This is a genomic window from Micromonospora sp. NPDC049047, assembly GCF_040649135.1.
Lineage (GTDB): Bacteria > Actinomycetota > Actinomycetes > Mycobacteriales > Micromonosporaceae > Micromonospora.
On the sequence record NZ_JBEZEY010000003.1, the window covers coordinates 1 to 115343 of the forward strand.

At 68.2% G+C, this 115343-nt stretch carries 109 protein-coding genes, 1 tRNA gene and 3 pseudogenes (1 of these 113 running past the window's edge); 53 read left to right on the plus strand and 60 right to left on the minus strand.

What is annotated here, in order from left to right:
* Window positions 1–270 precede the first annotated feature (270 nt).
* Entirely contained in the window at window positions 271–972 is a 702-nt protein-coding gene (locus tag AB0B86_RS05540) for a hypothetical protein (protein WP_357416103.1), read from the plus strand.
* Window positions 969–2075 carry an ImmA/IrrE family metallo-endopeptidase gene (locus AB0B86_RS05545; RefSeq protein WP_357416110.1) on the plus strand — a complete coding sequence of 369 codons (1107 nt, stop codon included), beginning with the start codon at window positions 969–971 and terminating at the stop codon, window positions 2073–2075. The genes AB0B86_RS05540 and AB0B86_RS05545 overlap by 4 nt, the downstream gene beginning before the upstream one ends.
* A gap of 186 nt (window positions 2076–2261) precedes the next feature.
* Here AB0B86_RS05545 and AB0B86_RS05550 read toward each other — a convergent pair whose 3' ends face one another.
* The 5 genes from AB0B86_RS05550 to AB0B86_RS05570 all read right to left on the minus strand — a co-directional run bounded on the left by AB0B86_RS05550 (window position 2262) and on the right by AB0B86_RS05570 (window position 5763).
* Complete coding sequence (locus AB0B86_RS05550; protein ID WP_357416113.1) at window positions 2262–2573, minus strand: hypothetical protein; 312 nt, start codon at window positions 2571–2573, stop codon at window positions 2262–2264.
* Window positions 2574–2635: 62 nt separating this feature from the next.
* Window positions 2636–3511, minus strand: a complete 876-nt coding sequence (locus tag AB0B86_RS05555; RefSeq protein WP_357416116.1) for an IS5 family transposase — start codon at window positions 3509–3511, stop codon at window positions 2636–2638.
* Between the two features lie 7 nt (window positions 3512–3518).
* Window positions 3519–3854: an ankyrin repeat domain-containing protein gene (locus tag AB0B86_RS05560; protein ID WP_357416119.1), complete on the minus strand. Its 336-nt coding sequence runs from the start codon at window positions 3852–3854 to the stop codon at window positions 3519–3521.
* A gap of 174 nt (window positions 3855–4028) precedes the next feature.
* Window positions 4029–4589 carry a hypothetical protein gene (locus tag AB0B86_RS05565; protein WP_357416121.1) on the minus strand — a complete coding sequence of 187 codons (561 nt, stop codon included), beginning with the start codon at window positions 4587–4589 and terminating at the stop codon, window positions 4029–4031.
* A 106-nt stretch (window positions 4590–4695) separates the two neighbouring features.
* Window positions 4696–5763 (minus strand): hypothetical protein, encoded by a 1068-nt coding sequence (locus AB0B86_RS05570; RefSeq protein WP_357416123.1) that lies wholly within the window; start codon window positions 5761–5763, stop codon window positions 4696–4698.
* 456 nt (window positions 5764–6219) lie between these two features.
* Between AB0B86_RS05570 and AB0B86_RS05575 the strand changes: the two genes are divergently transcribed.
* Window positions 6220–7194 carry an IS481 family transposase gene (locus AB0B86_RS05575; protein WP_357416126.1) on the plus strand — a complete coding sequence of 325 codons (975 nt, stop codon included), beginning with the start codon at window positions 6220–6222 and terminating at the stop codon, window positions 7192–7194.
* A 330-nt stretch (window positions 7195–7524) separates the two neighbouring features.
* On the opposite strand, the gene AB0B86_RS05580 is transcribed toward AB0B86_RS05575, so the two are convergent.
* The 3 genes from AB0B86_RS05580 to AB0B86_RS05590 form a co-directional block, all read right to left on the minus strand.
* Window positions 7525–8463, minus strand: coding sequence for a replication-relaxation family protein (locus tag AB0B86_RS05580; RefSeq protein WP_357416128.1), 939 nt, complete (start codon window positions 8461–8463; stop codon window positions 7525–7527).
* Between the two features lie 628 nt (window positions 8464–9091).
* A complete protein-coding gene (locus AB0B86_RS05585) occupies window positions 9092–10060 on the minus strand; it encodes a replication-relaxation family protein (protein WP_357416131.1) in 969 nt (322 codons plus the stop codon).
* Window positions 10061–10475: 415 nt separating this feature from the next.
* Window positions 10476–11342: a hypothetical protein gene (locus AB0B86_RS05590; protein ID WP_357416135.1), complete on the minus strand. Its 867-nt coding sequence runs from the start codon at window positions 11340–11342 to the stop codon at window positions 10476–10478.
* A 2025-nt stretch (window positions 11343–13367) separates the two neighbouring features.
* Here AB0B86_RS05590 and AB0B86_RS05595 point away from each other — a divergent pair.
* From AB0B86_RS05595 to AB0B86_RS05610, 4 genes are all read left to right on the plus strand, one after another.
* Complete coding sequence (locus AB0B86_RS05595) at window positions 13368–13676, plus strand: helix-turn-helix domain-containing protein (protein WP_357416140.1); 309 nt, start codon at window positions 13368–13370, stop codon at window positions 13674–13676.
* Between the two features lie 88 nt (window positions 13677–13764).
* Window positions 13765–15243 carry a site-specific integrase gene (locus AB0B86_RS05600; RefSeq protein ID WP_357416143.1) on the plus strand — a complete coding sequence of 493 codons (1479 nt, stop codon included), beginning with the start codon at window positions 13765–13767 and terminating at the stop codon, window positions 15241–15243.
* A gap of 176 nt (window positions 15244–15419) precedes the next feature.
* Window positions 15420–15785 carry a helix-turn-helix transcriptional regulator gene (locus AB0B86_RS05605; protein WP_357416145.1) on the plus strand — a complete coding sequence of 122 codons (366 nt, stop codon included), beginning with the start codon at window positions 15420–15422 and terminating at the stop codon, window positions 15783–15785.
* Window positions 15782–16768, plus strand: coding sequence for a hypothetical protein (locus tag AB0B86_RS05610; protein WP_357416149.1), 987 nt, complete (start codon window positions 15782–15784; stop codon window positions 16766–16768). Before AB0B86_RS05605 ends, AB0B86_RS05610 begins: the two co-directional genes overlap by 4 nt.
* Before the next feature lie 263 nt (window positions 16769–17031).
* Here the strand turns inward: AB0B86_RS05610 and AB0B86_RS05615 are convergent.
* The 11 genes from AB0B86_RS05615 to AB0B86_RS05665 form a co-directional block, all read right to left on the minus strand.
* A tRNA-Lys gene (locus AB0B86_RS05615) sits at window positions 17032–17106 on the minus strand.
* 73 nt (window positions 17107–17179) lie between these two features.
* Window positions 17180–17488: a GNAT family N-acetyltransferase gene (locus AB0B86_RS05620; protein WP_357416151.1), complete on the minus strand. Its 309-nt coding sequence runs from the start codon at window positions 17486–17488 to the stop codon at window positions 17180–17182.
* Between the two features lie 80 nt (window positions 17489–17568).
* The gene (locus tag AB0B86_RS05625; RefSeq protein WP_357416113.1) at window positions 17569–17880 is read right to left on the minus strand and encodes a hypothetical protein; all 312 of its coding nucleotides are present in this window, start codon (window positions 17878–17880) and stop codon (window positions 17569–17571) included.
* Between the two features lie 62 nt (window positions 17881–17942).
* Window positions 17943–18818, minus strand: coding sequence for an IS5 family transposase (locus AB0B86_RS05630; RefSeq protein WP_357416116.1), 876 nt, complete (start codon window positions 18816–18818; stop codon window positions 17943–17945).
* Window positions 18819–18825: 7 nt separating this feature from the next.
* On the minus strand, window positions 18826–19143 hold the full coding sequence (locus AB0B86_RS05635) for a hypothetical protein (protein ID WP_357416154.1): 318 nt from the start codon (window positions 19141–19143) through the stop codon (window positions 18826–18828).
* A gap of 182 nt (window positions 19144–19325) precedes the next feature.
* Window positions 19326–20150, minus strand: coding sequence for a hypothetical protein (locus AB0B86_RS05640; RefSeq protein ID WP_357416157.1), 825 nt, complete (start codon window positions 20148–20150; stop codon window positions 19326–19328).
* A 31-nt stretch (window positions 20151–20181) separates the two neighbouring features.
* Window positions 20182–20859: a GPP34 family phosphoprotein gene (locus AB0B86_RS05645; protein WP_357416162.1), complete on the minus strand. Its 678-nt coding sequence runs from the start codon at window positions 20857–20859 to the stop codon at window positions 20182–20184.
* Window positions 20860–20870: 11 nt separating this feature from the next.
* Window positions 20871–21884 (minus strand): acetamidase/formamidase family protein, encoded by a 1014-nt coding sequence (locus AB0B86_RS05650; RefSeq protein ID WP_357416164.1) that lies wholly within the window; start codon window positions 21882–21884, stop codon window positions 20871–20873.
* Window positions 21881–23287, minus strand: a complete 1407-nt coding sequence (locus AB0B86_RS05655; protein ID WP_357416167.1) for an APC family permease — start codon at window positions 23285–23287, stop codon at window positions 21881–21883. The genes AB0B86_RS05650 and AB0B86_RS05655 overlap by 4 nt, the downstream gene beginning before the upstream one ends.
* 335 nt (window positions 23288–23622) lie before the next feature.
* Entirely contained in the window at window positions 23623–24579 is a 957-nt protein-coding gene (locus AB0B86_RS05660; RefSeq protein WP_357416173.1) for an SUMF1/EgtB/PvdO family nonheme iron enzyme, read from the minus strand.
* 116 nt (window positions 24580–24695) lie between these two features.
* Entirely contained in the window at window positions 24696–25487 is a 792-nt protein-coding gene (locus AB0B86_RS05665) for an aminotransferase class IV family protein (RefSeq protein WP_357416177.1), read from the minus strand.
* A gap of 333 nt (window positions 25488–25820) precedes the next feature.
* Here AB0B86_RS05665 and AB0B86_RS05670 point away from each other — a divergent pair, with 333 nt between their 5' ends.
* From AB0B86_RS05670 to AB0B86_RS05705, 8 genes and pseudogenes are all read left to right on the plus strand, one after another.
* Window positions 25821–26765, plus strand: coding sequence for a phytanoyl-CoA dioxygenase family protein (locus AB0B86_RS05670; protein ID WP_357416179.1), 945 nt, complete (start codon window positions 25821–25823; stop codon window positions 26763–26765).
* A 73-nt stretch (window positions 26766–26838) separates the two neighbouring features.
* Complete coding sequence (serS, locus tag AB0B86_RS05675; RefSeq protein ID WP_357416182.1) at window positions 26839–28155, plus strand: serine--tRNA ligase; 1317 nt, start codon at window positions 26839–26841, stop codon at window positions 28153–28155.
* Window positions 28156–28173: 18 nt separating this feature from the next.
* Window positions 28174–28281: pseudogene (locus AB0B86_RS05680) on the plus strand (hypothetical protein); the annotation flags it as partial.
* A 366-nt stretch (window positions 28282–28647) separates the two neighbouring features.
* Complete coding sequence (locus AB0B86_RS05685) at window positions 28648–29004, plus strand: hypothetical protein (RefSeq protein ID WP_357416726.1); 357 nt, start codon at window positions 28648–28650, stop codon at window positions 29002–29004.
* Complete coding sequence (locus tag AB0B86_RS05690) at window positions 28994–29914, plus strand: NAD-dependent epimerase/dehydratase family protein (RefSeq protein WP_357416185.1); 921 nt, start codon at window positions 28994–28996, stop codon at window positions 29912–29914. Before AB0B86_RS05685 ends, AB0B86_RS05690 begins: the two co-directional genes overlap by 11 nt.
* 14 nt (window positions 29915–29928) lie before the next feature.
* Window positions 29929–31521 carry a radical SAM protein gene (locus tag AB0B86_RS05695; protein ID WP_357416189.1) on the plus strand — a complete coding sequence of 531 codons (1593 nt, stop codon included), beginning with the start codon at window positions 29929–29931 and terminating at the stop codon, window positions 31519–31521.
* Window positions 31518–32795 carry an aminotransferase class III-fold pyridoxal phosphate-dependent enzyme gene (locus tag AB0B86_RS05700; RefSeq protein WP_357416192.1) on the plus strand — a complete coding sequence of 426 codons (1278 nt, stop codon included), beginning with the start codon at window positions 31518–31520 and terminating at the stop codon, window positions 32793–32795. Before AB0B86_RS05695 ends, AB0B86_RS05700 begins: the two co-directional genes overlap by 4 nt.
* Window positions 32788–33468: a TylF/MycF/NovP-related O-methyltransferase gene (locus AB0B86_RS05705; protein ID WP_357416196.1), complete on the plus strand. Its 681-nt coding sequence runs from the start codon at window positions 32788–32790 to the stop codon at window positions 33466–33468. The genes AB0B86_RS05700 and AB0B86_RS05705 overlap by 8 nt, the downstream gene beginning before the upstream one ends.
* Here the strand turns inward: AB0B86_RS05705 and AB0B86_RS05710 are convergent.
* The gene (locus AB0B86_RS05710; protein WP_357416199.1) at window positions 33416–34231 is read right to left on the minus strand and encodes a TIM barrel protein; all 816 of its coding nucleotides are present in this window, start codon (window positions 34229–34231) and stop codon (window positions 33416–33418) included. The two genes, AB0B86_RS05705 and AB0B86_RS05710, sit on opposite strands and share 53 nt — an antisense overlap.
* 71 nt (window positions 34232–34302) lie before the next feature.
* Window positions 34303–35148, minus strand: a complete 846-nt coding sequence (locus tag AB0B86_RS05715; protein WP_357416201.1) for a hypothetical protein — start codon at window positions 35146–35148, stop codon at window positions 34303–34305.
* Between the two features lie 90 nt (window positions 35149–35238).
* Here AB0B86_RS05715 and AB0B86_RS05720 point away from each other — a divergent pair.
* The 11 genes and pseudogenes from AB0B86_RS05720 (at window position 35239) to AB0B86_RS05770 (ending at window position 45791) form a co-directional block, all read left to right on the plus strand.
* Window positions 35239–35708 (plus strand): annotated as a pseudogene (locus tag AB0B86_RS05720) (DUF296 domain-containing protein).
* Between the two features lie 204 nt (window positions 35709–35912).
* Window positions 35913–36746 carry a class I SAM-dependent methyltransferase gene (locus tag AB0B86_RS05725; RefSeq protein WP_357416203.1) on the plus strand — a complete coding sequence of 278 codons (834 nt, stop codon included), beginning with the start codon at window positions 35913–35915 and terminating at the stop codon, window positions 36744–36746.
* Between the two features lie 212 nt (window positions 36747–36958).
* Window positions 36959–37486 (plus strand): DUF6244 family protein, encoded by a 528-nt coding sequence (locus AB0B86_RS05730; protein WP_357416206.1) that lies wholly within the window; start codon window positions 36959–36961, stop codon window positions 37484–37486.
* A 194-nt stretch (window positions 37487–37680) separates the two neighbouring features.
* Window positions 37681–38079: a hypothetical protein gene (locus tag AB0B86_RS05735; RefSeq protein ID WP_357416210.1), complete on the plus strand. Its 399-nt coding sequence runs from the start codon at window positions 37681–37683 to the stop codon at window positions 38077–38079.
* Between the two features lie 15 nt (window positions 38080–38094).
* Complete coding sequence (locus AB0B86_RS05740; RefSeq protein WP_357416213.1) at window positions 38095–38544, plus strand: SitI3 family protein; 450 nt, start codon at window positions 38095–38097, stop codon at window positions 38542–38544.
* Window positions 38545–38688: 144 nt separating this feature from the next.
* Window positions 38689–39915 carry an NUDIX domain-containing protein gene (locus AB0B86_RS05745; protein ID WP_357416216.1) on the plus strand — a complete coding sequence of 409 codons (1227 nt, stop codon included), beginning with the start codon at window positions 38689–38691 and terminating at the stop codon, window positions 39913–39915.
* The gene (locus AB0B86_RS05750) at window positions 39912–40688 is read left to right on the plus strand and encodes a nucleotidyltransferase domain-containing protein (protein ID WP_357416219.1); all 777 of its coding nucleotides are present in this window, start codon (window positions 39912–39914) and stop codon (window positions 40686–40688) included. Before AB0B86_RS05745 ends, AB0B86_RS05750 begins: the two co-directional genes overlap by 4 nt.
* Before the next feature lie 70 nt (window positions 40689–40758).
* A complete protein-coding gene (locus AB0B86_RS05755) occupies window positions 40759–41502 on the plus strand; it encodes a serine/threonine protein kinase (RefSeq protein WP_357416221.1) in 744 nt (247 codons plus the stop codon).
* Between the two features lie 241 nt (window positions 41503–41743).
* Window positions 41744–43288: a hypothetical protein gene (locus AB0B86_RS05760; RefSeq protein WP_357416224.1), complete on the plus strand. Its 1545-nt coding sequence runs from the start codon at window positions 41744–41746 to the stop codon at window positions 43286–43288.
* A 289-nt stretch (window positions 43289–43577) separates the two neighbouring features.
* Window positions 43578–44702, plus strand: coding sequence for a hypothetical protein (locus AB0B86_RS05765; RefSeq protein WP_357416226.1), 1125 nt, complete (start codon window positions 43578–43580; stop codon window positions 44700–44702).
* Between the two features lie 150 nt (window positions 44703–44852).
* Window positions 44853–45791, plus strand: coding sequence for a hypothetical protein (locus AB0B86_RS05770; RefSeq protein ID WP_357416228.1), 939 nt, complete (start codon window positions 44853–44855; stop codon window positions 45789–45791).
* Window positions 45792–46636: 845 nt separating this feature from the next.
* Here AB0B86_RS05770 and AB0B86_RS05775 read toward each other — a convergent pair.
* From AB0B86_RS05775 to AB0B86_RS05785, 3 genes are all read right to left on the minus strand, one after another.
* The gene (locus tag AB0B86_RS05775) at window positions 46637–48394 is read right to left on the minus strand and encodes a hypothetical protein (protein WP_357416231.1); all 1758 of its coding nucleotides are present in this window, start codon (window positions 48392–48394) and stop codon (window positions 46637–46639) included.
* Between the two features lie 527 nt (window positions 48395–48921).
* Window positions 48922–49473 carry a hypothetical protein gene (locus AB0B86_RS05780; protein ID WP_357416234.1) on the minus strand — a complete coding sequence of 184 codons (552 nt, stop codon included), beginning with the start codon at window positions 49471–49473 and terminating at the stop codon, window positions 48922–48924.
* 569 nt (window positions 49474–50042) lie between these two features.
* Window positions 50043–50195, minus strand: coding sequence for a hypothetical protein (locus AB0B86_RS05785; protein ID WP_357416236.1), 153 nt, complete (start codon window positions 50193–50195; stop codon window positions 50043–50045).
* A gap of 273 nt (window positions 50196–50468) precedes the next feature.
* On the opposite strand from AB0B86_RS05785, the gene AB0B86_RS05790 reads away from it, so the two are divergent.
* Entirely contained in the window at window positions 50469–52517 is a 2049-nt protein-coding gene (locus tag AB0B86_RS05790; RefSeq protein WP_357416238.1) for a hypothetical protein, read from the plus strand.
* Between the two features lie 601 nt (window positions 52518–53118).
* Here the strand turns inward: AB0B86_RS05790 and AB0B86_RS05795 are convergent.
* The 6 genes from AB0B86_RS05795 to AB0B86_RS05820 form a co-directional block, all read right to left on the minus strand.
* Window positions 53119–54147, minus strand: coding sequence for a hypothetical protein (locus AB0B86_RS05795; RefSeq protein ID WP_357416241.1), 1029 nt, complete (start codon window positions 54145–54147; stop codon window positions 53119–53121).
* Entirely contained in the window at window positions 54137–54445 is a 309-nt protein-coding gene (locus AB0B86_RS05800) for a hypothetical protein (RefSeq protein WP_357416245.1), read from the minus strand. Before AB0B86_RS05800 ends, AB0B86_RS05795 begins: the two co-directional genes overlap by 11 nt.
* An 86-nt stretch (window positions 54446–54531) precedes the next feature.
* Window positions 54532–56031 carry a hypothetical protein gene (locus AB0B86_RS05805; protein WP_357416247.1) on the minus strand — a complete coding sequence of 500 codons (1500 nt, stop codon included), beginning with the start codon at window positions 56029–56031 and terminating at the stop codon, window positions 54532–54534.
* Complete coding sequence (locus AB0B86_RS05810) at window positions 56028–56417, minus strand: hypothetical protein (protein WP_357416250.1); 390 nt, start codon at window positions 56415–56417, stop codon at window positions 56028–56030. Before AB0B86_RS05810 ends, AB0B86_RS05805 begins: the two co-directional genes overlap by 4 nt.
* Window positions 56418–57264: 847 nt before the next feature.
* The gene (locus AB0B86_RS05815) at window positions 57265–57579 is read right to left on the minus strand and encodes a hypothetical protein (protein ID WP_357404781.1); all 315 of its coding nucleotides are present in this window, start codon (window positions 57577–57579) and stop codon (window positions 57265–57267) included.
* Between the two features lie 435 nt (window positions 57580–58014).
* Entirely contained in the window at window positions 58015–58398 is a 384-nt protein-coding gene (locus AB0B86_RS05820; protein ID WP_357404783.1) for a hypothetical protein, read from the minus strand.
* Window positions 58399–58731: 333 nt separating this feature from the next.
* Here AB0B86_RS05820 and AB0B86_RS05825 point away from each other — a divergent pair, with 333 nt between their 5' ends.
* The 4 genes from AB0B86_RS05825 to AB0B86_RS05840 all read left to right on the plus strand — a co-directional run bounded on the left by AB0B86_RS05825 (window position 58732) and on the right by AB0B86_RS05840 (window position 61034).
* The gene (locus tag AB0B86_RS05825) at window positions 58732–59250 is read left to right on the plus strand and encodes a hypothetical protein (protein ID WP_357404934.1); all 519 of its coding nucleotides are present in this window, start codon (window positions 58732–58734) and stop codon (window positions 59248–59250) included.
* A 498-nt stretch (window positions 59251–59748) separates the two neighbouring features.
* Window positions 59749–60003: a hypothetical protein gene (locus AB0B86_RS05830; protein WP_357404785.1), complete on the plus strand. Its 255-nt coding sequence runs from the start codon at window positions 59749–59751 to the stop codon at window positions 60001–60003.
* Complete coding sequence (locus AB0B86_RS05835) at window positions 59985–60401, plus strand: type II toxin-antitoxin system VapC family toxin (RefSeq protein WP_357404787.1); 417 nt, start codon at window positions 59985–59987, stop codon at window positions 60399–60401. The genes AB0B86_RS05830 and AB0B86_RS05835 overlap by 19 nt, the downstream gene beginning before the upstream one ends.
* A 261-nt stretch (window positions 60402–60662) precedes the next feature.
* Window positions 60663–61034, plus strand: a complete 372-nt coding sequence (locus AB0B86_RS05840; protein ID WP_357416253.1) for a hypothetical protein — start codon at window positions 60663–60665, stop codon at window positions 61032–61034.
* A gap of 19 nt (window positions 61035–61053) precedes the next feature.
* On the opposite strand, the pseudogene AB0B86_RS05845 reads toward AB0B86_RS05840, so the two are convergent.
* From AB0B86_RS05845 to AB0B86_RS05860, 4 genes and pseudogenes are all read right to left on the minus strand, one after another.
* Window positions 61054–61227: pseudogene (locus AB0B86_RS05845) on the minus strand (site-specific integrase); the annotation flags it as partial.
* Entirely contained in the window at window positions 61226–61483 is a 258-nt protein-coding gene (locus tag AB0B86_RS05850) for a hypothetical protein (protein ID WP_357404791.1), read from the minus strand. The pseudogene AB0B86_RS05845 and the gene AB0B86_RS05850, both read right to left, overlap by 2 nt.
* A gap of 22 nt (window positions 61484–61505) precedes the next feature.
* Window positions 61506–61829 carry a hypothetical protein gene (locus AB0B86_RS05855; RefSeq protein WP_357404793.1) on the minus strand — a complete coding sequence of 108 codons (324 nt, stop codon included), beginning with the start codon at window positions 61827–61829 and terminating at the stop codon, window positions 61506–61508.
* Window positions 61830–61983: 154 nt separating this feature from the next.
* Window positions 61984–62526 (minus strand): AAA family ATPase, encoded by a 543-nt coding sequence (locus tag AB0B86_RS05860; protein ID WP_357404795.1) that lies wholly within the window; start codon window positions 62524–62526, stop codon window positions 61984–61986.
* 66 nt (window positions 62527–62592) lie between these two features.
* On the opposite strand from AB0B86_RS05860, the gene AB0B86_RS05865 reads away from it, so the two are divergent.
* Window positions 62593–63807, plus strand: coding sequence for a hypothetical protein (locus AB0B86_RS05865; protein ID WP_357416258.1), 1215 nt, complete (start codon window positions 62593–62595; stop codon window positions 63805–63807).
* A gap of 118 nt (window positions 63808–63925) precedes the next feature.
* Here AB0B86_RS05865 and AB0B86_RS05870 read toward each other — a convergent pair whose 3' ends face one another.
* From AB0B86_RS05870 to AB0B86_RS05910, 9 genes are all read right to left on the minus strand, one after another.
* Window positions 63926–64321 carry a hypothetical protein gene (locus AB0B86_RS05870; RefSeq protein WP_357404799.1) on the minus strand — a complete coding sequence of 132 codons (396 nt, stop codon included), beginning with the start codon at window positions 64319–64321 and terminating at the stop codon, window positions 63926–63928.
* A gap of 211 nt (window positions 64322–64532) precedes the next feature.
* The gene (locus AB0B86_RS05875; RefSeq protein WP_357416261.1) at window positions 64533–65129 is read right to left on the minus strand and encodes an NUDIX domain-containing protein; all 597 of its coding nucleotides are present in this window, start codon (window positions 65127–65129) and stop codon (window positions 64533–64535) included.
* Window positions 65130–65243: 114 nt separating this feature from the next.
* Complete coding sequence (locus AB0B86_RS05880) at window positions 65244–65627, minus strand: hypothetical protein (protein ID WP_357416263.1); 384 nt, start codon at window positions 65625–65627, stop codon at window positions 65244–65246.
* A 112-nt stretch (window positions 65628–65739) separates the two neighbouring features.
* Entirely contained in the window at window positions 65740–66990 is a 1251-nt protein-coding gene (locus AB0B86_RS05885) for an acyltransferase (protein WP_357416266.1), read from the minus strand.
* 207 nt (window positions 66991–67197) lie between these two features.
* Window positions 67198–67770 (minus strand): hypothetical protein, encoded by a 573-nt coding sequence (locus tag AB0B86_RS05890; protein WP_357404807.1) that lies wholly within the window; start codon window positions 67768–67770, stop codon window positions 67198–67200.
* Window positions 67767–69089: a hypothetical protein gene (locus AB0B86_RS05895; protein WP_357416268.1), complete on the minus strand. Its 1323-nt coding sequence runs from the start codon at window positions 69087–69089 to the stop codon at window positions 67767–67769. Before AB0B86_RS05895 ends, AB0B86_RS05890 begins: the two co-directional genes overlap by 4 nt.
* Window positions 69086–69886, minus strand: a complete 801-nt coding sequence (locus AB0B86_RS05900) for an ATP-binding cassette domain-containing protein (RefSeq protein WP_357404812.1) — start codon at window positions 69884–69886, stop codon at window positions 69086–69088. Before AB0B86_RS05900 ends, AB0B86_RS05895 begins: the two co-directional genes overlap by 4 nt.
* An 11-nt stretch (window positions 69887–69897) precedes the next feature.
* On the minus strand, window positions 69898–70704 hold the full coding sequence (locus tag AB0B86_RS05905) for a zf-HC2 domain-containing protein (protein ID WP_357416271.1): 807 nt from the start codon (window positions 70702–70704) through the stop codon (window positions 69898–69900).
* Window positions 70701–71252: a sigma-70 family RNA polymerase sigma factor gene (locus tag AB0B86_RS05910; RefSeq protein WP_357416275.1), complete on the minus strand. Its 552-nt coding sequence runs from the start codon at window positions 71250–71252 to the stop codon at window positions 70701–70703. Before AB0B86_RS05910 ends, AB0B86_RS05905 begins: the two co-directional genes overlap by 4 nt.
* Window positions 71253–71470: 218 nt before the next feature.
* On the opposite strand from AB0B86_RS05910, the gene AB0B86_RS05915 reads away from it, so the two are divergent.
* The 3 genes from AB0B86_RS05915 (at window position 71471) to AB0B86_RS05925 (ending at window position 76144) form a co-directional block, all read left to right on the plus strand.
* Window positions 71471–72241 (plus strand): IclR family transcriptional regulator, encoded by a 771-nt coding sequence (locus AB0B86_RS05915; protein WP_357404818.1) that lies wholly within the window; start codon window positions 71471–71473, stop codon window positions 72239–72241.
* Between the two features lie 433 nt (window positions 72242–72674).
* The gene (locus AB0B86_RS05920; protein WP_357404820.1) at window positions 72675–74111 is read left to right on the plus strand and encodes an extracellular solute-binding protein; all 1437 of its coding nucleotides are present in this window, start codon (window positions 72675–72677) and stop codon (window positions 74109–74111) included.
* Complete coding sequence (locus tag AB0B86_RS05925; protein ID WP_357404822.1) at window positions 74108–76144, plus strand: ABC transporter permease subunit; 2037 nt, start codon at window positions 74108–74110, stop codon at window positions 76142–76144. Before AB0B86_RS05920 ends, AB0B86_RS05925 begins: the two co-directional genes overlap by 4 nt.
* Before the next feature lie 43 nt (window positions 76145–76187).
* On the opposite strand, the gene AB0B86_RS05930 is transcribed toward AB0B86_RS05925, so the two are convergent.
* The 5 genes from AB0B86_RS05930 to AB0B86_RS05950 form a co-directional block, all read right to left on the minus strand.
* Window positions 76188–77081, minus strand: a complete 894-nt coding sequence (locus AB0B86_RS05930; protein ID WP_357404824.1) for a CDP-diacylglycerol diphosphatase — start codon at window positions 77079–77081, stop codon at window positions 76188–76190.
* A gap of 190 nt (window positions 77082–77271) precedes the next feature.
* Entirely contained in the window at window positions 77272–77682 is a 411-nt protein-coding gene (locus AB0B86_RS05935; RefSeq protein ID WP_357404826.1) for a VOC family protein, read from the minus strand.
* A gap of 13 nt (window positions 77683–77695) precedes the next feature.
* Window positions 77696–78469: an ArsR family transcriptional regulator gene (locus AB0B86_RS05940; RefSeq protein ID WP_357404828.1), complete on the minus strand. Its 774-nt coding sequence runs from the start codon at window positions 78467–78469 to the stop codon at window positions 77696–77698.
* A gap of 14 nt (window positions 78470–78483) precedes the next feature.
* Window positions 78484–79404 carry a helix-turn-helix domain-containing GNAT family N-acetyltransferase gene (locus tag AB0B86_RS05945; protein ID WP_357404830.1) on the minus strand — a complete coding sequence of 307 codons (921 nt, stop codon included), beginning with the start codon at window positions 79402–79404 and terminating at the stop codon, window positions 78484–78486.
* Window positions 79405–79414: 10 nt separating this feature from the next.
* Window positions 79415–80578, minus strand: coding sequence for a low temperature requirement protein A (locus tag AB0B86_RS05950; protein WP_357404832.1), 1164 nt, complete (start codon window positions 80576–80578; stop codon window positions 79415–79417).
* Window positions 80579–80772: 194 nt separating this feature from the next.
* On the opposite strand from AB0B86_RS05950, the gene AB0B86_RS05955 reads away from it, so the two are divergent.
* Complete coding sequence (locus AB0B86_RS05955; RefSeq protein ID WP_357404834.1) at window positions 80773–81237, plus strand: hypothetical protein; 465 nt, start codon at window positions 80773–80775, stop codon at window positions 81235–81237.
* Between the two features lie 161 nt (window positions 81238–81398).
* On the plus strand, window positions 81399–82028 hold the full coding sequence (locus AB0B86_RS05960; protein ID WP_357416279.1) for a phosphatase PAP2 family protein: 630 nt from the start codon (window positions 81399–81401) through the stop codon (window positions 82026–82028).
* 8 nt (window positions 82029–82036) lie between these two features.
* Here AB0B86_RS05960 and AB0B86_RS05965 read toward each other — a convergent pair whose 3' ends face one another.
* The gene (locus AB0B86_RS05965) at window positions 82037–82708 is read right to left on the minus strand and encodes an A24 family peptidase (RefSeq protein ID WP_357404936.1); all 672 of its coding nucleotides are present in this window, start codon (window positions 82706–82708) and stop codon (window positions 82037–82039) included.
* Between the two features lie 802 nt (window positions 82709–83510).
* Here AB0B86_RS05965 and AB0B86_RS05970 point away from each other — a divergent pair.
* The 12 genes from AB0B86_RS05970 to AB0B86_RS06025 all read left to right on the plus strand — a co-directional run bounded on the left by AB0B86_RS05970 (window position 83511) and on the right by AB0B86_RS06025 (window position 92623).
* On the plus strand, window positions 83511–84077 hold the full coding sequence (locus AB0B86_RS05970; RefSeq protein WP_357404838.1) for a hypothetical protein: 567 nt from the start codon (window positions 83511–83513) through the stop codon (window positions 84075–84077).
* An 89-nt stretch (window positions 84078–84166) separates the two neighbouring features.
* The gene (locus tag AB0B86_RS05975) at window positions 84167–85039 is read left to right on the plus strand and encodes a hypothetical protein (RefSeq protein WP_357416706.1); all 873 of its coding nucleotides are present in this window, start codon (window positions 84167–84169) and stop codon (window positions 85037–85039) included.
* Entirely contained in the window at window positions 85036–85698 is a 663-nt protein-coding gene (locus tag AB0B86_RS05980; protein WP_357416281.1) for an SAF domain-containing protein, read from the plus strand. The genes AB0B86_RS05975 and AB0B86_RS05980 overlap by 4 nt, the downstream gene beginning before the upstream one ends.
* A gap of 2 nt (window positions 85699–85700) precedes the next feature.
* Window positions 85701–86501 (plus strand): ParA family protein, encoded by an 801-nt coding sequence (locus tag AB0B86_RS05985; RefSeq protein ID WP_357416283.1) that lies wholly within the window; start codon window positions 85701–85703, stop codon window positions 86499–86501.
* A complete protein-coding gene (locus tag AB0B86_RS05990; protein WP_357404844.1) occupies window positions 86491–88029 on the plus strand; it encodes an ATPase, T2SS/T4P/T4SS family in 1539 nt (512 codons plus the stop codon). Before AB0B86_RS05985 ends, AB0B86_RS05990 begins: the two co-directional genes overlap by 11 nt.
* A 4-nt stretch (window positions 88030–88033) precedes the next feature.
* Window positions 88034–88936 (plus strand): type II secretion system F family protein, encoded by a 903-nt coding sequence (locus AB0B86_RS05995; RefSeq protein WP_357404846.1) that lies wholly within the window; start codon window positions 88034–88036, stop codon window positions 88934–88936.
* Window positions 88936–89805: a type II secretion system F family protein gene (locus AB0B86_RS06000; RefSeq protein ID WP_357404940.1), complete on the plus strand. Its 870-nt coding sequence runs from the start codon at window positions 88936–88938 to the stop codon at window positions 89803–89805. The genes AB0B86_RS05995 and AB0B86_RS06000 overlap by 1 nt, the downstream gene beginning before the upstream one ends.
* Before the next feature lie 25 nt (window positions 89806–89830).
* A complete protein-coding gene (locus AB0B86_RS06005; RefSeq protein ID WP_357404848.1) occupies window positions 89831–90034 on the plus strand; it encodes a hypothetical protein in 204 nt (67 codons plus the stop codon).
* Window positions 90035–90039: 5 nt separating this feature from the next.
* Window positions 90040–90486: a TadE family protein gene (locus AB0B86_RS06010; protein ID WP_357404850.1), complete on the plus strand. Its 447-nt coding sequence runs from the start codon at window positions 90040–90042 to the stop codon at window positions 90484–90486.
* Complete coding sequence (locus AB0B86_RS06015) at window positions 90483–90950, plus strand: TadE/TadG family type IV pilus assembly protein (protein ID WP_357404852.1); 468 nt, start codon at window positions 90483–90485, stop codon at window positions 90948–90950. The genes AB0B86_RS06010 and AB0B86_RS06015 overlap by 4 nt, the downstream gene beginning before the upstream one ends.
* Entirely contained in the window at window positions 90947–91396 is a 450-nt protein-coding gene (locus tag AB0B86_RS06020; protein ID WP_357404854.1) for a hypothetical protein, read from the plus strand. The genes AB0B86_RS06015 and AB0B86_RS06020 overlap by 4 nt, the downstream gene beginning before the upstream one ends.
* A gap of 15 nt (window positions 91397–91411) precedes the next feature.
* Window positions 91412–92623: a LysM domain-containing protein gene (locus AB0B86_RS06025; RefSeq protein WP_357404856.1), complete on the plus strand. Its 1212-nt coding sequence runs from the start codon at window positions 91412–91414 to the stop codon at window positions 92621–92623.
* A 79-nt stretch (window positions 92624–92702) separates the two neighbouring features.
* Here AB0B86_RS06025 and AB0B86_RS06030 read toward each other — a convergent pair whose 3' ends face one another.
* On the minus strand, window positions 92703–93557 hold the full coding sequence (locus tag AB0B86_RS06030; RefSeq protein ID WP_357404858.1) for a DUF2231 domain-containing protein: 855 nt from the start codon (window positions 93555–93557) through the stop codon (window positions 92703–92705).
* Between the two features lie 177 nt (window positions 93558–93734).
* Between AB0B86_RS06030 and AB0B86_RS06035 the strand changes: the two genes are divergently transcribed.
* Window positions 93735–94550: a crotonase/enoyl-CoA hydratase family protein gene (locus tag AB0B86_RS06035; protein WP_357404860.1), complete on the plus strand. Its 816-nt coding sequence runs from the start codon at window positions 93735–93737 to the stop codon at window positions 94548–94550.
* Here AB0B86_RS06035 and AB0B86_RS06040 read toward each other — a convergent pair.
* The 8 genes from AB0B86_RS06040 to AB0B86_RS06075 all read right to left on the minus strand — a co-directional run bounded on the left by AB0B86_RS06040 (window position 94537) and on the right by AB0B86_RS06075 (window position 109808).
* Window positions 94537–98280: a discoidin domain-containing protein gene (locus AB0B86_RS06040; protein ID WP_357416289.1), complete on the minus strand. Its 3744-nt coding sequence runs from the start codon at window positions 98278–98280 to the stop codon at window positions 94537–94539. The two genes, AB0B86_RS06035 and AB0B86_RS06040, sit on opposite strands and share 14 nt — an antisense overlap.
* 185 nt (window positions 98281–98465) lie before the next feature.
* On the minus strand, window positions 98466–101345 hold the full coding sequence (locus AB0B86_RS06045; RefSeq protein ID WP_357416292.1) for a discoidin domain-containing protein: 2880 nt from the start codon (window positions 101343–101345) through the stop codon (window positions 98466–98468).
* Window positions 101346–101481: 136 nt separating this feature from the next.
* On the minus strand, window positions 101482–103080 hold the full coding sequence (locus tag AB0B86_RS06050) for a glycoside hydrolase family 13 protein (RefSeq protein WP_357404866.1): 1599 nt from the start codon (window positions 103078–103080) through the stop codon (window positions 101482–101484).
* 140 nt (window positions 103081–103220) lie between these two features.
* Entirely contained in the window at window positions 103221–104108 is an 888-nt protein-coding gene (locus AB0B86_RS06055) for a carbohydrate ABC transporter permease (RefSeq protein WP_357404868.1), read from the minus strand.
* 11 nt (window positions 104109–104119) lie between these two features.
* Complete coding sequence (locus AB0B86_RS06060) at window positions 104120–105076, minus strand: sugar ABC transporter permease (RefSeq protein ID WP_357416297.1); 957 nt, start codon at window positions 105074–105076, stop codon at window positions 104120–104122.
* 87 nt (window positions 105077–105163) lie between these two features.
* The gene (locus AB0B86_RS06065) at window positions 105164–106543 is read right to left on the minus strand and encodes an extracellular solute-binding protein (protein WP_357404872.1); all 1380 of its coding nucleotides are present in this window, start codon (window positions 106541–106543) and stop codon (window positions 105164–105166) included.
* Between the two features lie 429 nt (window positions 106544–106972).
* Window positions 106973–107977 carry a LacI family DNA-binding transcriptional regulator gene (locus AB0B86_RS06070; RefSeq protein ID WP_357404874.1) on the minus strand — a complete coding sequence of 335 codons (1005 nt, stop codon included), beginning with the start codon at window positions 107975–107977 and terminating at the stop codon, window positions 106973–106975.
* Window positions 107978–108332: 355 nt separating this feature from the next.
* Window positions 108333–109808, minus strand: coding sequence for an FAD-dependent oxidoreductase (locus AB0B86_RS06075; protein ID WP_357404876.1), 1476 nt, complete (start codon window positions 109806–109808; stop codon window positions 108333–108335).
* A gap of 91 nt (window positions 109809–109899) precedes the next feature.
* Here AB0B86_RS06075 and AB0B86_RS06080 point away from each other — a divergent pair, with 91 nt between their 5' ends.
* Window positions 109900–110976 (plus strand): serine hydrolase domain-containing protein, encoded by a 1077-nt coding sequence (locus AB0B86_RS06080; protein ID WP_357404878.1) that lies wholly within the window; start codon window positions 109900–109902, stop codon window positions 110974–110976.
* Between the two features lie 20 nt (window positions 110977–110996).
* Here the strand turns inward: AB0B86_RS06080 and AB0B86_RS06085 are convergent, their stop codons facing one another.
* On the minus strand, window positions 110997–112322 hold the full coding sequence (locus AB0B86_RS06085) for a deoxyribodipyrimidine photo-lyase (RefSeq protein ID WP_357404880.1): 1326 nt from the start codon (window positions 112320–112322) through the stop codon (window positions 110997–110999).
* The gene (locus AB0B86_RS06090) at window positions 112319–113242 is read right to left on the minus strand and encodes a phytoene/squalene synthase family protein (RefSeq protein WP_357404882.1); all 924 of its coding nucleotides are present in this window, start codon (window positions 113240–113242) and stop codon (window positions 112319–112321) included. Before AB0B86_RS06090 ends, AB0B86_RS06085 begins: the two co-directional genes overlap by 4 nt.
* Before the next feature lie 64 nt (window positions 113243–113306).
* Here AB0B86_RS06090 and AB0B86_RS06095 point away from each other — a divergent pair, with 64 nt between their 5' ends.
* Entirely contained in the window at window positions 113307–114446 is a 1140-nt protein-coding gene (locus tag AB0B86_RS06095; RefSeq protein WP_357404884.1) for a polyprenyl synthetase family protein, read from the plus strand.
* Between the two features lie 28 nt (window positions 114447–114474).
* On the plus strand, window positions 114475–115343 hold the 5' portion of the coding sequence (gene crtI, locus AB0B86_RS06100) for a phytoene desaturase family protein (protein ID WP_357404885.1). Its footprint extends 613 nt past the window's final position; only the first 869 of its 1482 coding nucleotides appear in the window; it begins with the start codon at window positions 114475–114477; its stop codon lies off the right edge, out of view.

Here is a 115343-nt window from a genome sequence, read left to right on the forward strand (position 1 = left end):
TCTGGTCGTTCAGTGTCGCGGTCATCACGGCACCCTCCTCACCAGGCACAACGCCTGGCAGGTCAGGCCGGAAACACCGTTAGATCCATACTCCCCTCTTGGCCTGGAGCACGCGCCCGCCGATGGATGGATGGACCTTACCGGTGACGGGTGGGTGACTCCGCCCTCCGACCTGCGGAGCACATTCGAACCTAATGGGGTTCGGGTTCCGGGCGTGTTGGCCGCTTGATTTCCGCAACATCAACTGCCGCATCGGCTAGATTTCCTGCCATGGGTCTGCTGGGCGACGCGGTGGCGGTGCTGGATGGGCGGGGCGTGCTGGAGCCGCTGGGCGGGTTGATTCGGCAGGTGTACCGGAGGGCCGCGGACCGGCACGAGCCGGAGCTCGGCGATGACGCGATGAGTTTCGGCACCATCGTGTGGCGCAACCTGACCAACCTGGGCAAGGCGACGTTCGACGGTGTCGACGGGGTGCGGGTGCGGCTGGAGGACAACTCCCTGGAGGTTCTCTGCGCCGGGTACGTGGTGCGGCTCTACTCCTTGCAGGGTGGGATCGAGACAATCCGGTGGGAGGGCAGCGAGGCCCGGCTGGGCGGGGCGGTGGAGAACAGCCGCGACGGTCAGTTGGCTTTCGACGACGACGAGCAGTTCCCGGAGGTCTTCGCCGGTGTGGTGCCGCCCAAGCGGCACCTGCGCGTCGCGCACACCGGGGACATCACGACCGGCGATGCGACGGCGTACCTCGGGCTTCCCAGGGACAACCGTGAGGGCGGGTCTCCGTGGTTCGAGGTGATGCTGTGGTTCGGCGAGGCGGTGACGGTGGGGGCGCCGCTGCCCGTCGTAGGCGAGCCGACCGGCGTGCCGGGGCAGCGGCACGATGAGCTGCCGATCCCAGAGCTGCCGCTCGAGAGGCTGCAGCCCGGCCGCGCCGCCGGCCGTACTCTCGGTGCTGCCGCCGGCCGATCGGCGTGACCGGGGGAATCCGTCCGCCGGTCCCGGCCACTGCGGCCGTCGCGGCGTTCGAGCCGCACGCACTCGGGTTGGCGCGCCGGTGGCGGCGGATGCGCAAGAACGAGTTGGCTCGGCAAATCGGGGTCACGGCGGCGGCGGTCAGCCAGTACGAGCTGGGGCAGGTCCGTCCATCGGCGGCGGTGCTGGCCCGGCTGGCGATGGCGCTGACGATGCCGGTGGAGTTTTTCGCCGCTGGCTTCCCCGCTCCGGCATCGCCGGGGCGCGCGCACTTTCGTAGCCTGCGGGCCACCACCCAGGCGGAGCGGGATCAGGCAGAGGCGTTCGGCGAGGTCGCTTGGCGGGTGGTCGAGGTTTTCAGCCGGAAGCTGCGGCTGCCCGAGCTGCGGCTGCCGCAGCTTGACCTGCCGGACCCGGCGCGGGCCGAAGATGTCCGCGCGGCCGCCGCGGCAGCGCGCCGGGAGTTCGGGGTCGACGACGGGCCGGTGCCGCACATGGTACGGCTGCTGGAGGCGCACGGGGTGATCGTGCTGTCCCTGCCGGATGCCTCGGAGCGGGTCGACGCCTTCTCGCACTGGTACGGCCAGCGGCCGTTCGTCTTCCTGAACCCGGCCAAGAACGACAGGGCTCGCTCCCGGATGGATGCCGCCCACGAACTCGGTCATCTGTTGCTGCACCACGACGCCGAGCCGGGCAGCCAGATCCTTGAACGGGAGGCCACCGCCTTCGCCTCCGAGTTCCTCGCCCCTAGCCCGACGTTGGCTGCGGAACTGCCGGCCCGCCTGGACTTCGACCGGCTGCACGAGTTGAAGCGCCGCTGGGGCATCAGCCTCAAAGCGCTCGTGTATCGGGGCCACGACCTGGGTGTGTACCGGGACCACACCTACCGGCGGGGCATGAGCCTGCTCGCCCAGTGGGGTCATCCCGAACCGGGTGACCTCGGCCGTCGGGAACAGCCCTCTCTGCTCGGCCGGGCTGTCGAACTCCTCGGCCCGCAGCGGGTGACGACGGAGAGCCTGGCAGCGCAGGCTGGCCTTCCGGTGGCCCTCGTCCGTACTGTGATCGACGCCGCCAGCGAACACCTCCCCGAACTGCGACTGGTTTGAGGAGGCGCCTGAGGCAGCGGGAGTACCACTAATTGCCATTCTTGTCTCCTGCCGGGTCTGCGTGCCGCCGTAAGAAGCCCGAAGTCACCATCGTCTCGTACTTGGGACGCGCCCCCTTGATTCACAGCAGGGCGGCTGTCTCGGCATGGCCGCCTAGGGCGTGTTTCAGAAGTGTGGGATTGAGGTTCAGCCCGGTCGGTTGGGGTTGTGGCGGCCGGCCAGCCAGATGGTGAGGTCCCTTGCGATGTGGGCTTTGTCGGTCTCGATGGTGAGATCGTGGATTCGCTGGTGGGCGTCGCGGCGTTCGACTTCGTAGGTGTCGTCGTCGAGCAGTGAGACCGATGCGTACCAGGCCGGGTCGTCGTCGGCGGGGTTGATCGTGACGAAGGTGTTGTCGTTGTGGTTCAGGTCGTCGATCAGCATGAACAGGGCGTCTTCGGAGGGGTCGTCGACATGGTCGCCGTTCTCGGCGTCGGCGTAGTAGTAGTCGGCGGCCATCCGGTTTCTCCCTGCTCTGCTGGTCAGCCGGCCCAGCTTCGCATGAGGTGATGCCCGGCTGGTCAGAGCCACTCGTTGATCGCGGCGACGAGTACGGCAGCTTCAAAGCGGACGGCGAGTTTGTCGTAGCGGGTGGCCACCGCCCGGTGGCGTTTGAGCCGGTTGATGCCGCACTCCACGGCGTGACGGGCCTTGTAGTCCTCGACGTCAAACACCGGTGGCCTGCCGCCGGCCGCGCCGCGCTTCTTGCGGTTGCGGGCCTGGTCGGCGGGCTCGGCAATGGTGGCCTTGATGCCGCAGCGGCGCAGGTAGTCCCGGTTGGCCCGCGACGAATACGCCTTGTCCCCGCGCACCCGATCCGGCCGCTGCCGTGGTCGGCCTGGTCCCAGCCGGGGCACCCGGATGCCCCGCAGCACCGGCACGAACTGCGGCGAATCCCCGCGCTGCCCAGCGGTGACCAAAATCGACAGCGGCTTCTGGCCCTGCTCACACGCCAGATGGATCTTCGTGGTCAGGCCACCCCGGGAACGGCCGAGTCCGTGATCTGCTGGCTCGGGCACCACCCCACCGGCCGGCTCCCGCTGCGCGTCGCCGTCGTGTCGGGCGCCGGCGGCATGCTGATGAGCCCGGCAGATCGTCGAGTCGACGTTGACCTCCCAGCAGATCAAGCCTGCAGCGTCCGCCCTGGCCTGCAACGCGGTGAGGACCTGCGCCCATACACCCGAGCGCTGCCACCGCCGGAACAGCCCATACACCGTCTGCCACGGCCCGTACTCCGGTGGCAGATCACGCCAGGGGCACCCCGTCCGCACTCGCCACCTGATTCCATTGATCAGCAGCCGACGCGACCACACCGCTGGGCGACCACGCCCCACCGCCCCGGGCAGCAGCGGCTCCAACACCGCCCACTGCTCATCGGTCAGATCACCACGACCCACGGCAAGATCATCGATGCGATCTAGCTCGTGGATCAACTTCTGAAACAGGCCCTAGCCGTGCCCACTCGATCGGTGACAGGCCGCTTCCGTGGTCTTCGCGGAGGTTCGGGTCCGCGCCGTACGCGAGGAGTGCGCGTACGACGTCGGTATGCCCCCAGGCCGCGGCGCCCGTCAAGGGTGTGCCCTCTTCGCCTTGTCCGCTCTCGGTGTTGGGGTCGGCGCCCGTCTGTAGGAGGAGCCGCAAGGCGTCGGGGTTGTTCTGCACGGATGCGCGGTACAGGGGTGTCGTGCCGCCGCAGTCTGCCGCGTTCGGGTCTGCTCCCACGCGCAGCACGGTGAGCACGGCGGCAGGGTCGTCACGAAGCAGCCCGCCGTCAGACGGGCGCTGAGTTTCTTGCGCTCGCGGACGTTCATCGCCGGGAGCGTAGGCGCCCCGAGAACTCCCGTGCGGTGTGGTCGCGTTGTTCCATCACGTCCTGCTCGCTCCGCTTCTGGCTAGCGGCCCGAGCCGCGAGGATTACGGTGAGCTTGCGTGTGCATCGTCGCGGCCTGGGGCGAGGTTCAGGTGTATCAGTAGCCTGGTTGTCCGCCAGCGGCGAGCCGTGCTGCCAGCCTCGGCGGGTGCGTCGTCGTAGCCGGGTCGGGCCAGGAGAACCGACTGGAAGAAGTGCCCCTGTTCCTCGTCCGGGTCGTCGTCGGCGGCGAACGGTCGCCATAGGGCCAGGTACAGCTCCCGCGCGGTGAAGCCGTCGTCGTCCTCGTTCGGCCTGAGGTCGACGTGGCGACGTAGGCGTTTCACGACTTCGAGCGCGGGCAAGCCGAAGAGGTCGACGTCGCGGTACCGCACAACGTCACGCTGGGCCGGACGCCACACCTCGATCGCGTTGACACGGTCCCTTGTCGGACCGACGCCGAAACCCAGGCTGAGCCCGAGCCCGCTCGGCAGGTGCAGGGCAAGCGCACCGTAGGCGGTCGAACTCAGCGGACCGAGCGTCTGCAGGGCGGCACGAGCCTCGCCGGTCGCCATACCGAGCCGCAATGGGCCTACCCCGTGCGGCGGGTCCAGTAGGAACTCCATTCGCCGATGATCGCAGCCTAGTCGGTGACGCAAGAGCCTGGACGGCCGCGCAGTGTCGTTGTCGCGATCTCTTCTGCCGAGCCGAGCGGTGGCCCCTGCCGTTCGGCTATGGCGTCTGGGTTACTGGCGAAGCTGTGGCGGGTGATGCCGAGTCGAGGCGTACAACGAAGTCCGCGAGTTGAGCGCACAGTTGGGCGACAACATCGTCTTCGCCAGCATCCGCGGCGATGATCAACGGCGTGAGGAAGCCTTCCTCTTCGAACACTCCGGCTCGGCCAACCTCATTCAGCCCACCCAACGCGTGCTGGATCTGGCGCCGGTTCAGGCCGGCCCAGCGAGGGCTGGCCTGCGCCCAAAGAGGCGAGATGCCGAACCTGGCCCAGGTGCGAGGCAGTATGCCGAACCAAACCTGCCTGCCGGTCTGGCTGGTCAGGTACCACCCGGCATAGTCCATCGCGTAGGACTTGTTGAGTGACGCGGCGGTGGCCTGAGGAAGTTCGAGTCGGACGCGGTCCAGTAGGTGCTGCAGCTGGTGTACCAGCTGGCCGGTGCGCTGGTTGAGTTCGCCGTGCCGCGGTGGCAGATACGCGTTGCTGTCCATGACTTCGGTCAGAGCCAGCAGTTGGTCGGCGTCCTCCGCCAGATCTGCCTCGTTCTTGGCGCGCAGGGCGTCCCGGACTCGGGTGACCAGGTCACGCCAGCTGACGAGTGACAGCGCCGTGAGCGCGCCGACCTGGACTTGCCGCAGCCTGACCGTCTCCGGCTGGTAGGGCAGCGCCACCTGGGCAAGTAGTTCGCGCCACAGTGAGGGGAGGCGAACGCTTGGGGCTACCACCATCACCATGCCACCGGCGTTATGGGTGAGCCGGGCAAGGTAGCCTCCGGGCTGCTGCTCGGTGAGTCCGGCGCCGAATTTTGCTTCCAGGATTAGCCGTTCTCGGTCCGCCGCGTCGATACCAACGATGTCGGGACGTCCGACTCCGTCAGCGCCGACCTGACCGGCGTACTGCAGATTCGCCGGCAGCTCAGTGCCCAAGTCGCGCACGAGGTCGTTCATCGCGGCCCGGGCTGTTGGCGAGGCCTGCAGCAGATAGGTCAGGGCTTCCGTGGCGAGGTTCTCCTCGCTGACGGTGAACCGGCGGGCGAGATGGGCAAGAATCCGGCTGTGTGCCATGGGCCACAGCCTCGCGTATAAGCCGGCGGCATTCCACAAACGGCCGCCGATGTCCTGCTTGCCTAGGCCGCCGAGGCCGCTCCCAAGAACGGCTCGTGCGGCTGACGTGGCAGCGCGCCTGCCACTGTCGGCGTGGGCGAGTGGGCGAACCAGCCGCGAAAGTTTCTGGCCGGTGTGCGGTTACGGCGGCTTGTCCTTGCACCTTCCGGGGTGGAGGCGGGGTGGCGGATGGGCGGGCTCGGCTCGTGGCCCGGCGGGCGGCGCGGACGGCGGCACACATGCCGCGCTGGCCAGAGCACTGCAGGTTGCGTCGTGGCCGGCTGTGATCACCAGGTCCACGTTCGGGGCTCTAGGTGTAGTGACCATGAGCGTTGTTGACGGCGTGGCGGCTTGAGACGAGGCGAGACCTCCGGCGAGGTGTGAGGTGCTGACGCCCACACCGAAACCGGAGGTCTCATGGCCCACCGTAATGCCCGGCTGACTGTCCACGGCCGGCGGCTGCTCATCACGCGTGTCATCGACCAGGACCGGCCGGTCGCTCATGTGGTCAAGGAACTGGGCTGCTCCCGGGCGACCGGCTACAAGTGGCTGCAGCGATGGCGCGCTGAGGGCGACGCCGGTTTGCAGGACCGGTCCAGCCGCGCCCACCACCAACCCCGCAAGACCTCCGCAGAGCTGGAGGCGCGGGTCTGCCAGCTGCGCCAGGAACGCAAACTCGGGCCGCGTCGAATCGGCCCGCTGCTGGGCATGCCCGCCTCGACCGTGCACGCGATCCTGACCCGGCACGGTCTACACCGCCTGGCCTGGCTCGACCGGCCCACTGGCCAGGTTATCCGCCGCTACGAACGCGACCGACCCGGCGAGCTGATCCACGTCGACGTCAAGAAACTCGGCCGCGTCCGCGACGGCGGCGGCTGGCGAGTCCTCGGGCGAGACAGCCTGGAACACCGACGTGCCCGCTACGCCAGCCGGGTCGGCTTCGACTACGTGCACTGCGCCATCGACGACCACACCCGCCTCGCCTACGCCGAGATCCACCCCGACGAGAAGACCGACACCTGCGCCGGCTTCCTGCGCCGCGCCGCCGAGCACTTCACCGCCCACGGCATCCCCCGCATCGAACGCGTCATGACCGACAACGCCCTGGCCTACCGCCGTGGCCGCAGCTGGCACCAGGCACTGGCAGAGCTAGGCGCCCAACCACGATTCACCCGCCGCTACCGGCCACAAACCAACGGCAAAGCCGAACGCTTCAACCGCACCCTCTGCGACGAATGGGCCTACGCCCGCCCCTTCACCAGCAACACCGAACGCGCCGAAGCCTTACCAGCCTGGCTACACACCTACAACCATCACCGCAACCACACCTCACTCGGCGGCAAACCCCCGATCAGCCGCACCGTCAACAACCCGGCTGGTCACTACATCTAGGGCCGGCCGAGCAGCCTGGTGGCGAGATGCGGCAACCGGCCGGCTGTCAACGCCGGCTGAACTTTCAGGCGGAGCGACATCGACCGGCCGCTAGGGCGGGTGGGCGTGGTGACGCGGGCGGCGCCGTGCTGCCGGCGGGCAGAAAGTTGTTTGCTGATCATCTGAGGGTGGGCGGTCTTCGACCATCGCTCTGGTACGACGGAGAGCCAACGGCTTGCGCCGGTCATCTTCATGGCGGTGTCTGGCGAACGGGTTGTCGTCCTGGCGGTCATGCACGTTGCCGCTTACCAGATCCGGCCCGGTCCACGCCCGCCGCGTGTTCCGCTTCCCTCAGTAGGCGGCCCGCTCGTCCGGGGTGGGCTGGCCGCGTGTCGGGTATTGATCGTCGTGGCGGGTGTCGCTGTAGGGCAGGTCGATGAGGCGGTGACGGCCGGCCCGGCCGGCTAGTTGCCAGATCTGGTGGGCGGGGCTGGCGGCGAGGGCGGTGCGTAGTTCGGCGGTGGTGGTGGCGATGCCCGCTTTCCAGCTGGTGTCGGCGATCCGGTGGTGCAGGTTCGCCTCGCGGCGGGCTGAGGGGAGGTGGAACAGCACCGGCCATGCCCAGGTGCTCAGCATGTACAGCCGCTCGTATTTGATGATTTTGTCGATGAGGACCTGCAGGTTCTCACCGCTGGTGTCGTACTCGAGGAAGAACGGCACGGACCGTCCGCCCTCGGTCCATACTCCGGCGCCGTCCGGGCGGGGGAAGCCGGTCGCTCCGGCGAGGATGATGTGCGGGTCGCCGCCTTCGCGGTAGAGGGTGCCGGGTTCGTGGTAGGCCGACGCGGGCTGCCAGCGGACGAGGTCGCTGTCGGGGTGGGTGCGGGCGTGGGCGGCGAGGTCGATGAAGACCTGGTTGCCGCCGAGCAGGTGCGGCAGGTCCGGCCTGCGGGTGAGGGAGTGTTTGCGGCGGCGGGCCTGGTCGCGGCGGCCTCGTGGGAGTCCGCGTTGGGCGTGGACGTGGTCGTAGCCGAGTTGGTCCAGGACGTAGTGGTAGGGGTGGGAGCCTCCGTCTGCTTTGTTGGGTCGGAACCGGTCGACCGCTCGCAGGGCGGTGAGGCGGCGGAGGCGGCGTTGGGTGAAGTCCAGGGATGGGAACAGGGCGGCGGCGATCTGGTCGGTGGTGAGCACGCCGTTGTCGTAGAGCCAGCCCAGGAGCCGGTCGTCGCGGGCGGTGATGCTGGCCTGCAGGCGCAGCAGCGGATCCGCGGCGGGTAGGTGTTTACCCATGGGCACCAGCCCTGGGGGAGAGACCCGAGACTGGAGGGTCTGTCTGGAGCGGTCCCGGACTCCTGACAGCGGGGCTGACCTGGGCTGTGAGCGGCCGTACGGGGTCAGGTTGGGGGTCAGGATCAAGACGGACGGTAGAACGGAGATCGGCACTGACCGCTGAAGCGCCGGGCACAACGGGTTCGGCGTGACGGTGCGGTGGGGGTGGGTGTGAGTCGGGCCGGTGACGCTGGTGAGGTTCGCGGTGCGGGGTGATCATCGTTGTTGCTCCAAGGTCACAGGTGCGAGTGGGTGTGAGGTTGGTGCGCTCCGCGGCCGCAGCGGGTGGGAGCAACCGGAGGTCGGGGCAGTCGCTTCACGGCAGCCTGGTTGGACAGGCCAACCTGCCTGGTCTCGCGCGTTTGGCGAACTTCCGGTGACACGGGCAGCCAGTCGCCTTGTCGCACGAAGTTGGCCACAGCGGCTGCGACCTGCGGTGAGAGAGCCGCGGGCGTTGCCGTTCGGGTTTGAAGCGAACGGCAACCTCCGACAGTCCCCTGACAGCGACCGGTTAAGCGCTTCGTTAGGCCGCGCCGGTCTGTTCCTCGACCGGCCCGGGTGGGCCGGTCGAGGAGCAGTGGTCGGTTGGTCAGGGGCGTGGCGGGTAGTGGTACTCGCCGTTGGCGACGGATTCTTCGTAGGGGCGTTCTGGGTCGTAGATGGGGTGTGGGGCTCGGGGCCGTACCTCCTTGAAGGTCACGGTGTCGGGCGGCCACTGATCGGGGGTGTGGGGAAGATCGGTCAGGGCGAGGCGGTGTGTCTCGCCGATCGGCTGCCAGACCGAGTCGGCCGGGTGGCCGTGCTCGGGGTTGCTGGTGACGACGGTGAGGTGCCGCGTGTTGCGGCGCTCGAGGTAGCGGCGCAGGTCCTGCTCGCGCTGCGGGTCGGCGGCGTGGAACAGCAGGGTCGCCAGGCCGGTTTGTTCGGCCAGCCGCCGGTAGGCGTGGACGTGGTCGGCGAGGTCGGCGGGACGGATCTCGCCGGGGTCGGGCTGGTACCAGAACGCGTGGCGGTCGCGGTCGTGGATGTACTCGCCGTGCCAGGCGGCATGTCGGGCCGCGGTGACGTATTGGCAGGTGCGCGGTGACCACCAGGTGCGTAGGTCACTACCGGGCTTGGTGAGCGTGTGGGTCGCGAGGTCGACGAAGAAGTCGTTGGCCCGCAGCAGGCCGGGCAGGTCCGGATGCTCGCGGAGCCGGTCGCGGGCCCGGTACACCTGCGCCGGTGTGACGTCGCGGTCCTCGTCGAGTGGGGTGAGTTGGGTGCCGATCGGGCCGAGGCACCACCACGTGTCGGCGATGGCCGCGGCGCGGGTGTTCCAGAGGCGGTCGATCCAGCCGCGTCGGGCGAGGATCGTCAGTCGTCGGGTGGCCGATGCCGTGGTGGTGGCGAAGCCGAGTGCGGTGAGTTGCGCGGTGGTCAGGACGCGGTGCTCGGCGAGCATCTCGACGGCCCACCAGTCGGGCAGGCGCATGCGGCCGGCTTCGGAGAGGATCAGCTCCGCCGGGATCGGTCGGGTGGACGGGACAGTGAACTGGGGATGGTAGGTGGTCGACATGACCGGTACCTCCAAGATGGCGCCATCCCCGGATAGGGGGTGGCAGGGGCGGATGAATGCCTGTGCGACCGCGTCGGTGCGGCGCACCTCGGGCGGATCACGCACCTCGGTCGTGCGTCGCGGTGGGTGACAGGGCGGTGCCAGATCGCCGATTCCGTGTCCGGGCGGCAGCCCGGGCACGGAACCGGCTGGTCCGCGCGGCCGGATCACCGGCCGGTCGTGCGGTACGGCGAGAATCGGAGCGCGGCTTCTGGCGCCGTCATTAACAAACCGCCGCTTGTGTGCTCTGGCGAACGCCTGCCCCACTCACAACCACTCACAGCCACTCACAACGAGGGGTTTTCTCAGTTGAGGTGATCCGTCCCAGGAGCCCTCACCGGGGGAAGTGACGGCGCCGCGAGAAGAGGGAGCCGACCTACGCGACTGCCGTCGACGTGGCGGTAGTGGTGGAGAGGCGACGGCGGCTGGCGGCGCGCAGACTGGCCCGGCGTTCGGCTTGCGCCGCCAACGCCTCGGCGGCCTGCGGGGACGCCGCGCCGGCCAGCATGCCGTTGGCGAGGGCTTCGGCGAGGCGGGTGTCGATGCGACCCAACCGCATGCGAAGGGCGTCGGTGCTGATGCCCATCCGGGCCGCGATCGGGTCCATGGCACGCCGTCCCAGTCGCACGTCGATGTAGGGCTGCTCGTCGTCGGCGTCGAGGATCCCCAGGCGCACCGCGCGGCGTACCAGGACGTCCGGATGCCCGTAGGGCACCTGCGGGGTCCGCGGTCCCGTGACGCGCTCCACGTCCTCGACCGGAACGAACTCGCTGGCCTGCTGGCGCAGCGCGTGCCCGGCGCGCCACCCGGCCCGGCACAACGACGCGTACGGCGCCCGGCGGGCCGCGTCCACGTGGTTCCGCAGCGCCGCCAGGAAACCCGCGAGGATCTCCGCGCCGATGTCGTCGGGGTCACCGCGGTAGCCGTCGGACAACCGCCTGGCGTAGCGGCGCAGCGCCGGCATCGCCATGCCGACCGCGGCGATGACCCACTGCGGCCCGTCCAGGCGGGCACGACGGATCAACTCCCGCCACACCGCGTCGCGGGCGGTGTAGGCGCGCGGGTTCGCCAGCAGCCAGTCCCGCAGCGCCGGCAGCGCCACGACACCCCTTGGCAGGCCGTCATCCGGACCGAGCATGTCGAGGTCGAGGGACAGGGGCGCCGGGTCGCTGGTCAGCGCCGCGAACGCGACATCGACGGCGTCCAAGGGCGCGGCAGGGAAGATCGTGTCGGACACACTCATGATCAGTACTCCTCGGTCAGAGACCATCGAGGGGTCGCCGTCTTTTCGGCGACGTGGGATGCCGATTACGCCACGACCCACTCACAACCGCTCACAGCGCAGGTCAGGCCCGCTTTTGCCCCCAGCGGACCGCCGTAGCGCCCCGCCCGAACTCCGGGCGTCGGTCCGGCGCCTAGCGGGCGAGGCGGACGGGCCGCGGTACGGCTGAGCAGGGCTGTGAGCCACCGACGCCCGCCAAACGCGGCACCCCGACGGCTCAGCGACGAGGCCGCGATCGTCGGGCCGCGCCCACCGCTCACAGTCACTCACAGCGACTCACAGGCGCTCACAGCCGCTGACACAGCCCGTCCGGTCTGGCGCTGAGCTGGCGTTCGCGCCAGCGTCCCCTCGTACGAGGGTTCTGAGCAGGGCTGTGAGAGCAGAGGGCCGCGCGAGGAGTGCCCCACAGAGATCTCCGGGGCCTTACACCCTCTCACTCACAGCGACTCACAGCCGCTCACAAGACTCACAACGACTCACAGCGGCGTGGCATCCGCCGCCGGCACGCCCGAAACGCCGGCGACGACGCCGGTGGTGGTGGCGCGCATCCTGACCACGTCCCCCGGGCCGGGGCATCGTGCCTTGCGCTCCCCCGTGTCGGTCGCCGGTGGAAGCACCCAGTGATGAGGAACCCTCCGTACCGGCCGCTTTGCCCGGCAACGCGCGAACCGGTGTCAACGAGGACGATCGATGGACATCTTGTCCGCGCAGGCAGCGGCGACCGCGTCCGAAAGGACAGGAACGTCGGCAGGGGCGCTGTGTCACCTTGTCCGGACATGCGATCGGCGGCGGTCACATGACGTCGAGAGATGTCGACCGCTTCCGTGCGTGCGGCCATGGCCTCGAGGTGGGCAGAAGGTGTCCTCCGCGTAGGGCCGGGTGTCCGCGGCGACACGCATGTCATCGATGCTCGTCGTTGACAAAGTGTCCGGCGCGGTCGCTGAGCAGGGCCGTGACAGTTCAGTCACGCGCGTGTTCCTGACTTGGGGTGACACTGGCGCCGATCGGCGATAGTCCCTCCCGTGGTGGCGGTGGTCAAACCGGCATGACACCCCTGCGCCGCATGGACGGGCGTGTCAACCGCACGCAGGCCGTGTCCGCGCCTGTCGGGTAAGGACATGTCCGCGGACACCATGTCATGGACCTACATGATTGCCTGACCGGTCGTCGCCGCTGCGGCGTGTGACACGTTGGCACCGCTGCCGAGCAGTCGGCGGTCACGCTGTCGCAGCACTCGTGAACCGTCACACCACCCACCGTGTCATCGACTTCTGCCACTGTCGGGGTGGTTGGCGCCGAGGCGGTGGCGCATCCGCGTCAGATCGGCGCTGGCCGTCCGTTCTCAGCGAAGCTGCTCCGGGTGGGGTGCGCTGAGCTGGGCGGAGCAGTCGATTGAGAAGGCCAACTCGGCATGATTCTCAGTCGATCTGCCCCGCAGCCACGTTCCGCGGCGAGTCGCCCGGTCTGGCCGCGGCCGCGAGTGGGACCTCATCGCGAACCTCTTCCTCAGCATCGTCCCTGGTAGGGCCGGTTCACGCTCTCCCCAGAACGGTAAGAACGCGGCGAGCGGGTCAGCAGACCGGGGGCGCTCAGAGCAGAAATATTGAGAACGGAGCAGATTGCCTGAGAACGGACATCGACCGCATGACTATGTGAGTCGCTGTGAGCGGTTGTGAGTTCGGCAGGCGTTCGCCAGAGCACACAAACACGGGTTTGAGGGTGTCAGAGCCCGATCCGGCCGGCGCAGAGTCGGCTTCGACTTGAGCGAGCTCCAGGTCGCACCACCACGACCCCCTGCCCGGCTCGTACCGGCTCGGTCCATTCCCTGACCGGCCACCGGCGTCCGGGCGCTACCTGACGCCACCAGCGCCGCAGGCCCGATCGTCGCTATCGGGTCGACGCCACGTCGCCTGCCGCCTCACCCCCACCGTCCCGAAACCATCCCGGCGACACCGTCGCCTTCTCCCACTGCGAAGGACCATCGCGATGAGCACCCCTGAACCTCACCTCGAGTACACACAGCCCGTCCGCACCGTCGAGGACCTCCCACCTGGCAAATGGACTACCGAGCGTATCCGCGCCCTGGGCATGGTCACCGACCTGAGCACCGCGGCCCGAATCTTCGGGCTATCCCGTTCCGTCGCCTACGACCTGGCCAAGCGCGGCGAGTTCCCGGTCGCCGTACTGCGCTTCGGCAGCCGCTACCGGGTGCCGGTCGCCGCCATCCTCCACGCCCTGCACCTACCCGACGGCGACGACAGCCGTCAGCCACCCCATCGCCGGGGGACGACTTGATCGTCGGCGGAAGGCACGCGTGGATCACCCCGTACGCAATCCGCAGCCACCGGCTGCCGAACACCCCACCCGAGGGAGACAACTGATCATGGCGGAAGGATCCGTCTTCAAACGCTGCGGGTGCCGCGACGGCAACCGGCGCAAACTCGGCAACCACTGCCCGCAGCTGCGCCGGCCCAGCGGAGCGTGGAACCCCAACCACGGCCGGTGGGCCTACCAACTCGAACTGCCCACCCACCCCGGCCAGGCGCGCCGGCAGCTACGCCGCAGCACCTTCGACACCCGTGACGCCGCCACCGGCGACCGCGACCACGCCAAAGCCCTGCTCGCCCTCGCCGCTGACGACCCGGCAGTCGCCGCCGAGATCGCCGACATGCTCCTCGGCGTCACCGCCGGCGCCCCACTGCCGGACCGCGACACGATCGCCCGGCGGGTCCGCGCCGGATTGCCCGCCACCGTCACGACCACCGTCGGCGAGTACCTGCAGTCATGGTTGGCATCCCGCCGCAGCCTCAGCAGCGTCCAACCCAACACTCTGCTGGCCTACGAGTCGCACATCCGCGTCCACTTGGTCCCGCACCTCGGCACCATCGCCCTGGTGAAACTACGGGTGGAGCACGTCGAGGCCATGTTCGCCGCCATCGCCGACCGCAGCACCGCCATCGAGATCGCCCGCCAGAGCGACGACCCCACCATCCGCGCCAGCGTCCGCGGCCTGCGCACCACCAAACCGGCCAGCATGCACCGCATCCGCGCTACCCTGCGCAAGGCACTGAATGACGCCATCCGCCGCGGCAACAACCGGCTCATCGACTTCAACCCCGCCGCCCACATCGAACTGCCCTCCGGGGTACGCCCCAAAGCCCGGGTATGGACCACCAAAGCCGTACAACGGTGGCGCGACACCGGCGAGCGGCCCAGCCCGGTCATGGTGTGGACCCCGCAGCAGGCCGGCGCGTTCCTCGACCACGCCGAAGAGCACGACGTCGCCCTCTACCCACTGTTCGCACTCATCCTGCATCGCGGATTGCGACGCGGCGAGGCCGTCGGACTCACCGACGCCGCCGTCGACCTCGACAACTGCCTGATCAGCGTCACCCAACAGATCGCCACCCACGGCTACACGCCCGTGATCAAAAAGGTCAAGTCCGAGTCCGGCAACCGGATCATGGCGATGGCCAGCATCACCCGCGTCGTCCTGCGCGCCCACCACGCCCGCCGCGCCCAGTGGAAACTCGCCGCCGGCCACACCTGGCCCGACACCGGACTGTTCTTCGTCCAACCCGACGGGAAGCCCTGGCACCCCAACACCGTCACCGACCGCTTCGAAACCCTCGTCCGCGACGCCGACCTACCCCCGATCCGGCTGCACGACCTGCGGCACTGCGCCGCCACCTACCTCAAAGCCGCCGGCGCCGACCTCAAAGACATCCAGGAACTCCTCGGCCACTCCTCGGCCGCCATGACCGACGTCTACACCTCCGTCATCGCCGAACTCGACGTCGAACGCGCCAAAGCCGAAGCCGCCGCCGAACTACTCCCCCGCCGACGCAAGCGCGCAGCATAGGCAGACAACACCCGCCCGGCGGGGACGGCAGTCCCCGGGATGCCGCCCCCGCCGTCGAGTTCGACGCCATCCGTTGCGACGCAGCCCTCCGACGCGAGCAGCAGGACGGTGCTTTAACTCAAGACGTTGCCGATGTTTTACCCCTTCCATACCTTTGTATCCGATATATTGCGAAGGTGGATGCACCTCTGCGGGAACCGACCTTCTGGATCCTGACCGCTCTCGCCGGCCCTCCAATGCATGGTTACGGGATCATCAGAGAGGTGGCGGCCCTGTCCGAGGGCCGGCTATCCATGCGGCCTGGCACCCTGTACGGCGCGCTTGACCGACTGGTGGACGCCGGCCTCATCGAGGCCGACCGGGAGGAGGTCGTCGACGGCCGCCAGCGCCGCTACTACCGGCTCTCCACAACCGGTAATGCCACCCTCGCCAGCGAGACCGAGCGCCTGCGGCGCAATGTGAAGGCGGCGACCGCCCGCCTGGGTGCCCTGGCGCCCGCCGCCCGACCCATTGCCCCACGCGCCCTGGGAGGGCTCGCATGAGGGACCTGGAACGCCGTTACCGACAGCTGCTGCGGGCGTACCCCGCTGGCTACCGCCAGGCACGGGGCGGCGAAATCGTCGGTACGTATCTCGACCTGGCGGATTCCGATCGTCATTGGCCGTCGATTTTCGATGTGGTGGATGTGCTGGCCGGAGGTGTCCGTGAGCGCCTACGCGCTGCTGGCGCCGCTGACCTCATACCTGGCATACGCCTCGCCGCTGTTCTTAGCTTGATCACCGCGACCGCTCTCGCGGGTTTCTGGGGGACCGCCGAGGTGGTCACCACTTCGGCCAGCTGGGGTGCGCCAGCCTTCGGGTCATTCGCTACCACCGGCGTCGTCGTGTGGGGCTGTTGGCTGCTGGCGGCCGTCGTTCATGTCATCGCTCCAGCCCGGTGGGCACGCGTCGCCATCGGACTGGCACTGTTCCTCACCGCCGCGGTGGTGCCCATCGCCGCCCTGTTCGAGCTGCCCCGCCCGTACTTGTTCGTTCTGGTGCCCCAGGTAACGCTGGGCCTGCTGGCGCTGGCAATCCCCTCCCACACGGCGCGACGCCATCGCCTCACGCCCATAGCGGTCGCATCGGCGGCAGCCCTCATCGCAGCTGGAGTCCTGTCCGGGAAGAGTTCGTGGTTCTACCGGTTCAATTACGGGGGCGCGTTCCTTCCGGAAGTCGGCGCGGTTCTCTTGCTGACCGCCATGCTCGCCGCGATCGTGCTGTCGCGGCGCGGTGATGCCCGAGGACTCTGGGCTCTTCTTGTCCTGCTCACCCCGATCGGACTGCTCGGCCTGTACCCACTGACCGAAAACATCGTCGGTGCTGGTCAGGCTGACTTCCGGGTCATCACCGGGACGACCGCAGCCATCTTCCTCCTGGGAGGAACCACCCTGGCTGCCGCGCTCGCAATCCGGGCGCGATCCGGCGCGACGGCCAATACTCTGGCGGTACGCCTGCACGAGCGGTGCCCGAACTGCGGCAAATAGCGGTCTGCGGATCATGACGACGTCGCGCGCAAGTGCACTTGACGGGGACCAGCAGGCCGCGAGTGACCCAGCGAGGCTAGCGCAAGCTGGACTTGTCGCCCGTCGGTAGCGCGGCAGGTCAGGAATGGGAGATGCTGCGCTTGGTGACCGGGCGGGGGCGGCGGACTGCGCCGCTGCGGGCTCAGCAAGGGCTGGCAGCAAGGTCCTAGCCCTCATGCGGTTCGCGCTGATCACCCGCAGGATGATTGAGCAGAACGCTTATATGGTGGGCCGCCTGGGACTCGAACCCAGAACCTAAGGATTAAAAGTCCTCAGCTCTGCCATTGAGCTAACGGCCCGCTGCGCTTCAGGCTACCCGACCACCTGGGGCCGGGTTGATGTCCGCCCCCGGTCCAGACGAGCGATGCTGATCTACGCCCGCCGTGACGCGTGAGCGGCGATACCCTCCCGCCGATCGCCGTCTGCCTCGGGGTTGCGGCGCATCGGGTGCAGGGTTGGACCGTCCGGCAGGATGATCGGGGGACGGGGTGCGTAGCCGTGCCGGCTGTAGAGGTCACTGGCGGTGGTGGTGCTGGTCCAGGACGGCAGGCCTACGTGGTCGAGGCGGCTGCGGTGGTGGGCGAGCATGGCGGTGCCGTAGCCGGCACCTGTGCTGCTGGGCCGTACCGCGAGAAACGCCAGCTCGTAGTGGGGCTCGGTGGGTCGCGCCTTGGCGAGCAACCGATCGAGAATGTCGAAGCGGCCGGTGTGCGGGCCTGCCGCGTCAGCTAGGGCGTGTTTCAGAAGTGTGGGATTGAGGTTCAGCCCGGTCGGTTGGGGTTGTGGCGGCCGGCCAGCCAGATGGTGAGGTCCCTTGCGATGTGGGCTTTGTCGGTCTCGATGGTGAGATCGTGGATTCGCTGGTGGGCGTCGCGGCGTTCGACTTCGTAGGTGTCGTCGTCGAGCAGTGAGACCGATGCGTACCAGGCCGGGTCGTCGTCGGCGGGGTTGATCGTGACGAAGGTGTTGTCGTTGTGGTTCAGGTCGTCGATCAGCATGAACAGGGCGTCTTCGGAGGGGTCGTCGACATGGTCGCCGTTCTCGGCGTCGGCGTAGTAGTAGTCGGCGGCCATCCGGTTTCTCCCTGCTCTGCTGGTCAGCCGGCCCAGCTTCGCATGAGGTGATGCCCGGCTGGTCAGAGCCACTCGTTGATCGCGGCGACGAGTACGGCAGCTTCAAAGCGGACGGCGAGTTTGTCGTAGCGGGTGGCCACCGCCCGGTGGCGTTTGAGCCGGTTGATGCCGCACTCCACGGCGTGACGGGCCTTGTAGTCCTCGACGTCAAACACCGGTGGCCTGCCGCCGGCCGCGCCGCGCTTCTTGCGGTTGCGGGCCTGGTCGGCGGGCTCGGCAATGGTGGCCTTGATGCCGCAGCGGCGCAGGTAGTCCCGGTTGGCCCGCGACGAATACGCCTTGTCCCCGCGCACCCGATCCGGCCGCTGCCGTGGTCGGCCTGGTCCCAGCCGGGGCACCCGGATGCCCCGCAGCACCGGCACGAACTGCGGCGAATCCCCGCGCTGCCCAGCGGTGACCAAAATCGACAGCGGCTTCTGGCCCTGCTCACACGCCAGATGGATCTTCGTGGTCAGGCCACCCCGGGAACGGCCGAGTCCGTGATCTGCTGGCTCGGGCACCACCCCACCGGCCGGCTCCCGCTGCGCGTCGCCGTCGTGTCGGGCGCCGGCGGCATGCTGATGAGCCCGGCAGATCGTCGAGTCGACGTTGACCTCCCAGCAGATCAAGCCTGCAGCGTCCGCCCTGGCCTGCAACGCGGTGAGGACCTGCGCCCATACACCCGAGCGCTGCCACCGCCGGAACAGCCCATACACCGTCTGCCACGGCCCGTACTCCGGTGGCAGATCACGCCAGGGGCACCCCGTCCGCACTCGCCACCTGATTCCATTGATCAGCAGCCGACGCGACCACACCGCTGGGCGACCACGCCCCACCGCCCCGGGCAGCAGCGGCTCCAACACCGCCCACTGCTCATCGGTCAGATCACCACGACCCACGGCAAGATCATCGATGCGATCTAGCTCGTGGATCAACTTCTGAAACAGGCCCTAGCCGCATCTGATAGTTCGCCGGTGGCGGGATGCTGCGGTATCGGTGGAAGCCGACAGTGGCGGCGTCGTCGTCAGTGAGGTGGATGTCGCCGTAGAACATGGCGTGTTCGATCCAGATGCCGAGGACGTCGGTAAGGATCCGGCGGCGTGGGCCTGGGTCGGGGATCAGCCATGTGGCGAGAGGGCTGGGATGCAGTGCGTCGGCGATCAGTGCGGCGACATGGTCTTTGTCCGCCCACCGGGCGGCGCGGATGCGCGTTACAGCGTCCATGGCTAGATTTCCCCTCGATCTTGTCGGTCGCGCAGGTCAGGAGTTGCCGCTGCTGGTGGCATGGGCGTGGACGAGGAACAGGTGGTAGTCGTCAACCAGGGGGCCGGTTCGGTCGCTGCCCGGTGGTGGTGCGAGTGCGGTTCTTTCGTAGGCGAGTAGTTCGCCGGTGGTGGGGTTGAGGATCAGCAGGAAGCGGATGGCGTTGGAGGTGTGGCGCTGACGCCGATGCCGGTTCGGCCTGCGCGGTCGGTCACCGAGCCGTGGTACGCGATTCCGGGGGTGTCGCTCAGGACGGTGAGGACCGCGGTGCGGGCGGCTTGGTTGGGAGTACGCCAGCCGAGCAGGCTGACGAGACCGCGAATGACGGCGGTGGGTCCGAGGAACCGGGGCTGGGTGGCGTCGATGTGCGCGCTGAGCGCTACCGGGTCGGTGGCGATCGGTCCGATGGGTCCGTCCAGCTCGCCGGGCTTGTAGGTGCTGTCGTCGGTGGGCCGCTTACCGATGGGGTAGCGGCTGCGGATCACGCGTCCGGAGGCATCGTCGGCACGCCAGCGCTGCTCTTCGAACAGCACGATCCGCGTGGTGGCGTTGTTGCCCGCGATGGTGGTGTCCGTGGCCCATTGCAGCAGGTGGATGTAGGCGAACCGGCCCGGGATGGCGTCGCAGCCGGACGGCCCAACCGTGACCGCGTTGAGCGCCTGCCGCGCCGGGGTCGACTCCGGTAGACGCGTAGGGGATGGGTCGAGTTTCTGCTGTGCGCGTGCCTTGAGCTGCGCCGCGGTCAGGGCGGCGGGTGACGGACAGGGCGACGCGGCCGACCGGACCGGGTCAGTGGTGGAAGGTGAGGGTGGGGATTGGGCTGGCCCGGCGGCGCCCGTCCAGTTCGGGATAGCGGTGGCGGTGGCGAGGAGGCCGAGCGCGCAGGCGGCGGCAGTGACCTTTACGGCTCGCCGGCCCACCGGGTGGGGCGTCTCGGTCGCGGGTCGCTCGTAGGGCAGGTTGTTCACGGTCAGCTTTCTCGAGGTGAGGTGGATTGGGCTAGGGGTAGGCGGCGGTGGCGAGGTCCCCGACGGCGGCGTCAACGGCGGCAGTGATGTCGCGTACCGGCTCGTAGTGCTGCCCGGCGATGGCCTTCAAGCGAGCCGTCAGGGTGGCGGTGTCGTCGTCGAGGTAGAGGTGGCTGGTGAGGCCGAGGTCGGCGACGAGGCCGGCGAGGGCGGCGGTGTGGTTGTCGGGTTGTTCGCGGCCGGCGGCGAGGTAGCGCAGGCGGGAGCGGGCGACGACGGCCCATTTGCTGTCGGTGGCCAAGTAGGTGTCGGCGCGTATGAGGCCGCCGAGGCGCCGTCGGGTGTGGTGGCGCAGGATTCCGCCGGCGACGAGTCCGGCGCGGGTGCGGTCGTAGAGGTCGGCGGAGAACACGCGCAGCCACCCCCGCAGGGGTGGGTGGGTGTGGCGGATGGTGGCGGTCGCGGCGTCGGCGATCAGGTCCCCGACTGGCCGGTCGATGTGTGGGTGTATCCGTGGGTGGTTGGCCGGGCGGGTGTCGTCGTTCGGGTCGAGGGTCACCCGCCCGGCCAGGTACAGGTCGATCAGGACCGCGCCCGCGAGTCCCAGGGCGAGGGTCTGCTGGTGCACGTGGGGGTGTCCGGTGTCGTCGTCGTGGCCGAGGAGGAACAGGTCATCGCGCAGCGGCAGGCGCGGGATCGACGCGGTCATCGGCGGGGCTCCTACCGCAGTCCGGCGGTGAGTCGCCGCAGCCGCTCGTGTGCCCCGCCGTACGCGGGTCCGGGGGCGGGGAGCAGGTTTTTGTCGATGGCGGCGAGGACGGTGTAGTTGGGGTCGCACACGTTGCCGATCGGCGCCCGTCCCGCCTGCGACACGAGTTGGTAGGCGTCCAGGGTTTCCAGGCCGGTGAGGGCGCTGGCCCAGCGGACGAGGTCGTGCTGGGCGATGCGGTAGGCGTCCTCCAACGGGCGGGCGCACCCGATCGTCAGGATGTCCCGGTCGGTCTCCAACCGAGGCCACCGGGTGGTGACGCCTTTGATGACGTCGATGGCGAGGGTGGTGGTCGTGGCGATCTCCACGCCGACGCCGCAGGCCTCGCCCTCGCCCTGGCGGGCGTGCCCGTCGCCGAGGGCCAGCATCGCCCCGTGGACGTTCACGCCGAGGTAGAGGGTGGTGCCGGCGCGCAGGTGTGGGGTGTCGAGGTTCCCGCCGTGTGTGTCGGGCACGAGGGTGGAGCGGGCTTCGAACCCGCCGGGGGCGACACCGATCGTGCCGATCATTGGGTCCAGTGGCAGGTCCACGCTGTGGTCGCTGCGGGTGGCCTGAAACCGTACGGTCCCGGCCTGCCGGTCGATGCGGTACACCCACACCCGCTCCTCCAACGGAGGCTGCAGGGTGGCCGTGTGGGAGGTGGACGTCAGTGCCCCGAAGTGCGGAAACGTCGACGACACACCCCAGTCCCGCGCCGGGACGATAGCGGCGAGGTGGACGGCGAGCGTGTCGCCGGGCTCGGCGTCCTCGACGAAGAACGGCCCGGACACCGGATTGAGGTACGGCATGCGGCACACCTGCGACGGCAGGTCCGCCGGTCCCCTCACGAGACCACCGAAGCAGTCCTCCGTCACGACGGTGAACACGTCACCGCCGCGCACGTGCGCCACCGGCATCCGACCGCCGAAGGTGTACGCCAGCTCGTCTCGGGCTGGCCGGTAGGTGAACCTGTCCATGCCGGTCACACCCGCTCCACGTGACGCGCCTGCGGCTGCACGGGCGCCAACCCCGAGAGGGCAGGTCGGCGGCCGGACAGGTACAGGCCGGCCAGGACCACCATCCCGAGGGCGAGCCAGGCCAGGCCGAGGCGCTGGGCGGCGATGTTGGCGTTGACCACCACCCACACCAAGATGGCGAAGCCGACGGCGGGCATGACCAGGTGCGCCCACCAGTTCCCGCTGCGCTCCCGGACGAGGTGATGCACCACGACCGAGACGTGCAGGACGAGGAATGCGACCATCGCCCCGAAGTTGATCAGCGACGACAACAGCGTGATCCCATCCGCACGAGTCGCCATGTACAGGCCCAACGCCAGGGACACCGCCCCGGTGAGTAGCGTCGCGTTGATCGGCACGTTGCGGCGGATCGACACCTTCGCCAGGAATGCCGGCAGCTGCCGGTCCCGGGCCATCGCGTACAGCAGCCGAGACGTGGCGACCTGCGCGACCATCGAGTTTGGCAATCCCCACGCGATGGCTGTCGCGACCGCGCACAGCGTCGCCAGCCAGCCTCCCCCGGCAACGGCGGCGGCGTCGTAGAAGGCAGTGCCGTTTGGATCACCTTCCGCAAGGAGGGTGCCGGGGTCGGGGACGAGCATCGCGGCCAGCCACGTCTGCGCGATGAACAGCACCCCGGCCAGGATCAGGACGGCGGCCATGGCGCGGCCGATCTGACGGGAGCCGCCCTTGGTCTCCTCCGCCAGCATGGAGATCCCGTCGAAGCCGAGGAAGGACAGCACCGCAAGCGACACCGCACCCGCCACCACGGACCAGGTGAACGTGTCAGCGCTGTAGAACGCCTCCCAACTGAACCGGCCCCTACCCGAGGCGAGGGCCCAACCGGCGACGGCCAGGAACACCGCCAGGACGATCAGCTCGCCGACCAGCATCACCCGGGTGACGGCCGCCGTCATGCGGATCCCCACCGAGTTAACGACCGTGTTCACTGCGACGAACCCGAGGAGCCACAGCCACACCGGGACCGCCGGGACCGTGGCGTGCATCGCCACCGACGCCACCAGGTACAGCAGCCCCGGCACGAGGACGTAGTCGAGGAGGATCACCCAGCCGGCGAGGAACCCGACCGGCGGGCTGATGCCGCGCCCGGCGTAGTTGTAGACGCTGCCCGACATCGGGAACGCCTTCACCATCTGCGCATACGAGAACGCCGTGAACACCAACGCCACCACACCGACCGCGTACGCCAGGGCCACCATCCCGCCCGAGCCGGCGTAGACGCTGCCAAAGATCGCCATCGGTGCGATCGGCACCATGTACACCAGGCCGTACGCGACCAGGTCCCGGAACCGCAGCCTCCGGGCTAACTCCTGGCGATAGCCGTACCGCTCCAAATCGTCTTGCCTGTTCACGCAGAACCCCTTCATCACGAGGACGGCCATGGACATGCAGGGCTGGGCGACCGCACCGTTACCTCGATCCCTCTAACCGGCGGAAGCGTGGTCATCTGGCTCGTCTGGGTGCCGTGGTCGGGAAACATGAGGCCCAAGCCGTGCGGCGATCTTCCTCAACGGCTGCGCCGGACTGCTCTGAGCCGACTCACCCGCCGATCGCGTAATTCCAGAGTGATCAATGCGAGCACCAGATGGAACGACCTGCCGCCGAACCGGTGCTGCATCTACGCGGAACCCTGGTGACGCAAAACGCCGCCGAGATCGGCGGCGTTTTCGCAGAGGCGGGCTACGCGTTAGTCAGGACGGGGCGCAGCAAGAAGCTCCGCCGTGACGGCTCGGAACCCCGTGTCGTCGTCAAGCATCTCGGCTGCGGCGTCATTTGTCGCGGGGGCAGCGGCCAGTCTGAAGGGGCTAGTGAAGGCGCTTCCATTGAGTACGTAGCGGCCCGGGTCGGTCTCCGTACGACACCATTCCCAGATGTTCCCACTCAGGTCATAGACTCCGTAGGGGCTGACACCACTGTGGAAGCGCTCGACGGGCGTTGTTCGACCAATGCCTGACTCGCGTACGTTACATTTCGCGACGGTCGACTGGTTGCCCCACGGAAAGGCTTGACCATCGGTGCCTCGGGCGGCCTTTTCCCATTGCTGCTCGGTGGGCAGGTCGACGCCCGCCCAACGGCAGTACGCCTCGGCATCCCGGTATGTCACGTTCACCACCGGATGATCGCTGAGGTCGGCGGGGCAGCGGCCATTCTGCCAGTGCTGAGGCGCTCGATAGTCCTGCTCGGCCACGAATCGCGCATAGTCGATATTGGTCACCGGTGTGACGTCGATGTAGAAGGGTGGTAAATCCAATACCCGGTTGTCCATGCCAAACAGGAATGACCCCCCGGGGATTAGCACCATCAGCTTTCCTGTCCGCGGGTGCAGTTGCTCTACCGCCGTCGCGCTGGGGCGCAATTCGGCGCTCACCGCAGGTCGCGGTTGCCTCCGGAGGGTCTCGTTAGGTTCGAGTCCGCTCCCCATCAACAGTTCAAACCGGGCGCGCACGTCGTTGCTGGCCTGTTCGAGAACGGTGTCCAAGATCGCCTGGCTGTCGGGGCGGGGCCGGATTCGGTCGGCACCCGCCTCCCACTTGGAGATCGTCCTGTCGCTGACTCCCAGGTAGGCGGCAAACTCGCGAAGGCTCATCCTCTTCGCCTCCCGGAGCGCTCGTGTCTCGCGTCCGGACCACTTGCCCACTGCCATCAAGGTGCAGTCCTTCTGGTATCTATGTCTATCAACCGTCAGCCCTCGATCGACACAGGTACCACATGACCACGGCTCGCATCCACCCGTCAACGGGTCGTAACCGCGAGCAGGAGTTACAACGGCTGCCACTCCGTGGCGTCGTACTCCTTCCGGAGCCGATCGACGAAGCTCGTCCCGTCACTTAGGGACACGCCGTCGATCGCCGCGACGAGCCGCAACCCGACGCCGGCGTTGGTGATGAACGCGCTGTCGGACGCCGCAACCTGGTCGAGGGCGATCGACTCGCGGCGAACCTCGATCCCACTTCGCTCCATCACCGTAGACACCAGCCGCATCGTGACTCCTGGAAGGCAGTCGGCCTCCGGCCACCTCACCTTGCCGTCGCGGATAAATCCTATGTTCCAGGTGGCGCCTTCCGTGATCAGGCCATTCGTGCCGACGAAGAGAACATCGTCGTACCCTGCCCTCTGAGCTCGGCGACGTTGGTGGACGGTGCCGAACAGCCCGATGTGCTTCACCTCTGGCAGCTCCCGCTGATACCTCGCGACCTTGAGGCGTATCGGCGGTGGGACTTCAGCTCCGACTGGCCGCAGGGTGACCAAGATGCGGGGCTGGCTGCTCGCGGCCGGATGCCCGAGACTGAGTTCGGGATCAAAGATCGTCACCCGCATCATCACCGGCACCGACACCTGTGCGGCCAGCTTTCGGGCCAGCATGCGAACCCGATCGGTGTCCACGCTCACCCCGAAGACAGTCTGACTATCCCGAGCAAGTCGCTCTAGATGCAGGTCGAGCCCTCGTGCCCGGCTGCCTTCGACGCGCATTGACGTGAAGTGACCGTAGTTGACGAGCGCGGCAGCGCTCAGTGCGTCCGCGGTGACCGGCACGCCCTCCAGCTCCATCATGGGTCCATCGTGACACTTGGCGTCGGTTTGCAGCGAGATCGACTGTGTCGAGGTTCAGCGCTAGTTCAGCATTTGGGCAGCACCTGATGCTTCCGCTTGACCTCCTCGACGGGCCACTCTAGTGATTCGACGTGATCACTTGGAGCACGGGTTTGACTACCAGATGAGTCTGTTGCTCTGTCGTCTCGAACGATGATCAAGGATTCGAGCACCAAGTCCCACTCGATTCAGTCCTTCGAACGAGGAGGCGAAAAACTCCAGGGCCCAGACCGGTGGGTGGTCACCAACCAGCGGCAGAGGCCGCAAACCTCAGGCACGCAAATTGGAGTAGGAATGGATCCTGACACTTTGGCTCGCTTCCGTCGCGATGGGTACGTTGTATGTAGCGACGTCCTCAGTTCTGCCGAAGTCGCCACGATCAGGGCCGCCATTCCCAAAACCTTAGATGAGAACCGTTCGATTCTGGGATTGCCTGGTCCGGACGTAATTTCCAGCCCGGAGCGGCTGCTGGATCAGGTCCTGTGCGTGCACCATGTGCATAAAATCAGTGCGATGTTCCGCTCCCTTGCAGAGCACCCTGGGATTGTAGAGAAGCTTGCTCAAATAATTGGACCTCAAGTTAAGTGCCTGCAGTCACAACTCTTCGTAAAACCCCCGGGTTTCCCGGGGAATGCGTGGCACCAGGACGAGGGGCCAATACCAACGAGAGACCGCAGCCTGGTGGCGGTTTGGATCGCCATTGATGACGCGACAGCGGAAAATGGGTGCCTTCGTGTAGTTCCAGGGAGCCATCGATCCGGCTACCTGTACCCAGTACGTGAGCATCATCGGCCAGATGAGTACGACTTCACCACGGAGTCTTACGGCTTCGACGAGAGTGCTGCCAGCTTGGTAGAGCTGGCTGCCGGGTCTGCGATCTTCTTCCACGGCTACCTTGTCCATGGCTCGAGCCGCAACCGCTCCAGCGGCATGAGGCGAGCACTCACCTACCACTACATGGACTCCTACTCGCTGCTGCCCTGGCAGGGCGGACGTGGCGACTACCGCGATGTCTTCCCGGTTTTGGGGACCGATCCGTACGAGTGGAAGGGCTACGCCGACCAGAGCGTCCCGCACCTGCGCCTCTGGCCCGATCCAGGACGTCCGCCAGAACCCGGACTGTTGGACTACACGCTGCGGACCAAGATCGCGGCGGCAATCCGCACCTGGGGACACGACGAACGAGCTGCCATCCGTCAGTTCCGGGAGGTTCTACGCGAGGCACCCCGTGACGTCTGACTGTGCCGCAAAGCCACCAGCGCCGACGCGGGTGCCCCGGCTCGGCACTTCCCGTACGGTAAAATCCCCGATCGTGATCAATGTCCAGCTATTGCGGGATCCCGCTTTCGTCGACCAACTCGGCCGCGCAGCGAAGCTGAAGCGAATGGATTTCGACGCGAATGAGTTGTCTGCCGCCTTCGAGGCTAGGCGGAAAATCGTCGGCCTCGTCGATGAGGCTCGCGCCCGGCAGAAGACCTTGTCGAAGAGTTTCCGAGACGCTGATGCCGATACCCGCGCGACCTTGCAGGCTCAACTCACCCTGATCTCCGACGAGGTGAAGGGTCTTACCGTCCAGCTAAGCGCAGCCGAGGAACGACTTCACGAGTTGGCGCTGCGGGCACCGAGCATCCCCGATCCAGCGGCCCCTGTGGGCGCGACCGATGAAGATAATGAAGTAATCCGTCACTGGGGCGAGCCCAGGCAGATGGACCCGACCATGGTCGATCACGTTGAACTTGCGCGCCAGCTTGGACTCGTCGAGTTCGACCGCGCGCAAAAGTTCGCCGGGTCGCGCAGCATTGCGCTAACCGGCAACGGCGCGCTTCTGACGCGAGCGGTACTCGCCATGGCGCTGGACCTGCTGACCGTCCGCGGTTTCCGACCTGTCATGCCGCCAGTCCTGGTCCGGGAAGAGGCAATGGTCGGCACCGGATACTTCCCCCTCGGGGTGGAAGACGCCTACAAGGCTGACCGAGAGGACCGCTACCTCGTCGGCACGTCCGAGGTTTCGCTGGTCTCCCTACACCGCGACGAGCTCCTCTCCCTGTCTGACCTGCCGATCCGCTACGCCGGGATCTCCTCCTGCTTCCGGCGGGAAGCCGGCTCTCACGGTCGTGATACGCGCGGGCTCTATCGCGTACACCAGTTCGACAAGGTCGAGCAGGTTTCCATCATCGAAGCCGACGATGAGTTGTCCGCGCGAGAGCAGTTGGCGCTCCTGGACAACTCCGAGACGGTGCTCAAAGCGCTGGAACTGCCGTATCGGGTAGCTGTCGCATCCACGGGAGAGATGGGGCAGGGTCAGCGACTGAAGTACGAAGTCGAGACATGGATGCCCAGCCGCGATACCTACTCGGAGACCCACTCGTGCTCGAGTTTCGGTGACTTTCAGTCACGCCGCTCGAACATCAAGTACCGCACCTCCGCCGGCGGGACCGCGTTCGCGTACACCCTGAACAACACCGCGGTGGCTTCGCCCCGGATCCTCATCCCCCTGCTCGAGCACCACCAGCAGGCCGACGGATCCGTCCGCATCCCGACGGCCCTCCGGCCCTACCTGAACGGCCTGTCGACCCTCACCGCGGAAACGCCCTCTTCAGAGCTGGTGCCGGCATACGTACCAGCATGACCCCGTGAAGGGAGACTCGTGGAGCGTCTCGCGACAAGCGCACTAAAGACGATCCATCAAGACACCTGCAAGGCGCTCCACGAGCCAACCGCCACCTACCTGATCGGCAGCCATGCCAGAGGCGACGCCGACCAGGCAAGCGACCTGGACGTCGTCATCTTGACCCGCGGCGACGTACGGACCGCACACCATCTCGCCACGTCGCTCTATCAAGAGCGTTGTCCCGACGAACCTCCGCTTGACCTGACCGTCCTCGCCTACGACGACCTCGGGCGCCCAGCCACCACGGACCTCGCTCGGATACAACGGCGTGAAGTCCTGTTTCCCCTCGCTGATCACGGCCGGCTTATGGGTGGGCCTGATCTCGCTGGTCACCTCAGCAGTCGGCTGGTCGTCGGGGCAGCTCCCACCATAGCGATGCCGTGGGTTTTCACTCGCAGGGTCCGCGGGCTCCCAGAGCATCTGCAACCTACCGGGGTGTCCATGCCTCCCATGCCCGACGATGACTTCCTCGGGTACCCCATGGACGGTCGGGTCAAGATCGTCGCGTCGCTGGCCTCTTGGATCGGCGCCGGCATCGTCTCAATGACGACGGGCTGGGACCGGGTCGCGGCGAAAGAACACGTGGTGACGCGCCTGAACGACGTCGATCCGGCCTTGGCGCGATGGCTGCGCGAAGTCATCACGACATGTCGCACGACCTGGGGTTACCGAATGCCGGAGGATCCGCGCAGCAGGGCTCTGCTACGCAATATTTGTCAGCATCTGCACCAACTTGAGTGCGACTACTCCCAGCAATACCGCAGCTATGGGCAGGATCGCGTGAAAAGTCACTCCGGTGCCCGCTAGCCATCCCCGGCCAGTCGCCCTGGTCACTGGTGCGAGTGGCTTCCTCGGCGGCATGCTGACGACAAAGCTGCGCTCCCACAACTGGTTGGTTGTCGGTGTTGATCGTGTCCCGCAGCCGAATCTCGGTGTGCTCACCGCGGACATTCGCAACGTCACCGCGCTCAGAGAAGTCCTGCCACAGCATGTCGACATCGTCATCCACCTCGCGTCACTGCTCTCCGCCGTCTGCGAGAAAGACCCTGCCGCAGCCTTCGATGTCAACGTCGCAGGAACAGCCTTGTTGCTCGAGGTCCTTGCCGAAAAGGCGCACCCGGCTCTACTGATGACATCATCGATCGCGGTCTTCGATGACGCGCCGGCCACTGACGACACACCCGTCCGACCCCAGTCCGCCTATGGCACGAGCAAGGCGATGGCAGAACTCCTCATCGCCGACGCCACACGCCGCGGCATAGTTCGTGGCCACGCAGCGCGCCTGCCGACTGTCGCCGTACGGCCAGGACCACCGAGCGGCGCCGCATCGGCCTTCGCCAGCACCATGGCGAAGAACGCGTTCGACGGCACGGACATCATCGTTCCCGTACCCGCGGGACAGCGGATCGTGCTCACCTCGCCAGAAGCAGCTGTGGAGAATCTCTACCTGCTGGCCGAGGTCATCGTTCGTGAGCGGTCCGTCGTCCCGAACGCAATCAACGTGCCGGGGATCGCGTTGGACATTGATGCCATCGCCCAGCAGTGCAGCGCCGCCGCACCAGCCACCGTCAGCGTTCGGCGCGAGATCGACCCAGATGTCGAGGCAGTCGTCGCATCGTGGCCAACGCGGTGGGAATGCCCAGCCGCCGTCCGGTTGGGGCTGCAACAAGACCCTTCCTTTGCCGCCATCTTGGCCGGCTACAAACTTCGTGCTTAACGGAGGTAACGCACATGTGGGACCTGACGCCAATACATGCAGCAGGAGCCGATCGCGACACGCGCGACGTCCGCATCGCGTTCGTACACCTCAGCTTCCGTAAGGTCGCGCGAAGCAGAGCGGTCCGCAGCAAAGCGCTCTTCAGCGCCCACTTTCCCGCCCTCGGCCTGCTGAACCTGGCCCAACAGCTACGTGACCACTTCGTGGACCGCGACCTGCACGACTGGGTGCGCTACTTCGACGAAGAGGCCTTCGAAGACCGGGATGCGATGGAAGCCGCCATCCGCGCCTGGTTGAGACCTGCGGCCCTTGGAATCATCGGGATGAGCACCTACACCTCCAGCATCGACCACGTCTCGGACTACTGTCGGCGCTTCGCCGGAGACAATATCCTCGTCGTCCTCGGCGGTGCGCACGTCACCGTGGTACCCGACGACGACCTCCCTTGCCACATCATTGTGCGCGGCGAGGGCCGCGATGCCCTCGTGACGATCATCGAGAGACTGGGCGCACCTGACTTCCTCGCCCACGCACGGCTCGCCGGCATCTGCTGCCAACTCGGAGACACGCGCGTCGACGGGCGAGCGGCGACGGACAACTCCATCGAGACGACATCCGTGCCCTGCTTCGCATACGACCTACTCAGCGACCTCGATACCGGCGTTTACGCGACCAGCTACACCCGCCTGCTCGGCGTCAACCCGCAAATCTACGTCTGCACCCAGAGTTGTCGAGCCCGCTGCTCCTTCTGCTCCACCTACCTCATCCACCGCCGCATGCAGGCGCGCCCTGTCGAACGGATCAGGCAGGATCTCACGCAGCTGCGGGACCGGGGCTACGACTCCATCGAGTTCCACGACGACGACCTCCTGCAGCACCCCGAGTTCGATGCGCTGATCGACATCCTGCGCGAGATCCGGCTGCCATGGTTCTGCTATGCCCGATCCGAAATCCTGGACGACCAAGTCGCAGAGCGGATGGCGGAAGCCGGCTGTCAGCGGGTCTTCCTAGGCCTCGAAGCCATGACGCAGCGTAGCCTCGACTACCTCAACAAGGCGACAACTGTCGCCCAGAACCACACGGTGGCAACTGCCCTCGACCGGCACGGCATTGGAGCTGTCAGCGGGCTCATCGTCGGGCTACCGCACCACACGGTCCCCGATGTGCTTGCCGAACTGGACGCCTTCCTGGCCCTGCCGCTCTTCGCCATCAGCTGCAACGTCCTAACACCTGACCCCCGAACCCGGGAATTCATGAGGGCACGCCGCCGCGGCGGAGACCTACAACTGAGCCTCGGCGGTGAGACCGGCCTCACCGTCATCCCCGACATCCAACGCTGGGGCCTCGACCAACCTGTCGGACTGCCGTCAGTGTGCGAGTCCATCGACAAAGGCACCCTGAACGACCTCGTCGCCGTCATCGAGTACGCCTTCTACACCCGTCCCCACATCACGGACGCGCTGTACTCCTCGGCACACACCCCCGAACAACGCGAGGTCATCACCGCCTACCTCGACTTCGTACGCGCCCGAATCACTGAACGCGCGCCCGGCGTTACCCACGACCTCGTCCGAACGCGCATCACCGGCCTGATGGCACACCAATGAACCGCTTGGCCGGCGGGGTGAACTACAACTTCCGCATGCCCGGTCACGAGCCGCACCTGGTGATCGCCGGAGGTATTGGAACCTGGCTTACCACCGTCGACGGGCGCCGCATGTTCGACCTGTTCTCCGCCTTCGGGGCACGAGCCTTCCCACATGGCTGCCGTCCATACGAACGAGCCGTCGCGGCCGGCACCAAGGTCGTCTCAGGTTCCCTGCCCTCCGCCGCAATCGAACACACCGCAGCCACAGTCCTGCAACTCTTTCCGCAGCACTCCGCAGCCCGTTTCTGCACCAGCGGGACCGAAGCAGCGCAACTCGCCATCAGGCTGGCCCGCGCCGCGACCGGCCGCACCCGGGTCCTGCGCTTCGCAGAGCACTACCACGGCCACCTCGACGCGCTGCTCGGCGGCGGGTACTCGCCACAGACCTTCCCCGAGCCCGCAGTGCTGCCAGACGACCCGCGGGCTACTGAGGGCTCTGCGCCCCACCAGGTGGAGACACAGAACTACCTCGCTCGGTGGAACAACCTGGACGACCTCGAAGCCGTCTTCCGCGGTTACGGGGACAGCGTCGCTGCGGTCTTGCTGGAGCCATACCCCATCAATGCTGGAGCGGTAGCGCCCGCGCCGGGCTTCCTCGAACTGGTTCGCCAGCAGTGCGACCGCCACCATGCGGTCTTGATCTTCGACGAGATCATCACTGGATTCCGTGCCGGACTGGGCGGATGGCAGGCGACCAGCTCGGTGACACCAGACATCACCCTGCTCGGAAAGATGCTTGGCGGCGGGGCGGTACCGGTCAGCGCTGTCCTTGCCTCTGACAATCTCCTGCAGCTCTGCGCTGACCACCGTGTCGTCCACGGGGGCACACTCAACGGCTCACCACTCGCGGCTGCCGCCGTCACCCACACCATCGACCTCCTACAGACACCTGGTGCCCTGTCCATGCAGTCCCTGCAGCGAGCGGGCCAATTTCTGCTCACCGCAGTCTCCGACCACGTCGGGCAGGAGGGGCTCAGCGTTTCGGTCACAGGCCTGCCCGGCGGATTCTGGATCAAGCCCAGCGGAAGGGCAACAGCCTCAACTACCGCAGCACTGCGACGGCACTTCCTCGACGCAGGCGTCCTACCTGCCATGCCTACCAGGTTCTACCCGACAGCTGGCGTGACCAAAGCGGATCTCGACGAGGGTGCCGAGCGCATTATCTCGGCAATCAGGAGCTACTCGCAGCATGCCCATGCCGACCCACCCGGAGGATCCCATGCACGTGCCTGAGGAGCTCTGGCCACTTCGCCACGAGGCACTGAACTCGATCGAAGGGCTCGCCTTGCTGTACAACCTTGCCGCGCAGGCCTGCGCGCGGCAACTTCCCGGCGACATGGTCGAGTGCGGCGTCTACAACGGTGGATCCGCCGCCGCGATCGGCCTCGCCATCCGTCACTACCCGAAACGCCTGTGGCTGTACGACTCTTTCCAAGGTTTGCCTACTCCCACCATCCCCGACGGCCATGAGGCCGCACGATTCGCCGGCGAGCTGATCGGCAAGCCGGAGCGCGTGCAAGCCCGACTTGCCGAGGCGGGCCTGAGCGCCGACGCCACCATCCTTCGCGAAGGATGGTTCGCCGAGACTTTTGCCCAGCCGGGCCCGGACGCCGTCGCCCTCCTTCACATCGACGCCGACTTCTACGACGGGGTTCGCGCCGCCTTACGGCACTTCTATGACCGTGTAGTGGTCGGCGGTGTCATCATCTTGGACGACTTCGCTTGGTGGGAAGGAACGCGGCGGGCCTTCTACGAGTTCTGCGTCGAACGAGACGTTGCCCCGATCATCCACAGGCATGGAGTTACGGGCGCGCTTTATTGGTTCAAGGAAGAGACCTACGCACGATCGCACGCTACCCGCCCGACGGCCGGACCCTCATCAGCCGAGCCAAATCCCGAGACTTAATGCTGTCAGCCCCGTGGCACTCTGCTCCGATGTAACCGGCGTATCCTGCGGTTCGCAGCGCCGCAAACACTTCTGGGAAGCGGATTGACCCACTACCTGGGATACCGCGTCCAGGGAAGTCCGCCACCTGAACATGTCCAATGTAGGCGCCATAGTCTCGAACCACGCCGATCGGTTCTATTCCCATCTTGGCAACATGGTAGACATCGTACAAATAGCCAATCTGGGCAGCCTCTGCAATCCGGACTTTTTCAATCAGTCCGACCACGGCCTCGGGGGTAACCAGCGGATAGGCTGGGCAGTCCTCGCTGTTCAATGCCTCTACCACGACTTCAGCACCAATGTCTGATGCCGCCCGGGATGCCGCCGCCAAGTGATGGACCGCCAGATCATCCGCCAAGTTCTCATCTAGGCCGGGATATCGATTCCCATACAGGGCATTCAAAACCGCACATCCGGTCTTTTCGGCCAGCCATAAAGCAGATTGCAAGTTGGCGCGGAAGCGCTCGGCGGCATGAGGATGAGACAGAATTCCTCGCTCACCAGCAACCAAATCACCTCCGTCTAGGTTCAACAGCGCCAACTTCAGGCCCGCTGAACGGATCTCCGACGCCAGAGCCGCGAGGTCTTCGCGAGGAGGGTTTGCCCGCTTGAACGGCCACCACATCTCAATCGCGTCAAAGCCAGCGCCAACGGCGGATTTCAGGCGGTCGACAAGAGGCAAGCCGACGTGAGAGATAGAGATGTTGAGGCTTAATCGCAAGACAACCTCCCGGCAATACTGTTTCGCCCTGGCGTAGAACGTACTTCAGCCTCTTCTACCCGTTTCCCGCCTCAGGCATCTGGGCGCAACGGTGGCTCGGATGGCAACTCCGCCAGATGTTCCTGACCTTGAAGCAGCGCCCCGAGCCGTGGCCACCGGACCGGCAGGGCGCTCAGATCCCGCTCCGCTCCGACGGCTTCGATGAGGCCGAGCGCATCGGTGGCCAGGCCGAGTGCGCCGCGTTCTACGACAGCGCCAGTCTCCCCCTCTAGGACGGGGTCCATGGCCGTCGTCCACTCCGGGGTCAAGACCCAGGACGCGTAGAGGCGATCGTCGAGCCAGGCGATGGGCCGAGTGGCAAGGAACTCGTCCCAATCGGAGGGAACGTCAACGAACACCGGCGTCGAGTAGAGCGGATCAACTTGGGCCGCCGCCAGCAGAAGCGGATCCTGCACCAGGGTCGCATCCACAAGCTGGGCGAACGACGGCGTCCACACGACCATGTGCCCGTTCGTGGTGCCATCAGCCTGGACAACCGGTGGTCGTTTCCACACCCCGACCTCGGACACCTCGGCAAATGTGTCGGTCACCCGGTACAGCGTGGCGCAAGCAGCGACCGGCTCCGCCTCGAAGCCAAGATGCCGCAGCGCGCCGCTGACCTGATGACTCGTCGGAACACAGGTACCAACGGGTTTACCGCTCTGCGCTTGGTGCAGCACGGCAAGGACCGCGAGCAGCGGCACCAACTCCACCGGCGCCTCCACGAGCCGTCCGAACATCGGGCTGATCTCGTACACCGGCATCAGGGCTCTCTCGTCCGGGCTGAGCCGCGGACGCGCCAGCACGCGGGTGGCCGAGATAATCCGCCGGATCGGTTCCCGCCGCTGCCGTCGGCTACTGCGCTTGCGATCGCCCACCGAACCTCCCGACACGACTACCCGCACCGTCTGTCATCCCATCGATGCTCACACATCAACGACCCCCGAGTCAGCAGCCGGAGATGCCGCATGCGCAGCCACGACCTCACGCCGGGACGAATGATCGGCATCACCTTCGACCACGGCGAGGACTTCTTCTCCGCCCTCGCGGACGCCTGCCGAACCAACGGTGTTCGTCACGTCACGGCTATATCCCCGTCTTCATCGCCGGCTTCAGCTCGGTCGAGATCGTCGGCACCTGCCAACGCCTCGACAACCCCCAGGCACCAGTTTGGGATCGTGTACACCTGTCCAACGTCGAGGCGCTCGGCGGCGGCACCATCGCCTACGACGAGACCGCGGACCAGATCCGGCCACACATCCACGCGAGCGTCGGCCTCAAGGAACATAGCGCCAGCGGGCACACCAGCCACCTACTCGGTGCCACCGTCCAGTTCCTCACCGAGATGCTGATCATCGAGGTCGCTGCACCGGTCATGCGCCGCGTCCCGGACACGACGTTGTACGACGTGCCACTCCTACAATTCGGCGGCAGCTGACTCATCGCCTGCGGATGCCGGTCGGAGACCCCCGGTGCCAGTCACGTTCGGGCGGCGGCATCAGCACGGGCCTGCTCGATGTCCTCGCGTCCGTGCGAGTGGGGAAAGGATCCGTCGACCAGCAGCTGCTGGTGCCCGGATTAGCGCACGCCTGATGCCAGGATTTGAACGAGTGCGCGGCTACGCGTTCAACGACCACCCAGCATGCGGACCGACAAGGAGAACGTGCCCATGCCGAAGCAGCCCAACCAGTTGTTCGTCTCTACGGCTCCGTACTACGCCAGATATCGGCCCGGCTACGACCCCGCCATGTACGAGCATCTTCGCCTGCGCTTCAGCCTCGACGGCACTCAGCGCGTCCTGGACCTGGGGACCGGCACGGGCACGATCGCGCTGCCGCTCGCGGCGCTTGTCGGTGAAGTCATTGCCGTCGACCCGGAACCCGGCATGCTGGAAGAGGGCCGCGCACTCGCCGAAGCACAGCGGACAGGCAACATCACCTGGCTGCTCGGCGACTCCACGACCCTGCCCGCGATGAACATCGGCCCAGTCATGCTCACCGCCATGGGTGCGTCATTTCACTGGACCGACCGACACCAGACCCTGCGCGACCTCGAGAAGATCATCGAGCCCGCCGGTGCCGTCGTCCTCGCCTCCGGCGGCGCACCGGGTGACATCGAACCGGCCCCCTGGACCGATGCCATCGCCGAGGTACGAACCCGCTACCTCGGTCCCGGCCGGCGTGCCGGTAGCGGTACTTACCAGCACCCCGCAGAACGCCACCAAGATGTCCTCGCCCAGTCAACGTTCCGGCACCTCGAGATCCACACCTGGGATCGCACCGTTACGCGGACCCTCGACGAGGTCATTGGGCTGCAGTTCTCCTACTCATACAGCAGCCCAGCGCAACTAGGACCAGACAAGGCGGCATTCGAAGCCGACCTTCGAGACGCCCTCATCAAGTACAGCCCCACCGGCTTGTTCGATGAACTCGTCCGCACCGAGGTCATCATCGGCACCAGGACCCAGACAAGGTAGCCCGAGTTGCTGGGCCTGTGTCGTTCGCATGTTGCGCCTACGCCCCGGACGAATCCAACGTCCACCGTCCGCCATGCCAAGTCTCACCGCTGATCCACGCCACACTCCGGGCACCCAAGTCTTCGGCTGCCGATGTCTGGTGGGCCTCCCGGATAGCCCGGTAGTTTCGGCTGCCGGACATCATCACCGCCTTCGATTGGGGAGCCGACCACGTGTCGCACATCGAAAAGATCACCGCTGAGCTCCGGGCCCTGGCGGCAGGCGTCGAGCGCGCGCAGGGATTGGCAGCCGCGGCCGACAGCCAGGCACAGGAGGTGGCCCTGCGAGCCGCGGGCGCTGGCTTCGCCGCGGTGGCGGTGGGCGTAACGCGAGTGCGGAGTGCGATCACCGATATTCAAGGCGGCCTGGGCAGCCTCGGCGGTTCGATCGGTGAGGCAACGAAGGCAACCGCATCTGTTCCGCATGGGGCGACTCCGCAGGAGACGATCGCCGGGCTGACACCCGTCCAGGCCGCGGTGGACAGCGCCCGAGACGCGACGGCAGCGACTATCGCTCAGGTCGGTGAGGCACAGCGGCTTGTCACCATGATCCTTCAGGGCGGGCAGCCCGGACCGCTGCTGCAGGCGCTGGAAAGCATTAAGCAGGTCCTCGTACTGGTAGTCCAGCGCACCAGCACCACTCGGCAACTCATCGAAGCCGCGGTCGCTGAAGCACGGCAGATCGGGTCCTCGGGAAACTGATCGGGGCTGGCAGTCCCAGACCGGCCAGCCCGCCCCCTTTTGCCACCAGCAATCCGAACTCGCCGCCTCCCGCCTCCGGCGGCGATGCCTTCGGTGACCGTAACCCCACGCCGTGGAGCCGGCACCCGACCGGCGTCCTCGGCGGATCACCCACCGGGCCCCGAACCAAAATTCCGCCACGGGCGGATCAGAAGGTGCAGCGTGCGTTGGAGTTGGAGAACGCGTGTGCCGACACCGTCGCCGGCAAGGGTTACCGCTTGCACCAGAACCCGACCAGGCAGGAGATCGCCGAGGCGCGGCGGAACACGGGCGACGGCGGGAAGCCGGACAAGGACCCGGACTACCTGATCGAAGGCCATGTCTTCGACTGCTACTCGCCAACTCCCGCGAAAGCCACGCGCGGCGTGTGGACGGAAGTGTCGGGGAAGGTGGCCAGCCAGCAGACCCAACGGATCATGCTCAACCTGCAGGACTGGCGTGGCGACCTCGGCGCCCTGCAGAAGCAGTTCGACGACTGGCCCATCCACCACCTCAAAGAACTCACGGCGCTGACCCGCAGCGGTGAGATCATTCAAATCGTCCGACGAGACTGAGAAGGCAGGCAGCACGTGGGTATCGAGTACCGACTGACGCTGGCGGGTGACATCCCGCTGGAACAAGTGGCCGAAATCGCGGCACCTGGGAACGTCGAGGAGTCAACTCTGCCCGGATACCCCCGACTACTCGGCGCTGACCTCGGTGACGAGTCCGGCTACACCATCAGCGTCTATGCGGGCAAAAACGGTTACTACGACGCCGAGGACGACGACGGCTCCCAATGGGAATGGGAACCCGACACGTACGTCAACATCGTCTTCCACATGCTCAAGGACGACACGTCCGGCAGGGCGGTCCCCGACATGGTCGCAGCCGTCGACCGGCTGCTCGCCAGCAGGCCGGAGGACGCGGCACTGACACTGAACGGTAACTGGCTGCTACTGACCCGAGTCGCAGGAGCCCTTCGAAGGCACCGACCGTCGTGGTGGAACAACTATGGCCTCGACCATCGTCGCGCCTGAGTAGAAGCCCGCGAGTTGGGATGCCCGCCCCAGGGCGTAGTGGGATGCCAGGCACCAATGAACGTTCCTGCCCCGCAGGACCGCATAGCTCGTCTTCGCGACGCGTTTGAATCCATCCAGGCAGCCCTCCGGAGGAACCCAGCCGTGATTCGTCGATACTCCTCCGCCGGTGCCGTCGTCACGACCAACGACCTAGGCGCTCCTTCGATCCTGCTTCTCGATCAGGTCCGGGGGAACGGCGAACGACAGACCGTAGCCCCGAAGGGTCGCCTCGAGCCGGGCGAGGCGCCACTGCAGGCAGCCGTGCGGGAAGTAGCCGAGGAGGCCGGCCTGACCCGTGCTCAGTACGGCGCGTACCTCGGACAGGAGAAGTACGTCTTCGCCGACAGCGACGGCTCGCCTGCGGCGAAGACCGTCGACTGGTTCCTCTTCACCACCGCGACCACCGCCACAACGCCAGCCCGAGACGAGGGCTTCGTCCAAGCTCGTTGGCTTGAGGCCCCCGCCGCCCGACGAGCGGCCACCCACGTTGAGTTCCAGCCGATCCTGGACCGCGCCCTCGCCATCATCGCCTGGCGTTCGGCAGGGCCACTCCCATTCAGCCGAAGCCTCAGCCAACTCATAACCGAAGTCGCAACGGACGTTCAGGCCGCCATCGCCGGGCATCCTGAAGCGGGCATAGGGCTGTGCGGATCGGCCGCCCGCGGCGACTTCATCGACGGCTGGAGCGACGTCGACTTCGTCGCCTGGAATCTCCCCGCGTCCTCACGGACAGCAGTCAAGATCAACAAAATCGTGGCCGAAGCTTCCGAACTCCACGGCATACGAGCCTCGCTACATCTCAGCGGCGGACACCCTGGCGCCGTCCGCAGCCTCGGCGCTCTGCACGACATGACGATGCGGGTGGCGCTGGACCGCGTCGGCCTCGACACCGCCGTGATCGCAGGCGCTGGCCCGACGCACACCACAACTCCAGCAGCAACCAATCTTGCGGAAGACATCGCTGCGCTTCACGACATCGCCGTGAGTGGCCTCAGCGCCAGACACGACAGCAGTTTCGAGCGCGAGGACCTCGCCCGCCAAGTTCTGGGCGTGCTCTCATGCGCCGCTCGGCTCATAGTCATCCAGCGGCAGCCGCAGGCACCCCTGCAGCTACCCGAAGTGGCGGAAGCTCTCCGTCACTGGCCGGGCAAGCAACTCACGAACCTGCTGTGCGACTACGACGCATTCCGCCGGACCGGGACGCTCACCCTCAACCAGGCGGAACAACTCGCTGTACGTGTACCGGCAGCACTCATCGAAGCCGCCGACGACCGCCGCGAACCCGCACAGTCCGCAGAGCACACGGGCATCTGCGGCGGACCGACATGAGCCAGCGAAGGCATGCCAAGGTGTCGCCGCAGCCCCAATGGGCCGCACCGCCGACAGCCCTGGCCAAAGCCCGTACAGCCTGGCTCGCCGCCACCGTCGACGTGCTGCACCAGCGACGATTTGTGAACGCGGCGTGGCTCGTGGGATCTCTTGGGCAAGGCAACGCCGACCCGTACAGCGACATCGACCTCGTCGTAGCCGTCGACGACGCCACACCGCCGAGCGTGTTCGGTGATCCGGTCGCCGGCCTGCGGTTGCCCGGGTCGGTGCTCTTCACCAGCGGCAAGCCCCGCAACGCACCCGCCGACGGCGGTTACCTGACCGCGTGCGTCGAACTAGCCACCCTGCCGGTGCTGGTCGACCTCTACCTATGGCCCAAAGCCACCGCCGCCCTACCCGCCAACGGTCGGCTCCTACTCCACCGCACGCCACCACCGCCGCGCACCGACCTGGCGTTCATGCAACTACTGGACCGGCACCGCACCTCGGACACCACAGGCGCGGACCCGAACCACCCGACCAGCGTCCTACTGCTGGTGCAGTTGGCCGCCAAGTACCTCGCCCGCGGCGACCAACCACGCCATGCCGCCATCACTCGGCACCTGGGCCTTCCATCCGGCGCCGACACCTCCACACTGCGGCAGATCCTCGGCGAGCGCATCGAGCCGACCGCCCACCGAACCCTGCGCCCCGCCATCACTGCGGCCCACCGATTGCTCGACCTTGTCGACACCGTCATCGACGACGCGCTGCCGAGGGATGACGCCCCCTGAGATGGGGCGTCGGGGCGGTGCGAGACGATCGAAGGACCCGACGGCCACGTGAGGACGTAGGTTCGCCAACATGTCCGACCTGCCGCTCGCGTCCGCGTTCACGGTCTTTAGCGACCAAGACTCGGGATGCCTGTCCTACGGCGTCGAGAATGGCGGGCGCCGCTGGTTTGTCAAGAAGGCCACCACCGCGCCGGCCCGCCTCTCACTGATCCGGGCCACACGATTCCACGCCGCGGTTCAGCACCCGGCGATCGTCCGCCCCGAGCAGATCCTCAACAGCCCTGACGGGCCAGTGCTGATCTACCCCTGGCAGGACGGGTCAGTACTCAACCACGCCACCACGCACGGCTCGGACCGAGCCGCACTTACCCGGTTCCAACAGCTGCCCCTCCCCGACGTCAAGGCGGCGATCACCAGGATCCTCGACGCGCACGAGGCCGTCGCAGCGGCTGGCCACGTCGCGGTCGACCTATACGACGGCTGCTTCCTTTACGACTTCGACGCTCGACAGATGTGGCTGATTGACATGGACGAGTACCGGCCCGGCCCCTTCGTCCTCGACGCCGACCGCCTGCCCGGATCCCGCCGCTACATGGCCCCAGAAGAGTTTGTCCCCGGCGCCGTCATCGACCAACGGACCACCGTTTACACCCTCGGCCGCACCATCTGGCACCTGCTCGACTCCCCAACCGGCTGGCGAGGCACCCCGACCCAAGCCCGACTTGCCACCCACGCCACCCGCGCGGCACCCGAAGATCGATACCCCGAGGTAGCGCGACTGGTCACCGGGTGGCGAGCCACCCTGGCGGATTGAGAAAGGTCTCTGCCCGCCGACGCCCCGCTAGTTGTCCGTCCTCGTACGCAACGAGGCACCCCTTGCCCACCGCCGATTCACGCAGATCAGCGGGGCACTCACCGAGCCTGCCCTCGACCGGACCCGCTGCAGCCCTTCAAGCGCGCAGCACTCTGGCCAGCTCGTACGCGGATGACCAGACATCCTGCCGCCCCTTGTACATATCGTTGCGCTGACTGTCGCCACCGGGCACGGTTGTCTGATGCAGCGCTGGGACCGGCTTAACGAGCGCCAGGTGAACCTCTTGCGTCGGATTGCCGACGGGGATGACCTCAGCACCCCGGAGGGTGCCGCACATCGAACGTCCGCGCGTGCTCTACAGAACCGCCACTTGCTGAACGTCACGCGTAAGGACGGAACGTGGCGGGCGACCGTCACGGAGGCAGGCCGTTTCTACCTTCAGCACGGGTACCACCCCGAGGACCCCGCTCACAATGTCAGCCCGTCAACGACCCGGCGGAAAGGCAAGGCGGCACCCGTCCCCCGACAGCAGCCCGCAGCAGCAAGCACCGATGGCACGACCTCGGCGACCATGGTCCTGGCGCAGCAACTGGTCGACCAACTGGCACACGGTGACGGGGTCGTACACGTCAATGAGCCGGACGAGCAGACCCGGGCGCGATACCGGCGTGCCATCCACGCAGCAAAGCAGCACAAGCTTGTTCCGGACGGACACGAGCTCCGACACACCGGTCGGAGCCGCGGGGACATCGTCGTCAGGCTCTACGACAAGGCCAACGGCGCCAGCACCGGGTGGGACGCCTTCCGGATCGCCTCACAGCACCAGCTCACGGTCGACGAGGAGATCGTCGCCGCCCTGCAGAAGAACCCGGCCGCGCTCGCCGTATCGGCCGACCTGCTGCCTCGGGCGTTGGAGTTCGTACGCCTGCTCGCCGCAGCGGTCCGCAGCCGCGGGCACCGCTTGGTCGTCAACACCAAGGGCTCGCGGCCCACGCTGTCGCTGCGGTTGGAGAAGTCCCAGCGCGCGGTGAGGATCAGCGAGGAGTACGACAAGGTGCCGCACGTCCTCACTGATGACGAGCAGCGGCGCAAAAGGCGGCAACCATGGACACCGCTGCCCGAGTTCGATCGTGTGCCCAGCGGCCGGCTTGTCCTTGAGGTCAATCGATCCGGCCACGGCAACTCGGACACCTGGACCGACGGCAAGCGCAGCCTGCTTGAGACTCGCGTCCAGAAGATCCTGAAAGACGTGGAGGCCGGCTACCTGGCCGACCAGCGCGAGCACGAGGAGTGGGAGCGTATTCGCAGGGAACAGGAGGAGCGTCGGGAGCGGCAGAACGCCGAGGAACGTGCCCAGTGGGAGCAGACCAAGGCAGCTGCCACGGTCCAGGCGACTGAGAAGCTTCGCACGGACCGCTTCCGTGCGGCGTTCGACAACTGGGTGGCAGCGGACGCCATCCGGAGCTTCTGCGCTGCGCTCGAAGCCTCCGCCCCAGAAGGCGCTGGTGCTGGCCAGAATCTCGATCGATGGGCGAGTTGGGCGAGGAAGGAAGCTGACCGGCTCGACCCCACGATCAACCCGGCTGCGCTCGCCGAGGTGGACTTCGACATGGAACCGCGTCCCAGAGACCTGGCGCCCTTCATGGGCGAGTGGAGCGCGGCCAAGCCGGAGAAGGCGTACCGCTCGGAGGAGACCCGCAACCAGTACGCCGACATCCTCGCCTACAAGAAGACGTGGCACCACGGCATGCGCGGCAATCCGCAAGCCTGGCGGTGGCGCAGCTGACCGAACCAGGCACACCGCCAGGTTGATCTCGAAGGACGGCGGCACACTCAGAGCGTCGTGAGCCCGAGGCTGCACGGCCCACGCATGATCCTGCGCACCTGCGGCGCCTCCAGCAGCCAGACCGGGCGCGCGAGCCTCCAACCGAGGCACCGCCTGTCAGCTCTGCCGATTCCGGCTTCTGATTGTGCGGACATTCAGTCCGTCGCGACTGGGCTCGACCCTGATAGCACCGACGTTGGTCGACGTTTCGATAGACAAGCCCACGACTGGCTCGTGACCGATGCCTTGGATGGTGAGCATGACCGACGGCCGGCGTGCCGACTCCCACGCGATGCAGGTGATAGCTCCCAACGGAGTCACCTGGACCCGCAAAGCGGACGGCCGGAGCAGCCCAGCCGATCTACTCCGTGAACTGGCCCAGCTCACGTTGGGCCACGTGGAGCGTGAGTGGGACTGGTGGCAGGAGGGCCGAGCACAGCAGGAGCATGACCGGCGGTGGGCGATCCTCGGCGATTGGGACAACGGTGTGCCGCAGCGGGAGGCGCACCAAGATCCGGAAGCCAGCGCGGAGGAGTTCCTCGCTGAGTGCGATCGCCGCCACGAAGCGAAGAAGCAACAGCGGGCTGCGCGTGCAGCCGAGTTGTACAGCAAGGAACGCGAGAACCTCCGCCTTGAGCTGATGCGAACGGAGGCCGATGCCGCCTTCTTCGCTCACATCCTCGCCGCACCAGCCAGCCGCGGGCAGCAAAATGCGGCAGAGCGCCGCGTGGCCGAGCGGCAGACGGCCGCCCGGGACCTGCGCAGCAAGATCGGCGACCCCGAGGACGTCGTTGACCACGCCGGCTACTACCCAGCGGAACGGCGTTCGTCATCTTTGGGCTCCCACATGACCTTCTGGCGACATCCGACGCTACGCGAACTGCACAAGGCAAGGCAGCGGAAGCGGTTCACGACGCTACTGGCGATGCGGCCACCACCGCCCGCCAGCATGTGCTCCGAGTGTCAGGCCCCCTCCCAGTGGCACGAATACGCCCTCTCACTGTGCCTCTTCCGGCCCGACCCTCCCGCCGGCTCGACCGCCGAAACGCTCGCGCGGCTGATGCCCGGCTGGTGGCAACGGTGTTCGGCATGCACCGCCTACCAACTGGAGCACCGGTGGGGCGGATCGTTGGCCCTGCCGGACTTCACCGGGGAGCAGTGGCGGGCCATGCTGCCACCGATGCTGAGAGAGATCTTCGCCCCGGACCCACCCAAGGCGAAGAAGGCCGCCGCCCGACCCAAACCACTGGCAGTCATATCAGGCGGAAAGATCGATGACGTTCTCGCCCGACTCGCCGACGCCAAGGCCCGATTTCCCGATGCTGAGGTTCGCGGCGGAGCCCGCGGCACGTGGGAACTGTGGCCCAGCATCTGATACATGAGAAGAACCTCGCTCTGCGGCTGCTGCCGCGACTCACCGCCCCGCTATCGCTCGGCGTGCCTCTCGGAAGGTTCAGGAACTCGTTCAGCGCGAGACGGCGGCGGCCTACGAGCCAGGCTGTTGGCCCTCGGGAAGGACCTTTAGATGGGATTTGATTCCTCTCGCTTCGTAGTGGGAGACGAATGGGCTTACCGGGCACGCGACAACGCCGTGTCAGAACGTGTGCGAATCTTGGCGGTGACGCCGAAGAAGAACAGCGCCCGCCTCGACGTGGCGTTCATCGACGATCCGGCCACGCGCACGGAAAACGTTACGGGGAATCGGTTGCGCGTGCCCTGGGATGAGGTTGCCGCCTACGACGAGCTAATGGCCAACTGGCACCGTATCGATGACCGGAATCTCGATAACACCGAGGAGGCCTGCGTCGAGCAGGTCTACCAGTTGTTGATTCCTGAGGATGTAGCGGAGATGGAGTGGTCACCAGTGTCGTGCGCCACAACTGTCCACGATGCAACCCGGCTCGCCGAGATCACTCACCGGCCGATCGAAGAGATCCTCGTCGGCGTTGAGTGGTTCGACCTCAACGCCTCGAAGATGGTCTCCCCAGCCGGAACGCTGCTCCTCGCTGAACTGGCCTGCCGGGCTAACCCGACGCCGGTCCTGAACATCATCATGGAGGAGGAGGCCGCGTGTCGGCGCAAATGCAAGCACGGCTCCGAGGAGCTTAATGTACTGACCCGTGAGAAGGAGTGGTCGTCGCCCGAGTGGGAGTACGACAAGTATCGACGCTGGAACCGGCCCCAACACGAACTGTTACGCCAATGGTGCGGGCATGGCGCAGTCACATCTCACGAACGGCTGTTGGCGGCAGAGGCGGAGAACAACCGCCTCGATGTGCTGGTCGCGGAGGTGATCGCGGCCCTTGAGCGTGCGGGTGAGGATTGGCATTCCACCCGGTTCGCGGAAGAGCACGAACGTGACCGGATCACCCCTTGGACCATCCGGACGGTTGTCGACCGACCGCTTCACCCCTCGGAGATTCCGGTACGTGAGGTACCCGTTCGCCGACGATGGCCACGCTGAGACTGTCTCCTTTAATTACATCTCTGGTAGGGGCGATTCGCGTGACGACGTGTTGCTTCGCGTGCCGGAGGTTCACCAGTACTCGCCTGAATGATCGTGCCATCGTTCGGCATGGACTGCGGTGCTCGGACGCCCAGAGCGGGTGCGGCATTTATGCTCGACCGGCGCATCGCATCGGGGACACGCGTGATCGGACCACCTCCAGACCGGAAGTGCTGCCGTGGGATCGGCCTGCTTGTGGTGGTGGGTTAGGTGACGGGTGAGGGCGCCTCGTTGTTCATCGAGGTCATACGAGGATTCGCCGTACTCCAGCCAGGTAGCCGGTTCACGTGGGTCGGCGACCTGACCAGGACGGTCAGGGCAGTAGGTGCACACAGCGATGTAGAGGCGCCCAGCTGAGCATTGGATGTGCGGCTCGGCGACCGTCACCTCTGCAGAGGGGTCATCGCAGTCGACGATGGGATACGTCGGCGTGGCCTCCGGCTCCTGCTGAGGAATAGGACCAGCGAGCACATCAGCTATGCGCTCTACTGCCTCCGCGATTCGTCTGAGGTAGTCCTCACCTCGGCCGGGATCGCCAGCCCTATCGAGAGTCGGAGAGACACGGGCCTGTCGGGGGTAGGTCACCCAGCTCAGGGTAGCCATGGTCGAGTGAGAGTGCCTCGAGGACGTGCGGGTGCAGACAGGGTCGCCAGTGCCCGGAAGCGGCAGCCTGGGGTCAAGACCTTTGGTGTGGGGCCTGAACGGGTGGCGCCACACCGGCTACCGGGGACGCAGGCACCGATACATTGTGCTCCGTGAGTGCTCGGGCGTCGGGAACGGGCACGAGCACGAGCACGAGCACTTCATCGATGGTCGGCGGGCAATACGGACCGATCGGGCTCCACGAGAACGCCGGCAGTAGCCAGCAGCGCGCTGGCCTGGTGACGCGCGAGAGTCGCAGCTTCGGGGCCACGCAGCGTGCCGTCCGCTTGTGGATGGAGCCCGAGCACGGTTGCTTGGATGGGGAAGGCCAGCTGCGGCAGCTCGGTGATCCGTCCGCGCAGCAGGTCGTCGGCTGCGGTCAGTAGGTCCGTGCCCCAGCGTTCAACGGCAGCCTCGCTGGTGTCGATGCTCTCCCGTTCGCCATCGTCGGTGAGCACACCGTCGTCGGCCAGCATGTGCAGCGTGGAGTCCAGCTCGGACTTACCGTCGACCAGTTGTACCTGGCGGGTTACCGGGTCATACACCGCCGTCAAGCAATGCTCACCCCGGCGCAGCAGCACCTGCTCCAATCCGCCCTCCCAGGTTGACTGCTCCAGTTCAACCCAACCGACACCGGACAGAATCGCCGTCAGCTGCTCAAGAACGCTGTCGGCGTATTCGGACCCGTCGCCGTGGCCGTAAAGCCGCTGGTAGGACTCGGCGGCCCAGCCGCCAGCGCCGGCGGCCACTTCCGCCGCCTGCGCGGCGGTGACGATCCGCGTGAGCAGCGCGCCTACGTCCGGGATATCGACCTCTGGGCAGCCGCCGCGGTGGCACCAGTACTCACCCGGACACGACAAGATTGCTCGGTGGACGGAGTCGACGGTGTCCGTTCCATCGACGGACCGAATCATCGTGAGCAGGTAGCTATGCAGCGGACTAGGCGCGCTGACCAGACTCTCGCCGTCGTACAACGCCCCACCGTATACGTACATGATCACACCGCTCTGACTCTCGTCCGCCCACCCTGCCACGGCGGCACGAGCGATCGCCAGAGCGGCGATATTGTCGCCGCGGTCCCAGGATTCCAGCTGCCATCGCGGGCTGTACCGCCAATCACCTGCGCACGCCAAGGCGTTGATTACGGCTTCGTACCCTTCGGGCGTGTCGGAGACCGGTAGGCCGCCCAGGGTCGGAAGTGTGGCCAACAGTTCACTGGCTATGCCGGGGTCCTGCGTGGCTTGCACCGGTTGCGGCGGCTCGGATGCCCACCAACGCATCTCTTCGGGCACCATTGCCTCGTTAGCCGTCGCGTCGAGCGCGACGGTCGCGGCCGGGGCATCGGCGGCGACAACACCGAGCACCGTGTACAGGGCGGTTTCCCATTCGCCTATTCCGCCCGGAACCATCGCCAGTTCCGGTCGCTCTGCCCCCGCCGCTGGCAGCCGGACGGTCACCTCGCCAAGTTCGGCGAGGGCGGCAACCACCAGCGGCCGATCCGGCTCGGGATCGGGATCGAGGACAGACGAGCTGGTTCCGGGTGACGGCGTCAGCTCGCCGTCCGGGCCGACGCGGGGAATCCATGCCGGGCGCTGCTGCTGGCGCCGCCGAATCCTGGCCGCCTGCTCCAGCAGCTCGCCCTTGCTGGGGTAGGAGCGAAGAAAGCCGTCCGCGACGGGCCGCACCAACGCCTCAAGATCCGATTTGCGCAGCCCCTCTGGGTGATCCGGCAAGTCGATGAACACCTCGGGAACGGCTATCCCCGCCAGACGCGCCTGCACTGCAGCGGCGAACTTCGCACGGAAGTCGCCCGTCGTCGTCTCAAACGCCTTCCTCGCCGGCTCCAGGTCGACCTCATCCCCCGCCAGAGTCGCCATCATCGACAGCAGGAGTTCGTTCCGGGTGAAGGCGCTGAACATGAACACGACGATAGCCACCGGCGGACTCCGGCGGCGCCCTCGAGACACGGGCAGATGCAGGTCGGTCTCACGGCGGTCTGTGGCGCCCGCCATCGGAATCGCCCGCCACGATCATCGCGAGTACAGGGCTCCTGCGGCCGTCGGCGGTACACGCCCACCGCACCTCTCCACCGCCCTGCCGAGGCCACCGCCGAGCGCATCGCACGCTTCGTCACCGATGACCGAGGCTTCATCCGGCAGGTCGAGCCACGCGGACGGCATGAGGCACCCTCCCCGATCGATCACGGAAGGTGCCGTAGCGATGTCCGGTAGGCGCGCGTCCACCCTCAATGGAAGGAAACAAGGTCGAACGGTCGACGGGGCAGGCCGCCCGGGATCTTGGCTGCTCCACGGGCGCACGGACGGGTTCGCCGCGCAGTTCCTAGATCCGCACCGGTCTGACTTGTTCTGCATTTAACACATCCGCAGATCGAACCAGAGTTGCGGCCCCTACAGAGCGTCTGCGAGAGAGGCAGCCGGTGAGGCGGTCAACGCAGAGTTCCGCGGCCCCGCTTCGCCCGGCCGTCAGCTAGCTCAACCACAGCCACAATTCCGGGCGACCCGGCCGAGGCAACCGCTTGCGCGAAAAGCGTTCTCCGCACCGGCCGCTTAGCCACGATCTCGTTCCCGACCTTGAGCAGGTCGACAACTGGCCCCAGGTCCATTGCCCAGGTCTCCGACTGGCCCACCTCGAGGCGGTGCGGCAGTGGCTTTCCGATGAAGTCGGCCACCGGAAACAGGGTGCCGGCAGCAGGGTGCTGGAAGCCCCACCGCTCGACTGTGACCGGCTGCCGGCCCACGTTCGCCACCCTGACGGCAGCGATCGGCTGCCGGTAGCCCTGCTGAGCTAGTTCGGTCAGCCAGTCCGGATTGAAGCTGTTTGGCTCTGCGGTGAGCATCGCCCGGCCGCCCGTGGCCCCGACCCGGAATTCGACCTTCACCCGCCCACCGGTGAGCACGAAGTTCGCGGCCTGCCAGCCGAGCGACAGGCAGGCGAGCACTAGGCCGCAGATGGCGACGACAAGCGATGCGTACTGCATGGGTGCAGACCGTAGCCGGTCGGCTGCGCGCCAGCGTCCCGGCCGAACTGGCGCCCTACGCCGGATGCAACCGGCCGCCGCCACGGTGCCCCCGAGATAAGCTCGGTGCGGCCCACCCATGGCCGAAGGGGTACACGTGAACGAAATGCCGGTTCCGGGGCAGCAGCGCCCGGAGGACGGATGCAAGCAGATCGTCACCGACGTCTCCGGACCGTAGCTTCAGTCGGTGAAGCCTCGTTACGGTGGCCCGGTCCACCTCTACCATGACGTTGACGAGCAGGTTTACACGGCTGAGCCGTGCAAGCACCAGAACCGCCAGCGGATCGGCTAATTCGGGCTTATCGGGCTGGGGCTTCGAGGGCACCGAGGATTAGAATCCTCCCAACCCTGGCTGCCGAACCGGCACGCCTCTCGGCGGGCGTCGGATGCCACCGCTTGCGCTTCGCTGCGATGTCGACCACCGCCCCGCACTTCGGGCACTCGGTCGGCGTGGGCATACACGGCAACTTCACCGGTGGAGCGCTCAAGGCCCTCGGTGGACCGCTGACGGCCTTGAGCGCTCGGCGGGATCAGGCGGCGTCTTCGCCACTATGTTTCGCGTTGCGCCTGCGCCTGCAGCGGCGAGCAAACACGGATGCCGCCGCCAGCCCGGCCATGATCAGCGCCGTCGGCAGGTTCTCGACGATGCCGTCCAGCGCCGCGCCGGAAAGCTCGTTGATCATCGGCGTGTCCTCCTTCTACCCTTCCGGACCTGACGAAAATTCTCGTGCCCGGATCAGGCCCGCAGACACGCTGCGTTACGGGAGACGACAACATGGACTGTCCCGGAAGGGACTGGTGCGTTCGGCCACTGGTGGGTTACGGCCCGGGGCGCCCAGGTACATTCCGGTACACCGAAAGCCTGAGGAAGCGTTCAATTCGACCACCACATCGAAGGTCACTACGCTTGATCGCGCCTGCCACCCGGCGGGTGAGCCTTGACCTTCAGGGGTGGCATGGCGGCGCTGAGTCGCGCTCGCGACGTGACCGGAGGATTGAAGCAGCTCAACCATGAGCTGCACCGCCTCCATGCCCGCGCCGGATATCCATCGGTCCGCGACATGGCACGCGCCTGCGACTGCGGTCCGAACCTCATCAAGAAAGTCTTCTCGGCGCCCCAGATTCCCAACCTGCCGCGACTGCTCAAGATCGTCGAGTTCCTTGCCAAGCTCGACCGGATGGCCGATCCGGACGCGCAGTGCGACCATTTTGACCGGCTGTGGGAAGCTGCCATGGCGGAGCGGGTGCCGGATCTCTTCCCGTCGTCGAACACTGACAGTGATGACGACGACGGCTTCGAGCCTCCTACGGCTGGCGCCCGTCCCAGTCCGCCCGGCCCAGTCGGACCAGCGGGCGGAGGAATGAGCACACCTCCCACCGCCGGCGAGCCGGCGGCACCATCCTCCAACGACGGAGCCGCGCGCGACTCCGTGCCGGACGCGCCTCAAGACGAGTGGCGAGCACTATTCGTTGGCGTCGACAGCTACCTGACGACCGACGCAACACCAGTCGTCCGTCGCGACTTGGCACCAGCCAGGCAGCTCGCCGACATCTTCTATGATTCCGGGGACGGACCTTCGCCGGCCACTAACGAGCTCCTGCTGAATCCCACTCGAGAGCGCCTCTGGTCGTCGTTCGTCGAGGCGGCGTCCGAGACGCGGGAAACATTGGTCATTTACTACATCGGTCACGGCATACGCGATGCCCGAACGTCCGAGGTGTACCTGACCGCCGCTGACACCACCACCACCGCTGGCGGGTTCACGGTCGACGCCATCAGCGTGCGAGATCTCCGGTACCTACTGGCATTGAGTCCAGTTAAGCAGCTTGTCTTGATCGTCGACGTGTGCTTCGACAACAGTTCGGAACGACGAACGATTGTGCTGCCGACTCGACCGTCTCCGGAAGAACCCAACAACGCTGGTTCGGATTCTTTGCAGCGCAGGACTTTCGTCTTGGCTAATAGTGCCGAAGAGGGTCCGAATCTATCCGCGTTCTCGTCCGGGCTCGTTCAGGTTTTGGCAGCAACTGGCGGCGGCAAGAGCATGGCATTCCTTCATGCTCAGTTGGTCGCGCGTGCCGAGGCGCAGCATTGGCGCGCGCTACGAAGGGCTCACCTGAACGACGGCGACCAGATTCGACTGGACGGTCTGTTGCGCGACCCAGGACCGACCCGGCGTTCCTTTTGGCACGTCAATGACCGACTGGAGTTGACCCATACGGCTGCTCCATCGGTTGCTGCGTTGGCTAACGAACTAGCTGTAGTCAATCAAACCGGTCAGGGAGTTTCCGTAGCCACCGACGGCGCTCACCGAACCATCCATCTGCGGAACCCGAGCAACGACAGCGCCGCTTCCGCATCAAGCGCCGCTTCAGAACTACCGGCCCACCTTGTCGAAGCCCTAGCACTTGTGGCAGTAGCCGACGGTCGCATTGTAATGCTGACAGTCGGCAGCGACGGCACGTTCGAATGTTGGAGCTGGGCTAAGGGCAACGGGATTGCCGCGATGCTGCCAGCCAACACCTCGCCGGTCACAGCGATTGCCGCAGCCGTGCTACCAGACGGACGCGCTGTCCTTTGCGCGATGAGCGATAGTAAGACCATCCTTAGCTGGACGATCCGGCGAGGGGCAAGCCAGCATCTAGGCCGACTGCAGTTGGACGACAACGTCAGTTCGATGGCATTAGTGTTCACGTCAGGTGAGCGACCATCGTTAGTTACCAGTCACCCACAAGGCAGGGTCGTCCTACGAGACCTTGAAAGCGGTCAGTTGCTGGCGGCCTTAGATACCGGGCAGCGAGGAGCAATCCAGGCGGTCGCCGCTGGCTCGACGCCTGACGGTCGGACCATCGTGGCGACAGCTGATGAAACAGGCACCGTTCGATTCTGGGATCTAGCGAATCGTGCAGCGATCGGCGAGCCCATCCAGCATGCCAGCGACTTGTTGATTCTTACCGGGATATCAGATGCTGACGGCGTGCGATTCGCCGTCGAGACGGAGTAGGCAATTAGCTCGGGCGGCGCAGCCCCGTGTGGGCTTCTCCCATGGCGAGGAACCGCCCCCGGTCACAGCTACACCCGGACGCGCCAGGATAGGAATGCGGCCACCAAACCGACGATGCTTCTCGTCCATAGCCCGCTCCTCAGTCGGAGGGCACGCCGAAATAGGAGAAGCTTGTCGCCGTTACCACACATCCGTAGGCCGCAGTGGCCGTGTTCCTCGTCTAGGGCCAGCATCTTCGACCCGCAGGCTTCGAAGATCCTTAACCGAGCAGGCCAGAGAGCGCGGCAAGGGCGGAGCCTTTTCGGGTTCGACTGCTTCTGGCGGTGGTGATCAGACTCTCGAACTGCAGGTGCCCAGCCCGGAGGGTGAGTGAATCGGCCGGCAAGGCGGGCCGACGTGTGCGCCAGGATGGCGTCGACGACGCAGCTTCCTGAGGGCTTCGAGCAAGCCTTGAGGCCAGACGAAATCGATCGTGATGCTGGCATAGCTGCGATATTCAAAAAGTGCCGGTGAGCATCACTGGAGGGCTCATGAGCGGCAACTCATGCTGAGGGCAGCGTGCGGATCGACTACGGGAAGCTTTCTTTAATTAACGACGATGCTACGCCGTGTTTATTCGCAGCACCTGCGGCTTTCCTTCATCGACGGACAAGACAGCATCGTATTTTCCGCTGGCTGGTTCGGACGTCGGTCCCAAGAGGAGCCGACTGTACGAGGCCGTTATCGAGTAGTCACCGTCGACGTGGATAAGCCCGGTTGAAGGCTCAAAGCGCGGCTTGGCGTTGATGGTGGGGTCGCCATTGAGCCTCCAACTAACCTTGCCCGACCCCGCGCCGGAATACTTGTCGGGGCATTCTGGGGGAAGCTGCGCTTTTCTTGTCTTCACACAATTTTCGAAGGCAGCCTTCACCAAGGACAGAGTTAACTCATCGGAGACTTGCGGATTGCGCTTCTCCACTGCCGGCCGAGGCGTATCGTCGTAGTTTCTAAGTTCTGCTAGCTTTGCCTTCCCCGCTACCCACTCGACTCGAGCCCAGAATTCGATGACTCTCAACTTGAGGTCGGGGCCGGATGCATTCTCGTAGGACACGGTCATGACCGCAGTTCCAAGCACGTGGAAGCGGCCTTCCTCGCCGTTGTAGTGAATAACGGCACCGTCGCCGGGCACACCGTGGATCCGCCACCTTACGGTGGTGACATCACCGGCCCACCAGTCCTTGACCTGCTGGGGACAATTCTGAGGTTGCAAGACCAAAGCCTTCGCACAGCTTTGGAGTCCGCCAAGGGCAGCCGCGAGGACAGCCGCGTCGTTTGATCCAGCCGGCCGTGTGCCATTTTCGGCTGGAAATGAGGACTTGGGCTGGGGCGGATCCGGAATCAAATTGCAGAGGATGATTAGGGCCACGATTGCACCAGCAATCCACTTCCAGGGAAACGGCTGAAAAGCAGAAGCTGTTCCCACGTCGGCAGCACCATCGTCATCGCCATCGTCACCGTCATCCGAGTTGGACGGCGGATGGATGATGTTCCTGTCGCCGTAAATGATCGTCGAATGATTGGCCGAGCCGAAACTCCGATTACCTTTGACAGTGTTCTTGGCCTGCCGCCCAGCGGCACCATCATCGGTCATCTTTCTGACCTTCTCCAACATGGTTCCCGTTGCCGTACACGACCTGGCTGTTGGTCGCGGATCCGAACGACTTGTCACCCTCGACTCTATTGACGTCCGGGCGGCTGCTCACCGCTGAGCGACTCGATGAAGCTGGACTCATCGGATGCATCCAGGTAAGCCAAGTCACCACCAGGGCAACCGTCGCGACCACAAGGCCGGCGACGGCAACCCAGTAAGCACCAGCCGAACGGTCCTGCTGCCACAGCACAGCGCCGAAGATCACGGCGACCACGAGGACCGTCAGTGGTCCACCCACGACAGCTACCTTACGTGCCTTGGACATCTGCCCATAGTTACCTACTCCCGCAATAAGCGGTAGCACCCCAGCCCCCACTGCCGCAGTCAGCAGCCGAGAACCGCGTCGTAGTCGTCCAGGTGAAGAGCGTCTTCACACATCGCCGCGAGCCATGCGGAACTCACACCGCTGACCGGCGTGCCGGATCGGTCAGCAGCGGCAACCGCGTGAAACCACGCTGAGACGAAGGTGCCAGGAATCCGTGGGATCGAGGTGAGATCCACAACTTCGCCGAGGTCATTGCGGGTGGAGATCGCAACTGCAGCCCGACCGGCTGGCTGCGCAGCGAGGTCGAGGCCCAGACCAGTCAGGAAAGCTCCAACGTCAGCGAACGTCTCGAACCACACGGTGAACGTCCTTGACCAAGCGGCCAGGGACTTAGGCGGTTCCGACGGGCGACCACCGCCACCCAATCGAACAGCGAGCATCAGGTCTGCCGACCCAGACTCCCGGCCGAACAGCTGATGCTCCTCAGCCGGGGGCGGGCTGAAACGAGCCCATGCTGCCGGCTCCCCGTCGTCGTCAGGCGCGCGGAGCATGGCGCCAAAACTGGTCCGCCCATGATCGCCATAGCGGGTCCATGCCAAGCCATCGACCTCGACGTGGCGAGCAAGGGCATTCGTCATCGCCACGCTGCCGAGCAGGGCCAACAGAGAGTCAGAGATCTGCTTTGCCCGTCGCGCTGCGGGCAGTTCCGAGCAAGCGACTCGCCAGAGAAATCGGAACTCGGCCCGCCTACCACCGTCAGCTAGCGGTGAGTTGTAGACACTACTCTGATCGCGGGCATACAACGCAAGGCCCGCGGCCGCAGGGGGCAACACCGACCAACGCTCGAACTGCGGCGGCTGGCCAGTGGCGAAGGGGCTCGATTCGTCTTCGTCGGCAGCGGTCCTCGCAGTGGCGGTTCGTTGGGCCGAGGGCGAGGCATGTGTGACGTCTCGGTTCCCGACGTTCACCGTGCCGTGGTTATCGCCCCACACATGGACCGTGGTGCTGCTGTTCGACCTGCGCGAACCGCCGCCTTCGAGATGTCGCCTGCCTCGTGAGGTGATCCGGAGGAGATTAGTGGGCGGCTCATTGCCAGCGATGCCGTCTCCGGCAGACAGAAGGCCCCCGCCAAGCAGGTAGTCGACCGCGTCTGCGATATCAGCCTTGGTGAACACGTCGCCCTCGTACGTCGCTTGAGGCGAGGACATTAGATCCGGAGCCAGTTCCTCGCGCGACCCGGACGCCCAACGCAGAACTTGCTGACGGCATGCCTGCGCACGGCGCAGTGGATCATCGCGGCGCTTGTGGCGCGCCTCAGTCTCAACCCGACCCCGGCCCGAGAGGATAACCGCGCTATCGAAGATTCCGAAGACGAGATGCGCCTTGATCAGGCCACGCCGGTCAAGGTCTTGCAGCGTCTCCAGCCACAGGTTCATTTCTTCGGCCGGCGGGTCTCCGTCGAACAAGTCGCGCAGACTGGCGACCGCCGATGGTTCGGGCGGGTGCCAGCTGACGAGCCAGTCGAGAAGTGCGTACTCCCTGCTGGTGGCGTCCCTCACCCGGCGCTGCCCAGGCCAAGCTTCAGTTCGAGGTACTTGGCGAGCACGGCCGGCACCACCGAACCGCTGGCACGGCCCAGGAAGCGGATCACTCGTAAGGCCAAAGACTTGATCTCGGTGTCGTCGGGGCTCGGTCCGTCGATCTCGTACTGCGCGGACTCTGCGGCACGTACGAGCTCCTTACGATCACGATCCGCCATGTTCAGTGATTCGGCTACCTCTATCACCGCCCGCATGATCTCAGCGATGTCGGCGGTGGCCATGTTGCCCTGGGTCGTGGCGAGCTGCGTGATATCCCGGTTGCCCGACGCAATGTTGCCGCTGTTAGTTCCATGGACGGTGACCGTGTTGTTCGGTCGAAAGGCCTGAGAGTCGTGGTCCGTCACGAGTTGATCCCTTCCGAAGTCGGCACCGAGTGTAGCTGCACGGGCAACCTCCTCTCGCAACGCGGCGCGACCGGCTCGGCCCGCACGACTGTGTCGGCTAGGCACCAGAAGATGGCCAGCCAAAGCCCTCGTATTAAGACTTTTCGCTCAACGTTTCGCCGTGGCCGGGGAAGCTCCACCGCATTGGGAAAAGCTCAACCGCTCCGTCACTACGGGGAAGTCAACTCACTCCAGCGCGGCAAATGGGATCCCGCTTGGTGCTACGTCGATAGCACCCGAGGTGCTGGATGCCGGCCATAGTCCACACGCTCATCGGGGGATCGACACGCCGTGGGAATGGCCGGGCGGAGCAACACTTGTCACGCATCGTCACTGACTTGGATCGCCCTTAGTCCACGTGGCCGGATGCCGGTCGTAGACCGAACCATGCACGGTACGCATGTGCAGCCGCACCTACTACTGGAATCGGACCTGCATGCCAACAGCAGTGGCTCGTCCGAGTGCCGAGTCGTGGATCGCCTCGTGGGGCAGCTGCCCGGATATTCGGCCCACGAGATGGGCCACCAACACCTGATTGCACCAGGACCGCGGGTGCTCCCCGGGCGCTCGGACGTTTCGGTGCCGGACGGATGCACGGCCCGGTCGCTGGATTCGCGTGCCCGCACGGACGCTTACCGCGACACCACGCCACGCAGCGCGAGGTGGACCAGCGCAAACAGGCCCGGACGGCGCACCTGGAATCCGGACGGCAGGGTTTGGCAGGGCTTTACCGCCACTTCGTCATTGTCTGCACACTTTTAATCCATAGGTTCAGGGTTCGAGTCCCTGGCGGCCCACCCTTTACCTCTTATGAACTGCGTAAACGCCAGGCAAAGATCATCTGACACAACCAGGGCACAACCTGGATCCGATCTTGGCCGGTGGAGGGTTCCGGCCGCTTGCCGTCTGCCTGCCGTAGGAGGTTGCCGACCAGGCCGCGCGGGCGGTCCTTCTTCGGCAGCCAGCGGACGTAGGTTTCCAGCGTGATCCGCAGGTTGGCGTGCCGTAGCGCCTTCTGCGGCTCGACGCCGTTGCTCATCACGGCAGTAGCGAAGAAGTGGCGCAGGGAATGGAAACTGCCTTCCTTCGGCCAACCAGCCGCCTCGCGCCAGTCCGCCCACAACTCTCTTAGTTCCCCTTCAAGATCAGATCTTCGCCACCCGTAGGGTCACAGGGGTGAGGTGTCCGCCTCGTTCACGGGAGGCGGCGTGAAGCAACCACGCCGGACGGCGGCACGCTGACGAGGGCTGGCATGGACGAAGCTCTGAGCGTGCGGCCGTTCCCGGGCGAGGGCGGACGCGGTGCACAGAGCTTGTTAACGAGATCTCGCGGATTGATGCGACGAAGTGTTGTGGCCGGCAAGCAAGGCGTCCACGAGGGGCAGTAGGTGCCGGTGATCGTCGCCCATGTCAGCCATCCTGGCAGCCGGATGTCCGTGCCGCGATCCGGGGCGGAGGGGCGTGACTACCTCGAGGCCATCGAGTCCGCCGAAAGTCAGCGTGCTCGGTGATTCGTGACCGAGGCCAACGGTCATCGCAGGTAAGACGCCGGAGGGTGGTCAGTCCTTCGAATCCGGATAGTGCAAGACGACCCCCCGCCAGTAGGCAACGCCGAGCGCGACCGCAGCGCCGAGCCAGAGCAGGGCCAGGACCCGCGTCGAACTCTTGTCCATGACGATCCATCCCAGCCCGATGAGGGAGAACTGGACGGCGAAGACCGCGCCGACGGTGAGCATCATGTGTCGTCGCGGCGGAACCCGACCCTGCGTTCCGTCGGTCTGGCCGATGAGGAACGACGCCGCGAAGGCCAGGCCCACCCCGACCAGCATCATCGGTACGCCCCAGATCCGGTAACCGGGCTCGGAGACGAGCAACACCACCAGGCCCAGCGGGAAGAGCAGCATGGAGAGCGTGAGCGCCGGGCTGCTGGCGCGTTGACGCATGACGTGCCTCCTCGTCGCACGGTTCGCCGTTTGTGGGTGGATCGGTCCGGGAGCCCTAGATCGGTCAACCCGTCTTCTCAGTTGGTTGATACCCAGATCACCAACGTGTCACGACGGGGCGAGCAAGGTCGAACAGCCGTGGCGCTGGCTTACTCCACAAGATCCGGAACAGGCACGGAATGATCAAGGCCGCGCCTCTCGGCGATCGGCGGGTTCCGCCTTGTAGATACACCGTTCCGTAGCTTGCCGCTAAAGCTTCCTAATCCGTGTGTCCTTCGCCAGCAGGCTGGCTGTTGGCCACGGCTTGGCTCAGACTGCTGGGCTGTGGAGATCATGCCTGGAGTTGGCGTTGATGCGGTAAAGATCGGTGACTACCGAGATGAGGTGGAACAGCGACTTGGCCCGCCGGTTCATCCCGGCCGAGATCGAAGGGCCGTTTACGCGTCGGACCCCATGCTGATAGTCACGTACGACCGAGACGACATCGTAGAGCTGGTTGAGGCTGGCTACAGCGGTCATCACGGCGGCGACGAGGTCTTCTTCAACGGTGTGCAGCTCACATACAGGTTCATGGAGGACGTGGTGGCCGACCTCTCGGCGATGGGCCACCACGGGACGCCGTTCGATATCGGGTTCGTGTTCGAACCGGGCTTCGCGATCTTTTCTATGTCCTCGCTGTGGGCGCTCGACCTGGACCCCCAAGCCAGCGAGGACGATGAGCGCCAGATCGTTGAGGGCGTATCGATCGCACCCCGCGCGTACTTAGATTACGGGCCGCCTGCCGACGCCACCCCTGAACAGCTGGAGGCGTGGTTGCGTAAGGAAGGCGTCCTTCCACCTGAGCCTGCATGACTGACCGCAGTGGCACGCCAGCAAGCGTCAAGCGAGGCGCGGACAGCGAGGCAGCGGGACGGCAGCAAGAGCCTCGGTGCGTGCGTGCCGGTCTCGAGCGCGAAGCGATGACGGCTGGCACCTGCTCGTCAACGAGGACAGCCATCGGTCGGCAGCATCCGACAGATTGGGTCCGCATCCCCCCGACCGGGGGTCAAGGCCAAAGGCAGGACATGCAGTGCATGCGATGGATGGCCAAGATCGTCGGGCACAATTGACGCCGACAAGGGCTGTCAACCGCTGTAAGGCAACGAGAAGCCTCGCGTAGGTCAGGGCACCGATCCGCCCGACCTGAGATGATCCATCGGCTACCGGAGGGGTTCAGGTTCGAGTCCCCGGCGGCCCACGGACTTCTCTGACCTGCGGTTCTTGGCCATGCCGCAGTCGTCATGCGAACCGGTTGATCGAAGCTTCGAGACTTTCCTGGGAAGCGGGCAATGCTGCATGCATAATGAATGCATGGTTGCTATCCAGATTCGTGATGTGCCGGAGGAAGTGCGGGACGCCTTGGCGGCCCAGGCCAAGGCGCGCGGGCAGTCCCTCCAGGCGTACCTGCTGGAACTGGTGGAGACGCAGGCTCGCCGGCTGCGTAATACGGCGGTCCTTGATCGCTTCGCCGGCCGATCGGACGGTGCTCGCTCCCTGCCGGGGGAGAGCGCGGCCGAGTTGAACGACCAGCGGGAGCAACGCGGACCGTGGGGAAGCGCCGCGTGATCGTCATGGATGCGTCGGTTCTGGCCGACGCTCTGGTAGATGACGGGCCGGTCGGCGACGCGGCGCGGGCGGAGCTGACCGGAGATCCGCACTGGGCCGCGCCGAGCCATCTTCTGGTCGAGGTCATGTCGGTGATCAGAGGCAAGGTCCTCGGGGGGAAGCTCGGTCTTGCCCGGGCTCAGGAGGCGGTCGACACCCTGCCTTCGTTGGTTATCGATGAGGTTGCCATCGCTATGCTGCTCGACCGGATGTGGCAGTTGCGGGGCAATGTCACGGCGTACGACGCGGCTTACGTCGCGGCGGCGGAGTTGATGGCCTGCCCACTCGTGACCAGTGACGGTCGGCTCGCCAAGGCCAGCGGCGTCCGCTGCGGGTTCCGATTGCTCTCGGTGTCCTGACGGTAGCCGCCCGAGGATCATCGGCCTGACGCCCTTGGGCCGGCCAACCTGAGTGGAAGCGGGTCACCGGCGATCGTCGCGGGGTGGTTCGCATGGTGGTACCTCCGGCCCACTATTCAGCAGGTCAGCGGTCCCGTCCGGGACCGCTGTGTTCGGGACCGGTACAGCGGCGAAGTATGGCAGTGGACCAATCGCCAGCCTGACTTCCCTCTCGGGGATCCTCCCGGTACGGCGGCGGACCGAATAGCTGGAGGGCAGACGATGACTAACGGACCGCTCGTGCGCAATTCGCGGCTGCTCGGCCTGTTCGTCGAGATCGTTCAAGGGCCCGAAGGGAGCCTGAGGGCAGTCGAGACCGCCGGCCGTGGCATCACGGCAGAAGCACGCTGCACACTGACCGTGGTCGCAGACAAGATGACCACCATCTCCGGCAGCTCGGCCGACGCACGTCAGAGAAGCCTCGCCTGCGCCGACCGACTCATCGAACTGGGTGCCATCGAAGATGACCTGAGCGAGTTGTGGTCCCGCCGCCGGAGAGGCGAGCTTGACGAGGCCGCGTTTGAGGTAAGCCTCCTGCGAATAGTCATGCGCCTGGAGGCGTGGCCGCAATCCTGGCCGCGCATGCCCGACTGAGCGGCGGCATGCCCATCCCTCACCGGTCGAGCGTCTGGCCGAGCCGCTTGAGCGCGTCGAGGGTGGCCGCCGACGAAACCACCGTGTAGATCTCCATGGTGATGGCGAACTGCGCGTGGCGGAGGATCTGCATCGCTACCCGAGGGTGCACGTCCAGGTCCGCCAAACGCGAGGCACAGGTCCGCCGGGCGTCAGTCCGAGGTTCGGATCTGCTCCAGGTACGTCAGAGGTTCCCGGCGGAACTCCATGAGCTCCCGCAGCGCGTCCTTCTCGGCCGTGGTGATCACAACGTCCTCCTCCGACAGGGCGCCGACGAGCTCCGTGATCGCCAGGTCCCAGGCCCCGGCGCCGGCGGAGGCCAAGACGAACGGCCGGTGATTCGGGCTGATCCTGGGTGCGAGCTGGTCGGTGATCTGGCGGCTGTACCAGTAGAAATCGTTGACTTCCATGGGTCTCCCGTGGGTTCGGTGGCTAGGCCGGCGGGTTGGTGGTGACGCCCTCGCCGCTGAGGAGGTGGCCGCCGGAGATGCTGCCGTCCTTGTCCAGGGTAACGACGCAGGTGATTCCGTCGCGGGTGCCGCTGACGACCCAGCCGTCGCCGTGGGGACGCGCCTGAGGACGGCTGTAGGGGTGCCCTGCGTCCCTGGCGCATTCGAGCAGCCGCCGGTCGTAGGTGACGAAGGCAGTGAGTGCCGTGCCGGACGCGTTGGCCAACACTTGGGCGGTGGCCAAGGTCAGGGGGTCCGGCGAGTTTCCGGTGCGCTGTTTGATGGTGATCTCCCACGGGGGGTTCATGTGCCGATGCCGAAGTCGTCGGCGGTCTCGGCGTTGGTCTGTGGCGAGTCCCAATCACCGGAGAGGTCCGTTGCCCGGCGAGGGAGCCGACTGCGGTGCGGTTAGCCCGCCGGACCAGCGGTACGACCTTCGCCACCGGGGTGCCCGCCCGGTTTTAGTGCACCGCCTCAGTTGAGCTTTTCCCGGTAGCTCGGCGGACGATCTGCGCGGCAGCGTGTGCGGGAGTCAGGTGCGTGGTGTCGACGACCTCGGCCTCGGCATGAAGCCACGTGCGGGCCGCCTCGGCGTAGGGCTCGAGGTACTTGAGCCGGAACGGCGACGGAACGGGGTGTTCCCCCTCGATACGCCCGCGGAGGGTGGCTTCGTCAGCGTGGAGGACGAAGTGCCTTACCGGAATGGCGTGTTGGGCGAGGCCCGCACTGATTTCGCGCCAGTACTGCTCGACCAGGACAGTCATGGGTATTACCAAAGTGCCGCCGGTGTAGTCGAGCACGCGGCGGGCGGTCTCGACGACGAGCTGCCGCCACGGCGGCCAGTGCTGGAAGTTGTCAGTCTCGGGCAGCCCGGGTGTGATGTCCATGAGCGTCTCGCCGACCTTCTCGGCGTCGAACACCCGTGAATCCGGGATCAGTTGCTGCACGAGCGAGCTGGTAGTCGTCTTGCCCGCGCCGTGGGTGCCGTTGAGCCATACGATCACGGGGCACATTAACGCGCGTGAGCAACCGGACGATCTGCGCCAGGCTCGGCCACCTAAGGTGGTCAGATGTCCCATCGCTCGGTACCCGCCGAGGATTTTGACTGGTCTTCTGTGGACCATGCGTACGGCCCTGCCGTCGAGATCCCGGCCCTCCTGCGTTCTGTCAGGTCGGACAGCCAGGAGGTTCGCCAAGACGCATACGGCGATCTCGTCGACCTGCTCGTTCATCAGGGCTCCCGGTTCGAGGCCAGTGCTGCGGTGGCCCCTCACTTGATCGACATTGTTGCTGATCCGGCGGCCCCGGACCGCTTTGCTGCCTGCCAGGTGTTGGCGGCGATCGCGGTGGGCGATGAGAGTTCATGGCTCAGCGACCGTCCTGATCCATCAGACCTGAGGGCTGACGTTCAACGCCGCGCGCGATTCAGCCGAGAGGAGTTGGAAGCGGAGCACAGGGCCTGGGTCGCGGCGGCACCGAATGAGGAGGAGCGCAGCGCACGGGAACGGCGAGCCGAATGGGGTGACGTCGAGGCAGACCGTGACGAGCAGCGGTGGACGATAGAGGCGTACGACGCGGTGCGGGTCGGGGTGCCTGTTTACGTGGCAGCGCTGCAAGCCTCGGAGGCTGCGGTCCGGTTGTACGCCGCTCACCTGCTCGCCTGGTTTCCTGAGGACGAGGGGTTGGTCGGCCGAGCGCTGACCGATCTGATTCGGCGGGAGGCGGACCCGGTCGTCGCGGCAACTGCCTGTGTCGCGGCGGGCCTCGGGTGCCCTAACGGCGGCGCGGCGTTGGTCGACGCGCTTTCCAGCCGGCGAGGCAGCGTCAACCGTGCCGAGCGCTGGTCGGCGGTGTTGGGCCTGTCGAGCATCCTGCGGCACCCGGACCGATCGTTGGTCAGCGACCTCTATGCATGCCTCTTCGGGGCTACTGAGCCCGTACCCTATTGGCCGTTTCTCGAGGGCGACATGGCCGGCATGGCGGCCCTGACGATCGCAGAACTAGCTCCCGAAGCCGCCGGTGATCGAATCGACGTGCTGGCGGAAAGGGTCGCTTCGGCTGATCACACCGCAGATGCCTTTACCCTGCTCACCGCCCTGTTGGACGCAGCCTTCCCCGCCGGGCCGAGACCCGATGGTGTGGGCTTCGCCGACCTCACCCCAACCCAGCAGAGAGCCCTCTGGACGGTGCTGAGCAGCGGCATCCTGCCAGCCCTGCCAAGGCTGCTCAGCCGCTACAACCTGCCCGACAGTGAGCAACAACTTCGGACCTGGTGTCGAGCTTGAGGTCTGTTGGTGATCGATGAGCAGGGCTGCCGCTTCCGGCGGCGTCCGTACGTGCGCCGAGGTCCGCTTGGCGTGACCGCCGGCGCGCGGTGGCCCTGCTGTCACCCGAACGTCCGGCTCAAATGACCGTGTCTCCGCAGACCCGCCAGGGGTTTCCGTTCCGGCCCTCCAGGGAGAGCACTACCTCGCGGGTCGCACCGCCTCCCTCGACGAGCCGCACGTCGATCCGCGCCTCATAGCCGGGTTCGTCCGCGAACGCCCCGTCGAGGACGGTGTGATCGACAGGCCGGGAGCCGTCCTTCAGCTTGGCGACGAAGGCGTCCTGAGTCATGTCCTTCTGGAGATCGGCGCAGAGCAACTGGTACGCCCCGGCGTCGTCACCCGCTTCGATCCTGTCGAAGTATTGCCCGGCGACCGCCTTGGCCTCGTCGATGTCCGGCCCTGCGAACCAATACAGGAAGAATCCAGTGACCGGAAGCGCGCAGATCACGACGGTCACGACGATGCCGACCACGAGACCGACCTTGGCGCCGCTCGACCTACCACCGGTGCCCCCGTTGCGCGACGACGGTGGCATCATTTCGCTCGGCGACAAGGGTGGCATCATTTCTGGACCCTGCGCTGACGGTGATGAGGTCATATTCACGACCGTATTGATCGCCGGCACCGAACCGACCACGTTCCGGACACGACTGAGTCAAGACCGCTCGCCGGGCGTTGCCAGCTCAGGTGGCGGCAGCCCGATCATGCGGAACACCATTTTCGAGACGTTGTTCCTCGCCCGCTTTGTCCATGAGGCTCGATCCGACAGACGATCCTGGGATGCTTGCGGAAGCCACCCCAGCACACGCCCGGCAGTCGGCCCTGGCCCCACGATGACTGTGGTTGCAGTCGGTGACAGCTGAGTGCGTGCGGGTGCAGTCAAATGCAGGAAGAGAACGAACCATTGCGGCCAGGACGCCGTGCACGAGGGAAAGGCCACCCAGCTCGCTGATCCTGAACCAGGCGATGTCGTCATGCTCGTCAGGTGCACTGTTGGTGGGAGAGCCAACCCAGTCACCGATCTGCCAGACCCCCACGTGAACGGAGTCCTCACCACTGCCGTCATGCACGACGCCCACCCGTGCGGCGGATTCCGCCACAATCTGCACACCGAGCTCCTCGCGCATCTCACGTGCGAGGGCTTGTAGTTCCGACTCACCCGCTTCGACCTGCCCGCCGGGCAGATCCCAGACATCGGGGTATGCCCGTTTGGTCGGCCTGCGATGGGCCAGCAGGACCGCACCGTCCGCAACGAGTGCACCTGTGACGACGACATGCATGACGGGATTAGAGCACGCGCGTAGGACACGCTCGTTCCCACCGAAGGGGGCTCCCAGCCGTTCAGGTCGTGATTGGACGAGCAGTGCACCGGCCGCGCCCCGCACGCGGGTCGATCACGATGGTGCTGCTGAGTGTCCGACGGTGGTGGTGAAGGTGACGCAGCGGATCTGGTCGAGAGTCTTCAGCCATGCACCGTCTGCGGCGCAGTCCGAAGGTTGGCGAGCGGTCCGGGTGACTTCGGCATCGTGGGCGCGTCCGCAGTCGACCACCTTCACCCGACCACTCACCTCGCGCAGTCCGTCGGTCGTGGCGATGCCCGTTTCTCCGTACACCTGGAAGCAGGTGCCGGCCGGGAACGCAGTGGATTGCTGGCGTCGGTGATAGGCGCTGAGGGACAGGACCGCCCCGGCCACCACCACCAGCACCGCAGCGGCCGACCCGACCAACCATCCGATCCGCCGTCTGCGAGCCCTGTTGTCGCCCGTGTCGTCAGCCATTGCCACTCTCCGATCGGCAGCGCCGAGACTAGAGCACGACGCCGGTCGACGGGTGCCGGCCGGGACCGCACTTACGGACGGCACCTCACCGCCGGTCCGGCCCGGTGCCGGGTCATCGGACGTCGAAATCACCGGTGCTGCGATAGACGCCGGGTTCGAATTCCTGACTCCGTACGCCGTGCCCGGTAAGGACGATTTCGGTGGGCTGCTCGGACAGCACTGTCGATTCCTGCGCGTCCTGCACCACGGGCGGCGCGGGCGGTTCCTGCGGCGCGGGCGGCACGCGGCGCGGGTAGAGATTGCGCAGGAATCTCTCCACCGGGTGTTCGACCCAGCGGTAGCAGGCCCACGCCAGGGCGATGCCCAGCACCGTCCAGATCAGCAGGACCTTGAGGTTCGTCCAGCTCGCGGGGCTGGACTTCACAGTGCCCATCAGCCAGTGGATGACCGACAGGTGGACCAGGTAGAAGGCGTAGGACCAGGCGCCGAGGGAGACGAGGGGTTTGCTCCGGAAGATCGAGGGGCGCCCGGAGATGTCGCGGATCGCTGCTGCCAGCACCACAAGTACGCAGGCCGGCACCAAGCCCTGCTGCGACCAGTGCGCGCCCCACCAGCCCTGCTGGGCACCCCACCACAGCAGCAGCACCGAGGCGGGCACCGTCGACAGGGCGAGCCACAGGTTGAGTTTGGGCCGCCAACCGCGCAGGAGCGCGGCGGCGGCGATCATTCCCAGCAGGAATTCGACGAATCGGACCGGCGGGAAGCGGAGGAACCAGGAGAGCTGGATCCAGTACTGCTTCGGGTCGATCAGATCCTGGACGAAGAACCAGTAGGCCCACTCGACGAACAGGCCGACCGCCGCGATGATCGCGAGCGCCGGAAGGCGCAGCCGCAGCAGCGGCCGGATGACGAACGGGAAGAGCAGATAGAAGAACGCCTCGCAGGAGACCGACCACGCCACCGGGTTGGCGACGAAGAAGTCCGCCGGAGGGAACCACGACTCGGTAAGCGACAGGCTCAGCAGGGTGCGCTTCCACGAGTCGTGCCAGACCTGGTCGAAGCTGACCCAGGCGATGACGGTGCTGACCACGAGCGCGGGCCAGACCCGGGCGAAGCGGCGCCAGTAGAACGTCCCGGTGCCCACTGCGGGGGAGAACGACCAGGTCAGCACGAAGCCCGAGAGGACGTAGAAGAACGTGACCCCGGCGTCACCGAACCGGAAGAAGTCGCCGAGCTTGATGCCGTAGACGGTGGGCAGCTTGATGATCTGGTTCGCGTGGAACAGGAACACGGCGAACGCGGCGAACCAGCGCAGCCCGGTAAGTGATTCGACCCGAGGCATGCGTTCTTTAGAAGGGTTCATCGTGATCTGGCACCTTTTGGAGGCATCGGCCTGACCGAGGGTCGGCTGGCGCTCCAGGCATAATGCCAGGCTTGCCGCCGCAGTGGCAGCGGGGCCGGACCGCGACCGGCTACGTCCTGCTCGCCCGGATCGCAACCACGCCGGTGGTGAGGGTCCACCGGCGCCGCGCACGGCCCGCCGGGATGCCGGGCCAGGTCGGCTCCGCCATCACTCGCGTCGGGCGGCTCCCCGCATCGCGTACGTCACAAGGCCGGTGACCGCCAGGACGGCCGCGACAGTCGCCGCCGGCCGGCTGGTGTGGGGTTGGCCCGGCCAGGTGGTGAGGGCGCCCCACGTGCCCGGCTGAGGGAACAGGGCGGCGGCGACCGCCCAGCCCATGGGGACGAACCAGGCGCGGGCCGCGCCCACTACCGCCGCGCAGAGGGCGGTGAGGCCCAGCAGGCCGGCGGAGTCGCGGACCACCAGCGCGGCGGGACCGAAACGGGCGCCGGTGAGCTGGGTGGCGAGCAGCACGGCGAGTACCAGTGCGAGCGCGGCCAGCAGATGTACGGCTCGACGCCACGGCCAGTGCAGTGCGGCAGTGCGTTCCAGGTCTTCGTCGGGGGCGGCCAGGGTGGTCGACAGGACCGCCACCATCAGCATGACCGTCAGCACGACGAGCAGGAGGATGGCATCGCGTTCCTTCGCGAAGGTCAGCCACAGCACCCAGATCAGGGCGGCGGCGCCGACGGACGCGGCCAGTGCCAGGGGTACGCGTCGTGCGCGCAGGTGGAGGGTCATCGCGACAGGAGTCCGGTGGGGTCCTGGCAGGCCAGGATCGCGTCGCGGACGGCCGTCACGCGGGACATCGCCTCCGGTGCGGGTAGCTTCTGCAGGCCCTGCCACAGGGTGACCGCCTCGGCGTTGAGCTGCGGTTCTTCCTCGATCATCTCGGGGATGACGCCGACGTCGGAGACCGGCTCGCGGCCGAGCAGGTGGTAGGCGGCGGCCCGTTCGACAGCGCCGTTGCGCTCGCATTCCGGGTTGCCGTACCCGGTGCCGAGCCCGAAGACCATCTCGGGGACCACGGCGTCGGGGTGGGCCAGGCCGCCGTGGTCGTCGATCCGGACGACGATCGTGACGATGTCGGCGTCGCGGGCGGGCGCGTCCTCGATGAGGTAGGCCCGCCGGTCCTCGTACACCTGCGTGGGGGCGTCCGGCATTTTCGCGAGGACGGCCAGGCCCTGGCGGGCGAGTGGGGTCAGCGCGTCCAGCACGTTCGCGTTGACGCGGGTGACGCAGACCTTCGGCGCGTCGTCGGTGCAGACGAGTTCCCGGGCGACGGGGTCGACCGGCGCGACGAGCGCTGCCTCGTCGCGGGGGACGATCGCCGCCGCGACGCCGAAGCCGAGCAGCACCGGCAGCACCGCGGCCACCGAGGCCCGTCGGCCTCGGGCGACCAGCAGGAGTACGCCGGTCAGCGCGAGCCCGCCCATGAAGAGGGCGAGCACGGCGGTGACCCGTGGGTCGATGGTCTGGAACGCGTAGAACGGGCTGCTGCCGTAGGCGGGCGACAGGATCGCGCCCATCCAGTCCGGTCGCATGATCGCGGTGAAGAAGACAAGCAGCACGCCGGCCACGGCGAGCACGGGAGCGGTCACCAGAGTGGGCAACAGCCGCCCGATGCCCAGGCCGAGCCAGGCCGCAGCGACGAGCGAGAGCGCGCCTACCAGCGTGATGGCGACGACGTCCGGCGGAAAGTAGGCGGCGGTCGAGGCGATCCGCATGCCGCCCGCCGCGACCACGAGCAGGAAGGCGAGCCCGACCGAGGTCCCCATCGTGACGAGGACCGGCAGCATCCGGCTGGCCCGGGACCGGGGTGTGGTGGTGAACAGTTCGCCGACCTTGGCCCGGTGCTCGCGGCGGCCCTGCCACGCTCCGGCGGCCAGGGCGATCGGCCACAGCAGGATCATGTACTCCTTCACGGTCAGCGTGAGGGACATCCAGCCCTGCGACCAGCGTCCCGGGGCGGTGTAGAGGGCGGCGACGCCGACCGCCAACGCGAGCAGGGCGGCGCCGGCCGCGGCGGAGCGCCGCAGTTCGATCCCCAGGACGCTCATCGGGCGGCCTCCGCGAGGTGGCGGCGGAGCAGGGCCGAGTAGCCGCGTTCGGCGGGGCTGTCGCCCGGGTGGTGTTCGTCGCCCTGCTCGGCCAGCGCGGCGGGGGTGCCCTGCCACACCAGCCGACCCTCGTTGATCAGCACGACCTCGGTGCAGGCGGCTACCACGTCCTCGACGAGGTGGGTGGAGACCAGTACGCACGCGTCAGTACCCAGGTCGCGCAGCAGCTCGCGCAGGTCGAGGCGCTGCTCGGGGTCGAGGCCGACGGTCGGCTCGTCCAGCAGCAGCACCTGCGGGTCGTTGACGATGGCCTGGGCGACGCCGGCCCGGCGCAACATCCCGCCGGAGAGTGTCCGGAGGCGGGCGTCGGCCTTGGCGCTGAGCCCGACGCGGTCGATAGCGCGCTGGGTGGCCGCCGGGATGTCGCGCTTGGGCATCTCCTTCAACCAGGCCAGGTACGACACGAACTCGCGCACGGTGAACCGCGGGTAGTAGCCGAAGTGCTGCGGCAGGTAGCCCAGCGCGCGCCGGGCCTGGCGCAGGTCGGCGCGGCCGTCGACGGAACTGCCGAGCAGGGTGAGCCGACCTCCGGCCGGCTTGAGCACCGTGGCGAGGGCACGCATCAACGTCGTCTTGCCCGCGCCGTTGCGCCCCAGCAGACCGTGCACGCCGGTGGCCAGGCTCAGGTCGAGCCCGTCGACGGCCAGGTGCCGTCCGGCCCGTACCTTCAGCGCCTCGGCCTGGATGGCCCAGGGATGGATGGTGGTGGCAGTTTCGGCAGTACTCACCGCTCGCATTGCGGTTCCCTTCAGAACGAGGTGAGGCGCCGGAAGCTGTTGGCGCGCAGGAGGGTCAGGCCGGCCAGCACGACGGTGACGACGACCCACCCGCCGGTGGCCGCCGGTCGCAGGAGCACCGGCAGTTCGGCGGTGGCGAGGCTGGGCGCGATCACGGCGGCGGCCCAGGCCACCATCAGGCCGACCGCGGCGCGGTGAACGCCGACGAGGGAGCCGAGCAGCAGCGTGGCGGCGGTGAAGGCCAGGCACGGCAGCAGCATCAGCGCGGGGTTCGCCCGGCTGACGCCAAGGGCGGCGAACGCGGCGAGCACCGGGATGATGAGGACGAGCACCACCGCGGTACGGCGCAGCAGCATCGTCAGACCTGCCGACGGGGTGGCGGCGACCAACTCCCAGGCCGGGTCGCCGCGTCTGCTCCAGGCGGCCGCGACCCCGGGCAGCGGCGCGAGGGGCGCAAGCAGCACGACGATCGACGGCAACTCGGACAGGAAGTACGTGAGCAGGGCAGCGGTGCCGAGCACGCCGGCGGTCATGGCGACCCACGGCAGCAGCGCCGCCACGAACCAGCGCTGGCGCACCGGCGTACGGAAGAAGGCCCTTGCTCGTGGTGCGGGGCCTGCGGCGATCCCACGGTCCACGGCCGACGCGACCTCGGCGACCAGGGCGCGCGACTCGGACGTGGTGCTGCCGGCCAGGCGGGCGCGGCAGTCGGCGCAGGTCTCCAGGTGCACCTCGATCGACCAGACGGTCGCCTCGTCGAGGCCGGGATCACCGTCGGCGTAGCTGTCGATCTCGTGCAGGGTGGGATGCGTTGTCATGACAGGGCCTCCCGCAGGACGATCCGGGCGCGGCGGATCCGGGACTTGACGGTGTTCTCGGGTACGCCCAGCAGCACGGACGTCTCGCGGACGGTGAAGCCGTCCAGGACTGTGGCGCGCAGCACCGCGCGGACCTCGGGCGGCAGCACGGCGAGGGCCTGTTCGAGTTCCTGCCCGACGCGGCCGGCGAGCACCTCGTCCTCGGCGGCGGGCACCACCGTCTCGACCGGGTGCACCTGCGGCACCCGGGCCTGCCGGGAGCGACGGCGGAACGCGTCGACCAGGCGGTGCGCGGCGATGGTCCACAACCAGCCGACGGCACTGCCGCTGACCTGGTCGCCGGCGAAGCTGCCGGCCGCCCGCCAGACCGTCAGGTAGGTCTCCTGGAGGACGTCGGCGACCACGTCCGCGTCGGCGCACCGACGCCGCAGCCGCACCTCCAGCCAGGGCGCGGTACGCCGGTAGAGCTCGTCGAAGGCCCGCCGGTCACCGTGGGCCACGCGGCGGACGAGTTCCTGCTCGTCGGCAGCGTCCAGACTTCGTCTCACAACAGGTAGGACGATGACCTCCTCGCGATCGGGTCACGCATCGGTGTGACCGCCATCACCACCAGCGGAGGCCGGTCGAGCGCATGTGAGTGCGCCCGCGCCCCTTACTGCCCAGCCACGTTCGTGGCGCGCTCGGAGTTGACGTGGCTATCCTCTTCGGGTGCTGGCCCGTGTGGAGATCGTTGGCACGAGTCCGGCACTGCGAAGGGACTTTCGACATGCCCCGTGTGGTACCGGCAGTCATCCGCGCGCTTGACGTCCTCGAACTGTTCCTGGACTGCCCCCAGCTGTCGGCACGTCAGGTGATGGAGCGACTCGACCTGCCCCGCACCACGGTCCACGAACTGCTCGTCACGCTCGAGGCGCGCTCGTACCTGATCTCCGTACCGGGCCAGCCGGTGCAGTACCGGCTCGGTATGCCGCTGTTCCAGTTGGGCGCGGCGTTCGCGGGCCGGCTCGATCTGGTACGCGAGGCGCAGGGCGTCGCGCGGGACGTGGCCGCCAGGTGTGACGAGGCGGTTCATGTGGCGGTGCTCGACGGCGCCGATGTCATCTACCTCGTCAAGTTCGACAGCACGCACCCCGTGCGGATGGTGTCCGGTGTCGGGCTGCGCCTGCCGGCCCACTGCACGGCGGTCGGCAAGGTGCTGCTGTCGGCCCTCGACCAGGCGGACCTGGACGGCGTCCTGTTGAAGGATCCTCTGCCGGGGATGACGACGGCCAGCATCACCGACCCGGACCTGCTCCGTGAGCACCTCGAACGTGTCCGTACGGAGGGTGTCGCTGTCGACGTCGGCGAGTCGGACAGCGCGATGCGCTGCGTCGCGGCGGCGATCCGGGACCACTCCGGTGCCACCATCGCCGCGATGAGCCTGTCCGCGCCGATCATTCGCTGGACGCCTGAGGTGCAGGTGGAGTGGACGGGGCTGGTTCGGGAAGGCGCTGCCGCACTGTCGGCTCGCATGGGCTACCGGGCCCAGTCTCGATAGCCGACCTCACGCTTTCGGCTCGAAACAACATCGAAACATTGACATCACTCAGCGGGCTGCTCTAGCGTCGCGACCACTCGATCCGGTATATCGAACCTAGTTCGAAATCTCGAACGGCGGTGGTCCCGTGAACCGACCGAACTGGAACGTCAGCGCCACCATTTCGGCCCGGTCGCCGATCGCCTCAGCCTCGTCGCGCTGCCCGACGTGTGGCACCCGAAATGTCCCCAGTGGCTCGGGCGGAGCGTATGTGAGCGGACGTCCCACGGTGGTGGGCGGGCCCGCTCGCCACCGTGTCGACCCACGAACGAACTGATCTCGACGGGCGAACCTCCATGGTCGCCGTCACAGAAACCAACTGCAACACAACCATCGCGGTGCCCGCCAGGTGAGCCGTCGGCGTGCAGCCGTGCGCGGGAAACGAAGGAGGCGAATGTCCATGGAAGAAAAGCCGGCGTGGTCTCGGCGCGGTTTTCTGGGGTTGGGAGTGGGGGCTCTCGGCGCGGCCGGTCTGGCCGCGTGCGGGGGCGAGTCCGACTCACCCCCGAAGGCGCAGGCCGAGGTTCCGCAGGAGTTGATCGACGCCGCGGCGGCGATGAAGGGCTCCTCGATGGGGATGCTGTCGCAGAAGCTGTACTCGACAGCGGCGAACGAGGCCCTCGACAGCTCGATCAAGAAGTTCGCCGACACCACCGGGACGAAGATCGAGAACAGCCTGGTCCAGGCCGACGCCGGTGACGTGGTGGCCAAGATCGATGCCGAGGTCAAGGGCGGGGTGGCACGTGACCTGGCGTTCATGACCGACTCCCGGTTCGTCGCGCAGTTCCAGGCGCTCGGTGACCTGGAGGACGTGACGGACGTCGTCACGGCGCTCACTGCCAAGTACGGCGAACCCTGCGCCGAGGCCAAGAACTTCTGCGTCTTCGACGGCAAGTGGTTCGCCATCCCGTACCACTTCATCGGGATCGGGTCGTTCCTGCGCAAGGACTGGATGCAGGACAAGGGCATCACTCCCAAGGACATCTACAGCTGGGAAGAGCTGCGGGACGTGTGCCTGGAGATCTCCGATCCCGCGAAACGCCGGTTCGGCTGGGGCATGACGGTCAACCGGTCCGGTGACGGCAACGGCATGATCGAGGCACTTATCAACGCGTACGGCGGATCGATCGCCTCCAACGACGGGCGGAAGGTCACGTTCAACTCCCCCGAGACGGTGCAGGCGGTCACCTTCCTGGGCGACATCTACACCAACGAGAAGTACAAGCGGATGCTGCCGCCGGGCATCGCGAGCTGGACCGACACCAGCAACAACGAGAACTGGCTGGCCGGGATCCTCGGCTACACCCGCAACCAGTTCAGCGTCTACGCGGACTCCCGGACCAAGAAGAACCCGGTGCACGCGAACACCCACGTGTTCTCCGACTGCATCGGACCGGCGACGAACAACCCTCTGCTGCTCGGCCAGTCCCAGGGCTTCGTCGTCTTCAAGGGCGCCAAGAACCCGGGGCTCGCCAAGCTCCTGGCGCAGTACCTGGTCAGCGCGCCCGCGCTGCTCGGGGTGGCGAAGGAGGCACCCGGCCTGGTGATGCCCGCCTGGGAGAAGGTCTGGGACGCCGACCCGTTCTTCACGAGCGGCGACCCGGCGTTCCCCATGCTGCGCAAGATCACTGAACTGAAGCTGCCGCTGAACACGAAGAACGGCCTGGCCTTCCCGCAGAAGGCAAGCGCGGGCCAGCAGGCGGTGGGGTCGGCCTACGTCCTCACCGACATGATGCAGCAGGTCGTGCAGGGGGCCGCGCCGGCGCAGGCCGTGACGACCGCCCACGCGAAGATGGTGCAGATCTTCAACCAGCAGGGGCTGCCGCAGTGAGCTCGGTCCGTCCCGTACGGGTCCCGGCGGCGCGGAAAACCCCGCCGTCGGGCCCCGGCTCGCTCACCGCCACCCAACGCCGGCTGGGTCGGGACTGGCGGCTGGCGACAGTGTTCCTGGCGCCGATGGCCCTGCTTGTCGGCGCGCTCGTCCTGGTGCCGATCGCCAGGTCGATCCTCACCAGCACCACCGAACGGCACGGGCAGGACTCCGTGTTCGTCGGCCTGGACAACTACCTCGCGCTCATCGGCGACGACCAGTTCCACACCGGTGTGGTGAACTCGTTCGTCTTCACCGCGTACGCCGAGATCTTCAAGGTGGTGCTGGGGTTGGCCGCGGCCCTGCTGCTGCACCAGCGCCGTCGTGGGCGGGCCCTGCTGACCGGGCTGCTGCTCGTGCCGTGGGTGGTGCCGACGGTGGTGACCGCGTTCAGTTGGCGCGCGCTGCTCGACCCGATCTTCGGCAGCGTCAACACGCTGCTCACCGCCAGCGGAATCGGGCCGTTGCTGGCCAGCGCGCACCTTGTCGACAGTTGGCCGGCGGGCTGGCTGTCCGACCCGGAGCTGGCCATGCCGTCGGTGATCCTGGTCAACGTCTGGAAGGGGGTGCCGTTCTTCACCGTCTGCTTCCTCGCGGGGTTGAAGGCCATCCCGGCGGACCTGTACGAGGCGGCGACCATCGACGGTGCCTCGTCGTTGCAGCGGTTCACCCACGTGACGCTGCCCGGGCTGCGCCACGTGCTCACCGTGACGGTGACCCTGTCGTCGATCTGGACGTTCAACAACTTCGACCTGGTCTGGCTGTTGACGCAGGGCGGACCGGGCGACGTGACAGCGCCGTACGTGCTTGTCGCGTACTCGAAGGCGATCTTGCAGTTGCAGTACGGCGCCGGCGCGGCGGTCACGCTCGTCATGCTGCCCATCATCGGCGGGCTGGTGTTCGTGCTGGTCCGGTTGCTACGCCAGGACACCACCATCAGGCTCCCCGGGCGCCGACAGTCGGCGTGGCGGATCGGGGCGCGACGGTGGGCCGGGACGGCGCGCCGGGCGCTGCCGTGGGCGATCACCGCAGTGGTCACCGGTCTGCTCTTCTGGGCATCGCCGGAGATCTTCTGGAAGGCGGCGGTGGTCCTCGGGGTGATTCTGCTGATCGCGGCGGCGGTCGGCCGGGTGGTCTCGGGCCTGCAGTCCCGGGGCGGTCGTCGGGCGTCGTCAGCGGTGTCGGGGCTGGGGTCCTGGGTCGCGCTGGCCGGGTTGCTCTTCTTCGTGCTGGGGCCGCTGTACTGGATCGCCGTCACCGCCTTCAAGTCCGAGGGCCAGGTCGTGATGCGCACCGACGACCTGTGGCCGACGCCGTGGACCCTGGAACAGTTCGGTGCCCTCTTCGACAACCAGCCGTTCGGCCGCTGGTATCTCAACACCATCCTGGTGTCGGCGGCGTCCACAGCTGTGGCGCTGGTGTGCGCCGCCCTGGCGGGCTACGCGCTGGCCCGGCTGCGGTTCCGCGGGGCGCAGGGCTTCACCGTCACGGTGCTGCTCACCTACGTGATGCCGGGCGCGCTGCTGTTCATCCCGCTGTACCAGATGCTCATCGGCGCGCGGCTCACCGACTCGTTGTGGTCCCTTGTGGTGACGTACCCGACCTTCACCCTGCCGTTCGCCACCTGGCTGCTTGTCGGCTACTTCTCGTCGATCCCCATCGAGCTGGAGGAGGCCGCGCTCGTCGACGGCTGCACCCGCCTCCAGGCGTTCGGCCGGGTGGTGCTGCCCCTGGCCAAGCCAGGGTTGCTGGCGGTCGCGCTCTTCACCCTGACCAACGCCTGGAACGAGTTCCTGTTCGCGTTCGTGTTCATCACGAAGGACGAGTACAAGACGCTCCCCGTCGGCATGCAGTCGATGATTGCCGGAGATGTGGTGCCGCAGGGCCAACTCGCCGCCGCCTCGCTGCTGGTCAGCATCCCGGTGGTGGTCATGTACGCCCTCGGGCAGCGCTTCCTTACCGAAGGGCTCACGGCCGGCGCGGTGAAGGGCTGACCGGTGATCGTGGCCGCCGGGACGGTGACGTGGCCCGAGGACGTCAGGTGTACGCGAGCAGAAAGTCCACGGTGCCTGTGCCGCCGGGCTGACCGGGTGGGGTCTGGAGAGCGGGTTCGCTGTTCAGCACATAGAACCCTCCGTTGCCGACCAGGCGGGGAGTGACCGCCAGCGCCTGGTCGGCCATGGTCGCCCCGGTGGGGCGTACCACGCTGTCGCGCAGCAGCATGAACAGGTTGGTGTTCAGGTTCGAGACGTGCAGCACCCGGTACGAGCGGGGGGCCGGCATTCCCGTACTCGTCAGGCCCCAGATGGGGACGATCTGGTTTCGCCAGTTTGCCGGGTTGTTGGTGATCGAGCTGTCATAGGCGTTGAGCTGGGTCTGGATGCCACTGTGGATACCCGCCAGGTGGATGTGTAGTTGGTCCTGGTCACGGGTGGTGGCGGAATTGATCCCGAGGCCGATGTTCGGGTACACGACGTGTGCGGGTTGACCGGGCTGGGCGTTGATCCACGCGTCCAACCAGTAGTTGGGCGCGGCGGCTGTCGCGATGAACGGGCACTCGATGCCACTCACCCGGCAGGCCGGTACGAGCAGGAAGTTGTGGTTGTTCTGCGGTCTGCCGTTGAGCACCACGTAGTCGGACGTGACGGTCAGGCAGTTGGTCGGCGGTGTGGTCCTCGTACCCTGGCAGACCTGCACCCGGTCCCAGAGGTCGTACCTGCCACCGGTCTGGTTCCGGAAACCGCACAGGGCGGACTCTGTCGGGCAGTTGGCCCCGCCCGGGGCGGGCGGAGCGGGTGCGGGCGACTGCCCGCCGTCGGCCATCCCGACATCCGCCCCGGCAAGCCCCAGCAGGCCGGTGGCACCCGCGACCCCCGAGAGCTTGACGAACTGGCGCCGATACATCAGATCGCTCTGCTTGTTACCGCTCACCGTCACCCTCCGCCACGACGATCCGTAGGTCGCTGGCCAGCCATGCTTTCCAGCCCGCACGCACGCGAACTCGCTGGCGGAAATCAGGACTCAACGGCCGGAACGCGCCGAGTCTAGGACGAATCTTCCTCACCCCGACGGCGTCACCGGCAACGAGTCCCCTGATCGTGGCGGGGCCGCCGCCCCCGGCTCAGGGCGCGGTCGGCGCGGCTGGGCCGGGCCGGTGGGCGGGTTGGAACAGTTCGACGAGGTTGCCCGCGGGGTCGGTGAGCAGGACCTGGCGACCGCCGGGACCAGAGACCACGTCGCCGCGGAACGACAGCCCCGCGCGGCGCAGTCGGTCGATCTCGGCGTCCAGGTCGTCGACGATCAGGTGGATGCGGTTACGGCCGGCAGTGGTCGCGTCGTCGGGGGTGGCACGGGCACCCGAGCTGGCCGGCCCGGACAGCAGCAACCGCAACGGGCCGCGTACCACGTCCGCGAAGGCGGGCACGGCGCTTGTCTGCAGGGTGAAGCCGAGATGCGTGGTGTAGAAGTCCACCGCCGCCTGGACGTCGTCGACGAGATAGCGGACGCCTGCGTACCGCTCGGGTGCTGTCACTGGTGAATCTCCTTCAGGGGCGGGCGGCGGCGAGGACAGGCAGCAGGTGCCTGATGCGGGTGTCGATGTCCGCCGCGATCTGCTGAAAGGCGGGGTAGCTGGCCTGGTCGGTGTCGCCGGCCGTGGCGGGGTCGAACAGGCTCCAGTGCACCCGCCGAGGATGGCCCGGAAAGTCCGGGCAGACCTCGCGGGCCTTGTCGCACAAGCTGATCACGTAATCGAACCGGCGGCCGGTCACCGTGTCCACGTGCCGGGTGCGCTGGCCGCCGACGTCGATGCCAAAGTCGTCGCGCAGCAGCCGTACGGCGTTGGGATGAAGCCGGGGCTTGGGCCGGCTGCCGGCGCTGACCACCTCGACCCGGCCGCCGGCACGGTGGCTCAGCAGGGCCTCGGCGATCGGTGAGCGCGCACCGTTGCCGGTGCAGACGAACAGCACGCCGACGGGGGCCGAGCGCCGGGGGCTGGTCGGTGACCTGGGGGGCGCATGGTCGCTGCGCAGCGCCGGGTGCAGGGCGGCTCCGGATTCGGCAAGCGCCGCCGCGCAGCGGTCCACCTCCAGGTGGTAATAGCTGTCGCGGCCGTCGAAGCTGCTGCGCGTGGCGGTGACCAGCCCGCCGTCCCGCAACAGCCGCAGATGGTAGGAGACGAGGTTCTGCGGCTCACCGCTCAGCGCCACCAACTCGCGGACCCGATAGTCGCTGTTGGCGAGCTCGGTCAACAGCCGCCATCGCAGTGGATGGGCCGCCAGGCGCACGAACGCCGGGACGGCGTGATTCGACGACACCACGACAGCAACATACATCAAATGGATTTGATGGAATAGGCATCCCGCCGGAGCTGCTTCTCGAACCAGTGGTGGGCGTAGTGCTCGGTGTTGTACGCCTCGATCTCCCGGTAACCCGACGCGCGGTACATGGCGATCGCCTCGGTGAGGTTGCGGTTGGTGTCCAGTCGCACGGCTGTCGCGCCCCGCTCGGCGGCGTACCGTTCCAGCTCGCCCAGCAGCCGCCGCCCGATGCCGAGCCCGCGCACGGTGTCGGCCACCCACACGCGTTTGAGCTCGGCGGGGCCGCCCGGGTGGAGTTTGACCCCGCCGCAGCCGATCGGCTCGGTGTTGAGGGTGGCGAGCAGGAGCACGCCGGCCGGCGGGACGAGAGCCTCGTCGGGGACCGGGTTGCTCAGTGCCGGGTCGAACCCGTCGTCGAACCGACAGGCGACCTCCCGGGCGTAGGCGCGCAGGCAGGCGCGGGCCCGCGGGTCGCTCGGCGGACAGGCCTCGATGACGACCATCGACCCGATGAGCAGCCGTTCGACCTCGGCCATGGCGGCGACCAGTCGTTCCCGACGGTGCTCGGTGAGGGGTTCGAGGATCGAGGTGGCGAGGTCGTCCGACCGTTTGTCGAGATCGGCCCACTGGATCCGGCCGGCGTCGGTGAGCGTGGCGGTGCGTACCCGGGCGTCGCCGCCGGCCTGGTCGCCCGGTCCCACGGTGACCAGGCCGTCGTTCTCCAGGGCGCGCAGCAGTCGACTGAGGTAGCCGGAGTCCAGGCCGAGCCGGGCCCGTAGCGCGGCGACCTCGGCACCGGCCGGGCCGATCTCCCAGAGCAGACGCGCCTGCCCGAGGGGTCGCCCCTGGGCCATGTACTCGTCGTCGAGCGCACCCACCCGTTGGGTGACCGTCCGGTTGAATCGCCGCACGGCGGCGATGAGCGTGGCGTCCATACGCCTGACTTTAGTCAGGATTTCTGATGTGGCGGTAGGAGCGGAGCCCTGCGTGGTCCAGGACGACCACCGCGAGCACCACCCCGGTGGCGACCGCGCTCACCGCCAGCAACGGCAACCGCAGCACCGCCGCCGCACCGACCAACACGATCAGAGCGGCGACCCGGGGCCAGGAGAGTCGCCGGTGGATCGCCACCGAGAAGAGGATCCGCCCGAGGAGGAAGAGCATCGGACCACCCAGGATGACGATCGCCGCGGTCCGGTCACTCGTCTTCGTGGGGTGGGCGATGCTCAGTTCGGCGCCGACGGCGGTGACCACCAGCCCGGCGATCATCACGAGGTGCAGGTAGCCGGTGATGACGCCGAGCCGGGACGGGTCAGCACGCTCGATGACCGGGCCCAGGCGCTGACCGGCGGGCGTCACGTAGAGCAGACCGATGAGTACGGCGGCGGCGAAGACCAGCAGCAAGGCGGCGGTCTGCGAGAGCTCGAGGCGGGTGCCGGCGTACGAGAGGCCGGCGACCAGGACGAGTTCACCCAGCCCGATGATCATGATTTGCTGGTACCGCTCGGCGAAGTGTTCGCCAGCGAGGTGCAACTCCTGCCGGGTCGTCCGGCCGAGCCGAGGAGTGGGCCAGCCGAGTCGTGGGCCGGTGAAGTCGAGCGCGAGCGCGAACAGCCAGAGCGGCACCCGCCACTGCGGCAGGAACCCGCCGAGCAGCCACGGTACGGCGGAGACGCTGAACCAGCAGAGGATGCGCAGCGCCCTCTTCTGTCGGGGGTGACCGCGCAACGCGAACGCGGTCACCACGCCCCGGGCCACATGCACCAGGACGTACGCGCCAGCGAAGAGCAGACCCCGCCCGTCCAACGCCTGCGGAATCGCCACCCCGGCCAGCAGGCTGCCCAGCGCGGCACCGACAAGCAGCCATCGGACCCACGGGCTCTCCGGGTCGTACCAGTCGGCGAACCAGGTGGTGGTGACCCAGATCCACCACACCCCGGCCAGCAGCAGGGCGGTCCGCAACGCGCCGACCACCGTGAGGTCGTGCAGCAGATGCTCCGCGAGCTGACTGAGGGCCAGTACGAACGCCAGGTCGAAGAAGAGCTCCAGGAACGAGGCGCTCAGCGGTGAGGTCTCCCTCCGCAGCAGCCGTTCCGGCCTGCTCGCCATCGGTGCTCCTCCCGGTGGCTCGCGCGGCCCGCCTCCGTCGTACCACCCGGGGCCGGCCACCGGAGGTGGAAACCGGGTCAACGACGGAGGCCGCCGCGACGACGACCCGGCGGCCCCCCGTGTCGTTGATCCGGCAGCGCCCAAGGTCGTCGCTGACCACGGTGGGGGCACCGACTCAACGAGGGGGGACGACGATGACCGCTCAGCGGGAGACCGTGCAGGTCGATCACGACCTGTTCCGCGCCGTGTACGACTCGCCAGCGGCACTGCCCGGCCGACACCGCTGGACCACCCCGGAGTCGGACGTCCGGCGGCTGGAGAAGCTGCTCGGGATGCCGGCGCGCAGCATCGGCGCACCGCTCTGGGTGAGCGGTGACGAACCCGACTGCCCGAAGTGCGGCCGCCGCGTCACCTGGTACGACATCGTCTCGTCGGCACTCTCCGGCCTGCACGACAAGGACATGATCGCCACGGTCATCCTCGGTGAGCGCAAGTACGTGAACACCGAGATCCCCGCTGCCATCGCCGGTGTCCGCTGCGCCGACTGCCACACCGCGATCGATGGCCTGCGCAGCTTCAAGTGCCACAACTGGGCGTACGCCTTCGAGGCGCTGGAGGCCGTCCGCGAGCGGATGGCCGGCCGTCCGGGGCCGACCTGACCGAGCCGCGCCGCCGCGGTCCCCGTCCGGCAGAGCCGGCTGCACGAGTCCTTGACGAAGGTCATGACGCCCGACCCACCTTCGACAGCTACGTTGCCCGCTGCCCTGTTCCTAGGGTGTCCCCGGGATGAACGGAGTATGAACGAGAGGTGAGGTGATGCATGGCCGCCAACGGCAGCATGGACGTTCCGGAGATCAGTGCTGAGTGGTACCGCGATGTCGTCGACGCCGCCGCCAGCAGCCCCGAGCCGGTGCAGTGGTTCATCGGGCACGCCACCGAGGGGGTGATCCTGCCGCTCGGCGCGCTGCTGGTGCTGGCCGCGCTGACCCGACGGTCCGGCGGCCCGCACGACCGGGCGCTCGCCCTGGTCGCGCCGCTGCCAGCCCTGCTGGCGTACGCCGGCAGCGAGTGGCTCAAGACCGTGGTGGACGAGGATCGCCCCTGCCGCACGGTCGGCCGGGCGATCATCGCGGGCACCTGTCCGCCGCCGGGTGACTTTTCGTTTCCCAGCAACCACGCCACCATCGCCGGCGCGCTGGCGGTGACCACGCTCCTGCTCTCCCGCCGACTTGGTCTGGTCGCGCTGCCGCTTGCCGCGCTTGCCGCCTTCTCCCGGGTCTTCGTGGGCGTGCACTACCCGCACGACGTGATCGCGGGCGTGCTGTTGGGTGCGCTTGTCGCCGTGGTGGCGATGCCGCTGCTGGCCCGTCCGGCCGCCGAGGCGCTCCGCCGTCGAACCGAGCGCGCCGACCGCCAACTCCCGAAACTGGCGAGCCGTACCCGCCACTGAGCCGACGGTCAGCCGGCCAGCAGCAGCGCGCCCACCGTGCCGAGCAGCAGGAACGGGCCGAACGGCAGGTGCGTGCTCCACCGGACCCGGCGGGCGGCCAGCAGGCCCACGCTCACCAGCGCGGACAGCCCGAAGGCGAGCAGCAGCCCGAGGAGCAGTACCGGCCAGCCGTACCAGCCGAGCAGCGCGCCCACACCGAGCGCCAACTTGGCGTCACCCAGCCCGAAGCCGCGGCGGCCCAGCAGCACCGTTGTGGTGGCGAAGAACAGTGCCAGCCCGGTGCCGCCGATGGCGGCCGTCCACAGGTGCGCCGGCTCGCCGGTGCCGGCGGCCACGCCGAGCAGGAGCCACGTCCCGGCCGCCGCCGGCAGGGTGAGCCGATCCGGCAACCGGTGCACGGTCAGGTCGACGAAGACCGCCGGGATCGTCCAGCCGAGCCACCAGGCCAGCGCCGGCAGCCCGCCGCCCGCCGGGCCGACCAGGGCCAGCAACAGCGCAGCGGTGAGCCCGGCCAGCTCGACAGTGCCCGGCGGTGGGCCGATCCGGCTGCGGCAGTGCCCGCACCGGGCCGTCGGACCCAGCGCGGGCCAGGGCCGGGTCAGGCTCACCGGGGCGTCGCAGGCGTCGCAGCCGGTCCGGTCCGGTCGACCCGGAGGTACGGCGTAGCGCAGCGCGGCCATTCGCAGCAGCGGACTGACCGCGAGGACAGCGAGCACTGTCGAGAGCCGGACACCTGCCACACCCGTGGCGAGCGGCGCCTGCGGCGCAGGCCGCCCCGGCGGTGGCAGCGGACCTGCGGTTTCGGTCACGGCACCGGACGGCGGGGGCGGCGGGCTCCGGTCGGGTGGGTTTTCCCGGCCGGGGACGGCTGCCGGTGGGCCGGTCAGCGCCATGTCAGCACCCTTGCGTCCCGGCGTGCCCCCGGACTGCGAACACGGATCGTGACCGAATGGTCGCTGTGGTGTAGCGGATGGCGCGGAAAGCGACCTGCGCGCCGGACCGCCGGAGGGTGCCCGCCAACGGACCAGGGCCGGGCGCCCTGTCGGGCGGGGCAGGTCGTCCACCTGCCGACGACCCGGCCGGGATGCCGGGATGGGGGCGCGATGTCCCACTCCCGGGACCGGCGACGACACCCGGTCGGGCCGAGCCGGGCAGACGCCGCCCGACCACCGGCGATCGCCCACTCCGACATCGCGCGGGACGCAACGCGGACACCGGCCACCACCACCTCTCATCACCCAGCGTATTTGCTTGAATTGCCTCTGTTGTATCGGCGAACGTCAGCCTATGCTCGCCCCTTGGGTGTGACGCAAGCCTCACCTGCACCATCCAGCGACACGGGACCCTGCATTTGTAGAAGATCCGTAACGGTGAATGCGCAAGCGCAATGATCGGCTCCGGATGTGGTGATCCGGACGCGCTTCCGCATGCCCGACGGCGGTGCTCCAGCACCTCGCCGGGCGACCACGAGGAGGCTCGACGGTGCGCGGACGGCAGCTCAGACGAGCGGCGATCTGCCTGCTCGCGGTCGTGGCGGCCGGGCCGGTCGCGGCCTGCGCCAACGGGCAGGAGGTCGTCGACACGCCGCCGGCAGCCCAGGACGACAGCCGACGGACGACCTCTGATCTCGACCGGCGCGCTGCCGAAAAGGCGGCACTCGACGCGTACTCCGGTTATCTCGCGGCCTCGCGTGCGGCAAGTGGACGCAGTGATCCGAAAGCGCCGGAACTGTCCCGGTTCCTCGCTGATCCACTGCTGACCCGGGTGCAATTGTCCATTCGCGACGCTAAGGAGCACGGTGCTGTGCGTACCGGGACGTTGAAGTCCGACCCGACCGTGACCGCCGTCAGCCTGGACGCGAACCCGGCCACCGTCGAGATCCAGGACTGCCTGGACCTGACCGGCTACCTGTTGGTCTACGCCAAGAACAAGCGCGTGGTCCCGGGCAGTGGGGGCGGCCGGCACCTCTCCACCGCCACGGCGACCCGATATCCGGACGGCCGCTGGCTGATCAACTCCGGCGCGTTGCACCGGGAACAGCCGTGCTGACCTGGGCCGGAGAGGGCGCTCCGACTCGTACCCCCCGTGCCTCGTCAGGTCGGCGCGCACTCGCCGGGATCGGGGTCGCGCTCCTGCTGGTGGTCGGCACCACGCTGCCGGCCGCCGCCGCCGCTGGCCGGGCCGGCCCGGGGGCGAGCTGCCCGCCCGACCAGCCCGACTGCAGCGTCTGGGACGACGAACCCGGCAACCCGGGCGGCCCCGGCGGCGGCGGAGACAACGGCGGCGGTGACGATGACGGCGGCGGCAGTGGCGGCGGCGGCTGCCGCTGGGAGGGCCGGACCGTCCCCTGCTACGACGACCTCAAGGGCTGGTTCAACAGCAGCGACGGCTGCTACTACGAGCTGGCCGAGCCCCAGGACGAGGCGCCGGAGGGCAAGCAGTGGTACGTGCAGACCTGCAACGGCGGCGACGACGTCGGCAACATCACTGTGGTGCTGCGGGAGCCGCCGCCCGGGTTCGGCGCGCCGCCCGACCCGGAGGAGTTGGCCCGCCGCGCCCTGGCCACGATCACGCTGAAGCCGGCACCGCTGGCGGTCGCACCCCGCAAGGCCAACGGCCCCGGCCTGGTCGGCCTGCCGGTGTGGATGTGGTCCGAGCAGGCCCCCGAGTACTTCGGCCCGATCCCCGCCCGCGCGTCCGAGCGGGGGCTGACCGTCTCCATCACCGCGGAGGTCGACCAGATCGTCTGGGACATGGGCAACGGTGATCACGTGCCCTGCCCCGACGCCGGCACCGCGTACGTCGCGACGAACAAGGACCTGGCCGGCCGCACCTCCCCGGACTGCGGCTACGACAAGGGCTACCAGAAGGCCGGCACCTACGACATCACCGCCACCACCCACTGGAAGGTGACCTGGAACGGCGGTGGCGAGAGCGGAGTGATCCTGGTGACTCGGGACAGCGGCATCGTGCGGATCCGGATCAACGAACTCCAGGTGGTGACCCGATGAGCCTCGTGACGCACAACGGAACCGGGTCGGTGGACGCACCGGTCAGCCCGCCCAAGGTGGTGCGGCAACGGCGGGTCCGCCCCGGGTTGCTCGGTCTCGCCGTCCTCCTGATCGCCCTCGGTGGGCTGGGCGCGGCGTTCGCTGTCACCTCGGTCCGGGCCACCGGCAGCTATCTCGCGGTCGCCCGGCCGGTGGAGGTGGGCCGGGAGGTCACCGCCGCCGACCTGATCACCGTGCAGGTCGCCGGCGGTCAGGGGCTGCGCCCGGTGCCCGCCGGCCGGCTCGACGAGGTGGTCGGCAAGCGGGCTGCGGTGACGCTGGTCCCGGGCACCCTGCTCACCCTGGGGCAGGTCACCGACAATCCGCTGCTCGGCCCCGACCAGCAGCAGATCGCGCTCGGTCTGAAGACCGCCCAGGTGCCGGCTCGTCAACTGCACCCCGGGGACAAGGTCCTGCTGGTGAGCACCCCGGACCGCAGCAACACCGGGGACCCGGCCGTCGTCGCCGGCACCAGGTTCTCCGCGACGGTGATCGACATGGTCAGCCCGGGCAACGACGACAAGGTGCTGTACCTGGCGCTGCCCACCCGGGACGTGCCCGCGGTGGTGGCCCTCACCGCGCAGGCGCGCATCGCCGTCGTACTTACCGAAGCGGCCTGAGCATGGCGATCATCGCGCTGGTCTCCGCGAAGGGTTCGCCCGGCGTCACGACCTCCGCGCTGGCCTGCACCCTCGCCTGGCACCGACGGCTGGTGCTCGCCGAGTGCGACCCGGCCGGCGGCTCGATCCTCGCCGGCTACCTCGGCGGCCAGTTGGACGGCCCCCGCGGCATCGGCGAACTGGCCGTCGGGGAGCTGCGCGACGGCAATCTGGAGACCGCTTTCTGGACGCAACTCGTCGACCTGGACGCACCCCGTCGGGAACGACTGCTGCTGCCCGGCATCGTCGACCCGGCCCAGGGTGGCAGCGTCACCCCGCTCTGGCAGCGGTTCGCCGACTACTTCAACGCCCTCGACCGGGGCACCCCCGGCTACGACGTCCTTGTCGACTGCGGCCGGTTGCACGTCCCCGGGCCACCGTGGCCGGTGCTGCGGGCAGCCTCGGTGGTGCTGCTGGTGACCCGGGCACAACTGCCGGACCTCTCCGGCACCCGCGCGGCGGTCAAGACGATCGAACGGGACTTCGCCGAGCACCGGGTGCCGCCCGGCACCCTGCGGCTGCTGCTGGTCGGCGGCGGACACGGGCGAGCCGAGATCAGCCGCGCCCTGAAGCTGCCGGTCATCGCACGGCTGCCCCACGATCCGCGTACCGCCGGGGTGCTCGCCCTGGGCGGGACCGTGCGGACCGGACGGCCGCTGATGCGCGCGGCCGCCGCGTTGGAGGTGCCGATCGGCGCGCTCCTGGAGCGGCGACAGGCCCGGCTGGCCTGGCCCGTGCAGCAGGGGGTTCCGGATGCGGTTTGAGCCGGTCTCGACGGATCCTCGTCAACAGCCGCCGGGCGTGACCTCCACCGAGCCGCCGCTGGCCGGGCCGAACGGCCGGCACCAGCCCGTGCCGATGCCGCAGCAGAGGCCCGCCGCCATCCCGCCGCCGGCATCGGCACCCCGGCCCCGGATGGATTTCCAGGTGGTCCGGGAGCTGCGCCGGGAACTCACCGAACGGCTCACCCTGTGGCAGCGCGGCCGGGAGTTCACAGTCGACGAGGAGGACACCGAGCGGGCCCGGCTGGCCGTCACGGTGGTCGCCGAGTATGCGGACTTCGTCCGCCGGGCCGGCACCCCGATGGCCGCCGGCGAGGAGCGGCTGCTGCTCGACCAGGTGACCGCCGAGCTGGTGGGGCTCGGCCGGCTACAGACGCTGCTTGTCGACGACACAATCGAGGAGGTGCACATCCTCGGCTGCGACCAGGTGCGCATCACCCGGCACGGCGGCGGGGTGGACTGGGCCGAACCGATCGCCGACAGTGACACCGAGTTGGTGGAGATCCTCCAGGCGGCGGCCCGCCGGGCCGGCGCGACCGAGCGCTCCCTCTCCACAGTGAAGCCGACCCTCGACCTGCAACTGCCCGACGGCAGTCGGCTGGCGGCGGTGTTCCTGGTCAGCCACCGCCCGTACGCGGTGATCCGCAAGCACAACACCCTGGACGTGAGCCTCGACGACATCGCGGGCACCCGGGATGACCTCGACGAGATGATCGACCCGCTGCTGCGCGACTTCCTGCGCGCGGCGATGCGCGCCGGGTTGAACATCATGGTCGCCGGGTTGGCCGGTGCCGGTAAGACCACGATCATCCGGGCGTTGATGAACGAGATCCCGCCCGACGAGCCGTACGTGCTGCTGGAGGAGAGCCGCGAACTGCTGCCGGCCCGCCGCCGGGAGCGGCACCGGGCGGTGATGAGCTTCGAGGCCCGGGAGGGGCACGGCGAGCGCGGCTTCGACGGCCGGCCGGCCGGTGAGGTGACGATCGCCGACCTGATTCCCCTGTCGCTGCGGATGGGCGTGTTGCGGATCATCGTGGGCGAGGTGCGGTCCCGGGAGATCGTGCCGATGCTCCAGGCGATGACCACCAGCCGGGGCTCGATGTGCACAATCCACGCCCGCACCGCCGCCGGGGTCGGCGAACGGATCGTCGAGCTGGCGTTGGCGCACGGCCGCGAGATGACAGTCGACCAGGCCCGCCGGATGGCCGGCAACGCCCTCGACCTGATCGTCTACGTCACGGTCGAGGACGAGACAGCGATCGGCGGGCGCAAACACCGGTTCGTCTCCCATGTGGAGGAGGTGATCGGGGCTGGCGAGGCCGGTCGGATCACCACCACCACCGTCTTCGGGCCCGGTCCGGACGGTCGGGCGGTCCCCCGGCACCTGCCGGAGCGGGTCCGCGACCAGTTGCTGCGGGTGGGGTACGACGCGCGGTTGCTGACCCGGTGGGTGGAGGCTGGCGCCGGTGCCTGGCGCCGGCCCCGACAGACCCGACTCGGCCGGCGGTGACCCGATGCTGAGCAGCCTGGAGTTGATCGCGGTGGTCTCCGGGGCCGCCTGCGTGGCCGGCCTGCTGTTGGCAGTGGTCGCGCTTGTCGGCACCCGCCGGCCCCCCGGGCCTCGTCCGGGCGGCCGGCCGGGCCTGGGCCGGCTGTGGCGCGGGCCGGGTGCCACACCTGCCGAGCAACGGGCCTACCAGGCGCTGCTTGTCGCCGCGCTGGTCGCCGGCGCGCTGGCGTTCCTGCTTACCGGGTTGCCGGTGGTGGGCCTGCTGGTGGCGGTGGCGGTGCCCGGCACCCCGTGGCTGTTCGGGGTGGGCCGGGCCGAGCAGCGGGCGATCGCCCGGATCGAGGCGGTGGGCGAGTGGACCCGCCGGCTCAAGGACGTCTCCGGCACCGGGCAGGGCCTCCAACAGTCGATCATCGGCACGATCGGCACTGTGCCACCGGGCATCGAGGAGGAGGTACGCCTGCTCGCCGCCCGCCTCCAGGCCGGCTGGACGGCCCGCTCCGCGCTGCTGGCGTTCGCCGACGAGATCGCCGACCCGGTCTGCGACCAGGTGGTCGCCGCGCTGATCCTGCACCTCTCGGACCGGGGCGAACGGCTGGGTGACGTGCTCGGTTCGATCGCCGGCGCGGCATCCGCGGAGGTGGCCACCCGGCGGGAGATCGAGGCCAAGCGGACGCAACCCCGGTTCGCGGTCCGCTTCCTCACCGGGATGACCCTTGCCGCCCTGGCGTACGGCCTGCTCAACACCGAGTACATCAGGCCGTACGGCACGCCTGTGGGTCAGGTGGTGATGGCCGCCCTCGGCGCGGCCTTCGTCGGCCTGCTGGCCTGGGTGCGGTCGATGAGCCAGCCGCAGCGACCGGCCCGGTTCCTGCCGGCGGCCGACCCGAGCGAGGTGATCGCATGATGCTGAACTGGCAGCTCGCCCTGGCGGTCTGTGGTGGTGCCGGCGTCGGGTTCGGCGTTTTCCTGGTGGTCCGGGAACTGGTGCCGGCGACCCCGGCGCTCGGTCCGGCGCTGCGCCGGCTGCACCAGCCGCCGGGCACCGGCCGGGTCGCCACTCCCGCCTCCCGACGATTGGACTCGCTCACCGGGCTGTCCCGCTGGTTGCGGCCACCGCACCGGCAGCTCGCCCTGATCGGCCAGACCCCCGAGCAGTACGCGCTGTCGATGCTGCTCTCCACACTGATCGGGCTGGCCACGCCGACAGTGCTCGGGGTGGCGCTGCTTGTGCTCGGCGTCTCGATTCCCCTCGTCGTACCGGTGCTCGGCAGCCTCGGCCTGGCGCTGCTGGGCGCCCTGCTGGCACACCGGGCCGTACTCACCAAGGCCGAGGCCGCCCGGGACGAGTTCCGCGCTGCCGTCTGCACCTACCTCGACCTGGTGGCGTTGCAGCTCAGCGCCGCGCACGGACCGGTGCAGTCGCTTGAACGCGCGGCTGCGGTCTGCGACGGCTGGGTGTTCGACCGGCTCCAGGAGTCGCTGCGGATCGCCCAGATGCAGATGCACGCGCCCTGGGACGAGCTGCGCGACCTCGCCGACAAGATCGGCATTCCGGAGCTGGGGGACGTCGGCGCGATCATGCGCTCCTCCGGCAGCGAGGGTGCGCAGGTGCACGAGACGCTGCGCAGCCGGGCCGACTCGCTGCGCGACCAGATCCGCACCGACAACCTCGCCCGCGCCGAGGGGGTCACCAGCCGACTCGACATCCCCGGCTCGCTGCTCGTCTTCGTGCTGCTCGGCTTCGTCCTCTACCCGTTCGTCGCCCGGCTCTGACCCCCGTCCACCCGAAGGAGACGCCATGCCCATCCTCAGCTACCTGCACGTCGTGTTGACGACGCGCCTGGCAGAGCTGCGCCGCGACGGCGAACGCGGCGACAGCCCGGTGCCCACAGCGGTGATCATCGCCGGCCTGGTCGCCGTTGCCATGGCCGTCACCGCGCTGGCCCTGACCAAGGCTCAGGACTGGATGGACAACATCCCGGGCTACGAGGTGCCGGAGTAGCCGCGATGTGCCGAGCCGCGTTCTCGAGGTGGTGCCGGGCGGTCAGCGCCGCCCGGCGCCGCCTCGCGGCCGGCGACCGGGAGCGGGGTGCCAACCCGGTGGAGCTGGCCGTGATGATGCCGCTGATCCTGGTGCTGCTCTTCGCCTCGATCCAGATCGCGGCCGTCTTCCTCGCCCGCTCGACCGCGTTGAACGCCGCGCAGAGCGGGGTCAACGCCCAGCGGTCCTACCAGGCGGCGAATGGCGCCGGCGTGGACAGCGCCACCCGGTTCCTCCAGGCCGCCGGCGGCTGGCTGGTGGGCTGGGACACGCCCGGCCCGACCTGCGTGATCATCGACGACGCCGAGGTCACCTGCACGGTGAGCGGACGGTCCCTGTCGGTGGTGCCGGGCGTGGACTTCGCGGTGCAGCAGACCGCCCACGGGACGGTGGAGAGGGTGACCGAACCATGAGCCGCACCGGCGAAAGGGGCTCGGTCTCCATCGAGGTGGCGGTGCTCGCCCCGGCGTTCATCGCGCTCATGGTGCTGGCCGGCGTCGTCGGGCGGACCGCGGTGGCGGCGGAGGCGATCGAGGCCGCGGCGCACGACGCCGCCCGCGCCGCGTCGATCTCCCGGGACTCCGTCACGGCCCGGGAAGCCGCGCGGGAGGCCATCCAGGATCAGCTGGACTGGCACGGGTTGGCCTGCGCCAACGACCTGGACCCGGAGTTGACCGCCACCGTGGGCGGCGCCCCTACCGACTTCGATGACGCCTTCAGCAGCACCATCGGTACGGACGCGACTGTCACAGTGACGCTCGTCTGCCTGGTGTCGTTCCAGGACATCACGCTCGACATCCTGCCCGGGATGCCGGACCAGCGGCAGATCAGCGCGACCTTCACCTCGCCACTCGACCGTTACCGGGGTCGACAATGACCGCCGCGTCGGCCCGGCGCACCCACTCGGGCGAACACGGCCGGGTGAGCATCTTCCTGGCGGTGACGATGATCGGCGTACTGGCCATCGTGGGTCTCTCCTACGACGGCGCCGGCCAGCTACGCACCCTGCAACGCGCCGAGAACCTGGCCGCCGAGGCTGCCCGGGCCGGCGGTCAGGCCATCGACCGGGCAGCCGCGATCGACGGCCGACCGACCCGGATCGACGAGGGCGAGGCGCGCGTGGCCGTCGCCAACTACCTGGCCGCCGCCGCGGGCACCAGCGGCCACACGGTGAGCTTCCCCGAGATCGCCGGGGAGACCCAGATCCGGGTCACCGTCACGATCACCTACAACCGCACGATGCTCGGACTCTTCGTCCAGGAAAAGACGGTCACCGTCACCGGCGATGCGACCGCGCGGGCCATCACCGCAGCAGCACCGTAGGAAGGGAAGGCAGCCATGCCCGTATCGGCTGGGTCCGTCGTACGGCGGACCGGACGCGTCCTCACCGGCCTCGGCGCGCTGGTCGTGCTGTGCGCGCTGTTGTTGGGGGCACCGATCGCGTTGCTGGCGTTCGCTGGCAATCCCCTGCCTGATCACCTGCCCACCCTCGCCGAGATCGGCACCGCGCTGACCAGCCGGGACGACGGCCAGCTCTTCCTGCGGGCCCTGGCGGTGGCCGGCTGGTTCGGCTGGGCCACGTTCGCCTTCTCCGTCCTCGTCGAGTTGGGGGCGCAGAGCCTGCGCCGCCCGGCGCCGAAGCTGCCCGGGATGGGTCGCCAGCAGAAGGCCGCCGCCGCGCTGGTCGGCTCGGTCGCGCTGATCCTCGCCGCCAGCCCGGCCGCCGCCAGCGCCGCGGCGGTCTACGGCCCCTCGGCGTACGCGAGCCCGAACGCACCGGCCACCGCCACCCTGGCCACGCCGCCCCGGGTGGGCGCGACGCCCGACACGGCAGCCCCGATGGCGCGGACCGGGCCCATCGGCCGGGTCGAGACAGGGCTCGCCGCACCCGGTGGATCGACAGCCCACGACGGTGCCGTGCCGGTGTACCGGGTGGCGCGGGGCGACTACCTCGGCGAGGTGGCCGAGCGTTACCTGGACCAGTTCGACGACTACCGACAGCTCGCCAAACTGAACAAGCTCGACGACCCGGACCGCATCCGCCCCGGTCAGCTGCTCCGCCTGCCCGCGGAGGCCGCCGACCAGGGCACCCGGCAGCACGCCACCGGACGGCTCGTCGGCCGGCCCGCGGCACCGAAGCCGCCAGCGCCCCGACCGGCACCCGAACAGAGCGCACCGGAGCGGCCAGCCCCACCACCACCGAGCGGTACGGGTTCGACGGGTCAGCCGCCGACGATGACCGTCGGCGCCTCCCGAGCCAGCGTCGAGGACCGGGTGAACCGACCGCTCGCCGTCTCGGCCGTGCTGGCCGTGGCGAGCATTGTCGGCGCTCAGATCGGCGCGGTCCTGGGGCTGCGCCGCCGCCCGGCCACCGCCGGAGCGGCTCCCCGGTTGGCGGCGCCCGCCGGTGCACCGGCTTCGGGTGGGGGCGACGGTTGGGCTGACGAGGGTTGGGTGGACGACGGCGCCGGAGGCGGCCTGCTCGACGGCGGGCACGGCCTGGACTCCGTAGGGGACGGACCGTCGGTCGGCCGACACCGACGTAGCTGAGGCGTGCCGCCCGGGCCGTCGCCCGGCGGCAAGCTGGCACCCGGTGCGGGTCCACCTCCGGGCGGAAGCCCGGCGGGGATCAGGGCAGGCGGGTCTGGAGTACGCCGTTCTGGATCCGGGTGGGCAGGATCTGCTGGTCGTTGCCGGAGGGCCCCTGCACGACCTCGCCGCCGTTGAGCCGGAACGCGCTGCCGTGCCACGGGCAGACCACGCAGGCGTGGCCGTCGATCTCCTGCACCTCGCCCTCGCCGAGCGGCCCGCTCTGGTGCGGGCAACGCTCCAACATCACTGTCACCTCGTCACCGTGCCGGTAGAGGATCACCGAGATGTCGTCGTCCACCTCTTTGGTGATCAGGGTGCGCTGCGGCAGCGTCGCCATGTCGGCGAGCGAGTGCCAGCCGTCGGTCATCCGGTGCAGCTCGGAGACGCTCTGGTTGACCTGCGCCCCCTGCTTGTACGCGAGGTGACCCCCGATGTACGCCCCGAGGCTCACCGTCGAGAGCCCGAGAAAGCCGAGTGCGCGGCCGACACCGTGCCGACCGGACAGCCGGGCGGCCAGCGAGCCGGCGTACAGCGTCAGGCCGACGGTGTTGGCGGCGGCGTGCACGAGGCCGACCCGGCGCTGATCCCGGGCGAGTGCCGCCCAGTCGTTCAACCCGGCTACCGCTGCCGGCACCGCGCTGACGGTGCCCAGGCCGACAAGCACGGTGGCGGGTCGACGTTGTCCGGACATGAGGTCCAGCACTGCGGCGCTGATCCACGCGCCGACCGGCACCTGCACCATCGCCGGGTGCAGTGGATGCCCGAGGGTCACCCCGTGCAGCAGGTCCCGCAGCCGCCGCGGACGCAGCGTGCCGAGGACAACGCGCTGCAACCGGTCACCGGTCCGGTCCAGCTGGGACGCCTGCTCAACTTTCGTCAAAAGTGCTCGCACGAGTACCGACTTCCCGGCGGAGGGCGCCGCAAACCGGTCTCCGGCGACAAATTCGTCACCGAGCGCGATCTCGCGGTTGCCGCCTGCACCGAACCGCCCAGACCGGGCCGGACCGCCACAGACGACCCAAGATCGACCGGGATTGTGGGTGGGAGGTGCGGCGGGCATGCTGGGTCGATGGGTGTGCGGGTGGAGCGGGCCGGTCCGGTGACCACTGTCGTGCTGGATCGGGTCGCCGCTCGCAACGCCGTCGACGGGCCGACGGCCCGGGCACTCGCGGACGCCTTCCGAGCCTTCGACGCCGACCGGGACGCGGCGGTGGCGGTGCTCTGGGGGGCCGGTGGCACGTTCTGCGCCGGAGCCGACCTCAAGGCCCTCGGCACGCCGAGCGGCAACCGGGTCGAGCCGGAGGGGGACGGCCCGATGGGCCCGACCCGGATGACGCTCAGCAAACCCGTGATCGCGGCGATCTCCGGGTACGCGGTGGCGGGTGGGCTCGAGTTGGCGCTCTGGTGCGACCTGCGGGTCGCCGAGTCCGACGCGACGCTCGGGGTGTTCTGCCGCCGCTGGGGGGTGCCGCTCATCGACGGTGGCACAGTGCGGTTACCCCGGCTGATCGGCGAGAGCCGGGCGATGGATCTGATCCTCACTGGCCGTCCGGTGCCGGCCGAGGAGGCGTACTCGATGGGGTTGGTCAATCGGTTGGTGCCGCCCGGCCAGGCGCGGTCCGCCGCCGAGGAGTTGGCGGCGACGATCGCCCGGCACCCGCAGACCTGCCTGCGCAACGACAGGGCCTCGGTGCTGGCGGGCGGTGGTCGCGGCGAGCCGGAGGCGCTGGCTACCGAGTTGGCGTACGGGATGGCTTCGCTCGCCACGGATGCGGCTGCCGGCGCGGCCCGGTTCGTGGCTGGCGAGGGACGGCACGGCACGATGCCGCCGGGAGGAGTGCACCTCCCGGCGGCATCCGGTGCGGGTCGGCTCAGTTGCGGTTGATGGTGAAGGTCGTCGTGGTGTTGCGGATGTCCACCGCGTTGTTCGTCAGCCGCAGGTTGTTGAAGGTGACCGAGCCGACCGCCGGGCCCTGACCGGGTTCGGGCATCTCGTTGGCCCAGACCGCGAAGCCCGACTTGGCGTCGAACGCGTCACCGCTCTTGCGGGCACCGCTGATCGAGATGTTCGTGAAGACGGTGTCGGTGATCGGGTTCTCCGGCTGCGAGCCGTTGTACTTGGTCTGGAACATGATTCCCGAGTACGTCGGATCGACGATGTCCACGTCGGACACCCGGATGCCGCGGAACTCCTTGGACGCGGAGAAGACCCAAATCGCGGGGAAGGTCTGCGATCCCCAGAAGTGCCCACCCGCCCGGATCAGCGAGATGTTCTGGAACTGGGTCGGTGGGCTGGCCCCGAACCCGATGAACGGGTAGCCGAAGTCCAGCGAGCTGATGGTGATGCCGGAGTACGTCAACATGTCCGCGATGTAGAGGTTGCGGAAGATGTTGTTGTAGCCCCCGTACACCGCCAGCCCGGCCGCCCGCCAGGTGAGCGTGGCGGTGAGGTTCTCGAACACGTTGCCGTTGTTGCCTGTCGACGCGCCCTGGTCGGTGGCCGAGAAGAGGGCGAACGCGTCGTCACCGTTCGACCGGCCCTCGGTGTTGGTGATCAGGTTGTTGGTGCTGCCGTTTGTCAGGTTCACCCCGTCGGCGAAGGTGTCCCGGAAGCGGCTGTTCTTGATGGTCAGCCCGCTGACGCTCACCCCCCAGTACGCGCAGACGGTGTGCTCGACCCAGACGCTGTCCAGCGTCATGTTGTCGACGTCCTTCAGCTCACCCCAGACCTTGCCCGGCCCGTCGATCCGGTTCGTGTAGTTGCCGAAGAAGGCCAGGTGGGAGAAGGACGAGCCGCTGGCCGAGGACTCCACCCGGAAGCCCGCGTCGGTGTTCTGCTGACCGGTCGGTGTCTGGAAGCGGGTGTACCACATACCCGCGCCCGTCACGGTTATCGGCTTGCCGTACACCTGGAACTTCTGCGCGGTCTCGTACGTGCCGGCCGGCAGGTAGACGCCGATCAGGTTGCCTGTGGTGTCCATCCGCACCGCGTCCAGCGCGTTCTGCACGTCCTGGTGGCTGAAGCCGGACGGCACCCGGTAACGGGTCGGGTCCGGGTTGGCTCGCGGCGCGACAAGCTCCAGGTTGATGAAGTCGATCGCGTACGTGGTGGTGTTGGCCGGGTCCTTCTGGAGGCGGATCCTGCTGCCGGCCGGGATCGTCGAGTTCAGCATCACGTTCGCCTCGTCGTACAGGTGGCGAGGCGGACCGGCACTCGGCGAGTCACTCGGGCTGGCCTCCGCGCCGTAGAGCCAGATGTGCTTGGAGGTCAGGTTGATCGGCTTGTGCAAGGTGCCGTTGACGTAGATGTTCAGCGTCGAGTCGATGCCCCCGCCGCCTGCCGAGTCGGGGATGGAGAAGCGGGTGACGAGCGTGTTCGTGGCCGCCCGGGTGGTCCACTCGACGTACGCGCCGGTGCTGTTCAGGGTCACCGCACGACGGCCGGACGCCTCACCGCCGAGGTTGCCGATCTCCCGGTTCGGGCCGACCTGCCCCGCGCCGCCGCCGGTGGTGCCGTCCTCGGCCTCGTACATGTCGTAGCCCAGATTCGCGCCGCGCCCCACGAAGAGCGGCCGGTCGCTTGTGTTGTTGGTCTGCTTGACCGGCAGCTCGTTGCCGTCCACTGCGAGCACCACCCGGACTGTGTACTTGCCGTTCGCGGCGGTCCAGGTGCCCAGGTTGATCGGGCCGACAGTCGCACCGGCGTTGATCACGCCGGAGTACGAGCCAGTCAGGGTACGCACGGCGGTGCCGGACTCGTTGAGCACGGTAAGGGTGATGCCGTGCGCACCGGACGCGGACGCCTGGTTGCCGGCGTTGCGGATCGACACCGAGAAGGTGACTGTGCTGCCCGGCGGCGGGTTGCCCGGCGACCAGTCGACAGCCGAGGCGACCAGGTCGGAGCTGGCCACCGCGCCCACCACCAGTGGGCTGGGGTTGGAGTAGCTGTTGTTTGTGTCGTCCTGCTCGACGACGGTGTTCGACTCGTCGACCTTCGCGCTGAGCGGGTAGCTACCCGAGTCGCGGGTGCCGATGCCGGCGCTGACGGTGGTCGACGCGCCGGCCGCGAGGCTGCCGACCGAGGCGGTGCCGACGCGGGTGGAGCCCAGGTAGAAGTTGACGTTGGTCGCGGCGGAGGCCGCCGAGCCGGCGTTGCGCACCGTCGCGGAGAGCGTGATGGTGCTGGTCTCCACGGGCGCGGACGGGCTGAACGACATGCCGGTCACGGTGAGGTCCGGGTTCGGCGCGGGGGTGCCGAAGACCTGGAACTCGGCCACCTGCCCGGCCGGTGCACCGGTGTTCGAGGCGATCGAGAGCCGCACGTCGGCTGCCGCGCCGCTGACCGGGATGGTCACCGTGTTGCCGCTGGCCGGGTTGAAGGTGTAGTTCGCCGCGCCCACCACTGTGGTGAACGTCGACGAGCCCTGGTCCCGACCGAGGACTGTGATGTTCTGGGTACGCGTGCCCCAGGCCGAGTCCGGGTTCAGTTTCAGCACGACCTGGCTGAGGCTGGCGTTCGCGCCGAGCTGCACGGTGAGCGTGCTCGGGTTGCCGTTGCCCTCCCAGTAGGTGGCCACGTTGTTGTCGTTGGCGTTGGTGGCCACGAACGTGTGCACGAACCCGGAGGCGGTGATCGGCTTGCCGACCGCCAGGTTGCTCCCGGTGGGTGGGTTACCGGTGCCGGTCCGGGTCACCGTGTTGCTGTTCGCCGACTGGTTGCCGGCCGCGTCCCTGGCCCGCACGTAGTACGAGACCGTGGCGGTGTCCGCCTGGCTGTCGGTGTAGGTGAGCGTCGAGCCGCCGACGCTGCCGCGCAGCGCGCCGCCCGCGTACACGTCGTAGCCGGTCACCCCGACGTTGTCGGTGGACGCCGACCAGGTGAGCCGGATCTGCCCGCTGGCGGGCTGGGTGTACGCCAGGTTGCCGGGGGCGCTCGGCGCCTGGGTGTCGGTGCTGCCGGTGGCGCCGTACACCTCGACCTCGGAGAGCTGCGCCGCCGGCCAGCCGGTGTTGCCGGTGACCTGCACGCGCACGTAACGCGTGCTGGCGGCGGTGAAGCTGACCGTCGCGGTGTTGCCGCTGCTCGGGTTGAAGGTGTAGCCGGCGGACGCCTTCAGCGTGCTGAACGTCGAGCCGTTGGTGGAGCCCAGCACCGACAGGGTCTGGGTGCGGGTCTGCCAGTCCGACGACGGGGGCAGCTTGAGCACCAGCCGGTCGACGCTGACAGTGGCGCCCAGGTCCGCCTGGATCCACTGCGGGAACGCGTTGTTGGCGCTCTCCCAGTAGGTCGACGCGTTGCCGTCGTTGGCGTTGCCGGCCACGTAGTTCTGGTTGTAACTGCTGGCGGTCATGGTGGCCGAGAGCCCGGCGAGCAGGGCCGCGCGGGCGGAGCCCGCCGGGGCGGAGGCGGGCGTCGCCGCCGGGGCCGCGGTCGCGGGGGTGACGGCGGGGACGGCGGCGAGGAGCAGTCCGGCGAGCGCCCCGGCGAGCAGCCGCCGGGCCGGCAGTCGGCCGGACCGGTGGGCGCGGTGGGCGCGGTGGGCTCGGTCGGTTCGGGGGACGGAACCGGGCGAGCTGGCACGCGGGGTGCCTCGGGTGGTGCCGTTTCTGGACATGGGTGGCTACACCTCTTTCGGCTGTGGTGTGGGGTGCGTTGCCCGGCGACGGGTGCAGGGGTACGCCCGTCGTGCCGCGACAGGTGGGGGACGGTGCGGTGCGGGACGGGTGCGGGCGGGCCGGCGCCGCGCTGCGCCGGGCCTCCGACCGGTGGCCCCCGCCCTGCTCGGCGGGGGCCGTCGGCCTAGCTGGAGTAGACCTCGAACTCGCTGAGCTGACCGGCCGGCCAGCCGGTGTTGCCGGTGACTGTCAGCCGCAGGTACCGCTGGCTGGTCGCCGTGAAGGTCACCGTGACCGTGTTGCCGCTGGCCGGGTTGAAGGTGTAGCCGGCGGACGCCTTCAGGGTGCTGAACGACGAGCCGTTCGTGGAGCCGAGCACCGCGAGCGTCTGGGTACGCGTCTGCCAGGCCGACGACGGTGGGAGCTTCAGGACGACCCGGGAGACCGAACGGGTGGTGCCCAGGTCCACAGTCAGCGACTGCGGGAATGCGTTGTTGGCGCTCTCCCAGTAGGTGTTCGGGTTGCCGTCCACCGCGTTGGGGGCGGCGTACACATCGGAGTGGCTGGTCTCGGTGATCGACCGCCCGGCCGCCAGGTTGCCGCTGGGCGGCGGGGTGGTCGGGGGTGGGGTGGTGGGCGGCGGGGTGGTCTGCGTGCCGCCGTACACCTCGACCTCGCTGAGCTGCGCGGCCGGCCAGCCGGTGTTGGCGGTGACGGTGACCCGGACGTAGCGGCGGTCACCGGTGGGCAACCCGATCGACACGGCGTTGCCGCTGCCGGGGCTGAAGACCCGACCGGCGGACGACGCAAGCGTGCTGTACGACGAGCCGTCGGTGGAGCCGAGCACCGACACCGTCTGGGTGCGCTGCTCCCAACCACTCGGCAGCTTGAGCACCACCCGGTCGACCGATCGGGACGCGCCCAGGTCGACGGTGATCGACTGCGGGAAGGCGTTGTTGGCGCTCTCCCAGTAGCTGCCCGCGTTGCCGTCCACCGCGTTGCCCGCCGAGTAGTTCTGGTTGGTGCTTGTCGCGGTCGTCGACCGGTTCAGCGCCAGGTTCCCGCCGGTGGGCGGCGGCGTGGTCGGGGGCGGCGTGGTCGGGGGTGCGGTGGTGGGCGGCGGGGTGGTGGGGCCGGTGGTCGGTGGGGTGCTGGGGCCGCCACCCCACTGCGGCTCGGGCCACGGTCCGCAGTACGGGGTAGACGTGTACCAGCCGGAGTTGCCGCTGCCCTGGGTGATCTGGAAGCCACTGCCCACACAGTTGTGCATCGGGTTGCTCTGCGCGATGTTGGTGGCCCGCACGTTGGTGAAGGACACCTGGCTGGGCGCCTGCACCTGGAGCGCGTACGTGCCGGCGCCGTCGATCCGCACGTTTGTGAGATTGATGCCGCTGGTCTGGCCCTCGATCCAGTGCAGCGCCGCGTACGAGCTGTCCAGGATGTCGGTGTCGGTGATGTTGATGGTGGCCTGCTGGAACGCCTCGTTCAGGGCGGAGAACCAGATCGCCCCGACGCCGAAGTTCCAGTTGTAGTCCGAGTTGCCGTTGCGGATCAACGTGTTCCGGGCGATCGTCCAGGTGCCCCGGACCGCGGTGTCGCCCTGCACCCCCGGGTAGCGGTTCGCGACGTGGATGCCGCCGCCGTTGGTGAGCGAGTCGGCAGTCACATTGTCGGTGATCTTGATGTCCCGACCGCCGTAGCTGACCAGGTGGTTCGCCAGCAGGGTCACGCCGATGGTGTTGTGGGTGAAGGAGTTGTTGACGTTCGGCACGCTCTGCGCCCACATCGCCAACGCGTCGTCGCCGGTGTTGCGGACGAACGTGTTCGTCACAGTCGAGTTGGTCACCCCGGTGTGGAAGTTCACCCCGTCGGCGGTCTGGTCCAGGATCCGGCTGTTGCGGATGGTGAAGTTGTCCATCGGGCCGTCCATCCACGCCCCGACCTTGGTGTTCTCCAGCCACAGGTTGTCGACCACCGAGTTGGTCATCGCCCCGCCCAGGGCGTTCACCTGGTCCTCGTCCACCCGCTCGCGGATGTCGCCGATGATGGCGAAGTCCCGCAGTGTGACGTTGCGGCTCGGTCCGCCGGCCTCGTGCGACCGGATCTCCCCCGTGTACCCGCCGCCGGGGACGTACTTGCCGTAGATGCCGGCGGCCCGCTTGCGGTCGGTGGGGTGCCGCCCGCCGAGCACCGAATACCACGGGCCCGCGCCACGCACTGTCACCCCGTCGACCACCACGTGGTCCCAGAGGGTGAACGTGCCGGTCGGGATCCAGACGGCCCGGCCCTGGGCCTTTCCGGCGTCGACAGCCGCCTGGAACTTCGCCGTCGAGTCGGTCGCGCCGCTCGGGTCGGCGCCGAAGTCGGTGACCACGTCGATGACACCGGAGGGCTTCGTGATCGCCGGGGCGACCAGCTCGAAGTCGGCCAGGTCGATGGTGAACGAGGGCGACTGGGCCGTCGAGGAGACCTGGAACCGGATCTTCGTGCCGGCCGGCTGGGTGCTGCCGAACATCGCCCGGGTCTCGTCGTAGAAGTGGTGCGGGTTGGTGTCGCCCGGGTTGTTGTTGAACGGGTATCCGCCGTAGTACCAGCCGTACCTCGACGTCACCGGGACCGACTTCAGCAGCGACCCGTTGGCCCGCAGGTCGATTGTGGCGTCCCGGCCGGTGCCGGCCGAGCTGTCCGGCAGGCTGTACCGGAAGGTGACAGCGTTGGCCGGCGCGGTGAGGGTGAACTCGACGTACTCACCGACGCTGTCGAGGGTGACCGCTTCCCGGCCGGACGCCTCGGACGGCAGCGTGCCGTAACGCCGGTCGGGGCCGATCTTCGAGCCGTTGTGGGCGGCCTCCTCCGCCTCCTGCTCGACGAACGGGACGGTGGCGCCCCGGCCGGAAATGTCGAAGGGGGACAACCCGGCCGCCGAGGCCGGAGTCGCGGTGCCGGTGATCGCGAGGACGGTCACCGAGGTGGCGGCGAGCAGGGTGGCAGCGATGGCGGCCAACCCTGCCCGGGTCGGGTGTCGAAGGTGGTGCGGGGTGCCGGTGGTGGTGTGGTTGGCCATGAGCTGCGCTCTCCCTTTCGTCAGGCAGGCCAGATCCCCCCGTGTCGGTGCGGCGCGTCCCCCCTCGTTCCTCCTTCCGTTCGGGTGGGGTGGTGCCGGCGGCCGGGACAGGCCGCCGGCACCACGGCGAGCGGTGTCAGGTCTGGTCAGCCGCCTTCGCGGTCCGCAGCCAGACTGCGGTGTCGGACGGCAGTAACCCGTCGTCGAGCGGCCCGCTGGCCAGCAACAACTCCCCCTCGGCTGGCATCGGCACCGGCGCGTCGGAGAGGTTGACCAGGCAGCTGAAGCCGCCGCCACGACTGAAGGCGAGCACCCCGTCCGGGGCGGGCAGCCAAGTGAGTTCCCCGTCGCCAAGCGCCGGGTCGGCCCGCCGAGCCTGGATCGCCGCCCGGTACAGCTCGAGCATCGAGGCCGAGTCTCCGGTCTGTGCGCTCGCCGTCCGGTCCTTCCAGTCGGCCGGCTGCGGCAGCCAGGGCGCCGCGGCACCGGGCGGACTGAACTCGAACGGTGGCTCGTCACCAGCCCACGGCAGCGGTACGCGGCAGCCGTCCCGGCCCGGGTCGACCCGGCCGGACCGCTCCCACATCGGGTCCTGGCGCAGCGCGTACGGAATGTCCTCGACCTCGTAGAGGCCCAGCTCCTCGCCCTGGTAGACGTAGGCGGCGCCGGGCAGCGACAGCGACAGCAGTGCGGCGGCCCGGGCTCGGCGGGTGCCCAGCTCCAGGTCGGTGGGGATGCCCTCGCGCTTGGCCGCGAAACTGAACCTGGTGTCGGCCCGACCGTAGCGGGTGACGTGCCGGGTGACGTCGTGGTTGGAAAGCACCCAGGTGGCCGGCGCGTTCACCGGCGCGTGCGCGCTCAGCGTCCCGTCGATGCTCTCGCGCAACGCGGAAGCGTCCCAGGCGCAGCCGAGGAAGTCGAAGTTGAACGCGGCGTGCAGCTCGTCCGGGCGCAGGTAGTTGGCGAACCGTTGCCGGTCCGGCAGCCACACCTCACCGATAAGCGCCCGGTCGGCGTACTCGTCGGCGACCCGTCGCCAGCCGCGGTAGACGTCGTGCACCCCGTCGAGGTCGTGGAACGGGTGCGGTTGGTCGGGCTGGACCTCGGGCAGCGTCGCGTCCTTGACCAGCAGCCCGGCCGAGTCGATCCGGATGCCGTCCACTCCCCGGTCGAACCAGAACCGCAGGATGTCCTCGAACTCCGCCCGCACCCGGGGGTGGTCCCAGTTGAGGTCCGGCTGCTGCGGGGCGAACAGGTGCAGGTACCAGTCGCCGGGGGTGCCGTCCGGGTTGGTGGTGCGCGTCCAGGTCGGCCCGCCGAACTCGCCGACCCAGTCGGTGGGTCGCTGGTCGCCGTTCGGACCCCGGCCGGGCCGGAACCAGAACAGGTCCCGCTCGGGTGCGTCGGGCCCGCCCGCGAGCGCCGCCTGGAACCAGGGGTGCGCGTCGGAGCAGTGGTTGGGCACCACGTCGACGATGGTCCGGATGCCCAGCGCGTGCGCCTCGGCGATCAGGGCCTCCGCCTCGGCGAGGGTGCCGAAGACCGGGTCGATGTCCCGGTAGTCGGACACGTCGTAGCCGGCGTCGGCCATCGGCGACGGATACCAGGGGCTGAACCAGATCGCGTCGACGCCGAGCGCGGACAGGTGGTTCAACCGGGATCGAATGCCGGCGATGTCACCGATGCCGTCACCGTTACCGTCGGCGAAGCTCCGGGGATACACCTGGTAGATCACGGCTCCACGCCACCACGGACTTCTGTCAGCTGTGGACACGAGCACCTGCTTTCTGCGTCAGTACGTCGGCGGGTCCGCCGGACCTGGGTAGGTATCGGGCGAACGGTCGTTGTTCGCCGCGCGGGAGGGTGCGGTGGTGGCTAACCCTTGATGCTGCCCGTGGTCAGACCGGACATGATGTTCCGTTGGAAGATCAAAAAGATGATGACAGTCGGGATCGCGGCGATGACCGACGCGGCGATCACCACGTTCATCGGGGTGCCACCGGCGAAGGTGTAGATGCCGACGCTCACCGTCCGGGTCTCCGGCGACGGCATGACCAGCTTCGGCCAGAGGAAGTCCTTCCAGACCGCCGTCACCGCGAAGATCGAGACGACGCCGAGGATGGGGCGCGACAGCGGCAGGATGATCGACCAGAGGGTACGCAGCGACGACGCCCCGTCCATCAGGGCCGCGGCCATCAACTCCTCGGGGATCGAGTCGAAGAACCGCTTCAAGAGGAAGATGTTGAACGCGTTCGCGACCATCGGCAGCCAGATCGCGAACGGCGAGTCCAGCAGGTTGATGTGCAGGATCGGCAGGTCGAGCACCGTCACGTACTGCGGGACGATGAGGACCATCGCCGGGATCATCAGGGTCCCCAGCATCAGGGCGAGGATCGCGTTGCCGAAGATCGGCCGCAGCTTGGACAGCGAGTACGCGGCGGCGCTGTCGAGGACGAGCTGGAACAGCACCGCGCCGATGGCGTAGTAGAAGGTGTTGAACAGCAGCTTGGCGAGGGCCAGGTTGTTCCAGGCGTCGATGTAGTTCTGCGGCTGCGGATCCTTCGGGAACAGTGACGGCGGCGTCTGGGCGATCTCCTGGCCGGATTTCAGCGCGCCGGTCACCATCCAGTAGAGCGGCCCGAGGAAGACGAGCGTGAAAACCGCCACGACGACGACAAGCAGCGTCCAGTAGATGATCCGGCCGCGGCCCCGGGTGAGCTGGGCCTGGGAGATGAGGGTCCGGGTTCCGGAATCCTGTGCCATTCCTCGCCGTCCTAGTCCTGTTTCGCAGTCAGCCGCACGTACACGGCGGAGAAGCCGGCCAGCACCACGAGCATGATCACGCCCAGCGCGGCGGCGCCGTTGAGGTCGTTCTGGAAGAACCCGTGCTGGTAGATGAGGTACGCCACCGAGGTCGCGGAGTCCTCCGCGCCCGCGCCGTTGGCGAGGATCAGCGGCTCGATGAAGAGCTGCATGGTCGCGACGATCTGCAGCATCGCCATGAGCGCGAGGATCAGCCGGGTCTGCGGGATCGTCACGTGCCGGATCCGCCGCCAGATCCCGGCGCCGTCGAGCTCGGCCGCCTCGTACAGCTCGCCGGGGATGTTCTGCAACGACGCCAGGTAGATCAGCACCGCGCCGCCCATGCTCATCCAGGTCGACGCGACCACCATGGCCGGCATCGTCATCTCCGGCGACTGCATCCACTGCGAGGTGGGCAGGTGCAGCGCCGTGAGGATCGCGTTGAACAGCCCGGCCTCGCTGGGGTCGTACGCGTAGAACTTGAACAGGAACAGCGCCGAGGCCGGCGGCAGCATCACCGGCAGGTACACCAGGATCCGCAGGTACCCCTTGGCGTGCCGGAACTCGTTGAGCAGGATCGCCACGAAGAACGGCACCACGTATCCGAGGCCGAGCGCGAGCACCGTGAAGTAGAAGGTGTTCTGCCAGGCCGTCCAGAAGCTCGGGTCGGCGATGATGCGGGAGTAGTTGTCCCAACCCACCCAGGTGGTCTCACCACGACGGGTGCGCTGGAAGCTCATCACGATGCCGCGGACCATCGGGTACCAGGAGAAGACGACGAAGCAGAGCACCGCGCCGATCAGGAACGCGTGCCCGGTGAGATTGTCCCGTACCTTGCGGCCGAGGCTCGTGCGCTGCGCCCCGGCCGGGTACGCGGACGGCGGGCGGCCCGGTTTCCTGGGGGTCTCCGGGACGACGGTGATCGCCAAGGCAACTCCTGGGTGAGTGAGTGACGTCGAGATGCGGTGCGGGTGGTGTGGGGGCCGGGTCGGCGTTCCCGGCCCCCACACGCTCGGTCAGCTCTCCGCGGTGAGGAGCTGGTTGACCTTCTCCTCGGCGGTCTTGAGCAGCGCGTCGATGTTCGAGTTCGGGTTGGTCAGCACACCGGACATCGCCGCGTCGAGCACTGCGTAGATCGCCTGCGCGTTGCGCGGCTCACCCTTGATCGGGACCGGGGTGGCCTCGAAGAGCGCGAAGTTCGCGGTGTCGAGGTTCGCGTTGGCCTTGCGCAGTTCCAGTTCCTGCTTCTGCGTCTCACTGCCGTTGGCGAAGAGCAGCGGCTGGGGCAGACCCACCGGGTAGTTCTGCGGCTTGGCCCGGACGTAGTCGAACTGGCCCTTGCCCGGCGTCAGCTTCTGGTAAGCGATCCACTTCATGCCGGCCTTGACCTGCTCGGGGGTCAGGTCCTTCTTGAAGAAGTAGCCCTCGCCGCCACCGAGCGTCCCCTTCGCCGGGCCGTCCTGGCCGGGCAGCGGGCTCATCGCCCAGTCCTGGAACTTGCCCTGGAACTGGCTGACGATCGCCTGGGTGGCGTCCGGCGCGCCGATGAACATGCCGACCTTGCCCGCGCCGGCGTTCGTCAGCAGGTCACCCCACTGCAGCAGCTGGCGGGAGCCCATGCTGTTGTCGCCGTACCGCATGTCCTTGATGTTCTGCAGGACCTGCTTGCCCTGGGCGTTGTTGAAGTCGGCCTTCTTGCCGTCCTCGGTGAGCATGCGGCCGCCCTGCGAGTAGAGCAGGGAGGTGAAGTGCCAGCCACCGGTGTTTCCGGCGCTGTACTCCGAGTAGCCGGCGATGCCGTTGCCGAGGGCGGAGATCTTCTTGGCGGCGGCCCGGACGTCGGCCCAGGTCTTGGGCGGGTTGTTGGGGTCGAGCCCGGCCCGCTGGAACAGGACCTTGTTGTAGACCAGGCCCATCGAATAGTTCTTGACCGGTACGGCGTAGAGCTTGCCGCCGTCGGTGAAGACCTCCTTGAGCGCCGGGTCGACGCTGTCCCAGGTGGGGATCGTGTCCTTGTTGGCGTACTGGGTGATGTCCATCGCCTGGCCGGAGTCCAGCACCTGCTGGAGGTCGGTCATGTAGCCGTAGAACACGTCGGTCACGGTGCCGCCGGCCAGACGGGCGGTGAAGTCCGGCGGGTTGTTGCACTGCTCGCCGACGCTGACGCTCTTGATGTCGATGTCCGGGTTCTGCCGCTGGAACTCGGCGACGTCGTCGTTCCAGTTCTTCAGCAGCTCTTTCTGCGCACCGACCGGCTGGCAGTCGACGGTGATGGTGACCTTGCCGCCGGCGGTCGTGTCCTTGTCGTCGCTCTTCGTGGAGCACGCCGTGAGGCTGAGCCCCAGGCCGGCCACGAGCGCGACCGCCGCAGCCTTTCGGTATTGCGGTACGGACATCTGTCCATCCCTTCGGGAACGGGTGACTCCAATGACCTTCGCTGATCTGCGGTGATACGACCTGACGCCCAGTAGCTGCGTCGGAGCCAGGTGTGAGTGGAGTCACTGTAGCGAGGAGGACTCATCTCGGCAAGGTATCGACCCCGTATCGAAAAGACACGACGCAATCACGACAGATCTTTGCAACCACGTGGAACCGCCCGGATAAACCGGTCTTTGTACCGTTATGAAGTCCCATCCGCGCAGGTCGATGCCGCAAGCCTCGCCCGAGCGCGTCGATCATGGAGTTGTGGTGCCTGATTCAGGGGTTTACGGGCGTTATGCCACCCACCACAACTCCATGATCGACGTGGCGTGGGGGTGGGGGACGCAGAACGGCCGTCGACCGGGTGGGCGGTCGACGGCCGGAAGGCTTGTTTGGGGCGGTCCCTAGCGACCAGGGGCGGGAGCGGTCGAGCCGCGGACCACCAACTCGGGCTCGAACAGCAACTCGTCGTGCAGCACTCCGACCCCCTCGATCTGGGTGACAAGCAGGTCCACGGCAGCCTGACCCATCGTCTCGATCGGCTGCCGCACCGTGGTCAGCGGCGGGTCGGTGCAGGTCATGAACGCGGAGTCGTCGAAGCCCACCACCGACACGTCGGTCGGCACCGAACGCCCCAACCGCCGGGCCGCCCGGATCGTGCCCAACGCCAGTACGTCGCTGGCGCAGATGATGCCGGTCACGCCGCGCTCGACCAGTTTCGTCGCGGCGACCCGCGCACCCTCCATCGAGAAACTGGACCGCTCGACACACCCGGCGTCGGCCTCGTCCCAGCCCGCGGCCCGGATCATCGCGTCCAGTTTGCGGCGGGACGGCACATGCCCCTCCGGGCCGAGCACCATCCCGATCCGTTCGTGCCCGAGCGAGCGCAGGTGCCCGTAGGCCTGTTCGACCGCTACCGCGTCATCGGTGGAGACCCGGGGGAAACCCAACTCGTCCACGCCGGCGTTCACCAGCACGACGGGAAGGCCCCGGTCGGTCAGGCGACGGTAGTGGTCGTGTCGGGCGTCGGCGAGCGCGTACGAACCACCAGCGAAGATCACCCCGGAGACCTGGTGGTCGAGGAGCATCTCCACGTAGTCCATCTCGGACACCCCGCCGATGGTCCGGGCGCAGAGCGCCGGGGTGTAGCCACGCTGGGCGAGGGTCCCGGTGACGACCTCGGCCAGCGCCGGGAAGATCGGGTTCTGCAGCTCGGGCAGCACCAGCCCGACCAGCCGGGCGCGTTCGCCCCGCAGCTTGGTCGGCCGTTCGTAACCGAGCACGTCGAGCGCGGTCAGCACCGCGGTCCGGGTCGCCTCGGACACCCCGTCACGGCCGTTGAGCACCCGACTGACGGTGGCCTCGCTGACGCCCGCCTTCTTGGCAACTTCAGTCAACCGCTTGGTCACGACCGCAATCGTACGTCGTCTTCGTGAAAGAAATGAACAGCAAACTGCCCAGCGTTTGCCGACTGGCTGCCGCGTTCTTCCCATCGGCCACCATTGCGCCGCTCGAAAGAGGGGGCTGTGCCGCAGCGTCCGTCCCCGTCGACACCAGGTCGCGCGGATCGGTCATGATCGACTCGGGTTTCAGGAAGTCGCGGTGTCGAAAGGGCCCCGGATACCGCGCCTTCAATGAAGGCGAGTCGATCACGCGCCCCGCACACGGCGATGCGCCGCCCGCAGAGGCGGCACGCGGGCGGCGCGGGCGGCATGGGGACGCGGGGGCGGCGCGGGCGGCACGGGGACGCGGGCGGCGCGGGCGTCAGGACAGGTCGCGCAGGGCGGTCTCGATGGCCCGGTGGAACGTCGGGTAGGCGTAGATCATGTGGCGGAGCTGACTCAGCGGCACCGCCGCGTGCACCGCCACCACGAGCGCGGAGAGCACCTCGCCGCCGGCCGGGCCTACCGACGTCGCGCCGATCAGCACGCCCTGGTCGGCGTCGGCGATGACCTTGATGAAACCGTCGTCGCCGACCCGGTGGATCCAACCCCGGGTCGAGTCGCCGAGCCTCGTGAACCCGACCTGCACGTTGATGCCGCGTTCGCGGGCCTGCCGCTCGGTGAGTCCGACCGCGCCCACCTCCGGATCGGTGAAGGTGACCCGGGGCAGCGCCCGGTAGTCGGCGCGCGGGATGGTGCCGGCCGATCCGCTCGACCCGCTCGCGGCGAGTGAGCTGGACGCGCCCATCGCGCCGCCGACCACGCTGGAGGTGCCGCTGGCGTCCGCCCCCGCCGCCGCCTGTCGGGCCACGGCCAGGATGTCGGCGATCACGATCCCCGCCTGGTACATCGCGATGTGGGTGAAGGCGCCCTCGCCGGTCAGGTCGCCGACCGCCCAGACATTGTCGGTGACGTGCAGACGGTCGTCGACCGGCAGGTAACGCTGGCTGGCGTCCACGCCGATCGTGTCCAACCCGAGCTCCTCCAGGTGGGCCTTGCGCCCGGTGACCACCAGCAGCCGCTCGGCGGTGAACTCCGCCCCGCCGCCGCCGTGCAGGGTGAACCGGGTCCCGTCGTGCTCGACCCGCTCGGCGCGTACCCCCGTGTGGATCTCCACGCCGTCGGCGCGCAGCGCCGCGGCGGCGACCTCGGACGCCTCCGGTTCCTCGACGGCCAGCACCCGGTCGAGTGCCTCCACCACGGTGACCCGCACCCCGAAGCGGGCGAAGACCTGGGCGAGTTCCAGGCCGATCGCACCGCCGCCGAGCACCAGCAGCGTCTCCGGCAGTTGTTCGACCTCGATCGCCTGATGGTTGGTCCAGTACGGGGTGCCGGCCAGGCCGTCGATCGGCGGCACCGACGGACGGGTGCCGGTGCCCAACACGACCCCGTGCCGAGCCTGGAACACCTGGTCACCGACGCGGATCCGGCCCGGGCCGTCAAACCGACCACTGCCTCGCACGAGCCGGCCGCCCTTGCCGATGAACCGCTCCGCCGCGACGGTGTCGTCCCAGGTGTCGGTGGCCTCCTCGCGGATCCGCCGGGCCACCGGCGTCCAGTCCGGCTGGACCTGCGCCGTCCCGGCCAGCCCGTCGACCCGACGGGCCTCGGCGAGCGCGTTGGCCGCCCTGATCATCATCTTGCTGGGGATGCAGCCCCAGTACGGGCACTCCCCACCGACCAGGTCCCGTTCGATGCCGACGACACTCAGGCCGGCCTCGGCGAGTCGCTCGGCGACCTCCTCGCCGCCGACCCCGAGCCCCACCACGACCACATCCACAAGCTCCGGCTCCGCCACCGCAACAGCATCCCCCAGCGACACCGCCGCAACCACCGGGGTCGGCGAAAAGTCGGCACGCTCACCGGTCCGGGGCGCTTACCGTGGCGGGATGCAGGCACGCTTCGCTCCGGTCCGGGACTGTTTCCACGACCTGTTCGCCGCCGGCCGGGAGACCGGCGCCGGCCTGACCATCTGGTACGACGGGCAGCCGGTCGTCGACCTGGTCGGCGGTTTCCGGACCGGCGCCGGACCCGACGGTGAACCGTGGCGGCCGGACACGCTCACCAACGTCTACTCGGTCGGCAAGCCGGTGGCCGCGCTCTGTCTGCTGGTGCTCGTCGACCGGGCGCTGGTCGACCTCGACTCGCCGGTCGAGCGGTACTGGCCGGAGTTCCGCACCCCCGCCACCGTGCGCCAGGTGTTGTCGCACACCGCCGGGCTGCCGGCGTTCCCGGTGCCCCGGCCCGCCACCGCGATCGCCGACTGGGCGCTGCTCGCCGGCGACCTGGCCGCCGCCGATCCCGAGTGGTCGCCGGGCTCGGTGGCCGGCGAGCACGCCTGGACGTACGGGCACCTGGTGGGTGAGCTGGTCCGCCGGGTCGACGGGCGGTCGGTGGGCCGGTTCCTGGCCGAGGAGATCGCCGGTCCGTGGCGGCTCGACCTCGGTTTCGGGCTGTCCGAGGCGGACCAGCGGCGCTGCGCCGAGCTGCGCTACGGCGACCCGGGATGGCCGGGTCGGAAGCTCGGCGAGCCGGGTTCACTGCGGGACCGTGCGATGGGCAATCCGGCCGGCGGGCTGGACCTCGCCGTGTTGAACAGCCCCCTGTGGCGGGGTGCCGAGATGCCTGCGGTGAACCTGCACGCCACCGCGGCCAGCCTGGCCCGGCTCTACGCCGGTGTGCTCGCCGGCGGTGTCCTGGACGGTGTCCGGCTGGTCAGCCCGGAGTTGGTCACCGAGGCGACCCGGGTCCAGTACGACGGGCCGGACCTGGTGCTGGACCGGATCGTCAGGTGGACGCTTGGCATGCAGTGGGAGCCGGACGGCAGCTGGGGCATGGGTGGCCTCGGCGGCAGCAGCGCGTGGGCCGACCCGCAGCGGGGCTACACCCTCGCGTACGCCACTGCGCAGCTCGCCGAGCACGACCGGGTGGACGAACTCGCCGAGGCGCTGCACTCCTGCCTCTGACCGACGAGGCGCCCTTCCTCTCAGCGGAGCCAGACGGGGTCGGTGCCCGGCACCGAGAGCGGCGGCGGGTAGTCGAGTGGCTGGCGGAGCGCGTCGGGCAGCCGCCACGGTTGGTGGATGGCCCGGCCCGGCACGGTCGCCAGCTCCGGCACCCACCGGCGCACGTAGTCGCCCGCCGGGTCGTACCGCTCGGCCTGCCGGACCGGGTTGAACCCCCGGTACGGCTTGGTGTCGTTGCCGGTGCCGGCCACCCACTGCCAGTTGCCCGAGTTGTTCGCCACGTCCCCGTCCAGCAGCCAGCGGAAGAACACCCGCACCCCCGCACGCCAGTCCTGCCCGAGGTGCTTGGTCAGGTAGCCGGCGGTGATCAGCCGGGCCCGGTTGTGCAGCCAGCCCCGGGCCCGCAGCTGCCGCATCCCGGCGTCGACGATCGGCATCCCGGTCCGGCCCTCGGTCCAGGCTGCCAGCGCGTCGTCGTCGTAGCGCCACTGCTCGGTGGCGCCCCGCCGGTACGCAGCTGTCGAGATCTCCGGAAAGGCGGCGGTGACCTGGTAGTAGAAGTCCCGCCAGCAGAGCTGCCGGACGAACGGTCCGGACCGGTCCCCGGCGCGACCGGCCACCGCCAGCGGGGACACGCAGCCGAAGCGCAGGTACGGGCTGAGTCGGGAGGTGTCGTCGCCGGCCATGTCGTCGTGCTGGTCGCCGTAGCGGCCCAGGTCGGGCAGCCAGTCGGTGAGCCGCTGCCGGGCGACCCGCTCGCCGCCGACTGCCGCGTCCGGCGAGTCCCCGGCCGGCGGCGTCGGCAGGTTGCCCACGCGTACACCGTCGGGCAGCGTCACCCGACGTGGCGCGGCCAACTCCTCGCGCCACCGGTTGGCCACCCAGGCCCGGTGGTAGGGGCTGAACACCCGGTAGTGGTCGCCGCCGCCCCCGGGCCGCAACGCGCCCGGCTCGACCACTGTCAGCCCGGGGAACAGTCGCAGGTGCAGCCGGTGCCGCTCGCACTCGGCGCGCAACCGCCGCTCCCGACGGCGGGCGTAGTGGCTGACGTCGGCGGAGAGCGCGACGGCTGTGGCGCCGACCTCGCCGGCCAGCCGGATCGTCTCGGCCACCGGGTCACCGTGGCGTACCACCAGGTCGCCGCCGCGCTCGCGGAGCTGGGCACGCAGGTCGGCGAGGGCCTGGTGCAGGAACCGGGTGCGGTTGGCCGACAGGTCGGCCAGCTCCGGGTCGAGCACGTACAGCGGCACCACCCGGTCGAAGGCCGCGCAGCTGGTGGCCAACGCCGGATGGTCGTGCACCCGCAGGTCGCGGGTGAGGAGCACGATCGCGGTGCTGGTGGTCACCGGGTCTCCGGGTCGACCGTCGGCCCGGGGATGGTGACCGGCGTACCGGTCGAGGTGAGCAGGGCACGTGCGGCCACCGCCATCCGTCGCCGCTGCGGCACGACGGCACGCTTGGCGAAGACGTCGTAGTCGTGCGCGGCGACCTCGTCGAGGATGCCGCCGTAGAGGGCGTACGCGGTGCGCATGCAGGCCTGCGAGGCCGGCGCCAGCATGGTGATGCCCGGCGCGGCGGCCGCGTAGTGCGCCTGGGCGCGGGTCACCTCGTACTCGATCAGCTCACGGGTCCGGGGTGTGCCGCGGCCCCGGGCGCGGGCCTCGACCAGCTCGTCGCGGGTGACCCCGAACTTCGTCAGGTCCTCGTCCGGCAGGTAGGTGCGGCCCCGGTCGAGGTCCTCGGCGACGTCCCGGATGAAGTTGGTGAGTTGGAAGGCGAACCCGAGCTGCCGGGCGGGCTCCCGGGCCGCCGCCGGGTCGGAGCTGCCCAGGATCGGCAACATCATGGTGCCGATCACCGCCGCCGAACCCTCCATGTAGTCGAGCAGGTGGTCGTAGGTCGGGTACGCGGTGACTGTCAGGTCCATCGCCATGCTCTTCAGGAACGACGCGAAGTCGTCCCGGTCGAGATCGAAGACGGCGATCGTGTGCAGCACGGCCGGCAGCAGCGGGTCGTCGACCGACGCACCGTGCAGGCCAGCGACGAACCGGCCGGCCCAGTCGTCGAGGCGGGCGGCCCGCTCGGCCGGCGGCAGATCCTCGGTGCGGTCGACGATCTCGTCGGCGTAGCGGGTGAACCCGTAGAGGGCGTGCACATGCCGTCGTTTCCATGCGGGCAACAGGCGGGTGGCGAGATAGTAGGTGCGGCCGTGACGTTTGTGCAGTTCACGGCACCGGTCATAGGCAGCGGTGAGATCAGTTTCCACCGGCCCTCCCTCATTATCGACGCACCAATCGACGCAACTCGTAGCCTAGGGTACGCTCAGCCGCATGGCCAACGACGCAGTTGCGGGTAATGCGACTCGTGTGGCGGCGGCAGTACCGGCCGACCGGGACGACCCGGTCCAGGCCGTGCTCGCCGCGTACACCCATGAGCTGGTCACGGCTGTCGACGAGACGCTGGCGGCCTTCCTCGCCACCGAGGTCGACTCGCTCGCCGAGATCGACACCTCGATGGGCGCCTTCGCCGCGTCCGCCCGGGAGGCCGTCCTCGTCGGCGGCAAGCGGATCCGGCCCACGTTCGCCTACTGGGGTTGGCGCGGGGCGGTCGGCGGTGACGAGGCCCTGTCGCCGGTGCTGCCCGCACTTGCCGCGCTGGAGTTGCTGCACACCTTCGCGCTGGTGCACGACGACGTGATGGACGCCTCCACCACCCGCCGTGGCCGGCCCACCGCACACGTCGCGCTCGCCGAACAGCACATCCAGGCTGGCCACCGCGGTGATCCCGGGCGGTTCGGCGAGGCCGTCGCCGTGCTCATCGGCGACCTCTGCATGGTCTGGGCCGACCAGTTGCTGTCCCATGCCGCGGTGCCACCGGCCCGCCTGTTCGAGGTGCGACGCTGCTACGACCTGATGCGGGTGGAGACGGTCGCCGGGCAGTATCTCGACGTGCTCGGCGAGAACGACCCGGCCAGTTGGTCGGTCGACCGGGCGCTGCGGGTGGCCCGCTACAAGACCGCCAGCTACACCGTCCAGCGGCCACTGCTCTTCGGTGCCTGCCTGGCCGGGGTGCCCGCCGACGATCCACTGGTCGCCGCGTACAGCCGCTACGGCCTGGCCGTCGGCGAGGCGTTCCAGCTCCGCGACGACCTGCTCGGGGTCTACGGCGACCCGGCCGCCACCGGCAAGCCGGCCGGCGACGACCTGCGCACCGGTAAGCCCACCGCGCTGCTCGTGCTGGCTCGGGAGTTGGCCACGCCGGCCCAGCTCAGGGCGTTGGAGCGGGCCGGCGACGAACCCGACCGGCTCGCCGAGTTGGTGGCCGAGACCGGCGCGGTGGCCCGGGTGGAGCGGATGATCTCCGAGCGGGTCAGCGACGCGCTGGCGGCGCTCGACAGCGCACCCGTGGACCGGACGGCGCGGACCGCGCTGACCGGTCTGACCACCGCCGCCACCAACCGGCGGGCCTGATGAGCGACTTTTTCGAGGAGATGGTCACGTGCGGACGGTGACAGGGCGGACGGACCGGGTGGTGGTCGTCGGGGCCGGACTGGGCGGGCTCGCCTGCGCGCTGCACCTCGCCGGCAGCGGCCGGCAGGTGACAGTGCTCGAACGCGAGCCGGTGCCCGGCGGGCGAGCCGGTCGACTCGCCGTGGACGGCTACGAGTTCGACACCGGCCCGACAGTGCTCACCATGCCCGACCTGATCGCCGAGGCGCTCGGTGCGGTCGGTGAGGAGTTGTCCGACTGGCTCGACCTGACCCCGCTCGACCCCGCCTACCGGGCGTACTACCCGGACGGCTCGACCCTTGACGTGCTCACCGACACCACCCGGATGGCCGCCGAGATCTCCCGGGTCTGCGGGCCGCGCGAGGCCGACGGTTACCTGCGCTTCGTCGACTACGCCCGCGAGTTGTGGCGGCTGGAGCGGACCGACTTCATCGAACGCAATCTGGACGCGCCGACCGACCTGATCACCGGCAACCTCCTCAAGCTGCTCGGCGGCGGAGCCTTCCGACGACTCCAGACAAAGATCAACCAGTTCTTCCGGGACCCGCGTACCCAGCGGATCTTCTCCTTCCAGGCGATGTACGCAGGCCTCGCGCCGCACGACGCGCTTGCCATCTACGCGGTCATCGCGTACCTCGACTCGGTGGCCGGGGTCTACTTCCCGCGCGGCGGCATCCACGCGGTCTCCAGGGCCATGGCGGGCGCCGCCGAGAAGCACGGCGTGCAGATCCGCTACGACACGACGGTGACCCGGGTGGAGACGGCGCACGGTCGGGCAACCGGCGTCCTCACCGCCGACGGCGAGCTGGTGCGGGCCGACGTGGTGGTGCTCAACCCCGACCTGCCGATCGCCTACCG

Bases quoted from the DNA above. Each gene is read 5' to 3' on its own strand.
- AB0B86_RS05540 (WP_357416103.1), top strand. From the start codon at position 271: ATGGGTCTGCTGGGCGACGCGGTGGCGGTGCTGGATGGGCGGGGCGTG.
- AB0B86_RS05550 (WP_357416113.1), bottom strand. From the start codon at position 2,573: ATGGCCGCCGACTACTACTACGCCGACGCCGAGAACGGCGACCATGTC.
- AB0B86_RS05565 (WP_357416121.1), bottom strand. From the start codon at position 4,589: ATGGAGTTCCTACTGGACCCGCCGCACGGGGTAGGCCCATTGCGGCTC.
- AB0B86_RS05570 (WP_357416123.1), bottom strand. From the start codon at position 5,763: ATGGCACACAGCCGGATTCTTGCCCATCTCGCCCGCCGGTTCACCGTC.
- AB0B86_RS05575 (WP_357416126.1), top strand. From the start codon at position 6,220: ATGGCCCACCGTAATGCCCGGCTGACTGTCCACGGCCGGCGGCTGCTC.
- AB0B86_RS05580 (WP_357416128.1), bottom strand. From the start codon at position 8,463: ATGGGTAAACACCTACCCGCCGCGGATCCGCTGCTGCGCCTGCAGGCC.
- AB0B86_RS05585 (WP_357416131.1), bottom strand. From the start codon at position 10,060: ATGTCGACCACCTACCATCCCCAGTTCACTGTCCCGTCCACCCGACCG.
- AB0B86_RS05590 (WP_357416135.1), bottom strand. From the start codon at position 11,342: ATGAGTGTGTCCGACACGATCTTCCCTGCCGCGCCCTTGGACGCCGTC.
- AB0B86_RS05595 (WP_357416140.1), top strand. From the start codon at position 13,368: ATGAGCACCCCTGAACCTCACCTCGAGTACACACAGCCCGTCCGCACC.
- AB0B86_RS05600 (WP_357416143.1), top strand. From the start codon at position 13,765: ATGGCGGAAGGATCCGTCTTCAAACGCTGCGGGTGCCGCGACGGCAAC.
- AB0B86_RS05610 (WP_357416149.1), top strand. From the start codon at position 15,782: ATGAGGGACCTGGAACGCCGTTACCGACAGCTGCTGCGGGCGTACCCC.
- AB0B86_RS05625 (WP_357416113.1), bottom strand. From the start codon at position 17,880: ATGGCCGCCGACTACTACTACGCCGACGCCGAGAACGGCGACCATGTC.
- AB0B86_RS05635 (WP_357416154.1), bottom strand. From the start codon at position 19,143: ATGGACGCTGTAACGCGCATCCGCGCCGCCCGGTGGGCGGACAAAGAC.
- AB0B86_RS05645 (WP_357416162.1), bottom strand. From the start codon at position 20,859: ATGACCGCGTCGATCCCGCGCCTGCCGCTGCGCGATGACCTGTTCCTC.
- AB0B86_RS05660 (WP_357416173.1), bottom strand. From the start codon at position 24,579: ATGGCAGTGGGCAAGTGGTCCGGACGCGAGACACGAGCGCTCCGGGAG.
- AB0B86_RS05665 (WP_357416177.1), bottom strand. From the start codon at position 25,487: ATGATGGAGCTGGAGGGCGTGCCGGTCACCGCGGACGCACTGAGCGCT.
- AB0B86_RS05670 (WP_357416179.1), top strand. From the start codon at position 25,821: ATGGATCCTGACACTTTGGCTCGCTTCCGTCGCGATGGGTACGTTGTA.
- AB0B86_RS05685 (WP_357416726.1), top strand. From the start codon at position 28,648: ATGCCCGACGATGACTTCCTCGGGTACCCCATGGACGGTCGGGTCAAG.
- AB0B86_RS05695 (WP_357416189.1), top strand. From the start codon at position 29,929: ATGTGGGACCTGACGCCAATACATGCAGCAGGAGCCGATCGCGACACG.
- AB0B86_RS05700 (WP_357416192.1), top strand. From the start codon at position 31,518: ATGAACCGCTTGGCCGGCGGGGTGAACTACAACTTCCGCATGCCCGGT.
- AB0B86_RS05725 (WP_357416203.1), top strand. From the start codon at position 35,913: ATGCGGACCGACAAGGAGAACGTGCCCATGCCGAAGCAGCCCAACCAG.
- AB0B86_RS05750 (WP_357416219.1), top strand. From the start codon at position 39,912: ATGAGCCAGCGAAGGCATGCCAAGGTGTCGCCGCAGCCCCAATGGGCC.
- AB0B86_RS05755 (WP_357416221.1), top strand. From the start codon at position 40,759: ATGTCCGACCTGCCGCTCGCGTCCGCGTTCACGGTCTTTAGCGACCAA.
- AB0B86_RS05760 (WP_357416224.1), top strand. From the start codon at position 41,744: ATGCAGCGCTGGGACCGGCTTAACGAGCGCCAGGTGAACCTCTTGCGT.
- AB0B86_RS05765 (WP_357416226.1), top strand. From the start codon at position 43,578: ATGGTGAGCATGACCGACGGCCGGCGTGCCGACTCCCACGCGATGCAG.
- AB0B86_RS05770 (WP_357416228.1), top strand. From the start codon at position 44,853: ATGGGATTTGATTCCTCTCGCTTCGTAGTGGGAGACGAATGGGCTTAC.
- AB0B86_RS05775 (WP_357416231.1), bottom strand. From the start codon at position 48,394: ATGTTCAGCGCCTTCACCCGGAACGAACTCCTGCTGTCGATGATGGCG.
- AB0B86_RS05780 (WP_357416234.1), bottom strand. From the start codon at position 49,473: ATGCAGTACGCATCGCTTGTCGTCGCCATCTGCGGCCTAGTGCTCGCC.
- AB0B86_RS05785 (WP_357416236.1), bottom strand. From the start codon at position 50,195: ATGATCAACGAGCTTTCCGGCGCGGCGCTGGACGGCATCGTCGAGAAC.
- AB0B86_RS05790 (WP_357416238.1), top strand. From the start codon at position 50,469: ATGGCGGCGCTGAGTCGCGCTCGCGACGTGACCGGAGGATTGAAGCAG.
- AB0B86_RS05795 (WP_357416241.1), bottom strand. From the start codon at position 54,147: ATGACCGATGATGGTGCCGCTGGGCGGCAGGCCAAGAACACTGTCAAA.
- AB0B86_RS05820 (WP_357404783.1), bottom strand. From the start codon at position 58,398: ATGCGTCAACGCGCCAGCAGCCCGGCGCTCACGCTCTCCATGCTGCTC.
- AB0B86_RS05825 (WP_357404934.1), top strand. From the start codon at position 58,732: ATGCCTGGAGTTGGCGTTGATGCGGTAAAGATCGGTGACTACCGAGAT.
- AB0B86_RS05830 (WP_357404785.1), top strand. From the start codon at position 59,749: ATGGTTGCTATCCAGATTCGTGATGTGCCGGAGGAAGTGCGGGACGCC.
- AB0B86_RS05840 (WP_357416253.1), top strand. From the start codon at position 60,663: ATGACTAACGGACCGCTCGTGCGCAATTCGCGGCTGCTCGGCCTGTTC.
- AB0B86_RS05850 (WP_357404791.1), bottom strand. From the start codon at position 61,483: ATGGAAGTCAACGATTTCTACTGGTACAGCCGCCAGATCACCGACCAG.
- AB0B86_RS05855 (WP_357404793.1), bottom strand. From the start codon at position 61,829: ATGAACCCCCCGTGGGAGATCACCATCAAACAGCGCACCGGAAACTCG.
- AB0B86_RS05865 (WP_357416258.1), top strand. From the start codon at position 62,593: ATGTCCCATCGCTCGGTACCCGCCGAGGATTTTGACTGGTCTTCTGTG.
- AB0B86_RS05875 (WP_357416261.1), bottom strand. From the start codon at position 65,129: ATGCATGTCGTCGTCACAGGTGCACTCGTTGCGGACGGTGCGGTCCTG.
- AB0B86_RS05880 (WP_357416263.1), bottom strand. From the start codon at position 65,627: ATGGCTGACGACACGGGCGACAACAGGGCTCGCAGACGGCGGATCGGA.
- AB0B86_RS05885 (WP_357416266.1), bottom strand. From the start codon at position 66,990: ATGAACCCTTCTAAAGAACGCATGCCTCGGGTCGAATCACTTACCGGG.
- AB0B86_RS05890 (WP_357404807.1), bottom strand. From the start codon at position 67,770: ATGACCCTCCACCTGCGCGCACGACGCGTACCCCTGGCACTGGCCGCG.
- AB0B86_RS05895 (WP_357416268.1), bottom strand. From the start codon at position 69,089: ATGAGCGTCCTGGGGATCGAACTGCGGCGCTCCGCCGCGGCCGGCGCC.
- AB0B86_RS05900 (WP_357404812.1), bottom strand. From the start codon at position 69,886: ATGCGAGCGGTGAGTACTGCCGAAACTGCCACCACCATCCATCCCTGG.
- AB0B86_RS05905 (WP_357416271.1), bottom strand. From the start codon at position 70,704: ATGACAACGCATCCCACCCTGCACGAGATCGACAGCTACGCCGACGGT.
- AB0B86_RS05915 (WP_357404818.1), top strand. From the start codon at position 71,471: ATGCCCCGTGTGGTACCGGCAGTCATCCGCGCGCTTGACGTCCTCGAA.
- AB0B86_RS05920 (WP_357404820.1), top strand. From the start codon at position 72,675: ATGTCCATGGAAGAAAAGCCGGCGTGGTCTCGGCGCGGTTTTCTGGGG.
- AB0B86_RS05945 (WP_357404830.1), bottom strand. From the start codon at position 79,404: ATGGACGCCACGCTCATCGCCGCCGTGCGGCGATTCAACCGGACGGTC.
- AB0B86_RS05950 (WP_357404832.1), bottom strand. From the start codon at position 80,578: ATGGCGAGCAGGCCGGAACGGCTGCTGCGGAGGGAGACCTCACCGCTG.
- AB0B86_RS05955 (WP_357404834.1), top strand. From the start codon at position 80,773: ATGACCGCTCAGCGGGAGACCGTGCAGGTCGATCACGACCTGTTCCGC.
- AB0B86_RS05960 (WP_357416279.1), top strand. From the start codon at position 81,399: ATGGCCGCCAACGGCAGCATGGACGTTCCGGAGATCAGTGCTGAGTGG.
- AB0B86_RS05965 (WP_357404936.1), bottom strand. From the start codon at position 82,708: ATGGCCGCGCTGCGCTACGCCGTACCTCCGGGTCGACCGGACCGGACC.
- AB0B86_RS05980 (WP_357416281.1), top strand. From the start codon at position 85,036: ATGAGCCTCGTGACGCACAACGGAACCGGGTCGGTGGACGCACCGGTC.
- AB0B86_RS05985 (WP_357416283.1), top strand. From the start codon at position 85,701: ATGGCGATCATCGCGCTGGTCTCCGCGAAGGGTTCGCCCGGCGTCACG.
- AB0B86_RS05990 (WP_357404844.1), top strand. From the start codon at position 86,491: ATGCGGTTTGAGCCGGTCTCGACGGATCCTCGTCAACAGCCGCCGGGC.
- AB0B86_RS05995 (WP_357404846.1), top strand. From the start codon at position 88,034: ATGCTGAGCAGCCTGGAGTTGATCGCGGTGGTCTCCGGGGCCGCCTGC.
- AB0B86_RS06000 (WP_357404940.1), top strand. From the start codon at position 88,936: ATGCTGAACTGGCAGCTCGCCCTGGCGGTCTGTGGTGGTGCCGGCGTC.
- AB0B86_RS06005 (WP_357404848.1), top strand. From the start codon at position 89,831: ATGCCCATCCTCAGCTACCTGCACGTCGTGTTGACGACGCGCCTGGCA.
- AB0B86_RS06010 (WP_357404850.1), top strand. From the start codon at position 90,040: ATGTGCCGAGCCGCGTTCTCGAGGTGGTGCCGGGCGGTCAGCGCCGCC.
- AB0B86_RS06015 (WP_357404852.1), top strand. From the start codon at position 90,483: ATGAGCCGCACCGGCGAAAGGGGCTCGGTCTCCATCGAGGTGGCGGTG.
- AB0B86_RS06020 (WP_357404854.1), top strand. From the start codon at position 90,947: ATGACCGCCGCGTCGGCCCGGCGCACCCACTCGGGCGAACACGGCCGG.
- AB0B86_RS06025 (WP_357404856.1), top strand. From the start codon at position 91,412: ATGCCCGTATCGGCTGGGTCCGTCGTACGGCGGACCGGACGCGTCCTC.
- AB0B86_RS06035 (WP_357404860.1), top strand. From the start codon at position 93,735: ATGGGTGTGCGGGTGGAGCGGGCCGGTCCGGTGACCACTGTCGTGCTG.
- AB0B86_RS06040 (WP_357416289.1), bottom strand. From the start codon at position 98,280: ATGTCCAGAAACGGCACCACCCGAGGCACCCCGCGTGCCAGCTCGCCC.
- AB0B86_RS06045 (WP_357416292.1), bottom strand. From the start codon at position 101,345: ATGGCCAACCACACCACCACCGGCACCCCGCACCACCTTCGACACCCG.
- AB0B86_RS06055 (WP_357404868.1), bottom strand. From the start codon at position 104,108: ATGGCACAGGATTCCGGAACCCGGACCCTCATCTCCCAGGCCCAGCTC.
- AB0B86_RS06065 (WP_357404872.1), bottom strand. From the start codon at position 106,543: ATGTCCGTACCGCAATACCGAAAGGCTGCGGCGGTCGCGCTCGTGGCC.
- AB0B86_RS06080 (WP_357404878.1), top strand. From the start codon at position 109,900: ATGCAGGCACGCTTCGCTCCGGTCCGGGACTGTTTCCACGACCTGTTC.
- AB0B86_RS06095 (WP_357404884.1), top strand. From the start codon at position 113,307: ATGGCCAACGACGCAGTTGCGGGTAATGCGACTCGTGTGGCGGCGGCA.